Raw genomic sequence first — 114,506 nt, forward strand, 5'->3', positions numbered from 1 at the left:
ACTTCCTCGGTGCCGCCATGCCTCTCATCCTCCAGTGGGTTGAGAGCCTCCGTCAGAGTCGGGGCGAGACACCCTGGCCCGCGTGGTCGGCTGATGCCGGTGCGGGCCAGGGGTGGTGGTCAGGCGGGACCGGCCCCGTGGGTGGGCTCGTCCTCGTTGTCATCAGCGCGTGGCGTCAGCCCGCACTCCGGGCAGTCGTCGTGGCACGGCGTCTCGTTGCGCCAGGGGCGACCGCCCTTGAGTGCAAGCTCGATCGCCCGCTGGAGTCGCAGTACGTCCTCCCAGGGCAGGTCCGGGTTCAGGAACAGCACGTTCGCGCCAGACACCGGGGAGGCCACGATCTGCAGGTCGAGGTCCTCCGTGGCGAGGATGTTGTAGTGGCGTGCCCACGCCAGGGAGTACGGGTCGTGCTTGGTCTGAGTGTTGTCGGCGGTGGTCATCTCTAAGCTCCTTCGAGGGGTCGGGTCAGGCGCTGCGCTGGGCAGCGACGTAGGCGGCAAGATCGCTTTCGAGTAGGCGCCACTGAGCGCCGACCTTGAATGCGGGTAGGTCGCCGCTGTCGATCAAGCGGCGCACGGTGCGCTCGGATACGCCCAGCGTCTGGGCGGCGTACGGCTTGCCGACCAGGCGGTCGGGCCACTTGATCTTGAGGGGCTTCTTCTTGCTCACACGGGGCCTCCAACGGTGGAGGCAGCGACCGGGCTCAGAGACGACAAAGGGCGCGTGAGTCAGCCGCTGCCGATGATCGACAGGGCCGCTCGCGCGCCCGCACTCCACACGTCCCAGGAGCCGAGGCCCGAAGCGACTGTTTCAGGGGGCCCAGGCTGCCGCCGGTTCCGCCTGCCAGGGTCCGCCGGAGCGGAGGTAGCCGGTGGTCGTGCGGGGTGAGGCTCGGGAACAGTCACACGGTTGACCGGAAAGGTAAGCCGCTGACCTCTCCACCACAAGGGTGTCGAGCCAAGTGGACAGACCTGGCCGCCGTTGGCCGAGCCTGCCGAGTTGGCCGCGCCAGTTGGCCCAAGTTGGCCGATGCAGAAGTCGAGGGGCGCGTCGGCGCGCCGCAAACCGGCCCTGACCTGCGGAAACGAGGCGCCCCCGGCTGGATTCGAACCAGCGACCATCGGATTAGAAGGAGAACACCCTTCGTTCCGCTGCGTCTCCGCTCGTCGCTCCAGGTCTCTGAGCAGGCACTTCGTCTCACGCTGCAGCGCGCTGGTCCCGCCCCGTCTCACCCCGTGCTCGCCCGTCTCATGCAGATGTTGGCGCCACGTGAGCGCGAGACGTGTCTCTGGTCGACCTCCGCGCCCCCTGCGGCGAGCCCGCGAACGCCTGCTCGGAGGACCCATGACCCTTGCCCAGAACACCCCGCCGCACCCACCCGCGGAACCGCCGCCTGTTGAGCCGCTGGGGGAGGAGAACGTCCTCGTCGTCGAGGACCAGTTCTTCGCCCTCGTGCCCGAGTGGGTCATCGAGGCCGACATCCCCGACGGCCCGTTCCGGCTGTACTGCCTGCTGCTCCGGTACGGCAACAGTTCCGGGGTCCGGATGCCCTCGCGGGGCACGCTTGCGCGGCGGCTCAGGCGCAGCACCGACGCTGTCGACCGGGCCATGCGCGCCCTGGAGAAGACCGGGCTCGTCGTCGTCCAGCACCGCCAGCGCTGCGGCGCGACGCTGACGAACCAGTACCACCTGCGCACGCAGCGGCCGTCGGGTGCAGCTGGCGCTGACGAGGGCGGCTCTGGGGGAGGGGGCCGCACTTCTGCGGCCCCCTCCCCGTCGGCTTCACTGAGCCCGGCGCCGTCGGCGGCGACGGTGAGCGGGGCCCCGCTGGGGGAGGGCCGCGGATCTGCGGCCCCCCGCCGCACATCCGCGGAGGGGGCAGCCGCAGATCTGCGGCCCAACCCAGAGATCTCTACCCAGAGAAGTTCTCCTCCCCCTCCGTCCCCCGCTCCGCCGGCCGCCGAGCACGCCCTGCGGGAGGAGGAGGTGGAGCTCCTGACTCAGCTGGGCCTCGGCTCCGCTGTCGGCCTGGACCAGCTCGCCGTCCACTGCGCCGCGCTGCGCGCCGCACACGGCTGCGGCGCCACGCTGTGGAAGGGGCCGCATCTGCTCGCAGCCCTCCAGCTCGCCGTTGGCACCCGAGGCTGGCCGGCGCACCTTGCGACGGCGGCGCTGCTGAAGGTCGCCAAGGACCCGACGACGCGCTCACCGATGCGGGTCGCCGAGGCGGGGCCGTGGTGGGACGAAGCCGCCGCCGACATGAGCGCCTCTCAACTCACCGAGGTCGACGTCGAGGCGCTCGAGGAGCGGTTGCAGGCCCTCGGCGGTGGACGAGTCGCGGTGCAGATGCAGGCCCGCGCGGAGCTGCAGCGTGAGGATCTGCCGCTGACCCGGACCACTGTGTTCCAGCGCGCCTGCGAGATCCTCGACCGACAGGCGGCGTCGTGAGGCGGCCCGCTGCTGGCTCCGTCGCTTTGCCCATGTCGGCAGAGGCGGCTTCTGCTGGAGTCGGAAGGGCGGGAGCAAGATATGCATCTGGTACCCAGATGCGCCGTCGCTGCCGCGCCGGACTCCGCTCGCTGCGCATCGCAGGCCCCAGCGGGGGCGACGTCTACCGGGCGCGATCGTCGTCAGCGGCCGGCGCTGGGCCAGGCAGGTGGACGCGGTGAGCGCCGTCGGACAGCGAGCGGGTCGGGCACGTCGCTACGCCAAGGCCCGGGACCGCCAGGTCAAGTTCCGCGCCACCGCGGAGGAGCACGCGCTGCTGGTCGAGGCTGCCCGCTCGGCGGGGCTGACGCCGTCGGGGTACGCCGCGGAGGCGGCGCTGGCGGCGGCACGGGGTGTGCGGGCGCCGTCGCTGCTGCCGGTCCGTGAGGCGTTGGTGGAGCTGATGGCGGCCCGCACGCAGGTGCGCCGGTTCGCGGTGAACGTGAACCAAGCGGTCAAGGCACTGAACGCCACGGGGGAGGCGCCGGAGTGGTTGGCGACGGCAGTCGCCATCACTGACCGTGCCGTGCTGCGCCTGGACGGCGCGGCCGCTGACCTCGTCCACGCTGCGCGATCTGCTCGGCGGTCCGCGGTCGCTCCTCCGCTAGCCCTGGCCGCGCGGGAGGAGTCATGATCGGCAAGGTCGTTCGAGGTAACGACGTCGGGGGGTTGCTGCGCTACCTGTACGGGCCGGGTCGTGCGAACGAGCACACCAACCCGCACGTGGTGGCTGCGTGGGACGACGGCGTCGTGGCGGACTGCGCTCCGGGCAGGAACCCGCGGTTGAAGCGGCTGACGGCGCTCTTAGAGCAGCCGCTGGCCGCGCTGGACCGCCGACCGTCGCCGTCGGTGTGGCACTGCCCGCTGCGTACGGCTCCGGGTGACAGGGAGCTGTCCGACGCCGAGTGGGCGGATGTCGCGGCTGAGGTGCTGCATCAGACGGGCCTTGCGCCCCGTGGAGATGCTGGCGGGTGCCGATGGGTCGCCGTACGCCACGCCGACGACCACATCCACCTGGCGGTCACGCTCGCCCGCCAGGACGGACGTCGGGCGCGCACCTCGCACGACTACGCGCGGCTTGGTGCAGCGTGCCGCACGGTGGAGGAGCGGTACGGGCTGAAGTTGACGCCAGCTCGGGACCGGACCGCGCCCAAGCGCCCAACGCGTGCGGAGGCCGAACGCGCGCAGCGTGAGGGGCGAGCGGAGACGCCTCGCCAGCAGTTGCGTCGCCAGGTTCGCCAGGCCGCGCTATCAGTCACCGACCTTCGTAGCTTCGTCGAGGCCCTGGAGAGCGCTCAAGTGCAGGTCCGCCTCCGCTACAGCGAGCTTGACCCGACACTGGTGACCGGCTACTCAGTGGCGGACATCTCACATCGGACGACCGCCGGCGAACTCGTCTGGTACGGCGGAGGCAAGCTCGCGCCACAGCTCTCCCTACCGAAGCTCCAGCGCATCTGGACGAACGGGGCGGCGACCAGGACACGGCGAACCGCGCTTGGAACAGGTGCGACTCAGCGGCCCCGTACGCCCAAGAAACAGCAGCGGGTGCTCAGGGCTGCTGCCTCGATCGTCGCACATGTGGAGGACGGCAATGTTGGCTCGGCGATCGCAGGCCTCGCTGTTCAGGTCGTGAAGGCTAGCCGTCCCCCTCGACGTCCGTAGGTACCTGCCCGCTCTCACTGAAGTGGCTCTGACTTCCCATCTTCCAGTGCACCATGCGTACGTCGAACCAGGAGGAGCACTGTGAGCGCCATTGCCATCGCTTTCGCCACGTACGTTGCCCAAGAGGGCGGCTCCAAGATCGCGGACTCGATTGGCGCGAAGGTCAAGAGCGGACGTTGGGCGAGGCGAGCCGTCGCAAGAGCATTTGCATCTCAGCCGCGACCAAGGCCGGTACAAGCCGCCACTGAGTGGCTGAAGCTCGACGAGACGCTTCGCGAAGTCTTATTGAGTGCGAATCGCCCGGGCGAGACAAGTCGCCAATCATTGGACTCATACCTGACGCACCACTCTAAGCGGTGGGCGAAGCTTAGTGCGCGCGATCGCGCGGCGAGACTAGAATCTGTTCTGGACGAAATTTACGACTCTGTTCTGTCAGAGCACGATCCCTCATGGTCAAGCCGCATCGCTAGCGCGCGAACGATGGCCGCCGTCAGCGAGGTGAGCGACTCGATCAAGGTACTCAGCCAGGATCTCCGGTCAGTCGAAGCGAGAAGATCTGAAACTGAGGTTGTCTCCCGGATACAAATTTTGCCATCAGGCTCACGAGATCGACTCCTGCAATACTGGCGCGACGATCCACTAGGTGTCTGGGAGGTCTTAGCTGCCTACACCTCCATCGACGCCACACCTGCTGAGGTTTCACGGCAGTGGTACGCCCTCACTCCCGCGGCGGTCCTGGAAGGAAGCGGCGCAACGCAATTGGCCGCCGGCGAGCTCGCCTGGGCCTACGGGGAGCCCGCCCTGGCCGCGAGATTGTTTGAGGGCGCTGCCCATTCGGGTGTTCCCCAGGCTGCCTGGCACTTGACGCTCGCGGCTTTGCTTTATGGCGATAGCGGTCACCCCCAGGATGCACGGAGATCTGTAGACGCAGCCAGGGCGGTAGGTGACGACCCGCGAGTGGAAGCTGTTTCTGCCGCCCTCGTCGAGGACTGGGCGAGTCTGGGCCCCGCCTTGGCGAGGTGGGCCCCGCATGGTCCCGTTGAGCGGTCATGTCACTACGCCCTCACGACTCGCCAGGTGTCGTCTGGTGACGGGCCTCCTCCAACGACCGAACGGGACCGACTCATTTCGTTGGGTCAGCAGTATGTACGCCAGGGCACGCCAGGAATTGAGCTTCACGTCGCAGGCAGCCTTTTCCTTCGAGCAACGTCTGGCGAGTCCACCAACCCTTATGGAGAATTGTCCGCAGTGAAAGAAATCGCTCTCCGCGTGCGTGACTCGCGGAGAGCATGTCGAGCTGATTCTGGCGAAGCTGTGGCTCTCGCCGTTAAAGCTGCCTTTCATGCCGGCGATCCTGATGCGGCCATCGATATCGGCACGGTTGACGGACAGGCGACTGCGGCGGAAGCAGCTCATCCAGAAGTGGCTTCGAGCGTCACTCTCGCGTCTGTAGCCCGCGGAGACACGCTGCCGGAAGATCTTGGCAATATGTCCGCATTTGACGTCGCAAGGATCCGAGCCTACGCCGCTGAACGTGATCGGACGCCCGCAGCAGAGCATTGGCGAGCGGCGTCGAGAGCGGCGACCGCTGACTATGAGCGCGTTGTGGCGCTCGTGGGAATGGCTCGTCTCGGGGCCAGTGACACCGCCGAGCTGCAAGAGCTCAGCATCCGCTACCCAGAGCTGGCACAGCAGATCCGGGCCATCGAGGACCTGGCCCAGGGGCGGGACGGCGAGGCCATTGCAAGTCTTCGGCTTCTCGCACAGACCTCCATCACGGCAGCCAATGAACTCGTCGCAGCCCTACTTGAAGTCGACGATCGCCAAGGTGCCGTTCAAGTTATGCGTTCTGCGTCTGCGACATTCCATGACCCAGAATTCCGGTACCGAGCAGCTGTCATCCTCCGGAGGATGGGAAATATTGCCAGTGCTCGCGAGGAGATCCGCGAGTGCCTATCCGGGGCTCCTGCAACCTGGCCTGGTCTGGCGGAGGCGAGACGACTAGCCGCAGGACTCGCTTTGGATGACGACGACATTGCGGGTGCTGAGGAGATGCTCCGCGCGGCCCTGGAAGCCAATCCACGGGATCGTGCGACTCGATGGGGCGTTATCCGGCTGCTCCTGTCGAGAGCCGACCACGAGGCTGCCTGGCGAGTTTTTGGAGAACACGAAACGGTACTCGAAGTTACCAATGACGATGAAGCTCTGGCCTGGATACTGCTTCACCGCGAGTTCTCGACCCCGTCGGAGACAACGATCGGGTGCCTGCGGTTGATTCGGCAGTTCTCTGCATCGGAGCACGTCCAAGCAGCAGCCCTAACCGCTGTAGTGACGCACGAAGGAGAGAGTGAGCCGCTGGACGCGGATCTCATTGCAAATTTTCAGGCGGCAGTCGCAGCTTTCTCCGAAGCCTGGCCAGATAGCTCCTTCTTCTCAGTTCGTAGCGTGCCGGAGGACCCTGATGAAATACTGTCCTCCTTGAACGACCTCACAAGGCGGACCCCCGAACAGGAACAGATCATCCATGAAGTGACCCTCATGGTCACCCTGAGCAGGCTTCCCTTTGGAACCCTGTCGGCCATTCTGGGGCAGAATTACACTGACTTTGTCATCCGGCGGGGGCTTGATGTCATTCCGTCTCGACACCCGGTACCGGCTGAGCACGATATCGACGTTGAAACGTACAAGCGGGCGAGGGGTGGCGGGGTAGTGGTCGATACTACGACCCTTGCTCTCCTGCCGGTGCTGCCCAGCAGCGTCTCTGATCGCTTGAAGGCATCCGTATTGCTGAACGCTGCGGATGACACCCTGATCGACGCCCGCTCAGCGCGATCGCTTGGCGTTCGTCCTAGCCCGGGGAGGCTTGGTTGGGACGAACGCAGTCAGAGCGCCCGATTCTATGAGAACGACATGGATTGGGAGCGGAAAGTTCACCAGCAGGCCGTCAGCCTGGTCGCCGACTTGCAGAAGGTGAGGAGGCATCCAGTCCCAAGAAGGGGTCTCGATTCGCGAATCGATTGGGATACGCCATGGATGCGTTCTGTCGCCCTCGCGCTTCACTTGGGCATTCCACTTTGGTCTGATGATGCTGGTCTACGCAGTGTTGCGCGGGCCGTCGGCGTAACTGCGTTCTCGACCACTGCCGCCTTGGATGCGATGTCAACCGAGAATAGCATCTCGGGTGAGGAAAGAGACGAATGTGATCGGCTGCTGGTCGAAGGTCGCGTAGGCGACATCCCCTTGATCGGACGAACTCACTTTGTCTTATCGTTAGCGGAGGACGCGCACTGGGGCGCGGGAGCATTATCCCTGGCCTTCAGTCGGCCGGCCGCTTGGCGCAACGTCATCTCCACCATGGAATCCGTCGCAAATCTGCTTCCGAGTATCTTCCGTCACGCTCCTGAAAGCGTACCGAGTTGGGCATACTCTTTCGCGCGAGGTGCGGGGTACGCGTACCAAGCGCAACCCGAGCTTTTGTCGCTCGTGCTTGGCCGGATGTTGGTCGACTTCATACATGCTTCAAGGACTCAGGCCTCTCAGGTTTCTCAGGTAGTGGACGCAATGCGTCTTGCGATGCGCGGGGTTTCGAACTCGGCCACGAGTGGAGGGAACTTCGTCGAAGCCGCTTTCAAGGTGTACTTGTCGGCGCTGATGGCGACCCTTCCCCCACGCATGGCGGCGCAGTACGTCCTAGCGTGCTCTGCAGCGCTTAGTGAGGAGGATCGGACGGTCATCGCCCGACTGGTTATAAAAGGTGACAGTTGACCCTGTAGCCAACGCCTATGCCAATCCTCTAATTCGGGCGCAGATTGCCAACGCGGTCGAGGGGCGGTATGTGTGTTTCCTCGTGACGGGTCGATGAGCAACTTGAGAAAGGACCTCGGGAACTGAGAAGTACGACGAGTTGAGGATCAAGAAACTGATGCAGCCAAGTGGACATGCCCAATGCTGGATCGTAACGCAGCGCCTTCCACGAGCGCCAGAGCGCTTCAAAGCGCACCACAGCCTCGCGGTGCTCTCGCCACCGGGAGCACCAGCGAAACTCACCGCCGAGAGGCCGGGGAAAGGTGGCGCAGAAATAGTTCAGAACCCAGCTGTCAAGGTCGGAGTAGTCATCCTCGCCGTTATGCGCGTTGTTCGAAGGGGGGCCGAGACCGATGTCGGCGAGTTCCGCTTCGTCGGCACGAAGCTCTAACCGCGCCAGTCGAGCGTCGACCTCGGCCTGCCACCGCTCACTGTTCGCGCCGGTCATCGGTCGCCTCGTCGAGCCGGGGCCTCGTAATAGGGCTGCAGACGTACCTGGGCCGCCCGCAGGCCGGTGGCCAGCACCAGCGCCGTCCCCTTCGGCATCGCCCGCAGATGCTCAGGAGGAAGTAGCCGCTGGCGGCGCAGAGACGTCGTCACCGATCGTGATGCGCGCTGGCGACCGTCGCCGCTGCCGTCGGCGTAGGACCGCACCGTGACGTCGTGGTCGCCTACCAGGCGACTGACATCCTCGGCGAACCTGGCGTCGTCGATCCCCGCGCCGACCAGCTTCACCGTGGCCGCTGACCAGAGGGAATCCATCCCGGTTTCGCCCCAAACGCGCACTCCCTGCCGGTAGGACTGCAGCACCGTCAGCGGCACGACGCCGCGCGACCCGAGGTGGGAGTACAGATCGGGTAGGTCGGGGATCTTGCAGATGTTCGCCGCCTCGTCGAGGACGACGACGAGTGGGGGGTCCAGGCGGGCGCCGGAGGAGCGCTCCGCTGCGCGGATGCCGTCGTGCATCAGTCGGTCCACCAGCGCTGCCACGAGCGGCGCGGCGGTCCCGGCGCCGTTCTTGGACAGTAAATGCAGCGTCTGCCGGGACGTGACGAACGCAGCGGTGTTGAACTCCTCGCACCCCGTGGCGCCGCTGGTCCGCGCTGGCACCAACCACCGCATGATGACCGGGTCTCGCAGCGCCGAGGCAGCGGTGCGGGCGGTCTCGTAGACGCCGTCGCGGGTTTCGACCGCCCCGTTCTGCCGACCGACGACCGCGGCAGCTGCCGCGTGGTGGCCGTGCGCACGCAAGAGGTTCGCCGCCGTCGGGACCGCCGAATCGGTGAGCCACTCGTAGACCTCCGGCAGCGAGCGCTCCGAGAGAGCGGCAGCCAGCAGGAGGTTGGCGAGCAGGTCGTGGGCGGCGCTGGACCAGAAGTCGCGTCCGTCCTTTTCGCCGCGGATCTCGGTGATGAAGTGCCCTGCCAGCCGGGTCGCCTCCTCCACCGTGGTGACCCCGCGCAGCGGGTCCCACCACATCGCCTGCGACTGCCCGGTGACTCCCTGGGGGTCGAAGACCCACACCCGCTCACCGGTGGAGCCGGCACGCTCGGCCCAGGTGGCCTCCCACAGATCCGGCTTGATCGAGGTCGCCAGCACCGGGCCGGGGGCATTGCGCACGATCGGCACCGTCAGCGTCGTCGTCTCGCCGGCCCGGGGCGCCATCACCGCCAACAGCACGTCCTCCCACGAGGCCCGTAGCCTGGGGCCGCGCGGCATCAAGACTCCCAGCGCGAGGCCGACGTCCTCGGCAGCGACGTCACGGTCCGGTCGCTGTGCCAGCGACCGGCGCAGGCGCCTAGCCCGCTCCTTCGCGGGAGCCGGGGTGAGCGGGGCCACCTCGTGCGCCTGCGCGAGCCCTTCGACCGGCGCTAGCACCCGCCGCCCCAGGACCGTCAGCGCGCACCCCGCGGTCGTCACGACGGCGAGAAGCAGGAAGACCAGCACGACGACAGCCCAAGTCGGCGTCCCCGGCCACACAGCCTCGACGCCGTCGCCGACGAGGAGCCGCACGAAGTCGACGCCAAACGGCGGCGAGACCCACCCGTTCCCTGCAAGCCAGGACGCCGTCGTCCCGGCCAGCCGCACCAACCACGCGAGCCCGACGACGCCCCACACCACACCCAGCAGCGTCATCGGCAGCCCGAACCCGGGCGTCGCAGCACCACGGGGCTCCAGCACCCGGCCCATCAACGCCTCACTCGAAGAGCGCCGGATCGACGACCGCCGTCGGCCGCCCCGTGGGACGGACGGCGCTGTCGGTGTCGTACAGCCGGGCCTCGTCGCCGACGAACTCCAGCTCCACCGGGATGCCGACCCGCTGCCCGGTCTTGATGAGGTACTTCCCCCGGCCGGGGTGACGGGCGCCGGCCTGCCAGGACTCCGGCGCGGACCAGGACGCGACCATCGTCCGCTCCTTGTCCGACAGCGGCACCACCGCCGAGACCGCGTCGAGCTCCCGCGGCGGCAGCCCCGCCAGGACGGTGACGGCGTTGCGCTCGACGAAGCCGCGGGCCTTGGCGCGGTCTTCCTCGGTCGGCAGCGCCGAGAGGTCGTCCAGGGAGTGCGTCGCCATGGCGTGCGCGACGTCTCGGCCCCGGTAGACCCGGGTGAGGGCGTCGGCGTGGTCGACCAGCCCGGGCGCTCCGCGTAGGGCTCGCCACAGCTCGTCCATGACGGCGAAGTACTTGCGCCGCGGTGCGAGGCCAGCCTCGGCGAGGGCGGTGGAGGCGTCGATGGTGGCGAAGCCGTAGGACCAGGTCGACAGCATCGCCGCGGCCACCAGGGTGTCCCCGGAGGCAGCCACGGCGGAGATGTCGACGCTGACCGCAGGCGCCTCCAGGTCGATCGGCTGCGTGGTCGGTCCGTCGAAGACGCCCTTCAGGGAGCCCTCGCACAGCAGCGCCAACGTCTGGCGCAGCTCCTTCGTCTCGGCGCGGTAGGCGTCGTGGTCGTCGAGCTCGGAGGCGGCCACGAGCCGGTCCGGGCCGTCCCGGACCACCTTGAGCACCTCCGGGATGGTCGGAGACATCTCCCGGCGCTGCGCGGCGGTCATCCCCGCGGGGAGGCGGCCTCGGGGCTTGCGGTCGGTGAGCAGGTCGACGGCCGCGCCCAGGACCACCTCTTCGCCGTTGGTCATCCCGCCGTGGCGGCGGACCAGGGAGCAGAGCGCGAGGGTCGCCGACAGGCGCCGTCCGCGGACCTCCAGGCGCAGCCGGTCGGCGGCCTCCCCGCTGAGCTGGCTGAGCGCCGAGCCCAGGGGCCCGGCGTCCAGGGGGTTGATGCGGTCCAGGCCGCGTCCGACGCGGATGACCTGTCCGCCGGCGGCCTCCACGACGGCGGAGTAGTCCGGCTTCAGGTCGCCCAGGAACAGCGGCCGCACGCCGAAGGCCATGAGCCCGCGGGCCAGGCGCTTCAGCGCGGCGGACTTGCCGGTGCCGGGCTGGCCGAGCAGGGTCAGCCCGCGGTTGGTGACCAGGCCAGCCTCGAGCCAGGCGAAGGGGTCCAGGCAGACGACCTCGCCCCACATCATGTGGCGCCCGAAGGGCACCCCGACCGACGGCGCCCCGGAGCCGGCGACGAAGGGGAACAGGCCGCAGGCCTGCACGGTGGTGGCCTGGTACTCCGGGGCGACCCCGGCGTGGGCGAGGCGCCCGGCGCCGCGGTCGCGCCATCCCCAGGCGGGGGCGACGACGTCGGGCAGCTCCGGCCGTGCTGCCGTGCGGGCCGCCCGTGTCGTCGTCCTGCTCTCTCGACGGAGGGTGCGGCTCACGCGAGCACCCGCCCGGCGACGTGCGCGGGGTGCAGCCCCGCGGGCAGCGTGGTGGCGAAGCCGAGGGCCTGGGAGCCCCACAGCCGGCGCAGCCGGACCTTGGACTGGTCGGCGCGAGCCTCGGTGTCGGCGATCGCGGCTGCCAGCGCCGTCGGGTCATCCCCGTCCAGCACGGTGACGGTGGCGTACAGGCTCATCAGCACGACCCCGGCGCCGAGCGCCTCCTCGCGGGCGGCGGCCATGGCCTGCTCGCGGTCGGCCGCGTCACGGGCGGTGGCGTCGCGGCCCTGGCTGCGGCGATAGGCGTCCCGGAAGGCGGCGGCGTTGACCTGGCTCTCCAGCACCCGGGCCGCGGCGCCTGGCGGCAGCGGGCGGAAGAGCAACGTCACGCGGCGCGGGAACCGGCCCGGGGAGAGCAGGCGGGTGAGGACGTTGGCGGTGACCTGCTGGCGGGGTGCCTCGTGCCACGCCCAGGACACCGAGGTGCCGGAGTCGTGGCGGTAGGTGCCCCACCCGTCCTCGGCGGCCACCGGCCCGGCCTCTCCCCAGGCCAGCAGCGGGCAGGTTCCCGCGCCGGAAGAGGAGGGGAGAGCGTCGTCGAGCAGGGCGTTGACATCGCCGCGGCTGGCCGGGTCGAACGCGGTCCGCACGGTGCCGGCGAGCTCGGCGGCGCTGGCGCGTCCGAGGACGGTGACGCCGCACTGCCCGAGCGCGGCCTCCATCCCGGTCAGGGCGCGGGCGACCTCGGCGGTGCGGTCGGCGAGGTCGGGCAGGCGCTCGTCGGCGCGCGAGGGGTCGAAGGTGATGGAGACGCGGGTGTCGACGTCGGCGGCTGCGGCGGGGGAGCGCAGGATCAGCTCGCGCAGCAGGGCCACGACGTCGGCGGGTGCCTCGGGGTGCAGACGGGAGGCGACGTTGCGGGCCAACGTCGAGCCCGGCTCGGGCGCGGTGTCCACGGTGACCGCGACCCAGGCCACCAGCGGGTCGAAGCCGCGCGAGGCCAGCCAGGAGTGCCACGAAGCGACCCAGCCGTCGGCGGCGTCGCTGTCGACCAGCCATGTCGAGGACGACGCGCAGCGCAGCGTGGCGGTGAGCATCCCCGAGCGCTGGTCGTGCACCAGGCCGAACGCGCTTCCGCGCCCGTCGGCCACGGACAGCAGACGCGTAGTGGCCAGGGCGCCAGGCAGCTGCCAAGCGGAGGGGTGCTCGACGACAACCCCGGCGCGCAGGCTCGTGTAGCCGCGCATCCGGGCCCAGGCGAACTGCCCGCGCCGCAGCACGACGTCCGTCAGCGGGGCCCCGTCGAAGCGCGCCACCGTCAGCGCCGCCACGAGTGCGCACGGCAGCGCGACGACGAGCCCGGCGCGCAGAGACGTGCTCAGCGCCAGCAGGGGAAAGACGATGCAGGCCAGGACGACGGCGGTGGCCACGGCGCCGAGGCCGAACAGGCCGATGCCGCGGGTGCGGCGCCAGCCGCCGTAGGTGCGTGGTGGCTGCGCCGACATCGAGGCCATTGAGGACGTCGTGTGCGGGCGTGTGGTGGTGGTGCTCATCGGTTCTCTCCTGCGGAGGTGTTGGTCATGGCGCCGCCGGCGGTGCGGCTGGCGGCGACGGTGGTGTCGTAGGCGCCCTTGGCGGCGGCGATGCCTGCACCGGCGACGCCCCCTGCTGCACCGGCTCCTGCGGCAACGCCGGCCGAGGAGCCGCTCGCCGCCGTGGACGCAGCCCCAGCGCTGGCACCCGAGGCCGTCGAGGACGCGGCGGTCGTGGAGGCGGCACCGGTGGCCGCGCCGCTCGCTCCGCCCCCGGTGGCCGCGCTGCCCGGGGCTGCGTAGACCGACGCCGCTGCCGGACCCAGGTCGGACTTCATCTGCGTGGCGTGGGCACCCGCGTCACCACCGGAACCAGAGCCCGCGCCCCGCAGCGCCGAGATGCCCTGCGCGCCGGCGGCGGCGAGCGACAGCGTCGTCGACAGGCCGCGGCTCGGGCCGCCGCTGTCGCCGGTGGCCCACCTGAAGAACCGCATGAGCACCGGCAGCGCCACGACGCTCATCACGATCATCGACAGACCGACGATGACGGTGCGCGGGTCGCCACCTGCCTGTAACGAGCCCTCTGGCCCGGCGGTCATCCGCAGCGCGACGGCGTACACGAGCGCGGCGACCGGCTTGTAGGCGATCAGCGCCAGCATCCAGGCGAGCACCTTGCCCAGCCACGGGCGTCCGTAGCCGGTGACGTTGCCGGCGGCTGCCAGCACCAGCAGCCCGGCCAGGACGACGACGGCGCCCTCGCGGAACATCATCAGCACCGCCTGGATGAGCCCGGCGAGCATGACCAGCAGCCCGATGACGATGGCGGCGCCAGCGGAGTTGATGCCCCGCAGCCCCGCCAGGGCCACGAGGCGCTCGACGACCTGCCCGCTGGCGGCTCGGTCGAGCACCCAGGAGGAGAAGTCGTCCCCGGCGCGCAGCGCCAGGGCGGAGCCGGTGATGCCGACGGCGGCCCACAGCGCAAGGGTCACGAGCCCACGGCCGATGTCGAGCAGCGGATCCAGGCGATGGGTGATCGCCATCCTCATGCCCTGCCACGTCACGCCTGCGGCGGCGATGACGAGGGAGAGCCACCAGACGTCGTCGCGAATCGCCAGGGCAGGGGAGTTGGCGACGTCGATGGCGGGTACCTCGACCCACCAGCCGATGGTGGTCTTGATGACCCAGGTGGCGCCCTCGCGCATGGCGTCGGCGAAGGAGTTGCCGAGGCTCGCGGTGGCCGCGTCCGCCACCGCGCCCACGACGCAGCTGGCGGGATCGAGGACGTCGCACGGCATCAGTCGTCACCGCCTGTGGAGGGCTGGGCGGGGTCGAAGCGCGTGATGTCCGTCGGGACGTCGGGCAGCTGGGCCACGACGCTGTTCCAGGTGCCGGCGCTGGGGGCGAGCAGGCGCCAGTCCCCGTCCTGCCGGGTCATGACGACGTCGACGCTGAACGTCTGCGGCGCGCCGTCGGCGTCCACGGCGGTCAGCACCAGCTGCACGTGCCGGTTGCTCCGGGGCAGCTGCTCGACGCGGTAGCCGAGCAGGGTCGCGTCTCCGGCGGGCAGCGGCTGGCCGTCGCGCAGCCCGGCGGTGACGCGTGCCTCGGCGTAGTCCTTCTCGACGGCGACGCTGAGCGCCTGGCGCGCCGGGCCGGTGACTTGCTGCTCGAGTGCCGGGCGGAAGGTCGCCGACCCGGCCGACGGGCCAGCGGCGTAGGAGATGTGGACGGCCGCGAGGGCAGCGCCGAGGTCGGTATCGGCGTACCCGATGTCGAGCGGACCGCCCTGGCCCGTCGGGCCTGCCGTCGCCGAGACGGGCAGCGGGGTGCCCTGGCGGTCGACCCAGGTGAGGTCGCTCGCCGGGGAGGGCGCCGGAGACTGGCTCGTCCCGTCTGGAGCTGCGCTCTGCTCGGCGGCCGGAGGAGCGCCGCCTGCGCTCTCGCCGTTGCGCAGGACGGTCCAGGCCGACAGGGCCGTGGCCGGGAAGACCGCGGCGATGACCGCGAGGACCGCGATCTGGCGCCGGCGGCGCCGGTTCTGCAGCCGTGCCGGGGAGTAGGCGCGCCCATTGAAGATGGTGCTCGGCTGGTGGGTGCCAGGGGTGCGGCGTGGTGGCGGCACCAGCGGCGTGGGCACTCAGACCACCGCCCCGACGATGGCGGCGGAAAAGGCGATGACGGTCAGGCCGCCGAGCACCCAGGGGATGCCCGCGGCGCCGTCGGCGGCGACGGCGGAGCGGTTGCGTCGGCCGATCATCATCATGATTCCGCAGATCAGCAGGCCGGCGACGCCGGCGACGAGGCCGCCCCATTTGAGCCAGCCGAGCAGGGTGTTCACCGCGTCGCCGAGTCCTGGTGGGGCGACGGGCGCGGGGTTGGGGATGGCGGCGGTCAGCAGCCAGCTCATGGGGTGGCTCCCTTCTGCTGGCGTCGCTGAGCTCTGCTCGTGGCGACGGGGGCGGGTTCGACGGCGGTCACGAGCCGCGTGACGGCCTTGGCGTAGGCCGGTGAGGGGCTGCGCTGGTCGCTGGCCTCGTAGCGCCACCGTTGGACGTGGGGGACCTCGGTGATGGAGGCGACGAAGACGCTGAGGGCGCGCACCCGAGCTCGGGCCCCGAGGGGCTCCTGCCCGCGGCCGTCGCGCACAAGGGCGAGGTGTATGGCGGGCGCTGACGTGACGGTGGTCAGGCGCCTGACGGCGTGGGTCGCGGCGATGACGCCGTCCACGGTTGCAGCGGCGACGACGACGCAGTGGGCGGTGCCGTGAACCGCGACGGGCGTGAGGTCGACCTCGCGGTAGGTCTCGGGCAGGTGGGCGGCCAGGGTGCTGGCGCCGCTGCCGCCGTGGGCGCTGACCAGGACGACATCGGTCGTCGGGGCCTTCGCCACGGGCGGCGCAGGGGTGCTGCTGGGGCCGTCGGTGGGCGTGGGGATCGGTGGCGCCGGGGCGTCTGGAGCCGCGGTCGTCATCACTGTGGTTGTCACTGGACAGGCACCTCATTCACATGAGTTGATGGCCGGACGCTACAACGCCACTACGGCGATGTCACGCGCCCCGAGCCGCCCCAGCCAGCGACCACCGCGACCTGTGCACGGGGCGATCTGCCCTGCCCACCTGTGGAAACACCCTGTGGAAAGACGAGGCCCGACATGACCACCACCCCCACCGCCGCAATGACCGCCGACCTGACCGAGGGCCCAAGCGCGGAAGCAGCGCTCGAGTCCGCCCGGCACCTGCTCACCGCGCTGACCCAGCACGCCCGCAACGAGGGCGAGCAGGCGCGCGCCCAAATGGCTCTCGCCCACCTCGACGACGTCTGGCCCCTGCGTGCCCCCGTCGACGCCGCCGACGTCGACGGCATCGACGCCCGCGGCGCCGTCCTGCTCGACGAGGCGATGAGCGCACTCGTGAGCGTCGTCGCCACGGCCGAGGATGCCCAGGCGCGCGCCCGGGCCCTGCGGGCGCTGGCACTGCTCACCTCGAACCTCGACATGCCCGGCGACGTGCCCGCTGACGTGCCTGCCGGGCAGCCGTGAACGTCGCCGACACCCTCGGCGACCTCACCGGCCAGCTCGCACAGCTCTACGTCCAGCGCGGCCCGACCGTGGCGAACGACCTCGACGTCGACGCCGCCCTGCACGCCCGCTCCGCCGTCATCGCGCTGACCCGCGAGCTGCTCTTCTGGGGCACCAGGCTTCGCCAGGGCACCCGCCCCACGCTGGTCGACGCCGAGACCAGGCCCGCCCACGGCCTGGCCTGGCACCTCACCCGCCACCCCGTCCCGGAAGCGACGCGGTCACCGATGGACGTGGCCCGGCTCGCCGCACCCGGCTCGGCCGCGGAGCGCTGGGAGCGCGTGGCCACTCAGGCGACCCTCGTGCAGACGCAGTGGGAGGCCAGCCCTAGCAAGCCGATGGGCCCAGCGGTGCGGACCGTCGTCGCCGACGCCACCGTCCTGGCCCTCAGCGTCAGCCACCTCGACCAGCGCCTGGCGACGACGGCTGCAGCCAGCGGGCGCCCCGACGTCGCCGAGGCCCTCACCTCCCAGGCGGTGCACGGCCTGCGCACCAGCGCCGAGGCCACGCTGCGACACCTGGCCCGCGGCGACCTGCCGGCCTGGCGCGCCGACATCGCTCTCCCCGCACGCCGCCTCGACGTGCTGCCGATGCGAAGCCCCGCCGACCTCCCGAGGGGCCTCGCCCGTCTGATGTCGCTGCTGGACGCGGGCACCCACGTCAGCCCCGCCCACCTGCACCTGGTGCTGCGCGGGCAGGAGCGGATCGCGTCGGCGCTCGGCAAGGAGTGCGCCACGCTGTGGCGAGCCACCGCGGACCCGGCCATCTTCGACGCCGGACGACGGCTCACCGAGCTCCGCCTCAGCCTGCAGGGCGCGGCCCCGGCGCTGCGCAAGGACATCGGCAGCATCGAGCCGGCCGATCCCCGTGCGCTGCTGCAGGTCAACGAGTGCCTGCGGGCCCTCGGCTTCTCCCTGCCGGAGGCGCGGCGCGGTCTGCCGCAGCGCGTCGACCTCGCCGTCGACCAGACCTCCACGCTGCTCTACAGCGTCGAAGCCGTCGGGTCCTGCGCGCGCAGCCAGGTGAACGGACGTCGCTGGCTGACCGCTGAGTGGAACCGCGACGAGACCGCACAGACCTGGCACCGGGCTGACCGGCACGACCACTCCCGCATCGGCCCGCTCCTCATCCTCGGGGAGACGGCGCTCGACCTCCTCACCCGCCCCGCGGCCCTCATGACGCACGCGGCGCAGCAGCCCGCGATGGCCCAGACGGCCAGCCGCGGGCACGTCATGGCCTGAGCGCCAGACCTCGTCTCAGCACCGCCCTACCCATCCACCCCGATCAGAAAGACATCGCCATGCCCAAGCACCGTCAGCCCACCCCCGCCGCTCGCCGCGCAAGGCCCGCCGCCGTGACGATCGGAGCGTTGACGCTCCTGTGCAGCGCTACCGGCGTCGCCTTGGCCGCTACGAACCCGGCAGCCGAGGAGACGCCGATGCCGGCCAGCACCACCACCACCACCACCGCCGCGCCCTCGACCCTGGAGGTCGCGCCGCAGCCGACCGCGATGACGCCTGTCGGTTCCGAGACCACAGCACCTAGCGAGCCGACCGCCGCCCAGCCCCCGCAGGGCGACGGCGAGGCGTGGCTATCGGGAGCCTCGGGCGACGGCGCGGCCGACGGGGCCCTGGGGGAGTGGCGTGGTGACCCCGTCGACATCGTCGGCACCTGGGCCGACGTTGGTGACAACCAGACCCAGTTGTACTCCATCGCCCCTGGCGGCGAGGTCGCCGACTTCGACGGCGCCATCGACATCGCTCCCGGCGGGCTACTCGAGGGCGACACCTGGGCTGCGGCCGCCGACGGTGCTTACGACGACCGCTGGCGAGAGTCGCTGACCCGCATGGCAGAGCTTCGCCAGGGCCGCGGAACGACGTACGTGCGCCCTTTCCACGAGTTCAACCTCGGTGGCTGGAACTGGTCGGTCAGCCCCGGCGACGCCGAGGACTTCAAGGCCGCCTGGGCCCGCTACCGGGCGATCCAGCAGGAGGCCTTCCCCGACGCCCAGCTCGTCTACGGCGTCAACGTCACCAGCTCGGGCACTGACCTGGACTGGCGCACCACCTGGCCCGGCAGCGACCAGGCCGATGTCCTCGGCGTGGACACCTACAACGGTTGGCCCACCATCACCTCAGCCGACGAGTTCGACGCTCAGCTCGACGCCCGTGGCGACGACGGCATCCCCGTCGGGCTGCAGGCCTACAGCGAGCAGGCTGAGCAGTGGGGGGTGCCGCTGGCGGTGCCGGAGTGGTCCGGCCGCGCCGGGATGGGCGACGAGCCCGCCTACGTGGAGGGGATGGTCGACTGGTTCGACGCCAACGCCGGCGACGGGCCGGGACAGCTGGCCTACGAGATCCTGTTCAACGCTCCGCAGGACGACGGCAACTTCCAGCTCTTCGCCGACGACACGAAGATGCCCGACTCAGCCCAGGCGTACGTAGACGCCGTCGCTTCGACCGAGGATGACCGCACAGCCGACGACCCCTCCTCGGCGAAAGAGGCAGCCGCGGCGCAGGACGAGGGGCCGCTGCCGGCGCCCTCGTCAACCTCGACGACCACTGCGGCCACCGAGCCGGGTCAGCCGGTGGGAGAAAAGACCACTCCTGCCTCGCAGGCGGACGTCGATGAGCTCGTGGCTCGGCTGGACGCGCTGCTGGACCGCCTCGAGCAGAGCTGACGCCTCCAGCGTTCGTCCGGAGTGTCAGTGGCCGGGGCGAGCATCGCGCCAGTGGCTGGAGGGATGGCGAAGAAGGGGGCACCGCTACCAGGGTGGCTCGTCGCTGCCAACACGGAGCGACGGCTCGCGGCAGAGGAGGCGATGCGCCAGCGGCGCCCGCCGGGCAACCCGTTCGTGTGGGTCATCGGCTCGGAGGCCGACTATTCAGGGATCGTCATCGACCGGCGTCGCGTCGGTGCCGGTTGGCAGATCTACGTGGCCTACACCTCGCTATGGCACGAGCTGATGCAGCAGTGGCTCGACGCCGAGCAGCTGGTGCCCTGCGAGAGCCCACAGTCGAGTGCGCCGCCATCGTGATGACGCCCGTAGAAGGCGCCGATCCCCGCTGGGGATCGGCGCCTTCTACGCGGTCGCCGGTTGGTGCAGCGGCTCGCCGCGCGACGCCCGGGGCGCGTCCCGGCGGCGGTTGAGGCGGCTCACCGACGGTGGTCCTTCACCGAAGACCGGCCACCGAGCGGGAGTGGAGCGAGCAGTCGGGTTGACCCTGGAGCGGCACGTTCCCGCGTGGCGGCGCCCGTCACGCGGGCGGCCCCGGGCGCTTCGCGCTTTTCGTACGACGCACTCAGGTGAGACGGACCACCGAACAGGGCAAATGCGACTCGGGCACGTGGTGTGACGAGGACCGGCCCGAAGACGCTGGCACGTCCGCTCAGCGGTCGTCATCTGAGACAGCTGCAAAAAGGACCTCGCTGGTGTGTCCCTGCCACGCCATAGACCGCCAGCGCGTCGTTGTCTATGACGATCTCTCTCGGCCACCCGCAGGAGCTCACGATGCGCAGCCCCGACTCAAGCTCGACGGGTGCCCCCACACCCTCGCGTGCTCACCGGAAGGTGCACCGCCTTCTGGCGGCGCTTCTCCTGGTTGCCGCAGGCGTCGTCATCACGTCCGGCTGCACTGGTGGCGGCGATGCGACAGGCGGAACGGGGCAACGTGGAGAGCAGGTCGCGCCGTGGGGGGTCTCGACGACGCTCTTCATCACGGCCGAGGCCCTGGGGCAGGACTCCTACTTCCTTCTGCGTCCGCCCCCGCCGAAGAACGGAGCCTCCTCAGGGGCACGCGTCTTCGGGGAGCTGGCCGTGCTGCAGGGCGGCTGCCTGGGATTGAGTCCGGACACAGCGGTGGCGTGGCCGAACGGCACCACAGCCCTGCCCGATGGAGACGGCGTAGAGCTGTCTGACGGACAGGTCCTGCGCATCGGTGACACGCTCGACACCGGAGGCGGCTTTGCAAACGTCGCCTTCACAGGCGTGGCCGCTGGGTGTCCGGGCAGCGATGTCGCCTTCATCAACGATCCCTTGAACTGAGACGCGTCTGCAGTGGTCTCGTGACTGGGCAGCGACAGCGGGACGCGGTTCGCTCGGCGATCGGCAATTGAGACGGCCTGCGTCACCGCGACGAGGGGGCACTCGAGCCCCTAGTACTGCAGCCGTAGATCATTTCGATGGCGGAACCTGCCCTCGGGCCGCGTAGTGGCTGGTCCTGGCCCTGTGCTGGTGACGTCGTCTCCACCACGACCACGCTGCGGTGAAGGCCGCGTCACCTGCTCGGCGGGCAGCGGCGATGACCAGGCGGCGGACCTCGGCGCAGGTCAGCGGGATGAGTCCCTCCCGGGTGGCGGCCTCGCGGTCGCGGGCCCTGGCGGTCAGCGTCGCGATCGCCAGCACCGCGTGAGCGGCCATCACCAGCAACGTCCACCGCCGCCAGGAGGTCCACCGACGCACCTGATGCTCATCCAGCCCCGTCAAGCCCTTGGACGCCTGGAAGGACTCCTCGATCGCCCACCGCCGCCCCGCCACGGCCACCAACGCCGCCAGCGACACCGCCCTGGCGGCGAAGGCCAGGTAGTACGCCATCTGTCCGGTCTTGATGTTGCGCCGCACCAGCAGCCACCACCGATGACCACTGCGCCGGGCGGCAGCTGCAGTGCGCGCCAGCATCACCGCCCACGACCTCGAGTGCGTTGGCTTGCCACCCTTCCCACCGGCGCGCGGGGCGGAGTTCGCCTTCTCGATGATCCGCGGGTGCAGGTCCACCTGGGCCCACTCGTACTCGCGCTGGCCGTGCGCGCCCGGGCCAGCGGAGCGCTGCTGCCAGGACCTGCTCGGCAGGTCAGCTGCGACCCGTGATGCGGGCCGTGAGGTCGTCGCGGTGATCGGCACCTTGCGTGTGGCCGAGATCGCCAACACGTACCCCAACCCCTGCTGGCCTGCAGCGATGCGCTGCTCGGACAGGGCTTCCAGGCGCCTGGCCAGCTTCGGGTCCCCGCCGTAGACCTCATCGCCAGCGACCCAGCCCGCTGGCAGCCCACCGGCCAGGGCGCGCTCAACCATGTCGGCCAACAGCGCCGGCTTGGTGGCGAAGTCGACGTCGTCAGGGACGCCGGCCTGCTCACAACGTCCCCGGTCCTCGGTCCAGGAGGTCGGCAGGTACACCTCCCGGTCCACCAGCGCGTGACCTCGGCGAGTGGCGTAGGCCAGGTACACCGCGACCTGAGCATTCTCAGTCCTACCCGCGGTGCCGGTGTACTGGCGCTGGACCCCGACGGTGTGGGTGCCCTTCTTCATGTCGCCGGTCTCATCGCCGATCAACACCGCGTCGGGATCGGCCAGGTAGTCGGCGACGAAGCCCGCCAGCTCACCGCGGGCGGCGTCCTCATCGAAGTTGGCCCGGCTCAGCAGGTGCTGCACCCCGTGCGGGTCACCTTCCCCGGCGTGCTCGGCGATCGTCCAAGCGTTCTTGGTCGGCAGGTCAGCGGCCAACGCGGCGATCACCTTCGGGATCCGCTCACGGGACTCGGGCCGCGCAGCGCAGGAGGCGATGCGCCCACCGAGGTCGTCCAGGTGCCGCTCGAAGGCGGCCACTCCTACGCTGGCCATGCGGTCGTCGCGTTCTGGTCAGTAGTCCACACACCTACCGATGCTGTCGCGGCGGCCGTTTCTGCTGGTCACCGGGTCCCACGCTCAGTAACGATCTACGGCTGCAGTACTAGGGGCCCAGGTGCTTGCGCAGGAGCCCCGAGACGACCTCGGGAAGCTCAGCGTTGAGCAGGTGCGAGACACCGCTGACCACTTCGAACCGCGCATGGTCGATGCCTGTGGCGATCTCCCGGACCAGTGGCACAGGGGTCACGGGGTCCTCTCCGCCGGCGATGACCAGGCTTGCTGCGGTGATGCTCGGCAGTTCGTCTCGGACGTCGTGGAGCCCTACGGCCTCGGCGCAGGCTGCGTAGCCCTCCGGGGTGGTCGCCCGCAGCATGGCCAGGAGCCGCTCCGCCTGGCCGGGGTGGCGCGCGGCGAACTCGGGGGTGAACCAGGCGCCGGTGCGCGAGTCGACGAGGAACTCGGTCCCCTGTGAGCGCACCCTGGCGGCTCGGAGCGGCCAGGACGCCGGGTCGGGGAAGCGGGCCGCCGAGGCCAGCACGACGAGGCGGTCCACGCGGTCGGGGGCGTCCAGCGCCAACTGCAGCCCGATGGCACCTCCGATGGAGACACCTGCGTAGCTGAAGCGGTGGACGCCCAGCTCGTCGACGGCGGCGAGGACGTCGGCCGCGATGCTGGCGATCGTGACCGGGCCGCGCGGGACGGGACTGCGCCCGTGGCCCGGGAGGTCGAAGCGCAGCACCCGGTGCTCGTCAGCGAGAGCTGCGGCCTGTGGGTCCCACAGGCCAAGGTCGGTGCCCAGGGACGGGCCGAGCACCACCAGAGGGCCGTCGGTGGGCCCGTCCACCACGACGTGCATCAGGTGTCCCGCCGGCCACCGGGGCCGGTCGCCCCGTCGAGGCGGTCCAGCAGGTCCACGGCGAGCGGTCCGCGCTGGGCGAGCACCCACGCGCTGCCCGTCAGCACCCGCAGCGCGGGGCCGGCACCCGAGGGAAGGACGTCGACGTCGAGGACCGGGCCCACGTCGCAGCCCAGGGGCAGGACCCGGGCGCGGTAGCGCCCCGGCGCCAGCCGGGCCGCGCCGGCGTCGAGGGGGTCGAGGTCGACGCCGGTTCCGCGGCGCGGTCCATCCTCGTCGACCGCGAGCCGGTCACCTCGGCGGACGGCCACCTCCACCCGGTGAGGCCTGCCCAGCAGTTCCTGCAGGGCCTGCACGCGCCCCTGAGCGGCCAGTCCTCGGGCGAGGGTGGAGGAGCACCGCTCGTCCTCGCGGCGGACCGGAGCGACCGCGACGACGGTGGCCTCGGGACCGAGGGTCCGCTGCAGGGTGGCGGTGTCTCCCCGGCCACTGGCTCCGAAGCGGTAGCCGGCCCCGACCACCACGCCGCGGCAGTCGAGGGCTGCGCGCAGAACGCGCTCCGCGAAGGCCTCGGAGGGCTCGGCCGCCAGCTCGTGGGTGAAGGGCAGGACGAGGACGTCGTCAGCGCCCGCCTGCAGGAGCAGCTCCGTCCGGCGCCGCACCGAGACCAGGGCGTCAGGCTCCAGGCGCCGTCCGAGCACCACCGCGGGGTGCGGGTGGAAGGTGACCACCACGGAGCGCACGCCCCGGCTGCCGGCCAGCCGCGCGGCCTCGGCGACGACCGCAGCGTGTCCCCGGTGCACGCCGTCGAAGACGCCCATCGCCACCACGCTCGGCCCCGGACGCGCCGGCACCTGCTCCAGGCCCCACCACACCCGCGAGGGCGCGCGCATCGGCAGTGGGTCGGGTGCAGCGGAGAGGGTGGCGGCGCTCACGGGTTCTCGGACAGGGCTGAGGGGTGCGCGGTCAGAGCCGTCACCTCGATGGTCATGTAGGGAAACAGCGGCAAGGACCACAGCAGGTCGTGCAGGGCCGTGCCGTCCGGCACCTCGAAGACCGAGACGTTGGAGTAGTGGCCGACGACACGCCACAGGTGGACCCACGTCCCCGCGCGCTGCAGCTCCAGAGCGCGGGTCTTCTCCCGCGCCAGCAGGTCCGCTCGCACATCCGGGTCGAGGGTCGGGGGAACGGCGACGTCCATGCGCACGTGGAACAGCACAGCGGCCTCCGATGGGTCAGGTGGTCAGCGACGGGACAGTGGCACGTCGTGGGTCAGCGGCGGGTCAGCCGCTCGACGACGGCGGGGTCGAGGTCCACGCCGAGCCCCGGGCCGTCGGGCAGGTGCAGGTGGCCGTCGGCGTAGCGCAGCGGCTGGACGGCCAGCTGCTCGGTCATAAGCAGCGGACCGAAGAGCTCGCTGCCCCACGTCATGCCCGGGGCTGCGCACGCCAGGTGGAGGGTGGCCGCAGTGCCGACGGGTCCCTCGATCGAGGTGCCGGCGTGGCAGGGCACCCCGGCAGCGGCTCCGATGGCGGTGATCTCAGCGCAGCGGCGCAGACCCCCGGACTTGGTGGTCTTGACGCTGAAGACGCCGGCCGCGCCGGAGCTCGCCAGGCGGAAGGCGTCCGAGGGGGTGCGCAGGGACTCGTCCGCCATCACCGGGATCCGTAGGTCCGCGCTGATCTGCCGGAGCCAGTCGACCTCGGCGGCCGGCACGGGCTGCTCGACGAGGTCGACACCAGCATCAGCCAGCGCAGGGAGCCAGCGCAGGGAGGTCGCCAGGTCCCAGCGGGCGTTGAGGTCCACGCGCACGCTGGCGCTGTCGCGCAGCTTCTCGGCCACCTCGACCACCCGTGCGACGTCCGCCGCTGGCTCCTGTGCGCCCATCTTGAGCTTGAAGCTCGTGTGCCCTCCGCCGTCCAGCTTGGCGAGGGCCTCGTCGACCACCTCGCCGGCGGGTTCAGTGCCCAGGGCCCAGGTCACCGGGACGCTGGTGCGGGCGAGGCCCCCCAGCAGGGTGTGCACCGGCACGCCGAGGGCGCGGGCCCAGGCGTCGTGCAGGGCTACCTCGACGGCCGCCTTGGCGAACAGGTTGCCGGCCACGACGTCACCGAGGTCCCGCTGGAGGCAGTCGATGTCGTCGACCCTGCGGCCCAGGAGGACGGGCGCCAGGTAGCGCTCGACGACCAGCTGCATGGTCTCGACGGATTCCCCGCCCCACCAGGGGCCACCGGGGACCACGCCCTCGCCGGTGCCGGTGGCGCCCCCGGAGGTGGTGATGGTCAGCAGCATGACTGGCTGCGCCGTCATGCCGGTGCGGGCGAAGCGGTGCGGCCGCACCAGGGGGACGTCCAGCAGCCGGGTCTGGACCCTGTCGATGGTCAGGTCGTGCACGGGGGCTCCTCGGGGAGGGCCCCGGGACGGCTCACCGAGTGGTGGGCCGCTCCGGGGTGCAGGGGGTCAGTCGCGCTCGAGGGCGAAGTCGTACTCCGCCACGCGCTCGCCGGAGGTGTTCTCGACGGGGTGCAGCACCAGTTCGGGCTTGGTCGCCTCGGCGACGTCGTCCTCGAGGTGCTCTCCGCCGGCGAAGTACAGCTGCGTGGTGATGGTGCGGTGGCCCGGCGCGCTGACCAGCAGGTGCAGATGGGCCGGGCGCCACGGGCTCCAGCCGGCCGCGCGGGTGAGCGCGCCCGTCGGCCCGTCGGTGGGGATCTGGTAGGGCGCGGGCTCGATGGTGCGGATCTCGAACCGGCCGTCGGAGTCCGCGGTGACCACGCCGCGCAGGTTGCCCTCAGGCAGGCTAGGGGCGAACCCGGAGTACAGCCCGTCGGAGTCGGCGTGCCAGATGTCCAGCGTGGCGCCGGTCAGCGGGGAGCCGTCGAGGTCGGTGACGCGGCCGGTGAACACCAGGGGGGTGCCTGCCTCGTCGGCGCGGGCGGGCAGGGTGGCCGGGCTCGTCAGCTGCACCTGACCCGGCAGGTAGTACGGGCCGAGGATGGTGCCCTTGCTGCCGTGCTGGGAGCGGGAGGCCACCTCCTCCACCGCGTGCTCGACGAAGACGTCGAGGAACAGCGGCCACTCGCCGACCTCGCCGACGTCCATGAGCCACTTCTTGGCGGCCTGGAACTCGGGGTAGGTCACCTCGTGCTCGTCGATGACGCGGTGCACGGCCTTGAGGAGGGCCCGGGCGACGGCGTCGACCCGCTCGGTGGAGCTTCCCGCGGCCGCGCCGCTGTAGACCTCGTTGGTGCGGAAGGAAGCGCTGGCCGACGCTCCCGAGGCGGCGGCGGAGGTGGTGGCGAGGGTGTCGATCTCCTCGTCGGTCCTGTCCAAGGTGCTCATGTCTGCTCCTGCGGTAGTGAGAGGTGGGTGGGGGCGAGGCTTCGCGCGGTCAGCGCCCGCGGCCTCGGCCGGTGAAGATCGACACGTCGTCGTTGCCGATCAGGTCGGGCACGGTCCAGCCGTCGAGGTCGTACTCGGACAGGCAGGCCTCCGCCAGCCCGGTCATCGCCGCGGTCGTCCCCTGCGCCTGGGCGGAGAAGAGCAGCTCGGCCTTGACGTTCTCGTGGTTGCCCGAGTAGTTGCGCTCGTACAGCTCGTGTCGACCGCCGAACTCCGTGCCGACGGCGTCCCACAGAGCCTTCATGACCTTGACCCTGTCCACGGCGTCGTAGCCGTTGGAGCCGCGGACGTACTTGTCCAGGTAGGGCCGCACCTCGGGGGTCTTGAAGTCGATGGAGTGGGAGTTGAGGTAGATCAGGCCGCTGGCGACGTCGGACTCGATGATCTCCTTGATCCGCGGGTAGGCCTGGATCATGAGCATGCGGTAGGTGAGGCCGTAGTCGAGCTTGGGCAGCAGCGCCCCGTTGGTCCACTCGTCGGGGTTCCGCGCCATGGCGTCGGCGAGGGCGTAGAAGGCGTTGCGCCAGCCGATGACCTCACCGACGCGGGTCTGCACGCCGCGGAAGTCCTTGCTGCCCGTGATCTCGAGGGCCTTGAGGAGCAGGCCCGCGATGAAGTCGATCTTCGTGGCGAGGCGGATGCATCCGTGGAAGGTGAAGCGGGGGATGAAGCCGGACACGGGGAAGAACCCGTTGATCTTCTCGATGTCGCCGTACAGGAAGACGTTCTCCCAGGGCACCAGCACCTTGTCGAAGACGAAGATCGTGTCGTTCTCGTCCATGCGGCTCGACAGCGGGTAGTCGAAGGGACTGCCCATCACCGCGGCCTGCTGCGTGTAGGAGGGGCGGCAGATGAGCTTGATGCCCGGTGCGTCCATCGGCACCGTGCAGATGAGGGCGAACTCCTTCTTCTTGATGGGCAGGCCGTAGTGGGCGATGAAGTTGTAGTTGGTGATCGCCGAGCCGGTGGCCACCACCTTGGCGCCGGAGACAACCAGGCCCGCGTCGGTCTCCTTCTCCACCTTCATGAAGACGTCGCCGACTTCGTCGGGGCTCATGTCGCGGTCGACCGGGGGGTTGATGATGGCGTGGTTCCAGTACAGGAGCTTCTCCTGGGACTCCTTGTACCAGCGCTTGGCGTTGTCCTCGAAGGGCGCATAGAAGCCGCTGTTGGCGCCGAGGGTGCCTAGGAAGCTGGCCTTGTAGTCGGGGCTGCGGCCCATCCAGCCGTAGGACATCCGCGCCCATCCCTCGATGGCGCGGCGGTCCGCGAGCAGGTCGTCCACGCTATGAGGGCTGCGGAAGAAGGGGTGGGTGTACCCGCCGTTGCCGGTGTCGGTGGGCACGGTGAGCTGGTCGTGCGTCTCCGGGGCGTGGACGGCGTCGTAGAGGCGCGCGGTCATCCGCACGGGGTTGCGGAAGGCGGGGTGGGTGGTGACGTCCTTGACGCGCTCTCCGTAGATCCACACCTCGCGGTCGTCCTGGAGACTCTCGATGTACTCCTGGCCGGTCATGGGGCGCTGCGTCGGGGCGGCGTCGGCGTCGCCCTCCGCGGTGGTGGGCGTGGGGTTCTCCTGCAGGGTCATGGTGGTCCCTTCGTCGTCGGAGGTGTCTGACCTGTTCTGCCGGCTGGTCGGCCGGTGACCTGAGGGGGGGCTGGGCGGCCGGGTGGATGGGCGCGGTCAGCCGGGGTGTGACTAGGAGGCGGCGCGCTGTTGGTGCGGGCGCAGCCGGGTGAAGGTGGTGCTGGCGTCGAACCAGCCCAGCTCGGGTGAGTCCATGGAGCCCTGCCAGTGCCCGTCGCTGAGCTGGGCGCTCAGCTCTCGGAAGCGCCCGCCGTGGTAGACCAGCGGCGCCGCGCCGGAGACGACGGCGTCGACCACCTCGCCGATGACGATGACGTGGTCACCGCCGTCGTAGGTGCGCCACGGCAGGCAGGAGATGGTGGCGGCGCAACCGGTGAGGACGGGCGCCACCGACCCCTGGGCCCACTCGGGCTCGGGGTCGCGGGGGCGCCCTGCGAAGTGCAGGGCCGTCCGCAGCTGGTCGGCCGCCAGGACGTTCACCGCGAACGGCCGACCGTCCAGGTGGGCGCAGACCTTGGCGGTGCGGGTCAGTGTCACCTGGCACAGGGCCGGCTCGGTCGAGACGGCCGTGAACGCACTGATGGTGGCGCCGTGGGGAGCACCGTCCTCGCGGGCGCAGGTGACCACCGTGACGCCGCTAGCGAAGCTGTTGAAGGCGTCGCGGAGGAGGTCTGGAGCTAGCATCGTTGCATCTCCCTGCACGCTATGCGTACAACATGCACGCTGTGCGTGCAGCCGAGTTTGCACACGTCGGATCAGCGCCGTCAACCCCCTCTGAAGACCGGCAGGGCCTGGGGCTGGGAGGCTGGGTGCGTGATGCGGACCGAGACTGGCGGCGAGGGCAGCGATCGAGACCACGTTCAGTCCCTCGAGCGGGGTCTCGCCCTGCTCCTCGCCTTCGACGCCGAGCACCCGGACCCGACGCTCGCCGAGCTCGCGCAGCTCACTGGCTACTCCCGTCCCGCCGTGCGCCGCTTCCTCATCACCCTCGAGCGCCTCGGCTACGTCACGGCGCACGGCGGTCGCTGGTCGCTGACACCGCGCGTGCTGCTCATCGGCCAGCACTACACCGAGTCGCACGCCCTCATCGCCGTGGCCCAGCCGCACCTGCTGGCGATCGCCGAGCAGACCGGCGAGTCCGCCTCGCTCGCCGTGCTCGACGGGGGCGAGGTCGCCTATGTCGCCCGTGTTCCCGTCCGCCGGATCATGAGCATCAACGTGCAGGTGGGAACTCGGGTCCCTGCCCACGCCACCTCGATGGGGCGCGTCCTGCTGGCCTGGGCCCCCGCCGACGTCGTCGACGACGTGCTGACCCGCCACCCCCCGCGGGCGCTCACCTCCCAGACCACCACCGACCCGGTGGCTCTGCGCGACGCCCTGCACGAGGTGCGCGCCCAGGGGTATGCCGTGGTCTCCGGTGAGCTGGAGCCCGGCCTGCTCTCCGGAGCCGTTCCGGTGCGCGACCGCTCCGGCACAGTGGTCGCGGCGCTGGCGTCTTCTACCAGCAGCGGACGGGCCAGCGAGCAAGTGATGCGCCTCGAGACGGTCCCGCTGCTCCTCCAGGCCGCCGATCGCATCAGCACCGAGCTCGGCTTTCGCAGCCCTGTCCATCGGTCGACGGCGTACGAGGGATTCTACTGATCAGCCTCAGCAGCAAGACTATCGCCCCTGACGCTGTCGGGTAACGGCCGCATCTGTCCGGTCAGCGATGGTCATCCGGTCATGCTGACGAGTGAGGATCGCGAAGAGCGGTACGTGTTCTATCCGATCTCCGGACCGCCAGCCGCTCCGGAGCGGCTGTCGAGGCGAGAGCCGAGGCGGCGACCCACCGCCGCCGTCATCGCCACCAGGACCCCGACCACGCTGGCGACCAGCACCACTGCGGGCCACCGCGCCAGCGGTCCGCGGTCCCACACCAGAGGGGACTGCGGCCGGGGGCCGAGGGAGCCGCTGAGCGCTGCCGGGGGGACCTGCACGTCACCGACGTGGTAGTTGCCCGAGCCCTTCGGGATCGCCGTCAGCTCCGTGCGCGAGCCCTCGTCGATGTCGACGGCGACCAGCGCCTGCTGTTCCGCACCGGTCTGGCTCTCGGTGGTCGTGCTCAGGACCAGCACCCGGGGAGCTGCCCATCCCACCGGCTGGTTGCCCACGCCGACCGGGATGCAGGTGGGGGCTGCGCCGTCGGTGGAGCCCGACGCGTCGACGGGGACGACCACGACGTCGTAGGTGGACGGGCCGACCTGGCCCTCCGGCGAGCAGGCGCCGCTGGTGGCCAGCAGCGCGCCGTCCGGTGACCACGGCGGTGTGCCCGCCAGGTTCGCGCGCACCCCGAGGGGGCGTGAGGCGCCCGTCGCGGCGTCGACGACGGCGAGCTCCTGATCGGCGCCCTGCACGACCAGGCGGTGACCGTCTGGGGCCCAGGCCACCTGACCCGCCTCTGCCGAGACCCCAGGAGGCAGGGGCAGCAGGTCACCGTCCAGCCCGACCAGCACCAGCCGAGCAGGAGGGACGTGGACCGGCTGGTCCTCGGGCGCGAGCCACGGCAGGGCGCCCAGCGACGCGATCACCGAGGTGCCGTCGGGGGACCACGCCACCGGCGCGACGGAGGGGTAGCCGAGGGAGGCGGTGGTGCTGACCTTCCCGGTGCTCAGGTCCTGGATGGCGATGTCCGCTCGGCCGCCGAGGTCGTAGCGGCCGCTGGCCACGTGGGAGCCGTCGGGGGAGAGCAGGAAGGAGCCCGGGGAGCTCTGCATCGCCTCGTCGCGGTTCTCGGCCAGGTCCAGGCGGCGCACCGAGCCGCCGGCGCCGACCACGACCGCCTGGGGGAAGTCCGCGAACTCCACGCCGTTGCCGTGGCGGTAGGCGGCGACCGCTGGTCCCGGGGGCGAAGTCGAGACCGACTGGGTCACGTAGGAGTAGGCCGGCAGCTGCGGGGGCAGGGACGCAGGTTGCACCTGCAGGGGAGCGCCCGCTGCGGCCAGCAGGTAGGCCGTACCGCCGATGAGGGTCACCAGGGCTGCTGTCCGGCCGGGAGCGTCGCGCGCTGCGCGCTGGCCGGCGCGCCCGTGCTCGCGTCCGGCAGCCAGCAGCAGGTCGCGGCGTTCGGCTGCCGTTGCTGCGGCCTGGCCAGGGGCCGCTGACTGCAGCAGGACGGCGAGCACCTCCTCTTCGCGGTGACGTCGCCAGCGGGAGGGGTAGAGCCGCAGCAGGCGGCGGTAGGAACGCTCCAGCCCACCCACCGGGGCGCCGTCACCACTGCTCGGCGGAGAGGGCCGCCGGAAGAAGGCGCTCATGGCTGCCACCCCAGGCGCGGGGAGCGAGCGAGCCGGCTCATCGCAGCTGCGCTCTGCTCGTGGCGGCGCTGGGCCTCTGCGGCCAGCAGCGCGGCGCCGTCGGGGGTGAGGCGGTAGGTCCGTCGTAGTCGGGAGTCGACGACCTCCTCGGCGGCGATCTCGACGAGCTGTCGCTCAGCAAGGCGCTCGAGGGCGCCGTACAGCGTGCCGACGCCCAGGCGGACGGAGCCGCCGGAGGTGGCTTCGACGTCCTTGAGGATGGCGTAGCCGTGCAGGGGGCCCTGGGCGAGCGCAGTCAGGACCAGGAAGGACGGTTCCTGAAGACCGGCTCGGCTCATGTCGCGATCATACTCTGGTCAATGGAGTATGCGCGAGGGGTCGCGCCGTCGCGGCCGAGGGACCGATGGAGGGGATGCCGTGATCGACGCTGTGGGGGATCTGGCTGGTTGGAGCTCGTTCGTCCCGTTCGGTGATGCGCCATCGCTCGCGCCGCTGCTGCCGGGGGTCTACCTGGTCCGGCAGGCTCACGACCCTCTGAAGCTCATCTATGTGGGGATGGCCGGTGAGCGCGCCGGCAGTGGGCGCCCTCAAGGGCTGCGCGGCCGCCTGCGGGTCTACGTGTCCGGCAAGGCGGCAGTCAGCGGGTTGGGCGAGGCGGTGATGGACAGGGCGCTTGCCTCGCCAGAGTTCCTCAGGGCTCGGGTTGCTGAGGCTGAGGCCGGTCGCGCGGTGACCGTGCGGGCCATGAATCGTCTCGCTTTCGATTGGGCCGCGCTGGAGGTGGCGTGGGCGACGACGGCGACCAAGCAGGATGCGCTTGACCTAGAGAGGGCTGTTCTCAACTTCCTCGCCGCAGAGCCGCTGTGGAACAAGGCGCGGTGAGGCTTCCCGACCGGACCGATGCGCGGGCCGCAACCCCGCCTCACCGCCCGAGCAGGTCACCCCACGCGGGCCAGCGCCAGCTCGCCCGGTGTCCCAGCTTGAGTACCAGGCTGAACCCCCTTGCCGCGATAGATGACCATGTTGCCGTCCGACTGCGACCGCAGCGTGGAGCCGCCGCTTGCCCAGGTGAGGGAGTGCCACAGCACCCGGCCGTCGGCGGCGTACGTCAAAACCTTGCCCTCGGGCTGCAGGGTGAAGCGGGCATCGGGGTTGCCGAAGGTGCCGGCGTGCCACAGCGGCCGGTCGTTCGGGCAGTAGGCGACGAGGTTGCCGTCAGCCTGGAAGGCCGGCCCGTAGCGACCGTTCGGGGCCATGCGCCACTGCCCATTACTCATCGACGGCACCGCGGACAGCGTCAGCGAAGCTGCATGCCGCTGGCCGGTCCGCGCAAGACCCGCAGTGCCCGCAGCGCGGTGCTGCGCACCGTGCTCGGCCTCACCCCCAGCAGCGCGGCGATCTCCTCATCAGGCAGGTCCTCCGGGTAGCGCAGCACCACCACGGCGCGTTGGCGTGGGGGCAGCCCACGCAGCACCGCCACGACAGCGCCGCGATCGTCGTTCACGTCCACCGCTGCGGCATTTCCTGCCCACAGCGGACGCTGTTCGAGGCGCCCGGTGGCCAGAACGTGCTCGGCGGATCGTGAGTTCTGCTCGCGGTGGCGGCGCCGCCAGGTGCTGGTCGAGGTGTTGACCATCATGAGCCGCGCGTACAGGTAGGGATCCTCCGCCTGCTCCACCCTGCGCCAGTGCGCCAGCACCTTGGTCAACGTCTCCTGCAGCAGGTCCTCCGCGTCCGCCGCGTTGTTCGCGAGCCCTTTGGCCAGCCCACCCAGTGCCGTCTCGTGGCGGACGACGAAGCCTTCGAAGGCCGCCAGGTCGGCTTTGCTCGGGGGTCGCAGCACGCTCATGGCAGGCCCGCCTGCGCGGCTCTGGCGGCGGCGAAGGTGGCCAGGCGCGCCACGCCACGGGCGGCCTGCAGGTGACCGTGAGCGGTGTCCGGTCCTGGCACCTGGGCGGACATGTTGGAGACGTAGCGGCCGTTGACCGCGACGGCGGAGACGTCGTACCCCCCCCGTCGCGGTAGCCGGTGGAGCGAATGGCTGCGGCCTCGCCGTCGAGCTGCTCGAGCACGTCAAGCGTCTGCTTATCCGTCGGCGCAGCACACGTGACCGTGTCCTGGTGCACCGCGGCGGCGTAGGCCTGAGCGTCGTCGGCGTCCTTGAAGATGTACATGTTGTCGATCACCTTGATGAACATCAGCGGGTATCTGGTGTCCTTGATCCCGTCGGCCCCGATGTTGGGCTTCACCAGCCCCCAGTCCGCGAACTGGGCCGAGTACAACGGACCCACGCCGTGCACGGGCTCACTGCCGCACCAGCCGTGCAGCTCGATGCTGTTGACGTCGAGCCACTGGTACTCACCGTTCTGCGTCAGCGACTCCGCCCCGGGCACTACAGCCTGCACCTCTGAGGGGGTCAGGTACGTCAGCACTGTGGCGGGTATCTGGGTGGGGGTCGCGGTGCTCGAAGGGGTCGCCGCAGCGCCAGAGGGTGCTTGGGCGCGTCCCCACAGGGCCAGCGGGGTGAGCATCACGCTCGCCACGACGACGGCGGCCCCCGCTGCGAGGAAGCCTGCGAGCAGATGACGGCGTCGCCGACGCTGCAGACGGGCAGTCGCGGCGCCCACGAGCCGGTGGGCGCGGTGAGGCTGATCGTTGGCATTCAGCAGGGCGTGGCGCACGGCGGTGGCGACGTCCTCATCATCGGCTTCGACGCGGCGAGGTGGCAGCTCCTCGGCCTGCGGCGCACCTGGTTGGGGACCGTCTGGTCGGGTCATGCGCCGTAGACGCGCGAGGCGCCGTAGATGTTGCCTCCAGCGACGAGGTCTTCCATGGGGATACCGGCCGCCGGTGCTCCGGCCGCGAACGGGGAGGGCCGCCGGTCCATCGTTCCTGGGACATCGGTCGAACGCACGTGATGCGGCGCGGGACGAGACCTACCTACCGTGACGCCATGCAGGGCGAGCAGCTGGCGGCGCCGGGATGGGTACCGGGCGCTGCCCGGGAGGCCATGGTCAGGTTGCTGGGGCACGCCGAGGGGTTCGGCCTGGAGAACACCGAGGAGTTCACCTACCGGTCCTTCTTCATGGCCAGCGCTCACGTCCGCCTGGAGCAGCCGATCTTCCACACCGAGTGGCGCACCTTTGACCTGCTGGTGCTCCACGGGGACCAGGCCACGCTGGTCGAGTTCAAGTACTACCTGTACCGCTGGACCCGTGACCTGGACGGGAGAGTGGGAGACACCAAAGGCGGCGCAGGCGTCCAGAACGAGCAGGAGTTCGCGGCATGCCTGGCCAAGCTCGGCAGCCGGGTCGTGCCGGGCATCACCGCGCGGCACCTGGTGCTGGTCTACCAGCGCGAGACACGAGGCCGCGCCCGGCGAAGCTACGAGACCAGCTTCGGCGAGCTAGCGCCCTTCCCGGCGGTGGAGCGAGTGTGGCGGTGCAGCGTGGGCCCCCTAGAGCTGCGGGTCTTCGACATCGGGGTACCGGACCCGGCGGGCGGACCGTCCTCTGCTCCGCTGGGAGTCTCCATGGCTGAGCTGCGCGCCCAGGAGCGAGCGCCGCTGCTGTGGTTCGGTGAGGACGCTGCCGCCATGTGGATGGATGCAGAGCACGACTTCGATGCGTCTCCGCTGCGCCGAGATGAATGTGTTCTCTGCGGCCTGCCTCAGAACCATCACCGCTGACACCAGCCCGCTAGACCAGATTAGTGACCATTAAGGGCAGCACTAGGCCTTTGAGCTGCTCGTTTGCCCTTGGTCACCCGCCGGCCCCTGCAGGGGCCTGACGTCCCGCGCTCAGCAGTAGCTGAGCGACGTTCGGCCGGTCGACCTCTCCGGCGGCCCGCACTGTGGCCCCGTTCGCACACTCGTGCAGAGTGAGGCTGAGGTCATCCTGCATCTCGACTCCCGAGTCCGTCGATGGTCCGTGGCACTGATGGTCGCCGCAACTGTCCGGGTCGTGCGAATTCGGCTGCTCAAGGCTCCGTTGGCTGTGTCATCCGCAGATGGGAGCAGGTCCGCGACGAACGGTGTCATCGACCTGAGCACAGCAACGGGCACATGCCTGAACACATCCTCTCGCGCTCGTCAGCGTCCGATGAGCGATGGTCAGCGTCCGATGAGCGATCAGGAGTGAGACGGCTCCTGGCGCCGGGGCGATGACTGCGCGCCCCTTACGGGGATCACCACCAGCACGTGGTGCAGCAGCCGGCGTGAGAGCGGCGCTACGCGTGCTTGGCTGAAGCGTGCCCACTCGTGAGCAGATCGTCGACTTCTCTGAGCCGATCACCCCGCCGGAGGCGAGCCCGTGGGTGGTCCAGCCCGTCGCCGCGGTCATCGAGGTGGTCCCCTACGACCCGACGTGGCCCCAGCAGGCCGAGCTGGTCCGCGCGCGCGTCCTCGGCGCCTTGGGGCAGCGGGCGGTTCGCCTCGAGCACGTCGGGTCGACGGCGGTGCCAGGTCTAGCAGCCAAGGCGGTCATCGACCTGGACCTGACGGTGGCTGACCCCTCCGACGAGCGGGTTTGGCTCCCGCGCCTGGAGGCGGCCGGGTTCGTGCTGACGGTGCGCGAGCCGTGGTGGCGCCAGCACCGGCTGCTGCGCGCCGGTGCTGGCGCACCGGGTGTCGACGCGGGGTTCCCGGACGGACAGCCGGCGGTGAACCTGCATGTGTTCGGCCCGGACAGTCCCGAGCTGGTCAAGCACGTCGTCTTCCGGGACTGGCTGAGGGCGAGCGCGCGGGACCGCGAGCTGTATGCGTCGATCAAGCGCGCCGCTGCTGACGGCCCGGGCCAGCGTGTCATGGACTACAACGCCCGCAAGGAGGCGGTGGTCCACGAGATCTACCAGCGGGCCCTGCAGGCGGCGGGCTTCTTCGACGACGCCATCTGAAGGCCGGTCAGCCGGCTCGGTGATCAGAAGGCGACCTAGCCACTGTCCGGACGGCAATCCCGCAAGCGACAAGGCGTGGGGTCTAGTCGAGCCGTCGAGACGGCTTCAGTGCCCGGTCGACGGGCAGCTGGTGAGACCGGTCACGAGAGCACCGCCGCCGAGCTGGCCGTAACCGCGGCCACCAGCAGCAGCCCCAGCCACAGCGCCTCATAACGCGCCGCGTCCAACCGCCGAAACACCGACTGCCCCACGAGGTACCCACCCCACCCCGACACCACCAGATACCAGGGATGACCACGAACACCCCACCGGCGACCAGCGCCACCACGCTCAGCGGCAGCCGCACCATGTTCAGCACCACCAGGGTGTCTCGCACCACCCCCGGCACGTATGGGCGGTGGGACAGGTAGAACACCGTCGGCGGGCCCGCCAGCGTGGTCGCCGTCCCCAACGTCCCCGAAGCCAGCCCTGCCAGAACCCCCCAGCGCCGGCTGACCACCCTTGCCCGCCCTGAGCGGCGGCTGACCCAGCGCAGCACCACCGCCAGCACCACCGCCGCCGCGATCACCACCAGCAGCACCCGCCTTAGAGCAACGGCGAGCAAGACGGCACCCAGGGCCAGTCCCGGCAGAGAGGACGCCCCCAGGACGGCGACCTCGTCCCACCGCGGCCGAGGTAGGGAGCGGTGAAGGGACAGGATGAGGACGTCCACTGCGGTGCCGGTGATGAGCACCATGCCCACCGCGGCTGGGCCGCCCAGCAGGGCCGCCCCGATGGGGGCGGACAGGATGGCGAAGCCAAAGCCGGTCGCGGTCTGCAGCACTGAGCTGAGAAAGACCAGCGCGCATAGGCCCACAAGCAGCGCAGTGCTGTCAGGAACGAGCAGCGCCTGAATTACGACACGTTCCTGCCCGTGCGGGCCTCGGGTCCGGCCTGCGCCTAGTCCGCAAGGGCTCCAAGCGCCCGCGTGGTGCTGCCCGTCGCCGCCGTGCGCGCACTGGAGACCTACTTGGGCGGGCGCACCAACGGTCCGGTCTTCCTGACCGACGACGGAACCCAGCGCTGGGGCTACGCCCACGCCGCACGCCTGCTGGGCCGGTTGTTCACCGCCGCGGGAGTCTCCGCGGAGGTCACCGCGCACTCCTTCCGCCACGCCTACGCCACCCAGGCCCTGGGCATGGGGGTACCGCTGCAGGACGTGCAGGACGCAATGGGTCATGCCGACCCGCCCACCACCCGGCGCTACGACCGGGGGCCGGGGGCACCTGGACCGCTCTCCCAACGACCGCCTGGCCGCCGCCCTGCTTGGCTGAGCCTTCACAAGCCCGGACCAGGTGCTGGATGCCGAACCGCTGCAAGAGCAGTCACAGCACCCAGCACCAGCACTACTGGTATCGGTCACTGGTCGGTGTAGGGCCACTCCAGCTCGGGCAGCAGGTAGTCGTTCGTGGAGAACTCCCCGCGCTGGGTCTGACCCAACGAGGTGGGACCGGGGAAGCCGATGGTCCGCCACCCGACGTGGTCACGGTTGCCGCCGTAGGCGGGATCGGCGTAGAAGCCCTGCCGCACGTGCAGCAGCAGCATGGGGAAGAAGGCCAGCGCGTCATCGGGAACCGGCTGGTTGGACGGCGGGGCGCCGCCCTCCTCAGCGGGGCTGAGGTCGACCCCGCTGGCCGAGCGCTGCTCACCTTGGGCGGTCAACTTGCCCTCGGCCCGCAGCCTCGCGACGAAGTCACTCGGCTTGGGCCTACCTGACACCTCGACCAGGACGGCGTCCTGCTGCTCCGGGTCGAGGTCGATGTAGGAGGTGCCGTAGCGACGGTCGCTGATGTCCTCGATGTCGCTCACCCCCTGGGTGTAGCGCTCCTGCATCGTCTGCGTGCGCTGGGCCCAGGCAGCCGCGGCCTTGCCGGTCTGGACCAGGAAGCCGTTGCCGTCGGCGGCGGCGTAGACGTGGCCGGCGAGGTAGCGGTCGATGAAGCGCACCACTCCTGCGTCCTTGGCGCCGGGGTCATGGTCGGCGGGGATGATCCGCTCAGCAGCGGCTTCGATGACGGCCCACTGGTGGGCGTCGAAGAAGAGCCGTCCCTCTTCGGGCAGGTGCACCACACCCCAGTCGGCCTGGGAGGTCGAGGACGAACCACTCCCGTCCTGTCCTGCGCCGTCGGCGATGGGCCCGGTCCTCGCCTCAGTCCTGTCGGTGCTCATGCCACACGCTCCTTGACCAGGTGCTCAGCACAGCGCCAGGCGTTGGCCATGATGGTCAGTGTCGGGTTGACGCCAGGCCCCGTGGGGAAGCCGCTGCCGTCCAGGACGAACAGGTTCGGCACGTCATGGGCTCGTCCCCACTTGTCCAGCACGCTGGTCGCCGGGTCGTTGCCCATGCGGGCCGTGCCGTGCTGGTGGCAGGAGTTGCCCTTGGCCTGCTCGAACCACACCGGGATGGTGCTGGCCGCTCCAGCGGCGTCGAGGATCTCCAGGTTCTTGCGCACCTGCCAGTTGCCGATGACGACGTCGTTGGGGTGGTTGGTGTGGGTGATCCGCGCCGCCGGCTGGCCCCAGGCGTCCTTGACGTCGGGGTCCAGGTCGACGCGGTTGCTCTCCCGCGGCAGGTCGTTGAGCAGCACACCGATCTTCATGCTGTGGTTGAAGAACTCCCGGTCGGCGTCCTTGGCGGCCTGTCCCCAGGTGGGCCGGCCCGGGAAGGTCCAGTTCACCGGCGGCCCCAGACCCGAGGCGGTGATGACGCAGCCGGCGATGCCCCCGCGGTCCTCGTCGGTCTCGTAGAAGTCGAAGGTGGTCCCGTTGACGTAGTTGCCGGCCCAGCCGTAGAGGGGGTCGGTGAGCTCGCGGTCGAACAGGCCGATGGCGAAGAAGTAGTCGTGGAAGGTCGCGTTGCGTCCCAGCTGCCCGCTGTTGTTGGCCAGCCCGTCGGGGAAGTGCGCGCTGCGGGAGGCCAGCAGCAGACGTGCGGACTCGATGGCGCCGCAGCACACGATGACGGCGGTGGCCTCCTGCTCGACCATGCGGCCCTGGGGGTCCTCGTACAGAGCGCCCTTGGCGCGGCCGTCGGCAGTGGTCGTGATCTGGTGGACGTAGCAGTCGGTGCGCAGGTCGTACCGTCCGGTGGCCAGAGCGTCCGGGGTGAAGACGCGCTGGGTGGTGGACCGTCCGTCGGTGGGGTCACCGAACTGCTGCACGAACCCGGCGTTGGGGCTGGGCTGACGCCCGTTGTGGGGGCGCGTGAGGATGGACTGGGGCATGGGGAAGGCGTTGTGGCCCAGCTTGGCCATCGCGTCGTAGAAGACCTTGCCGTAGCGGGACACCGGCGGCGGCGGACAGGGGTAGTCCCTGCTGCGGCGCCCTTCGTGCTTGTTGGCGCCCTGCTGGCCCGAGACGCCGAACTCCCACTCGATGCGGGTGTAGTAGGGCTCGAGGTCGTCGTAGCTGAAGGGCCAGTCCGCGAGGCTGGCGCCCTCGACGTCCCCGTGCAGGGACCGCATCTTGAAGTCGGACTCGGTGGCCCGGGGGAACCAGCCGCTGTAGTGGATGGTTCCCCCTCCCACGCAGTGGGGGGTGTTGGAGAACTGCTCCTGCACGGCGGTCTGGGTCTCGTCACGCCGCACGGTGCGGGGGTTCAGGACGGGGTCGGGCCACAGGTAGTTGCGGTTGATGTACTTGATCTCGTCACCGGAGAAGTGCTCAGGGCGCAGGAACGGCCCTCGCTCGAGGCCGACGACGCGCAGTCCGGCTTCAGTGAGCACCTTGGCGGTGGTGGCGCCCGAGGCGCCGCCGGCGCCGATGATGAGCACGTCGACGGGGTCGGGACGTGTTGCTGGGGTCGTCATTGACGTGGGTCCTCTCGTGCTGTCGTGCTTGGGGGTCGAGTCGAAGGGGCCTACTGGGGCGTCGTCACAGGCCGACGCCGCTGCGCCCCTCCGCGGCCAGCTCCAGCAGCTGGCTCCACAGCTCTTCGGGGATGGGGTGCTCAGCCAGTGCGGTGGTCTGCGCCACGCGCTGCGGGGTGGACATGCCCACGATCGTCGAGGCGACCCGCTCATCGCGCAGGGAGAACTGCAGGGCTGCAGCGGCCAGGGGCACTCCGTGGCGCTGGCAGGCCTGCTGCATCGCCTCTACGCGGGAGATGACCTGCGCGCTGGCGGGCTGGTAGCAGTAGTTGGGTACGGCCTGGGGTCCGCGCACGAGCATGCCGCCTCCGTAGGGCGCGGCGTTGAGGAAGGCGACTCCCCGAGAGGCGGCGTCGGCGATGAGCGGCTCGGCGGAGGAGTCCACGAGGGTGTAGCGGTTGTGACTGATGACGGCGGCGAAGACGTCCAGCTGCAGGTAGCGCAGCATGAGGTCGATGGGCCCTCCGGCCACCCCCAGGTGTTCGATCAGACCCTCCTGCTGCAGGTCCACCAGGGCCTGCACGGCTCCGTCCGGTGCAGTCGCCTCCTCGAAGGAGATCCGCTCCGGGTCGTGCAGGTGGACCAGCTGCAGGCGGTCCAGGCCCAGGCGCTCCAGGCTCTCGTGGACGGAGGCGCGCACGCGCTCGCCGGAGAAGTCCTCGCTGCCCGGCAGCGGGTCGACCTTGGTGGCCAGCACGAACCCCGGCGGAGGTCCACCCGCTTCGGCGAGCGCCTTGCCGATGCGCCGCTCGCTCTCCCCGTCGCCGTAGTTGTTGGAGGTGTCCATGAAGTTGAGCGGACCGCCGAGCACCGACAGGACGGTCTCCACGGCTTGGTCCTCCCCGACCTCGTACCCGTACTGGGAGGGGAAGTTGCCCAGCGGGCTGGTGCCGACGCACAGCGGCGTCACCTGGAGGCCGGTGGTGCCGAGTTCGCGCTTGTCCATGGTGGGTCCTCTCTCAAGGAGCTCGTGAGGGGTCGTGGGTCAGGACGTGGAGCGCAGACGCCGTGCGTCCGCGCTGAGACCGGTTAGGTGATGACCGGGGGCGCTGCGCTGCTCGCGCGCGTCAGCAGGTGGGGTCGGACAGCCTCGGTGGTCTGGACCTCGTCACCGTCGATGTAGCCCAGCAGACGCTGCACGCAGCGGCGTCCGACCTCGGCGAAGTCAAGTTGGACCGTGGTCAAGGCGGGCCGGGTCCAACTGACCTCGGGGATGTCGTCGAAGCCGACGATGCTGACCTGAGACGGCACCTGGCGACCGGCGTCGGCCATGGCGGCCATGACCCCGATCGCCATCTGGTCGTTGGCGACGAAGACCGCCGTCACCGAAGGGTCGCCAGCCAGCCGTTGCCCAGCGTGGTATCCCGACAGCGAGCTCCAGTCTCCGGCGACCGGCGCATAAGCGGGACGTCCGGCGGCAGCCAGTTCTGCGCGCCAGCCCTCGATGCGCGCCCGGGTGCCCAGCCAGCCTTCGGGACCGCTCACGTGGTGCACCGTCGTGTGGCCGAGGTCGAGCAGGTGGCGGGTGGCCAGCCGAGCCCCGAGCGCTTCGTCGATGGCGATCTTGGTGGTGCCGTTGTCGATGCCGGGCTCGAACATCACCAGGGGGATGTCGGTGGGCTGCCCTTCGACGGAGCTGGCAGCGGCATCGGTGGGGGCGATGACGAGGATCCCGTCGACGGCATCGCGGGTGAGCTGGTCCAGCGCGACGCGCATGGCGCGACGGTCCACGGTCTCCAGTGGGTGCAGGTTGCAGGTGTAGCCGGCCTCGCGCGCCGCGGCCGCAGCCGCCATGAGCGTCAGCGAGGGGCCGTACTGCTCCGCGCCGACGCACACCACCCCCAGGTGCATGGTGCGCTTGGTGGCCAGCGCCCTGGCGGAGGCGTGAGGGCGGTATCCCAGCTGAGCGACCGCCGCCTGCACCTTCGCCCTGGCCGCCTCGCTGACCATGGGGCTGTCGTTGAGGACGCGGGAGACCGTCTGGTGGGAGACGCCAGCCAGACGCGCCACGTCGCGCAGCACGGGAGCTCGAGTGCCAGCACCGGACTTGGTCATGACCGGGACCTCCTGGACCTGGGATGGGGTGACATGGCGGTCATCCTGCGCTGGCGGGTCGGCGGTTCGGCCGGCGCAGGAGCGTGCTCAGCTGGTCACCGTCGCCGTCGGCACCGGCGGGGTGTTCTGCGCGCCAGGTCCCGACCTCGAGGAGGGTCGCTTGCGCAGGGCGGAGCGGATCCGGGCAACGCCGCCGGCGCTGGACAAGAAGACGGCGATGATGATGACGGCGCCCTTGATGACCAGCTGAGGCTCGGAGGAGATGCCGATCAGGTTCATGATGTTGGTGATGATGGAGATGACGAAGCAGCCGATGACGGCGCTGATCGGGTCTCCCTTTCCCCCGAAGAGCGAGGCACCTCCGACCACGACGGCGGCGATGGCGTCCAGCTCGTAGCCCTGACCGATCAGCGAGCTCCCTTGGAGCAGCTGGGCAGCCGCGAGCAGTCCCGCCAGCCCTGCCAGCAGTCCGGACAGGATGTAGGTGGTCATGAGGTCACGGCTGACGGGCAGGCCGGAGAGCCGAGCGGCCTCACGGTTGCCGCCGATGGCGTACAGGCGCCGCCCGAAGGTCGTGTACTTGGCCACGAAGGCGGCGATGAGCATCACGACCAGGAAGATGGACACGGGGTTGGGCAGTCCGAGCCACGCGCCGTCGGAGAACCACTGCACGAAGCTGGTGTTGCTGATGGAGATCAGGCTGGTGGACTGGATGATGTAGCTGGCGCCCTGGACGATGCTCAGGGTCGCCAGCGTGGCGATGAACGGTGCCAGTCCGAGGACGACGACGAGCACTCCGTTGAGCAAGCCGACCAGCGCTGCGACTGCCAAGGTGGCGATGACGGCGACTCCTGCCGGGACGCCCTGCTGCATGAGCAGAGCGCTGACGACGGTGGAGATCGCGACGGTCGATCCCACGGACAGGTCGATGCCACCGGTCAGGACGACGAAGAACTGCCCGACGGCAAGCACAGCGACGATGGCCGAGAAGGAGATGACGTTGGTCGCGTTGCGGACCGTGAGGAAGTCGGGCGTGGCGATGAAGCCGATGATGACGATGCCGACCAGCACGATGAGCAGGTAGGACCGCGGCAGGGCGGCCTTCGTCCGGCCCCAGAGGACTGCGGCCGCTGCCGGCGCGGCAGGACCACCGCCGCTGGAGGTGGATGAGCCGTTGGCTGGGCCCGGGGTCGTGGTCGTTGAGTGGGTCATGTCGCCTCTCCGGTCCTCGTCGCTGTTGGAGTGACACGCGGTTCGTGGGGTTGGTGTCCGTGGCTGCCCGACCGCGCCCGTGCCGGTGAGCGCCCGTCAGGGCGCCGGCTCCGCTGAGCGGCCTGCCTCACCGGTACGACCGATGAGCGGGCGTGCGGACCGCGGGGCGCTTCCACCCGAGCGGTCATCCGAAGCGCTCGATGATTGCTTCGCCGCGGGGATCGATGTCGTCGTGGTCGAGCTCAGCGACCATCTGCCCGCTGGCCATCACCAGGACCCGGTCGCACATCAGTGCCTCGGGGATCTCCGAGCTGGCCACGATCACGGTGCCGCCGGAGGCCGCGAACTCCCTCAGCAGCTCGTAGATGTCTTCCTTGGCGCCTACGTCCACGCCGCGCGTGGGCTCGTCGCAGATCAGCACTCGGGCTGAGCGCACCAGCCACCGTGCCAGGATCGCCTTCTGCTGCGTCCCCCCTGAGAGGGTCTTCACAGGCTGGTCGACGCTGGTGATGCGCATGCCCAGCCGCTCGGCCAGACGACGTGCTTCCGCGTTCTCCTTGCGCTGGTCCCGGACGGAGAAGCGGCTGAACATCGGGAGGCTCGCCAAGGTGATGTTGCCGGCCACTGACATGTCGGGGACGAAGCCGGACGTCTTGCGGTCTTGCGGCAGCAGGCCGATCCCGTGCTTAATCGCCTCACGGGGACTGGCCAGAGCCGCAGGCGTGCCGTCGACGGTGGTCTGTCCGCCGGTGCGGGGGCGGGCGCCCGCCAGGCATGAGGCCAGCTCTGACTGTCCGGAGCCGACCAGCCCCGCGATGCCCAGGACCTCTCCCTCGTGCAGGTCGAAGGAGACGTCTTGGTACTTCCCCTCCTCGCTGAGGCCCCGCACGGAGAGGATGACCTCACCTCGGGCGCCGGTGCCGATGCGGGGACTTCGCTGACCCGACAGGGCGGCCTCGGCGAGAGAGCCTTTCAGGTCGCGTCCGACCATGGCGGAGACGACTTGGGCGGCGGTGCTGTCCTGTGTGGAGAAGGACTGGGCCAGGACACCATCTCGCAGGACCGAGACGGTGTCGCATAGACGGTAGAGCTCGTCCATGCGGTGCGAGATGTAGACCATTCCCACGCCCTGGGTGGACAGGCCCTCGAGCACCTCGAAGAGACGTCGAACATCCGGTGGCGGCAGCGTGGACGTCGGCTCGTCGAGCAGCAGCACCCGCGCGTTGCGGTGGATGGCCTTGGCCAGCTCGACGGCCTGCTGTTCCGCCACCGAGAGGTTGCCCACCAGCGCGGTGACGTCCAGGGAGAACCCGACCCGCTCCAGGGCTTGGCGGGCCTGGTTGCGCATCGTGGGCCACGACACCGCTCGCAGGCTCCCAGTGGGCAGACCACCGAGGAGGACGTTCTCCGCGACGCTGAGCTGGGGGACCAGGCTGAGTTCCTGATAGATCGTCTGGATCCCGGCGTCCTGGGCGTCCTGGGGGCTCCGGAAGGCGACCTCGCGGCCGGCGACGGTGATGCTGCCGGCGTCAGGTGACTCGGCTCCTGAGAGGATCTTCACCAGGGTGGACTTGCCCGCGCCGTTCTGCCCCGCGAGGGCGTGGATGCTGCCGGCGCGGAGGTCCAGGTCGACACCTTTGAGGGCAGGGACGCCCACGTAGGCCTTGGTGATGCCGCGGACCTGGAGCAGGCCATCACCACCAGGCATCGGTGCACTGCCGGCGGCGGTGTGCGCCGGAGAGCTCACTTGTCGTCCTGGGCGCGGACGTAGGTGTCCTCAGGCTTGTAGTACTGCGCAGCGTTCTCGGGGGTCACCACGGTGGTCTGGACGTACTTGGTGCCCCCCGGGCAGGCCTCGGTGTTCTTGTTGTAAGCCTGCAGCGCCATGCGCACGGCTTCGGCGCCCTGGTCCCACGGCTGGTTGGACGCTGTGGCCTGCAGCGGACCCGTGGGGTCGTCCACCATCTGCTTGACCGACTCCATGCCGCCGTCGTAGGAGCCCTCCAGGATCCCGTCTCCCCACAGCCCTGCCTGCGTGAGCGCCTGCTGGACGCCGGCCTGCATGACGTCGCTCTCGCTGTAGACGATCTTCAGGTCGGGATTGGCGGTGGCCACGTCGCGCATGGGAGCCAGCGCCTTGTCCGGCAGCCAGTTGCCGTACTTGAAGTCCAGCTCGGTGGTAGTGACACCGGGGTTGGCCCCCATGACCTCGTTGTAGCCCTGCATGAAGCCCTGGTAGCGCAGCTCGCTGAGGACGTCTCCGGGGTAGCCGCCGATGCCGACCAGCTTGATCTCGCCGCTGGTGCCCCACTTGGCGATCGCTTTCTGGGCGATGGCCTTGCCCGCCAGCGCTCCGGTGGCGACCTGGTCCTCGGCGACGTAGCAGAACTGCTGGTCGACTAGGGAGGGGTCGAGGCTGGAGTTGACTGTGACCACCGGGATGCCAGCATTGGCCAGGGCCTTCACTGAACCGGCCAGGCCGAGTGGGTCATTGGGGTTGATGATCACGACGTCCACGCCCTTGCTGATGAGGGTCTGCACGTCCTGGTTTTGCTGGGTGGTGTCGCGGTTGGCGTCCAGCACCTCAATGGTGGCGCCCATCTGCTTGGCCTCGTCCTGGCCGCCGGCGACCAGCGTCTTCCACCAGTCGCTGCCCGAGATGCCGCGCTGTGACCAACCGATGACGAGGCCTTCCCCGGTAGCCTTGTCCTCTGCGCTGGCGGTCGCAGTGTCTCCGCGTCCGCAGCCGGTCAGGACTAGTCCAGTGACGGCGACAGCCGCTGCGGCGGCCAGCAGACGCGAACGCTTGCGCGCGCGCAGGGGTGTGGTGGGTGCCATGGGGACCACTCCTTCGTGGAGATGACGGGGCGAATGGCTCTGGCAGGCGCGGTGGGCCGGCCGATGGATTGGGCTGCGAAGCCATCTAGGGATGACCTGGTGCGAAATGGTGCGCCGCGGTGACGGCGTTGAGGCGGCTGGGCGCGCGAGGCTGGACTTGCGCGCCCAGCCCGCTTTGGAGCTGGTGACCCCAGTGGTGGCGGCTACGGTGCGCCAACGGGGGCCCCGCGGTGGGAGGCGGTCAACCCCACCCGGGTTCGGGAGCCCGGGTGGGGTTGACCGCGGAGGGCTGCAACCCCCGGATGCTCACCGGGCTCAGCCGGTCAGCTCACGCATGTAGGTCAGGCCTTGTCGCCGGACTTCTCAGCGGTAGAGGTGATGGGTTCGCGCTCACCACTGCCAGACTCGGGCCGGACGAAGACGCCGCGCTCGACCAGCAGGTCGATGTTGCGAGCACGCGTGGCGTCCTCACGGGCCAGCCATCCTTCGGTTGGCGGCGCGTCCAGGTACTGGTTCTTCGGGTAGATCGGCTTGTCGTAGATGGCGCGGTACTGCTCGGTGCGCAGGTCCTTGAACTGGTTGTAGAGGCCGTTGGCGATGCGTCGACGGCGCAGTGCCTCGATGTCGATGGTGGTGCAGACGAAGGAGTCACCTGAGGTCCAGCCGGTCTGCTGGGCCACGATGTGACCACTTGGCTCCACGATCATGGAGCGACCACCGAACAGGTCCTGCATGCCTCCGTCGTCCATGACCTCGGGACCGAGGTTGGGAGCAACGACGTACATCTGGTTGAAGACGGCGTGGGCGCGGTTCTGCAGCTCCCAGAAGCCCTTCATGACGGCGGGCTCGATGAGGGTCGGGCGGATGAGGATTTCGGCGCCGTTCATCGCCAGACCGCGACCGATCTCGGGGTAGACACCCTCGTGGCAGATCGCGATGCCGATGTTGCCGATCTCAGTGCGGGCGACGGGGAAGATCGCCTCCATCACGTCCCCGCCACCCTTCTTGGCGATGAACTCGTCCCACACGTCGTGGGGGTTCATGTTGCCGAGCATCCCGCCTTCGTAAGCGTCACTCGTGGCCTTGTACCGCTTGTAGACGATCTCCCCCTGGGGGTCGATCACGAAGGCGACGTTGAAGTAGCGGTCTTCGAAGTCCGGGTCCTTGACCATGTACAGCTCCGCGGCGATGAACACGTCGAGCTGGCGCGCCTTCTTGCCCAGCTCGTCGGTCTCGGGCCCCGGGATGGTGACCGCGAAGTGCTTCTCGCGCTCTCGGTTGCCGGGAGTGTTGGGGATCATCCCCTGGATGGCCATCTCGGGAATGGCCACCAGGCGGACCGGCGCCCCTTCCCACGCGGCGACCATCACCGCCGTGTCCATGAACTTGTTGATGCGCTTGACGTTCTCAAGCGCATCCCCCTTCTCCTTGGCCGTGAAGGTGCGGGGTGAGAGTGCTGTGACCGCGTACGGCTCCACCATGAGCGAGTCCTCCTCGAGTCGCTTGCGTGCCCCAAGTGTGACCGGTCACATTTGGTCGTGTCAATCCCCCAGCGCCTCCGACGTGCTGGATCGCATCCAAGCAAGATTGGCATGTGACCGCTAACAACGTCTGGGAAGGCACTGAGCAGCGCATAGTCGCTGCTCAGGTCGCCCTCGGGCCACCCGAGCCCAAGGCGCGAAGGATCAGTGGACGAAGCAACTGCCGCGGGCCGCATCTATTCACTGGCTCCGTGTCGACTCCGATGCCTGCCCTTACCTTGTGGGCACTGCAGCACGCGGCGACTGAGGTACGCGTGCACCGCTTCGCGCAGCCCGCGTAGCGGGAGGTCAGGCGACGCCCGGTTCGACCGACTGACTCATCGCGGTCACGTCCCCTGTAGTGGTGTAGATCGTTCTCACCGTGCGGGGTCAGCTGGTGGGGATCATGCCGTCATGGCGGCCCCGGTGTCGATGCTGGTGCCGCCGGTGGTGAGGCTTGCCGGCAGCTCGGTGATGTTGGTGCCGTTCAACGCGGCCATCGACGCCTCGGACAGATAGCGACGCTCGCCGGCGGCCCACTCATCGTGCGCCTCGATCAGCACACAGCTCGTCAGCCGCAGCAGCGCAGCGTCGTTGGGGAAGACCCCCACCACGTCGGTACGCCGCTTGATCTCCTTGTTCAGCCGCTCCAGCGGGTTGGTCGACCAGCTCTTCTTCCAGTGCGCCGCCGGGAAGGCGGTGAACGCCAGGACGTCCTCGCGGGCGCCGTCCACGCAGACCTCGCGGCGCAGCGTCGTGGACGTCGCGCTCGTCGGGACACGAAGCGGTTCCACAGGAGACATGCCGACTCGGCTGGCTGTTGAGTCAACCGGTCCGGCGGTGGATGGACTTGAACGTCAGGTAGGCGTGCAGGCCCTCGACGCCGTACTCGACCCCGAGCCCGGAGTCGTGCCGCCCTCCGAAGGGGGCGTTGTGGTTGGAGGCGAAGAAGCCCAGGCCGACGGAGCCGGTGTCCATGCGCTCGGCCACGCGCTGCGCAGCGGCGGCGTCGCCGGAGAAGACGAGCCCCCCGAGCCCGAACCCGGTGGAGTTCGCCAGCTCCACCGCCTGGTCGACGTCGTCGTACGCCATGACGGTCAGCACCGGGCCGAAGACCTCCTCCCGGGCCACGCGCATCGACGGGGTGACGTCGGCCAGCACCGTCGGCTCGACGAACCAGCCTGACGAGCCGTGGACGGCGTCCCCGCCCGTGACCACGCGGGCACCTTCGCGTCGCGCGTCCCGCAGGTGCTCCAGCACGTGCTCGTACTGCCGGTGGTTGGCCAGCGGCCCGAAGGCGGTGGCGGGGTCGAGGGGGTCGCCGAGGGGTGCCGCGCACACCGTCCGTGCTGCTACCGCCAGCACCTCCTCGTAGCGCGAGGCCGGGGCCAGCAGGCGTGTGGAGATGTAGCAGGTCTGACCGGTGTTGCGCAGGCAGGAGCGCAGCAGCACCCCCGCCAGCTGGGCGAGGTCGGCGTCCTCCAGCACGACCGCCGAGGACTTCCCACCGAGCTCGAGCGTCACCGGGCGCAGGAGCTCGCCGCACGCGGCCGCGATCCGGCGTCCCACGGCCGTGGATCCGGTGAAGGCGACCTTGTCGACCAGCGGGTGCCGGACCAGGGCGTCGCCCACATCCCCGGCACCCGTCACCAGGTTCACCACGCCGTCGGGCAGCCCCGCCGCCGCCACCGCCTCGACCACGAACCGGATCGACAGCGGCGTGGTCTCCGCTGGCTTGAGCACGACCGTGCAACCCGCCAGCAGCGCCGGGGCGAGCTTGACGACCATGAGGTTGATGGGGAAGTTCCACGGCGCGATGAGCGCGCAGACTCCCACCGGGTCTCTCATGACCACCGTCTCGCCCTCCCCGGACGGGAACGGGCGCACGTCGTCCGCCTCGAGGAAGGGCGCCAGCCCGGCCACGTGGCGCAGGATGCCCGCGGCGTTCGCCGCCGCTCCGCGCGTCTCGGTGATGGGGGAGCCGTTCTCACGGGTGGTGGTCAGCGCGATCAGCTCGGCCCGAGCTTCGACCTCGTCGGCGATCCTGAGCAAGTGCTCGGCCCGCTCGGTGGGCGACAGGCGCGGCCACAACCCCTCCCGGAACGCCCGGGCGGCAGACTGCACGGCAGCGTCGACGTCCGACGGAGCGGCGCACGGGACGCTGCCCCACACCTGTCGGGTGGCCGGGTCGACCACGTCGAGACGCCGGGCACCTGTGGCCGCGACCCACCGGCCGTCGATGAACAGGTCGTCGACGTGCTCATGGGGCAGGGCTAGCCCCGTCCGCAGGTCGTGCAGCTCACCCGTTGCGGTCACCGGATCACGCTCGTCTTGAGCAGCGCTTCGGAGCGCACCAGGTCGGCGTGGGCCATCTGCACCGCTGCCTCGGTGAGCAGCTCCGGCACGATCTCGCGCCACAGCCGGTCGCAGTAGGTGGCGGGGTCGAGCCCGAACCACCCGGACGCCAGCGCGATGCCCGCGTGGTCGAAGCGCCACAGGCGGTCGGCGTCGCGCACGAGGGCGTCCTCGAGGGTGTGCGCCTCCTTGCGGGTGTCATGGCCGCGGATGATGTCGACGACGGCGTCGACGAACGCCGGGGAGTACCCAAGGCCGGGCAGCACCTCGCGGGCGATGGCGCAGCCCTGTTCCTCGTGCTCGAAGCGGATGGCCGCCTTGCGCCAGTCCCCGCCGAAGCCCTCGGAGATGATGCGGCTCTCGTCCACCCGGGCCCAGCCGGTGTCGTGCAGGAGGATCGCGACCCTCACCACGAGCGCGTCCGCCTGCGGGTAGGCGGCGCACAGGCGCTCCGCGTACGCCAGGGAGATGGGCAGGTGGATGTCGTTGCCCCGGGTGCGGGTCTCGGGCACGACCGCGGTCCAGACGGCATCGAGGTCGTCTCCGCGGGCGGGGGTGCAGGCGATGGGGGAGGTGTCGACGGTGCAGTGCAACGCCACCGGCACCGGGGTCGGGGGCAGGGAGGTCCTCATGCCGGCTGCTCCACGGGCTTCGTCGCGGTGGTGGGCGCGGTGGTGATGCTCTTCAGCGGCACCGACGGGTCGCCCGCGAGGTCGGCGGGGACATCGGCACCGGCGCCGAGCGCCTGCCGCACGGCCATGAAGTCCAGCGGGGCGTTGAGGCACTCGGCGGCGATGATCCGGCCGCCGGCGTAGTGCAGCACCGTGAACCGTCCCTTGGTGTCGTCCCGCCGGACCACCGTGCGGTCGGAGCCCTGGGAGAGCCCGGCGATCTGCAGCTTCAGGTCGCCCTGGTTCGACCAGAACCAGGGGATGCCCGCGTACTCCTCGCGGCGCCCGGTGATGGCGTACGCCGCCACCTTCGCGTGCTCGATGGCGTTGTTGACGCTCTCGAAGCGGACGCGGTCTCCGGGGGGAGAGCCCGGGACGGGATTGGGGAGGTTGGCGCAGTCGCCGATGGCCACGGTCACGCCGTCGGAGGTCAGGGCGCAGGCGTCGACGCGGATGCCGTTGTCGCACTCCAGCCCCAGCTGCTCTGCCAGCTCGGTGTTGGGCAGCACCCCGATACCGATGAGCACGACGTCGGCGGGCAGCGTGCTCCCATCTGCCATCCGCACGCCACGCACGCCGTCGTCGTCTCCGACGAGCGCCTCGGTGCGGGCGCCGAGCTCGATGCGGATGCCGCGGGCGGTGTGGTGGGCCAGCAGGTGTGCGGCCACCTCCTCACCGACGGCGCGCCCCACCAGTCGGGGCCCGGCCTCCAGGACAGTGACGCGCTTGCCCATCTTCTGGAGGCTGGCGGCGGCTTCGAGGCCGATGAACCCTCCGCCGATGATGACCACGTCGGTGGCGGTCTCGGCGCGGGCCTTCAGCTCGAGGGCGTCGTCGGCGTTGCGCAGGTGCAGCACCCCGGGCAGGTCGGTCCCCGGCAGGGGCAGCGGACGGGCCCTGGCCCCGACGGTGAGCGCGAGGCGGTCGAAGGCGAAGACCGCTCCTGAGCGCGAGGTCGCGGTGCCGCTGCCGTCAGCACGCTTGTCGATGCGGGTGATGCGCTCGTTCTTGACCACCCTGATGCGGTGCTCGTCCCAGTAGTCCTGGGAGCGGTGGATGAGCTTCTCCTTGGAGATGCTCCCCTGCAGGAAGTCCTTGGACAGGGCTGGCCGCTGGTAGGGCCGGTGGTCCTCGTCGCCCAGCAGGGTGATGGGGGCGTCATACCCCAGGGCGCGCAGGGAGACGGCCAGCTGCACGCCTGACTGCGAGGCTCCGATGATGAGCAGTCCGTCGGCGGCCACGGTCAGACCTGGGTCGCCGGGGTCGTGACGTGCAGGTCGGTGTGCTCGGTGACGGGCAGCTGGCAGCTGAGGCGGGAGTTCTCCTCCCGGTCGACGGCGGTGCCGTAGAGCATCTCGTCCTCCATCTCGTCCATCTCCGGGAGGTCGGGCAGGTCGTCGGCGGCCACGAAGACGTGGCAGGTGGCGCACGACAGCGAGCCGCCGCACTCGGCGACGATGCCCGGCACGCCGTTGCGCACGGCGGTCTCCATGACCGAGTCGCCGGGGGTGGCCTCGATGACGCGGACGCCGCCGTCGGCGTCGGTGAAGCTGACCTGGGGCATCGGGACTCCTTGGTGAGCAGGTCCGGTGGGTGGTGCGGGGCGGGGAGCGCGCCGGGGCGGACGGGTGGTCAGATGAACTGACGACCGCCGTCGACCACGAGCGTCTGCCCGGTGATGTAGGTGCTGTGCGGGCCGGCGAGGAAGAGCGCGGCGCCGACGACGTCCTCGGGGTGCGCGGGCCGGCGCAGCGCGCTGCGGTCGACGCCGTAGGCCTCGGCGTCCTCGACGAGGCCGTAGCTGGCCTCGGTGAGCGTGAAGCCGGGGGCGATGGCGTTGACGGTGATGGACCGCCGTCCCAGCTCCTTCGCCATCACGCGGGTGAGCGCGATGACGCCGCCCTTGGACGCCACGTAGTGCAGCCAGTGCTCCGACCCGCTGTAGACGGTGGCGGAGGAGAGGTTGACCACGCGGCCGCCCTCGGGCAGGTGCGGGCTGCAGGCCCGCACCACCAGCCACGGCCCCTTGAGGTTGACCGCCATGACGCGGTCCCACTCGGCGGGGTCGATGTCCTCCAGGGGAGAGCGCGTGACGGTGGCGTAGACGGCGGCGTTGTTGACGACGACGTCGATCCGTCCGCCGCCGAAGTCCGCCACGGCCGCAGCGGTCTCCTCCGCCGAGGCCAGGTCGGTGACGTCTGTGCGGCCGGCCCAGGCCTGAGCACCGGCGTCGCGCACCAGACGCGCGGTCTCTTCGACACCGGCGAGGTCGACGTCGGCCACGGCGACCCGGTACCCCAGCCCTGCGAAGCCGAGGGCGAAGCTGCGGCCGAGCCCCCCGGCGGCGCCGGTGACCAGGACGGTGCGGTCGTAGCCCTCGGCGACGCGGGAGGTGTCCGTCGCCACGGTCAGCCCTCGAGGATCTCGACCCGGCCGCGCGAGCCGTCGACGCGGATGCGCTGGCCGGTGCGGATGGTGGTCGAGGCGCTGCCGGTGCCGGTGACGGCGGGCAACCCGTACTCGCGGCACACGATCGCGGCGTGGCTCATCATCCCGCCGATGTCGGTGACGGTGGCTCGGATCTTGCCGAAGATCGGACCCCACGACGGCGCGGTGATGGTGGCGACGAGGATCTCGCCCTGCTGGACCTCGAACAGCTGGTCAGCGCTGGTGATGACCCGCGCCAGCCCCTCCACGACGCCGGGGGAGGCGGCCATGCCGGTGATGGCGCCGTCGGACCCGCCGTCGTCGTCGCCGAGCCACTGCTGCACCTGCTCGGTGGTGATGCCGTAGAGCATCATCGTGAACGGCTCGGTGATCTCCGCGGGAGGCGTGTTCAGCGCCGGCTGCGGACGGCGCGTGGACAGCGCGTCGATGATGCCGCGGCGGCGCTCGATCTCAGCGGGCCAGTAGTGGGGACCCGTCGCCTGCGAGCCGACGCCCCACGCGGTCGCGTGGTCGAACAGCGCGTCCCGGACCTCGCCGCGGGTCAGGTACAGCACGTCGTCGACGTCAGCCCAGAAGCCCGCCTCGACGAAGACGCGGCTCAGCTCGCGCACCTTGCGCCAGAAGACCCCCATCGTCCAGTGCTCGATGTAGAAGTTGTGGTTCTCCACGTACGGGTAGGCCGTCGCGGCGAGCTGGCGCTTCGCGTCGAAGGTGGCCAGCGCCTCGCCGTCCAGCAGCTCGCCGTACTCCTCGACGATGCGGTGGCGCTCCGCCAGCAGCTCCTCGACGGGCCGCACGATGCGCTCCCCGGCGTCCAGGCGGCGCACGTAGTCCTTGATGAACCCCAGCGGGATCTCCTGGTGGTCCTTCCAGTACTTGTCCGTGCCGTAGAAGCCGTTGCCGATGGTGAAGTTGAACCACGGGTCCTGCGCCTCGCGGTAGCTGTCCAGCCACTCCTGCCCGCGGTCGGCGGCCGCGAAGCGCCCCAGCGTCCCCTCGACGTCGTCGGTGTCCGACAGCGCGTCCTGCAGCCCCAGCTCGACGGCAAGCGCCGCGAGGCGCTTGAGCTCGTCGTCGGGGCGGAACAGCTCCATGTCCACGCCCTGGACCATCGTGGCGATGGCCTGGTCGGGGATGCCGGGGAAGACCTGCTTGCAGTAGCCGAAGAAGTCGAGGTAGGCGATGTAGCCGAGGTTGAGGAACTCGAAGTGGTACTGCCAGTTCTGGTAGCAGAGCTGGATGAGCCGGTCGTAGTTCTCCATCAGCACCTCGGTGCCGTCCTTGGCCTTCCCGCTGACGATGTCGTCGAACGGCACCACGTCCGGGAGCAGGGGGAAGCTGAGCGCCTCCATCTCGTCGATGGTCGCGCGGACCTTGACCTTCCACTGCTCGAGCAGGCTGTCCCAGTTCTGGAAGTAGTGGCCGGCGCGCCGCTCGAACTCGGGGACTCGCGCTCCGATCTCCTCGGGCGGCACGGGGACCGGGCTCATGTAGAGGTAGCCCAGGTGGATCTTGAACTCGATGCCGTTGGCCGGAGGGATGAGCAGGTGGCGGGTGTTGTACTGCCCGAGGCACTTCACGGCGAACTCCCCGCCGATGGTCTCGAAGGGCTTGAAGACGGCCGGCCAGTGCTGGCTGTCGCAGAACCAGAACTTCTCGTCCTCCTGGCCGCTCAGGTTCCGGAAGGCGAGGTGGTACGGGTACAGGTCCTCCCAGCCCTCCGCGCCCTCGGGCACGGTCAGGTCGGACGGCTTGGGGAAGGACTTCAGGGTCGGCCGGGGCTCGTCCGCCGCCGTGGTGGGGGAGGGGTCGATCGCGGTCATGGTTGCTCCTTCGCAACGAGGGGGGCGGCAGCTGCGTCGCGGCCGGCGTGTGGGAGTCAGGGTGGTGGGGCTGGCGGAGGTCGGTGAGGAGACGGCGGGACGCTGACCCGAGGGCTCAGCCGCGCCCGGGCGTGGAGGCGCGCGTCAGGGCGGAGAAGCTGAAGGCGCTGGCTGCGGTGGGTGGCGCCGCGGGGACGGCAGGTGCTGCCGTCGCGGCAGCGAGCGGGACACCCCGCGGGACTGCGGAGTGGACCGTCTCCGGCCGTGCCTGCAGCAGGAGCAGGTCCTGGCCGGGGGGCAGGTCGGCGTCGAAGGCCCACTCGACGTCCTGCGGGCAGCGGTAGTGCTTCTCGGCACGCTTGGCGAGCGTCGCCACCGCCACCAGCTCGGCCTCGGTCAGGCAGCGGCGCTGCCTGCGCTCGGCCTCGACCTCTCGCTCGACCAGCTGGCACTGCCCGGCGTCCGGGACCAGCTCGGCGTGCTTGTCACCGATCGTCTCCGAGACCACCGCGAGGACCACCTTGTCGAGCACGTGGTTGTCAGGGGTCACCTGGCCCGACACCACCATCTCACCCACGCCGTAGGAGGAGTCGATGGTGATCTTCGAGCGGTCCCCGGTGAGCGGGTCGAGGGTGAGCGCCACTCCCGACGCGCGGGCGTTGACCATCTTCTGGACGGCGACCGCCATGGACAGCCCCTCATCGGGGATGCCGTTGCGCAGGCGGTACAAGATGGCTCGGCTGGTGTACAGGGACGCCCAGCAGCGGCGGACGTGCTCCAGCACGGATGACTCCCCCCGCACCCAGAGGTAGGTGTCCTGCTGGCCGGCGAAGCTGGCGTCGGGAAGGTCCTCGGCGGTGGCCGACGAGCGGACGGCCACCGGCACCTGCTGGTCGAAGCGCGCCTGCAGGGCCTGGTAGGCGCGCACCACGTGCTCGCGCAGCTCGGTGGGCACCTCGAAGGAGCAGATCAGGTCTCGGATCTCGGCGGAGGCCGCGTCGACGGCCGTCACGTCCTCCGGGTCCAGGTGCTCGAGCGCGGAGGCGATGGCTGCGGCAGCGCCGGACCTCTCCAGCACCGCGTCGAAGTGGGCGGTGGTGATGGCGAAGCCCGGCGGGACGGGCATGCCGGCCGCCGTCATGGTGACCAGCGAGGAGCACTTGCCGCCGAGGAGCGCGTGCTCTGGCTCAGCGGGGTCGTCGAAGAAGCGGACGTAGGCCGACTCGATCTGTCCATCCATGTCAGGCCTCCCAGGTCACGGGGACGCGCACCGGTGCGCGGAAGGAGAGGTTGTCGCCGAAGCGGATCTGCTCGCCGTCGACCAGGCTCATGCTCGGAGCGAGCCGCGCGACCTCCTCGACCGCGATCCGGGTCTGCAGCTTGGCGAGCATGTTGCCCAGGCAGTAGTGGATGCCGAAGCCGAAGGACAGGTGGTCGCGGGCGTTGGGACGGGACACGTCGAAGGCGTCGGCGTCCTCGAAGTGCGACTCGTCTCGGTTCGCTGAGCCCATGACCAGCAGCAGCTCCGCGCCTGCAGGCACGTGCTGGCCACCGACCACGGCGTCGGCCAGGGCCTTGCGGCGCCACGCGACGATCGAGGGGCTGTACCGCAGCACCTCGTCCACGGCGGCGGGGACGAGTGCCGGGTCCGCGACGACGGCGTTCCACTGGTCGCGATGCGCCAGGAGCACCCTCAGCGCGTTGGAGATGAGTGTGGTGGTGGTCTCGTGGCCGGCGAACAGCAGGCTGTAGCAGATGGAGGCGATCTCGTGGTCGCTGATCTCCGCACCCTCGCCCTGGGCCCGCACGAGGTCGCCGACGAGGCTGTCGCGCTCCTCGCCGTGGGCCTCGGCCACCAGGCGCTGGCACTCGCTCCAGTACTCCACGAGGTTGTGCGCGTGGGGCACCTGCTCCTCGTCGGACAGGTCGCCCCACGTCATCGCCGCGCGCGAGTCCGACCACCGCTTGAACGTGTCGACCTGGGAGGTGTCGGCACCGATGAGCGTCAGGATCGTGGTGGTGGGCACCTCGTAGGCGAGGTCGGCCACGAGGTCCCCGCGGTGGTCGGGGCGGGAGAGCAGCTCGTCCAAAAGCCGCACGACGTTCACCCTGATCGCCGGCTCCAGCACCTTGTACCGCCTCGGCGTGAAGGCCCTGGAGACGATCTTGCGGATGCGGGTGTGGTCCGGGGGGATGCGGGCGGACAGCCCCGAGTAGGCGGTGAAGCCACCGTCGAGCATGATCTGCGTCGCCGCGTGGCCCCGTTCGCGCACGGGCGCCTGGGCGTTCTCGCTGCTGAAGGTCTGCCAGTCCTCGAAGACGGCCTTGATGTCGTCATAGCGGGTGACCACCCAGTACCCGACCCGCTCGTCGTAGTGGACGGGAGCCTCGGCGCGCAGGGCGGCGTAGGAGGGGAACGGGTCGTCCTGGGCGAAGGGCTCGTAGCCGTGGTGGGCGGGGCACCCCGTCGCCGCTGGGCTCGGGGCTGTCTGCCGGGACTGCGGCACGCTGGCTCCCTGGTCTCGTCGTCGGTGACTGACACGTGCAGTCTGTTGATCCCGGCGTCCCGGTCACAAGCGCGCACTTCCGACTGTTGGAAGCGATGCCCTGGCCCGCCGACGTCATCGGTGCGTCAGTCCGTCGCTCCTCGCGCAGCGAAGGGCTCCAGGGCACTGCCGATGCGCCGAGCGACCCCGTGCAAGACAGGAAGGTGGCGGTTCATCTGCGTGGCTTGGGAGGAGAGCATCGACAAGCCGAGGGCGGCCACTGCGCTCCCAGTGCGGGTCAGGACGGGGACGGCGATGGAGCAGGCGCCTGCTCGGACCTCCTCGTAGGTGGTGGCATAGCCCTGCTCTCTGATCTGCTTCAGCTCGACGAGCAGACGCTCTCCATTGACGTGCGTGCGGAGCGTGGGGGCGTGCATCGGGGTCGCGACGTACGCCTCCTGCAGCCAGGTCTCCTCGTGCGCGAGCAGCACCTTGCCCACTGCCGTCGCGTGCAGCGGCAGCCGACCTCCGACGCGAGAGGCACGGGGGACGCGCTTGGAGCTGTAGACCCTGTCGACGTAGAGCGCGTCGCGTCCCTCGCGCACTGCCATGTGGGCCGTCTCGTGCGTCAGGCTGAAGAGGTCCTGCAGGTAGGGGCGAGCCGCGTCGCGCAGACGCCGACCACCGAGCTGCGCCACTTCCCACAGTCGCAGTCCCACCTGGTAGCGGCCCATGCTGTCCTTCTGCAGAGCGCCCCACTCCACGAGCTCACCGACGAGGCGGTGAGCGGTAGGAAGCGGCAGTTCGGCGGACTGCGCGATCTGGGTCAGCGTCAGTGGGGCCGTGGTGCCTTCGAAGGCCTGGAGGACACGAAGGACCCGGGTGGTCACTGACTCCCCGGTGGGTCGTCTCCGGCCGCGGGCGATCTCGCCGCTCAGCCCAGTGCCCTGAGCTGCGAGGAGGTGTCCGTCCGCACGACCGCCGCCAGTCCTCGCGCCATGGTCCGGCCGGCGTCGGTGAGCAGGTGCGGGTGGACGCGGCTGCCGATGAGCAGGTGCGCCTCTTCTCTCGTGAGGCCGAACCAGTCCATCACGGTGTCGACGCCGTGCGGCGTGAGGCGCCACAGCTTGTCAGCGTCCTTGACGACGGCGTCGTCGATGGAGGTGGCGTGCGCCCGCGAGTCGTGGCCGTCGACGATGCCGACCACTCGGTCCACGACATCGGAGCTGCACCCTGAGCGAACCAGGATCTCGCGTGCGATCGCCGCGCCTTCCACCTCGTGCCGCCGTACCAGGTCCGGCCGGCCCCCGCCGGGAGCGATCGCCTCGAGCACCTCATCTTCGGGAACGCGGGACCAACCGGTGTCGTGCAGGAGGATGGCCGGGAGCACCACTTCGGGATCAGTGCCTGGAACGAGGTCGACGAGTCCTCTGGCGAGCTCGTAGGAGTAGAGGGTGTGCACGTCGTTGCTGCGCACGTGGAGGTGCGGCGCTGCGAGGCGCCAGATCCCCTCGTGGATCGCCGGCATCGGTGCGGTGCCCACGACCTGCTCGACGGTGGGCACGTGAGCAGTGACGTCGCGACCGATCAAGTTGTGCGAGGGCGTTCTCCTGGGGTTCACAGTGGTCCCATCTGGAAGTCGGCACTCACGCCGTCGACCGCCTTCGCAGACCTCTTCATCGTGCGCACAAGTCCTCCTGCGGTGCAGCGGCACAGCGCGGTGAGGCGCTGCCGATCACGGATCTGTCGCGAGACTAGGAACGTGAGCGCCTCTCACCAAAGCACTCGTTTCCATCTGATGGAAGAGCCGCCTCCACGGCCGAGGGCATCCGTCGGGCGGGCGGGCCGCCCCGAAGTGCCGGGATCCACCTCTTACCCGATCCGCCAGCTCACAGCTCGATCAGCTGGTCTGCGCAGGCGCAGAAGCATCGGCGACCTCGGAGAGGGCGGCTCGGGATGACGCAGAGCCGACCGGGTCGGAAGCCCGAGCCGCCTTCACCGTTGTCGCGCTGATCGAGGGCCGGAGGCGACTGGCTTGACTCGCTCCGCCAGGGCCGTCGCAGTGAACGATGGTCAGCGTGTTGCTGACCGGTCGGGGATCCTCGCCGAGCCGTCGTCGCGCTGGGTGACTTTCGTAGAAGCCGCCGACGGCCGCGCTCATAGACGCGGATCGTCCAGTGCGGCGTAGAGACGGGTGGTGTAGTCATCGGCGGCCTCCTGCACCCACACAGGGCATACCTGCGCTGCCCACCCGAGCAGCATGGCGGCGTGCACGGCTAGCACCAGCGCTGTAAGGGGCTGCCCGGTTGGCAGAGCGCGGCTCGCGATCGGCACGGTGCCGCTGATCAGAGCAAGGTCAGCGACAAGGCAGGCGGCCAAGACGGAAAGCGCGACAGGTTTGACCCCGAGGAGGTTGCGGCGGAAGCCGTAGTGGGCGTTCTCCTCGGCCACCAGAGGGAATATGTCCGACTGGGCGCGTACTCGGGCGATGAGCTGCTCGACGGCGAGCTGGTAGTGCTCATCAGCTCCAATTGGGTCTTGCTCCTCCTCCGCGGCGGTCGGCAGCTGGACACCGAGCCGCTCCTGGAGCCGCTGGCGGCGGTGTTCGCGCCGTTGGGGTGAGCCGGTGTCGCGATGCCGGAGAGCCCGGGTGCTGGAGAACCCGTCCCAGTCAGCCAGGAGACGGTGTTGCGTGGCCTTGCCGCGGGAGCGTACGAGGGTGACGAGCAGGAACGGCACTCCCGCTGTCACCAGCACCGGCCACATCAAGCCCACCCATGCTGGTTGCCCCTTCGCTGTAGTCAGCCCGGGCAGCTGCGGCAGCAAGTACATCAGCAGGGGTAGGACGACGAGCAGCGCTGGGTACAGTCGCGCTCGGCGGCTGTAGGAGTCGAAGAGGTCCGCCAGAGCCTTCACCGTGTGCCGACGACGCTCAGACGTCGTCCTCGACCAGCGGCCCGATCGGCGGGATCGGACCGTAGTCAGGGCGCTCGGGTGTACCCCGATGGCGCCAGATGTTGATGCCCTCGGTGGCCAGTACAACCGCGCCGCGCCGGCCGAAGGCGTTGGTGACCTTGGGGGAGGGGTGCTTCGGGTCAGCCTTCGCTGAAGAGACGTAGGCGGCGAGCGAGGTGTAACCCGAGTCGCGGGGGCCGAGCCAGCGGTTCAGCAGACTGGGAGAGACGTTGCGCCGACTGCCGTGGTGGGGCACCTGCACGAAGTCGAAGGGGGAAGCGTTGATCGCGCCGTGCATCCGCTCGTAGTGGTCCAGTGCCGCGTGCACCGCTGGAATGCCGGCGTCCCCCGTCAGCAACCAGCGCTCCTGCCCCGGACGAACCAGGGTGACCACCGAGGTGTTGTTGCGGGCGCTGGTCACGCCATCCTCTCCGAGGGTCTCGAAGGGGAAGGTCGCCAGCGCCCGCTCCAAGAGAGCCACTGCTTTGTACATCAGTCGTCCCGCTGTCAGCCGCGATGCCGAAGGTGCGGCCAGCCCTGCTGCGCCCGTGGTCTCTGCGAGGCTGTCGGCGAGCAGCTGTTCGTAGGAGGCGCGGCTGGGCCCCAGAACGGTCAGCAGCCCGCTGAAGCGGCTCTCCCCGGCGAAGGGCTCTGTGATGGTGGTGCCGTGGAGGGTGGCGGCGGCGAGGAGGGCGTCGATGGCCTCGAGGTTGGGGTAATCCCGGACGTCCAGGCCGTGCTCGCGGGGGCGGTGGATGAACAGCTCGCTGACGTACAGGGACTCCACCACCGTCTGCAGGCCGTTGAGATGGTCTCCGTCGGGATGGGTGGAGATCGCAAGGTCGACGCGGCTGGTCTTATAGCGATCGCGGATGTGGTCGACCACGCGGTGGCCGGTGTCGCGAAAGCCGGCGTCGATAACGACCACGGCCATGCGGCCCAGGGCGTCGCTCCAAAAACGCAGTGCGATTGCGTCACCGCTCTTGGAGCCGGCCTCGTTCTCCACCGACAGGAAGTCGATCTCGTGCATGACGATCTGCTGTGGCCAGGACATCGCGCCCCCTTACCCCGCATGCAGCCGCCCGGTGCGGCCGATGAGGTGACCTTCGCACCCACCACTGACAGTTGGTGATGGTCCGAACACTGAGTATCAGCGGATCACGATCGACCATCTCTGCGACGTCTCACAGCGCCTACGGCGTCCAGGGGCGAGGGCTGTCCACAACTCTTGTCCAAGAGCATGCGACACAGCCTCTTCGCAGGGGCAAGTTCTGAGATGGACGCGGCGCGGTTACGGCACTCCAAGCTCTGTTGGCGGGGATGCATCGGGCAAAGGCGCTGCTGGGCGAAGAAGCTCTGGTGGCCAGCCCCCTCCGCTCGCGTGCTGAACGGCGCCTACTTAACGAAGGCGAGCAAGGACAGGACCACGGCACCGAGAGCCGCTCCGGCGGTCACCTGCGCCGAGGTGTGGTCCCGCAGCACGACGCGTCCCCACGAGACCGCGACCACGGCGATACCGGCCAGCAGCGCCCAGGGCCCTAGGGCGACGACGAGGGCCGCCGCCGTTCCCGCTGCCACCGCGGAGTGCATCGAAATCTTCCAGAATTTCGAAATCACCAGGCAGGCAAGGACCAGCAGAACCTCGCTCGCCAACAGGCAGACCAGCAGCGGCGGCGCTCCTAGGAGCACGAGCACCGAGATACCAGCTGCCAGGCATATCAGGACAGCCACGAGAACCTTCGGGCGGTCTTCCCGGCGGGACACGTGCCGGTCGGTCGCCCCGCCGGTGCGGATCAGCCACGCGATGTAGGCGTACGGCAGCCCGATAGCGAAGACCGCGCCCAGTAGGCCCAGACCCGCGCCGCGCCAGGCGTGCGCGTCGCTGAGCGCACCGACAGCCACGGGGCAGATGACGCCGACGACCGACGGGGCCAGAAGTTCGGTGAATACCCGCGCCAGCCGCAGGCGCAAGCCGCCGCTCTCGCCGTCTGAGGTCCTCGCCTTGACGTCCACCTGCTCGGTCATGACGTGGCCTCGTTCCGCTGGTTCTTGACACGTCGGTTCGCTTGCCTGCGGCGCACCCGGTACCGGTGGGCCACCTTGGTCCACCAGGCCACTTCCTGCTCGACAGTGGCCGCCGTTGGGGGCACCGGAATGGTCATCTTCGGCATCGGCGCCCCTACAGACTCGGCGACGACGACCTCGGCCAGCGCTGTCGCCGCCCGGTCGGCCTTCTCATTGGAGACTCGGGGTGAGACCAGCGCATCGGGCGTGACCGGTCTGACGGTCACGCGCCGGCCGCCCAGGATCCGCACGGCGTCGAGCAGCTCGATGACGCGCCGGTAGAGCCGCCATGCCCCGGTGCGAACGGACAGGACCTCCCGGACCGGTCCGGGGTCCGGCTCCATCGCGACGCCGGGACGCAGGCGCACCAGGTCCCTCCACAGCGGGTACAGACGGACGCTCCTTGTGTGGGCCGTCAGCCCGTCCGAAGCCGCACGTGCTCTGGCCACAGCGGCCAGCCACAGGGTTCCTGCGACCAGCAGGATGCTGGCGGTCGCGGCGAGGACCGCGCCCGGCCAGGCCAGCGCCTCCAACACGCCGGGGCGATCGGCGGCGAGCGCGCCGAGCCCGACCAGGCGCAGCGCCACGTAGAGGCAGCCCGCCGAAGCGCCGAGGGTGATCAGCCAGCCGCTGGTCGCCAGCCGGCCGGTCATGGTCGCGTGCATCTGCCACCCCAACCGCAGCAGCTCGGCGAAGGCGCCTCCGACGAAGGCGACGAAGACCAGCGTGTAGATCTGTACCGGTGCTTGGTCGCCGAAGGTCACCATGTAGGACCGGACTTGCTGGCCGTGCGGCCCGAATCCGAAGCAGGCCCACAGGACGACGACGGCGACCGCCAGCCACGTCCGGCGGCGCCGCCCCCAGCCCGTCCGTCGTCGCCACGGATCTGCACCACCGGCATCAACGCCCGCGTGAACGGCGAAGTGACCGACCATCGTCAAGATGCCTATGGCACATGCCATGAGGGCGGTGCGGGCGATCGGCTCGCCGATGTTCGCGACACCCGTCAGCCGCGTCAGTGCCGCGTACACGGGGGAGGCCAGCGCCGTCGTCCCCACGGTCAGACCCCACAGTGCGACGGCCAGGCCCTGGCGGTCACGACGGCTCCCGGGCAGCAGGTCCCTGGCGCGCAGCAGAGCGGCGATGCCGACGAAGACGGCCACCGCGGGGATGGCGTACGTCGAGACGACGTCGGCCAGGTTCACCGGGCGTCTCGGCGGCGGGAACCGAAGGTGGCCGTGAGGTCCGCCGCCCGCCGACGGGCGTCAACAGGCAGGGCGTTGAGGTCGTCGGCCACTGGGTGAGTAGAGAGCTGCAGGAGCATGGAGGCGAAGACCTCAGCCTCTCGCTCCTCGTCGGTGGAGTAGGAGCCGCGCTGCAGCATCCGCCGCACGGTGCGTGGGTCGACGTCAGGGAGCAGGGTCGCCAGCACGTCCGGTGCCAGCGGCTCGTCATGCCCGTGCTCGAAGGCGATGTGCGCGAGCTCGTGGGCGATGACGTGCTGCTGGTGCACTCCGGCGAGTCCGTCGTCGAAGAAGACGATGTCCACGCCCTCCAGTTCGATCCAAGTGCCCGAGAGCTCCTCGCCGAGCTGGGGGTGAGCGACGAGGCGGATGGGGCGGCCGCGCTGATGGGTCAGCTGCTCCGCAAGCTGCTCGACACTGGTGGGGCCGTCGATGCCCAGGGTGGCCAGCATCTGGGCGCAACGGGTGCGCACGACGTTGAGCCGCACCCGGTCACCCCTCTCAGCCGGAGGTGTGGCCCCTTCCGGCGCCATCCGAGGCCGCGCCGCCGGCGTCAGAGCCCTCGGCACCCTCGGGCAGGCCCTCCAAGGCGCGCACCCGTTCGATCATGTCCACGATGGTCCCGAGGCTCTCGGAGGAGAGACCGGAAGCCCTCATGGCGATCTTGCGTACCCCGGCATCGCGCATGGCTGCAACCAGAGACAGTTGCTCGTTGACGGCCTTGGAGACCTCGTCGTCGAAGAAGTAGGCCGCCGGAACGCCGAAGAACGACGCCATCGCTTCCAGGTGCTTCATCGTCGGGTTGTCGCGTTTGCCGTTGCGGAGCATCCAGACGTACGCAGCGCTGATGGTCGGCCCCCCAGCGTCACGGATCTCACTGGCGACCTGCTCGTAGGTGTACTCGCCGCGCGAGGAGCGGACGGTGCGGAACAGGTGGTCGACCTTCTCGGCGAGGCTTCGCGAAGATCCACCATTCGGAGCAGCCTCGCCCGCGGCCATGTCGACATCTGCGTCGACCGCGTCCTCGGCCACGTCCTGCCCCTCTCAGCCCTGCGACGGCACTCGGGCGCACTGGTCGTGCACCCCACGTCTTGACAGTGGTTCACGTGGGCATAGCATCTGGGGCGTCATCACAACTGATGTAAATGACGGGGGGCCGGACACCAACCCGGAGCGCCGGTTCGCACCGCCACCCCTGCATCCACACCCGCCGACGAGACGCCAGCGGGCATCAATCCATCCACAGTGCCGCCTCTCCGCAGATGCGTCGAGAGCGGCATCTCAAGGCTAGCCGCATGGGGGTGACCGAACGTGAGCACCGCGACCACCTCGACGACGACGTGGGCGGCCGTGGTCGCGCTCGGCCTCATCTCGACGGTCGTCCTGGTTGGCGGGGCCATGAGCCTGGAGGCCTCCCAGGTAGACGGCCCGCCCGCGGGGACGGTCTCCGACACCGGCGACGCCGTCCCCTTCACCGGCGCGAGCGGCGGCTGCACGATCTCCGACCCCACCGGTACCGGCGGCTGCGTCACCCCGACCACGGCCTGGCTACTCCAGCAGGCCAGCGCCCACTTCGGACGCCAGCCCACCAGCTGCTGGGACGCCCACGCCTGGAACCCGACGTCGGACCACCCCAAGGGCCGGGGCTGCGACATCACCTTCGGGACGGCCGGCCGCTTCCCCGGCGACGCCGATAAGGCCGCCGGCTGGACGTTCGCTAGCTGGCTCGTCGCCAACGCGAAGGCCCTGCGGGTGTCCTACGTGATCTGGCAGGGCCAGATCTGGTCGGCGGCCCGCGCTGACGAGGGCTGGCGCACGTACACCGGGGGAGGCGTTTACGACCCCACCAGTCCGGTCGGCGGCCACTACGACCACGTCCACGTGTCGGTGCTGCCGTGAACGCTGACCTTCCACCACCAGCCCCGCGGGGCGACAAGCCTCCGGAGGCACCGTGACGACACTGACGTTGACCGAGGAAGAGGTGCGGACGCTCCCGCCGGTCGTGAACGTTCCGACGGCGGCCGCTGTGCTCGGCATCAGCCCCGCGACGGCCTACCGGCTCATCAGGGCCGAGGAGTGGCCGACCCCGGTGCTCCACCTCGGCCGCTACATCCGCATACCGCGTGCGGCTTTGCTCGACATGCTGGAGCTGCGCCCGTGAAGGCGGGCACGGTCCGCCGTCGGCACACGCGGGACTGCCCACCCTCCTCCGGCGGCGACCGACCGCAACACCGCTGCCGCGGCTCATGGGAGTACGTCATCGACCTGGGGCTCGACGGACGAGGCAGTCGACGCCAGGAGACCAAAAGCGGTTACCCCACGAAGGCCGCTGCTGCTGCCGCCCTACGCGAGTTCCGCGAGACCATCGATGGCGGCGTGCACGTCACCGACACCACCGTCGGCCAGTACCTGGACCGCTGGTTGCAGGGGAAGCACGCGCTGCGCCCCAGCACCCGCGCCAGCTACGCCGACCACATCGAGACCTACATCAAGCCCCACCTCGGGCACGTCGAGCTCCTCCAGCTCCGTGCTCACCACCTCGACCGCTTCTACGCGGCGATCGCGACCGGCTCCCGGGGACGCGTGCTGAGCGCCTCGACGGTGAGGCGCATCCACGCGACCCTCCGCTCGGCTCTGAACAGCGCAGTCAAGCGGCGGCTGATGCCGCACAACCCGACCGACCAGATCGAGTTGGCGCCCGAGCGGCCCAAGCGTCCTGAGCCGTGGACGGTGCAGGAGTGCCTGAGCTTCCTGGAAGCCGCACGGGGTGACCGGCTCTACCCGCTCTACCACCTGTACCTGCTCGGCGGTCTGCGCCGCGGAGAAGGGATCGGGCTGCGCTGGACGTCCGTCGACCTCGGGAAGCGCACGGTGTCGGTCAGCGAACAGATCACCGCGGTGCGGAACCGCTCGCAGACGGGGGAGCCCAAGACGCGCAGCGGGGTTCGACGAGTTCGTCTCGACGAGGCCACGACCGCGCTCCTCGCCGGACACCGCACCGCGCAGGCGGCCGAGCGCCGGGAGTGGGGGCTGCCGCTCGTCGATGACGGCCTCGTTTTCACCAAGGAGGACGGCTCCGCGCTGGTCCCGGGTTACGTCACCAAGCACTTCTACGTGCTGGCGCGCCGCGCGGGTCTGCGCCAGGTCCGCCTCCACGACCTGCGGCACACGAGTGCGAGTCTCGCGCTCGAGGCGGGCGTCGCCATGAAGGTCGTCTCGGACCGCCTCGGGCACTCGTCGATCGCCATCACGGCGAACCTCTACACGCACGTCTACGACACGGTCGCCCTCGATGGCGCCGACCGTCTCGCAGCTCTGCTGACGAACGCGGCTGATGCAGATGTGAGCAAAACGTGAGCATTCAGCCCCGCTCCAAGCCGTCAGCACCGGCGCGAGCCCCACCAACTTCGGTCGCCTCGGCGACATCTTCCCTGCTCAGAGACCTGGACCCCGCGATGGGCGGTCGGCGCCCCCGGCTGGATTCGAACCAGCGACCATCGGATTAGAAGTCCGGTGCTCTTCCGCTGAGCTACGAGGGCGGGGCGCGTCACCGCGCCGCAGCACAGCGTAGGCGGCGCGACGCGCCAGCGAGCACGGCGGGACGCGCCGGGAACGCGGAGGGACGCGCCGCCGGACACCGCGAGATCCGCACGGACAGAGCACCCGGTGGTGGCGCGGACCAGGGGCTGACGGCAGGCTGGCGGGGTGAGCACCCCGGCGGCAGCGGCACCTTCGCCGCCGTCATCCCCGGTACTGCTGGAGCCGGTGGAGCGCCTGCGCGCGCTCGTCGGCGGCCTGGAGCTCCCTCTCGACGCCGCGGGCGTGGACCGCGCCCGCACCGAGCGGGACCAGCTCCTGGCCCAGCTGGACGACTACCTCCTCCCGCGCCTGCGCCGCCTGGACGCGCCGCTGCTCGCCGTCGTCGGCGGGTCCACGGGGGCGGGCAAGTCCACCCTCGTGAACAGCCTGGTGGGCTCGCACGTCACGACGTCGGGGGTGCTGCGCCCGACCACGCGCTACCCCGTCCTCGTGCACAGCCCGGCCGACGCGCAGCACTTCCTGTCCGGCGCGGTGCTGCCGGGCCTGGCCCGCACCACCGGCGCCGAGGTCCCCGACCCCGCGCACCCGGGCAGCGCCGCGAAGGGCCTGCGCCTCGTGGAGGTGCCCGACCAGCCGGCCGGTCTCGCGCTGCTCGACGCTCCCGACGTCGACTCGGTGGTCGAGGCGAACCGCGACCTCGCCGTCCAGCTGCTCGGCGCCGCCGACCTGTGGCTGTTCACCACCACCGCGTCCCGCTACGCCGACGCGGTGCCGTGGGAGGTGCTGCGCACCGCCACCGAGCGCGGCACCGCCGTGGCCGTGGTGCTGGACCGCATCCCGCCGGACGCGCTGGTGGAGGTCCGCGCCGACCTGTCCCGCATGCTCGCCGACGCCGGCCTGAAGAGCGCGCCGCTGTTCACCGTCGCCGAGTCCGCGCTGGAGGGCGGCCTGCTGCCGGCGCAGCAGACGGCGCCGCTGCGCCGCTGGCTGGCCGGCATCAGCGCCGACGCGCGCAGCCGCGACGTCGTCGTCCGCCGCACCCTGTCCGGGGCGCTGGCCTCGCTCGCCACCCGCGTGCCGCGCCTCGCCGACGCCGCGGACGCGCAGGCCGCCGAGGACAGCTCCCTGCGCGCCGACCTGCACGGCGCCTACGCCGACGCCACCGAGTCCCTCCAGGAGCACCTGTCCGACGGCACGCTGCTGCGCGGGGAGGTGCTGGCCCGCTGGCAGGAGTTCGTCGGCACCGGCGAGCTGTTCGCCAGCCTGCAGGCCGGCGTCGGGCGCGTGCGCGACCGGATCGCCGCCGCCGTCCGCCGCAAGGCCCCTCCTGCCGACCGGCTGGGCGAGGCCCTGGCCACGGGCGTCGCCGCGCTGGTGGTCGACGCCGCCGGTCGCGCCCGCCAGAGCGCCCTGCTGCGCTGGCGCGCCCGACCCTCGGGTGCGGCGCTGCTGGCCGCCGCGCCGCCCGCCGCCTCCGACCCGCAGCTGCGACCCGGCTTCACGGCCGAGGTCGAGAGGCTCGTCCGCGACTGGCAGCAGCACGTGCTGGACCTCGTCCGCGCCCAGGGGGAGGGCAAGCGCAGCCGCGCGCTCCTGTACAGCCTCGGCGTCAGCGGCGCCGGCGCGGTGCTCATGCTCGTCGTCTTCGCCGCCAGCGCCGGGCTGACCGGCGCGGAGGCCGGCATCGCCGCTCTGACGGCCGCCCTCGCGCAGCGCGTGCTGGAGGCCGCCTTCGGCGACCAGGCGGTGCGCACGCTGGCCGCGGCGGCCCGCGCCGACCTCGTCGCCCGCGTCGAGGACCTCCTCGAGCGCGAGCAGGCCTCCCTCGTGCGCCTGCTGCCCGACCGCGGCGCCGGGGACGAGGCAGCGCTGACGGGGTCCCAGCTGCGCCAGGCCGCCGCGGAGGTCGCGCGAGCCGGGGACGTCGGCCGGGGGAGCACAGCATGAGCGCACAGACCCGCGAGGACCTCGAGGACTTCGACGACGACGAGCGCGGCGACGTGGAGGCACTGCCGGCCGCGCTGTCCCTCGACACGCCGCTGGGCGCCGCGCTCGCCGAGCTCGAGGCGGCGCTGGAGCTCGGCGGTGACGAGCTGGACCCGGCCGCCGCCGAGCGCGCCCGCGCCGTCGCCGCCCGCGCCCGCCAGCGCCTGGCCGGCGACACCGGCGCGTCCGTCGTGGCGCTCGCCGGGGCCACGGGCAGCGGCAAGTCCAGCCTGTTCAACGCCATCGCCGGTCTCGACGTCGCCACCGTCGGCGTGCGCCGGCCCACGACGTCCTCCCCGACCGCCTGCGTGTGGGGCGAGGTACCGGAGGCGCTGCTCGACTGGCTGGAGGTGCCGCGCCGGCACCGCACCGAGCGGGTCAGCGAGCTCGACGCCCACCGGGAGGACGCCCTCACCGGCCTGGTGCTGCTCGACCTGCCCGACCACGACTCCACGCAGCTGTCGCACCGGCTCCAGGTGGACCGGCTCGTCGGGCTGGCCGACCTCGTCGTGTGGGTGGCCGACCCGCAGAAGTACGCCGACGCCGCGCTGCACTCCCGCTACCTGAGCCACCTCGCCGACCACCAGGACGTCGTGGTGGTGGTGCTCAACCAGGTCGACACCCTCGACGAGGCCTCCGCCGCCGTCTGCGAGGCCGACCTGCGCCGCCTGCTCGCCGCCGACGGGCTCGACCGGGTCCGGCTGCTGTCCACCTCGGCGCGCACCGGCCAGGGCGTCAGCGCGCTGCGCCAGGTCCTCACCGACGTCGTCCAGGCCCGCACCGCCGCCCGCCGCCGCTCCGAGGCCGACGTGCTGGCCGCCGTCCGCGAGCTGCAGGGCTCGGTGGGCCCCGACGAGCCCGACGTCGCGACCGCCGAGGGCACGCCCGCGCTGGTCGACGCCCTCGCCGTGGCGGCGGGCGTGCCCGCCATCGGCGACGCCGTGCGCGGCAGCGAGCTGCGCGCGGGCGTCGGCCGCACCGGCTGGCCGTTCACGCGGTGGGTGCGGCGGCTGCGACCGGACCCGCTCAAGCGGCTGCACCTGCCGTCGTCGTCCTCGTCGGACCGGGGGAGGGACGCGGCGGCGCTGCCCGACACCGCGCTCACCCGCACGTCGGTCCCCGTGCCGACGCCCTCCCAGCGCGCGCAGGTCTCCACGGCCGTGCGGGGCGTGGTGACGTCCGTGGCGGAGGACCTGCCCCAGCGGTGGGGCGACGCCGTGCGCGCGGCCTCCGGGCCGGTCAGCGACGACCTCGCCGACTCCCTCGACCAGGCCGTGCAGACGGTGCCCCTGGCGACGCCGGCCCCCCGCTGGTGGGGCGCCGTCGAGTCGCTGCAGCTGCTGCTCGCGCTGTGCGCCGTGGTCGGCGCGCTGTGGCTGGCCGCGCTCGGCGTGATCGGCTACCTGCAGCTGCCCGCCCCGCCGCTGCCGCGCGTCGGACCGCCCGCCGGGTCCGGCTACGAGCAGTGGGCCGTGCCGCTGCCCACGCTGCTGCTGGTGGGCGGGGTGCTGCTCGGCTGGCTCCTCGCAGCGCTGTCGCGCTCGCTGGTGCGCCGCCGGGCCGAGCGCCTGCGCCGCCGCGTGCGCGAGCAGCTGCGCGAGGTGGTGGCGCGCACCGCGCAGGAGCGGCTGCTGGCCGCGGTCGCAGCCGTGGTCGCACGCCACCACGAGGTGCGGGAGGCGCTCGCAGCAGCGGGCGCGTGGCTCAGCCGCCGCTGACCGTCGTCGTCGGTGCTGACGCCGTCGTCCTCAGCCGTGGCGGACCAGGGAGGCGTGCAGGGTGGCGCGGACCGCGGGCCACTCGTGGGGGAGCACGGAGTAGACCGCGGTGTCCCGCAGCACGCCGTCGGGTCCGATCCTGTGGTTGCGCAGCACGCCGTCGAGCTTGGCGCCGAGCCGCTCGATGGCCGCCCGCGACTGCCGGTTGTGCCAGTGGGTGCGCAGCTCGACGGCGATCGCGTCGCACGCCTCGAAGGCGTGGCCGAGCAGCAGCAGCTTGGCGGCGCTGTTGACGGCGGTGCGCTGGGCGGAGGGGACCAGCCAGGTGGCGCCGACCTCGACGTGCCGGTCCGGCTGGGCGATGTTGCAGAACGTGGTGCAGCCGACGAGCGCGCCGCTGTCCAGGCGGCGGACGGCCCACGGGTTCATGCTGCCGGCGGCGTGCAGGCGCAGCCGGTCGGCGACGTCGTCGGCGACGGTCTGCGGGGTGGGGACGGCGGTGTACCAGGTGTGCTCCAGGCCGCCCTCGGCGAGCGCGGCGGCGAGCTCGCCGACGTGGTCGGGCGAGAGCGGCTCGAGGCGCACGTGCGCGTCCTCGAGGACCACGCGGTCGGTCAGCAGCACCGGCTCAGAGGCCGAGGGTGGGGTCACGGGCGCGCACGCTAGCGCTGTCGCGTGCCCACAGGCGGGGCGCGCGAGACCTCCGTCCACAGGCCGGGGGTGGCCGGTGGTGGCCCTGGCGACGACGACGGCAGTGTCGCCGGGAGCGCTCGCGCTGGGCGGGCCGGAAGGAGGAGGCCTGCATGCCGAAGTCGACGTTCACCCTGGTGGGGCACCTCGGGGCGGACCCCGAGCTGCGCGTGACGACGTCGGGGACCCCGTACACCAAGTTCCGCGTCGCCGAGAGCGACTCCTGGCGCGACCAGAGCACGGGCGTGTGGGTGGACGGCCCGCCCAACTGGTGGGACGTCACCTGCTGGGAGGAGCTCGCGGAGAACGTCGCCGCCTCGGTCAAGAAGGGCTCCCGCGTCGTGGTCTCGGGGACCTTCGAGCACCGCGAGTACGAGGTCCGTGACGGCGAGCGGACCGAGCGGCGGCGCGCCATCACGCTCAGGGCTCGGTCGGTCTCGCTGGACCTGCGACGGGGACCGGCCGACCAGCGCGTGCGCGACCGCGCGGCGCAGCCGACGGTCGACGGGGCGCGCGTGGAGCGCAGCACCGGGGTCCTGACCGGTCCGTGGGAGGGCGGCGACCTCCCCACCCAGGCGGAGGCCCCGCCCACCGAGCGGATGGACTCCCGCTCCCTGACCGACTACCGCGACGAGGACGCCGCCAGCCCTGACGACGCGCTGCGCGACGCCCCGATCGACGGCACCGGCGACGGCACCGGCGACGGCGCGCAGGAGGAGGTGGAGCTGGCCCGCAGCGCCTGACCTGCCGGCCGGGGCGGGCGGCGTGTGGGGCCGCCGTCCGCCCCTAGGCTGGAGGTCATGGCGGAGTTCATCTACACCATGTACAAGGCCCGCAAGTCCTTGGGCGACAAGCTGATCCTCGACGACGTGACCATGTCGTTCTACCCCGGGGCGAAGATCGGCGTCGTCGGCCCGAACGGTGCGGGCAAGTCCACGATCCTCAAGATCATGGCCGGCCTCGACCAGCCCTCCAACGGCGAGGCCCGCCTCTCGCCGGGCTACTCGGTGGGCATCCTCCTGCAGGAGCCCCCGCTCGACGAGGACAAGACCGTCCTGGAGAACGTCCAGGAGGGCATGGGAGACCTCAAGCGCAAGGTCGACCGGTACAACGAGATCACGGCCGCCTTCGAGGACCCGGACGCCGACTTCGACGCCCTCATGAAGGAGATGGGCGACCTCCAGGAGGAGCTCGACCACGCCGGCGCCTGGGACATGGACTCCAAGCTCGAGCAGGCCATGGACGCCCTGCGCTGCCCCCCGGGCGACGCCGACGTGAAGGTCCTCTCCGGTGGTGAGCGCCGCCGCGTGGCGCTGTGCCGCCTGCTGCTCAGCGAGCCCGACCTGCTGCTGCTGGACGAGCCCACCAACCACCTCGACGCCGAGTCCGTCACCTGGCTCGAGCAGCACCTCGCGAGCTACCCCGGCGCCGTCCTCGCCGTCACCCACGACCGGTACTTCCTCGACAACGTGGCGCAGTGGATCGCCGAGGTCGACCGCGGCCGCCTGTACCCCTACGAGGGCAACTACTCCACCTACCTGGAGAAGAAGCGCGAGCGCCTGCAGGTGCAGGGCAAGAAGGACGCCAAGCTCGCCAAGCGCCTCGCCGACGAGCTCGAGTGGGTCCGGTCCAACGCCAAGGCCCGCCAGACCAAGTCCAAGTCGCGCCTGGCGCGCTACGAGGAGATGGCGGCCGAGGCCGACCGCACCCGCAAGCTCGACTTCGAGTCCATCCAGATCCCGCCGGGCCCGCGCCTGGGCTCGCAGGTCATCGAGGTCAAGGAGCTCGAGAAGGGCTTCGGGGACCGCCTGCTCATCGACGGCCTGAGCTTCACGCTGCCCCGCAACGGCATCGTCGGGGTCATCGGCCCCAACGGCGTCGGCAAGACCACGCTGTTCAAGACCATCGTCGGACTCGAGGAGCCGGACGACGGCACGGTGAGGGTCGGCGAGACGGTGAAGATCTCCTACGTCGACCAGAACCGCGGCGGCCTGGACCCCAACAAGTCGCTGTGGGAGGTCGTCTCCGACGGGCTCGACTACATGCAGGTCGGCAACGTCGAGGTCCCCTCGCGCGCCTACGTCTCCGCGTTCGGGTTCAAGGGCCCGGACCAGCAGAAGAAGGCCGGCGTGCTCTCCGGTGGAGAGCGCAACCGCCTCAACCTGGCGCTGACGCTCAAGCAGGGCGGCAACCTGCTGCTGCTCGACGAGCCCACCAACGACCTGGACGTCGAGACCCTGTCCTCCCTGGAGGACGCGCTGCTGGAGTTCCCCGGCTGCGCCGTGGTCATCAGCCACGACCGGTGGTTCCTCGACCGGGTCGCCACGCACATCCTCGCCTGGGAGGGCACCGACGAGGACCCGGCGCAGTGGTACTGGTACGAGGGCAACTTCGCCGGCTACCTCGAGAACAAGATCGAGCGCCTCGGTGAGGACGCCGCCCGTCCCCACCGCGTCACCCACCGCCGCCTCACGCGCGACTGACGCAGCGCGTCACCGCTGCGCCACCACCCGACGGCCGACCGGGCCCGCCGCTGCACCTGAGCAGCGGCGGGCCCGTCGTCGTCCTGCCCCCTCCCGACGGCGCGCGAGCGCCTGCGCCACCACCCCGAGGCGAGCGGGGAAGCCGCGGCCGCTGGGCGCCGCACCTGCGCACTCCGGGGGCGTCGTGCCGCCGGTGACGCCCCTGGTCTGCCCACCCGCGCCCCAGACCGACGACGACCGTGCGCCTGTGCACCCGGCATCCGGGTGGCGGTCCGCACGCAGCACGCTCGCTCCGGTGGGGCGAGGGGGCCGGCGCACCCGTCTGCTGTCCGCGCAGTGCTCCTCGGCCGCCTCCGTGGTGCGCAGGCGCGTGGTCGTCGGAGGGACGTGGCGCGGAGCCCGTCGAGCGTCGCGGAGGTCGCGGGGCGCGGTGGTGGAGAAGGGGGAGCGAGGGTCAGGCGGGGGAGGACTGCGCGTGGACGCCTGCGATGCGGCCGAGCTCGTCGAAGCTGACCCGCACCTCGACCTGCGGGCCCGACAGCTGCACGCCCTCGTGGTCCGGCTCCCAGCGCTGCTGCAGGCCTCGCCACCCGGCGTACGCGGCGACGGCGCGGCGCGCGTCGGACAGCGGCGGGCCCAGGAGCCTCTCGGTGAGGACCCGCGCGACCCGGGGGGCCGACGGGGCCGGCAGCGCGAACCCGGGGTGGTCGAGCAGGAACGCCGCCCGGGTCCCGCCGCCCGCGTCGCCGTTGTAGGAGGTCCAGCGCCGGGAAGCCGCCTTCGCGGCGTCGAGGAGCACGCCCACCGCGCCGGTGGGCTCCTGCGGCGAGCCGGGCAGCTCGGCGAAGGGGACCTCGGGCCGGGTCAGCTCGGTCACCCCGTGGCGGTCTCCGAAGTCGCGCAGCCACCGGGCGAGGTCGGTGGTGTCCTCGCCGAAGCCCGACGGGTTGGCCCACGACCACAGCCACGACCGCGGACCGGGGGCGGCGGTGCCCAGCAGGTGCACCCGCTCCGCCACGAGCTCACCGCCCGGCGCCGACGCCAGCAGCGGCCCAGCCCCCTCGCCGGCAGCGCGGAACGCGAAGCGGCCCAGCGCGAGGTCGACGTCCCACGAGTGCTCGCCGAGCACCTCCCCGAGGTGCAGCTGGTGCTCCAGGGAGAGGAAGGCGGCGTCGTCGAGCAGCTCCTGGGCGGTCACCGGGTCGCTCACGGCGTCGAGTCTGCCGCAGCAGCGCGACCGCGGCACCGGAGCCGCCCGTGGTCGCGCGAGCGTCCTCGACCGTGGCGGAGGGGGCGGGTCAGCGGGGAGGGAGGCGGGTCATGCCCTCCTGGGCGACGGTCGCCACCAGGGTGCCCGCCCGGTCGTAGACCCGCGCCAGCCCCAGCCCGCGCGCCCCGGACGCCGACGGCGTCTCCTGCACGAACAGCATCCACTCGTCGGCGCGCACCGGCCGGTGCCACCACAGCGCGTGGTCCAGGCTGGCCACCCGGATGCCGGGCGTCGCCCACGCAGCCCCGTGGCGGCGCAGCACCGGCTCGAGCACCGTGACGTCACTGGCCCAGGCCAGCACCGCCCGGTGCAGCGCCTGGTCGTCGCCGAGGGGCCCGGCGACGCGCAGCCACACCGCCTGGGAGCCGTCGCCGCTCTCCCCGGGCTGCCCCGGAGCCGTGGGGAGGTAGATCGGGCCCCCGACGTGGCGGACGTCCACGGGCCGCTCCCGCGCCCAGTACCGGGCGAACGGGTGGTCGAGGCGGCCGACGAGGTCGGCGATGCTCGGGAGGTCCTCCGGGGCGGGCACCTGCGGGGCCGGGGCGGCGTGGTCGACGCCGTCCTGGTCCTCCTGGAACGAGGCGATCATCGACAGGATCGGCTGCCCGTGCTGGATGGCGTGCACGCGCCGCGCGCTGAAGGAGCCGCCGTCGCGCAGGCGCTCCACCGCGAAGGTGATGGGCGTGCCCGGGTCTCCGGGCCGCAGGAAGTACCCGTGCATCGAGTGCACGCGGCGGGCCGGCTCGACCGTGCGCGTGGCCGCCACCACCGACTGCCCCAGCACCTGCCCGCCGAAGACGCGCCCGTGCGGGGAGCGCTGGTTCTCCCCGGTGAACAGGTCCTGCCCGGAGGCGTCGACGCCGCTCGGCGTCAGGTCCAGCACGTGCAGCAGCCCCGCGAGGCCCTCGGCCCGGGCAGCGCCGTCTTCGTCGTCGAGGTGTCCGGCCACCCGCCGGAGACTAGGGGGGCGGGGTGCGCGCCGCAGCGGGCACCGGGTGCGCCAGCATGGCGGCGTGGCGAAGAGGTGCGTCCCGGTGACGGTGCGGTGGTCCGACATGGACGCGTTCGGGCACGTCAACAACGTGCAGGTGCTCAGGCTGCTGGAGGAGGTGCGCGTGCACGCCTTCGAGGACCTGCGCGACGGCGGTGGGCCCAGCCTCCTCGAGAGCGGCGTGGTGGTGGCCCGCCACGAGGTCGAGTACCTCGCGCCGCTGGTCTGGCGCCTCGCGCCCGTCCCCGCCGACCTGTGGATCACCTCGGTGGGCGGGGCGAGCTTCGAGATCGGCTACGAGGTCTACGACGAGGACGCCGACAGCGGCGCCCGCACCGTCTACGTGCGCGCCGCCACCACCTGCGTGGCGTACGACCTCACCAGCGGGGCCACCCGCCGCCTGTCCGCCCACGAGCGGGAGGTGCTCGAGGGCTGGCTCGACGAGCCCGTGCCGTTCCGGAGGCGCTCGCGGTGAGCGTCCCGCCGCCGCGCCACGAGCCGCCCGGGGAGCCGCCCGCACCGCTCGTCCCCGCCGACCCGCGCGCCCTGGACGACCTGGCCGTGCTGGTCTCGCGGGCGGCCCGGGCCGACGCCGGCGGCGCCGCCCGCCTCGTGGCGGCGCAGGGGGTGCTCGCCGTGTGGGTGAGTCCGCTGCACGGCTCCGGGCTGCCCACCGTGCTCGGCCTGCGCACCGTCGCGCTGGCACCGGGGGCCGGGGAGCAGCACCTCGACGTCGTCGTCGAGCTGGCGGCCCTGGCCGACCGCCTCGCCCGGCGCAGCGGCCTCGGCGGCGACCCGCCGAGCGGGCCGCTCACCGAGCTGGCGGTGCCCCCGGTGGACGTCGGCCCCGGCACCGCCTGGGCGGGTCTCCTGCCGCCGCGCAGCGGCTGGGTCCCGACCCCGCCGCAGGAGGCCTCCGCGCTGCGCGCACAGGCCGCCGCCGACCCGCGCGACCTCGCGGCCGCCCTCGCACGCGCCGCCGACGCGCTGGGGTTCCTGCCTCCCGCCGACCACCCGGACGCCGGGGCGCCGGTGGCGACGGCCGCGGCCGGGCCGTGGCGGCGCCTGTCCACGCGACGGGGTCACGTGCTGGGGCGCCGCCCGCTGCTGGCCTGACCGCGGCCGCCGGTCAGGACGACTCGCGCCGGAACGTCCGGGTGCCGTACCAGAGCCCGAGCGCCACGAGCGCGAGCGTGATGAGCGCGCCGACCCAGGACGCCGTGTCAGTGATGCCGCCGGCGAAGGCCGCGCGCACCCCGTCGACGACGTGCTTGAACGGGTTGACCTCGGACAGCGTCTCGAGCCAGCCGGGCGCCAGCGACATCGGCAGCAGGATCCCCGAGAGCAGCAGCACGGGGAACGCCACCGCGTTGAGCAGGGGCGCCATGACGTCCTCGCTCTTCACCGTGAGGGCCACCGCGTAGGAGACCGAGCTCAGCGACGCCCCCAGCAGCGCCACGACCACCACGCCGAGCACCACCCCCGCCACCGGGGCGCGCAGCCCCATCGGCAGGGCCACCAGCACGAGCAGCACCGCCTGGACGAACAGGACGACGACGTCGCGCAGCACCCTGCCCAGCAGCAGCGCGGTGCGGGAGGCGGGCGTGACGCGCTGGCTCTCCACCACGCCGGCGCGCAGCTCGGCGATGAGGCCGAAGCCCACGAACATCGCCCCGAAGATGCCCAGCTGCACCATGATCCCCGGCACGAAGAGCTGGTAGGCGTTGCCCGTGCCGAGCTGCCCGGCCAGCGGCTCCAGCAGCGGCCCGAAGAACACCAGGTAGAGCACCGGCTGGGCCAGCCCGATGATCACCCACGCCGGGTTGCGCAGCGACATGCGCATGGCCCTCCAGAACACCGTCCAGGTGTCGCGCCAGAAGACGCGCATCAGCCCTCTCCTCCCTCGCGCAGCGACCTGCCGGTCATCTCCAGGAACACGTCGTCGAGCGTCGGGCGGCGCACGTCCACGGCGGCCAGCGCCACGCCGGCGGCGTCGAGCTGGCGCAGCAGGCCGGGCAGCGCCCGTCCGCCGGAGGGCACGCGGACCCGCACCCTCGGCGTGGCGCCGGAGGTGTCGACGACGGCGTCGGTCGCGCCCTGCAGCGCCCTGACCAGGGCGAGGGCATCGCCGGTGCGGCTGGCGTCGTCGAGCTCGAGCTCCACGGCGTCACCGCTGACGCGCTGCTTCAGCGCGTCGGGGGTGCCCTCGGCCACGATCGACCCGTGGTCGATGACGAGGATGCGGTCGCACAGCGCGTCGGCCTCGTCGAGGTAGTGCGTGGTGAGGAACACCGTGGTGCCGTGGGTGTCGCGCAGCCCGGAGATGTGGGTCCACAGGTTGGCGCGCGACTGCGGGTCCAGGCCCGTGGTCGGCTCGTCGAGGAAGACGAGCTCCGGGTCGTGCACGAGGCCCTTGGCGATGTCGAGGCGGCGGCGCTGCCCACCGGACAGCGTGCGGACGGTGCGGTCCCAGACGCCGTCGAGGTCGAGGCGGGAGAACAGCTCCTGGCCCCGCGCTTTCCCGGTGGCCTTGGGGATGCCGTAGAGGGCGGCGTGGTCGACCAGCTCCTCGCCGACCCGGGCCTCCGGGGACGACGAGCCCGACTGCGGCACGTACCCGATGCGCCGGCGCACGCCGACCGGGTCGGTGCGCAGGTCGCAGCCCACCACCTGCGCCTCGCCCGCGGTGGGGGCGAGCAGCGTGGTGAGCATGCGCATGGTGGTGGTCTTGCCGGCCCCGTTGGGACCGAGGAAGCCGACCACCTCGCCGCGGGCGACGTCGAGGTCGACCCCCTGGACCGCGTGGACGGCCCCTCGGCGGGTGGTGAACGTGCGGGCGAGCCCGCGGGCGCGGATCAAGCGGTGCCTCCTGTGGCGCAGTGGTGGTGGCGTGAGCGCTGCTCGTCAGCGTGGTGTCTGCAGGCACACGAGTCGACCGGTCCCGCCGAGAGGACTCATCGGTCGGCCCCGATGTCGATCGTCGCCACCGTCGCTCGGGCGCCGCGGACGGGGTAGGGGACGGGCATGAGCCGCCCCGAGAACGCCACCGCCATCGTCACCGCCTCCGACTCCGGCATCGGCCGGGCCACCGCCGTCGCCCTGGCCCGGGACGGGATGGACGTCGGCATCACCTTCCACTCCGACGAGCAGGGGGCGCAGGAGGCCGCCGAGGAGGTCCGGGCGCTGGGCCGGCGCGCCGTCGTCCGGCAGCTCGACCTCGCGCACGACCTGCCCGCCGGTGCTGCGGTCATCGACGAGATCGCCGACGAGCTCGGCGGGCGCCTGTGGGCGTTCGTCTCCAACGCCGGCGGCGGCACGGCGAGCCAGCCGTTCCTCGAGCTCCCCTACGACGTCTGGCGCCACGACGTGGCGCTCAACCTCGACGGCGCCTTCGTGGCGCTGCAGGCGGCCGCCCGCCGCATGACCGACGGGCAGGGCGGCCGGCTGGTGGCCATCACGAGCGTCCACGAGCACACCCCGCGCGTGACCTCCGACCCGTACGTGGCCGCCAAGCACGGCCTGGGCGGGCTGGTGAAGAACGCCGCGCAGGAGCTGGCGCAGCACGGGATCACCGTCAACGCCGTCGCCCCGGGAGAGATCGCCACGCCGCTGACGGGCAACGAGGACGCCGACGTCACCTCCGGCTCCGACGACGTCCGCCGCCCCGGCGTGCCGCTGGGACGGGTCGGGTCCGCGTGGGAGATCGCCGAGGTGGTGGCGTTCCTGTGCCGCGACGCCGCCTCCTACGTCACGGGCGCCAGCATCCCCGTGGACGGCGGCATGCTGCTGCAGGCAGCGATGGGCGCCTCGACGCTGACCGACGACACCTGGCGCGAGGGCTGAGCGACGCGCCGGGCGGGCGCCGCCTCGGCGGGCGGGCGAGCGCCCTGATCGCTAGCGTTCGGGGCATGCCAGTTCGTGTGGGGAACATCCGCGAGTGGAGCGGTGAGGACGTCGTCGACGAGGCCGGTGACAAGATCGGCAAGCTCGAGTCGATCTACGTCGACACCGCCTCCGACGAGCCCGCCTTCGCCACCGTCACGGTGGGCGTGATGAGCAAGAAGCTCGTCTTCGTGCCCATCGACGACGCCGTCGTCGGCCCCGGCTACGTGAAGGTCGCCTACCCCAAGAACCGGGTCAAGGACGCGCCCTCCATCGAGACCGACGGAGAGCTGCGCGCCGAGCAGGAGGGCGACGTCTTCGCCCACTACGGCCTCACCTACACCGCGGCGCCCTCCGAGCGCCGCCTCGGTCGCCGCTGACGCGACCCCCACGAGACGCCCGAGGCCCTCGCCCCTGATGGGGACGGGGGCCTCGCGGCGTCTCGCGCGGTGTCCTCCTCGCACTTTCCGCCGGAAGTGCGAGGAGGAGGGGGTCTTGGTGCACTTCCCGCGGAAAGTGCGCAGGGCGGTGGACGGTGGGGTCAGTCCTCGAAGGTGTTCAGCAGGCTGTGGGCCGCGCGGTCGAGGTAGTCCCACAGCACCTCGTGCTGCATCGGGGGCAGCGCCAGCGAGTCGACCGCGGCGCGCATGTGCGTCAGCCACGCGTCCCGCGCCGCCGGCCCGATGTGGAACCCCGCGTGCCGCATCCGCAGCCGCGGGTGCCCGCGGGTCTCCGAGTAGGTGCTCGGCCCGCCCCAGTACTGCTCCAGGAACAGCGTCAGGCGCTCGCGGGCGCCGTCCAGCTGCTCCTCCGGGTACATCGGGCGGAGCAGCGGGTCCTGCGCGACACCCTCGTAGAACGCATCGACCAGGCGCACGAAGGTCTCGTGCCCACCCACCAGCGCGTAGAAGCTCTGCTGCTCGGCCGGCACGGAACGGCCCAGGCCGATCCCCGCGCGGGGGCCCTGCTGGGGAGAGGAGGACGACGGCATCACCCGTCCATCATCGCCGCTCACCGCGGCGCGGCGTCCCAGCGGCTGGGCTGCAGGACCACCTCGGCGGCCCAGGCCGCGGCGTCGGCGGCGTCCCGGTCGTCCATCTGCAGCTCTCGGCGCAGCACCACCCAGGTGGCGGCGGAGTCGAGGTGGGTGAGGGCCGCGGCCAGGTGGCCCTGCGCGGAGTCCTCGGTGCCCACCAGCTCCTCGCGCACCAGGCGCGCCGCGGCCGGCTCGGACGGCGCCAGCGGCGGCTCCTCGAGCTCCGTGCGCAGCGTGGTCTCCGCCACGACGTGCGCCAGCTCCGGCCGCTCGGCGTAGCCGCGCATCGACTCGCGCACCGTGAGCGGCAGGTCGAACACGGAGGCGGCGGGCTCGCGGGCGAACACGGTGGCCTCCAGCCAGGCGGCGGTGGCCGCCAGCAGCTGGGCACGGGTGGGGTAGCTGCGGTAGACGGTGCGCTCGGCCACGCCGGAGCGGCGGGCGATGAGGCGGAAGGGCACGTCGTCGGTGCCCAGCTCCTCGATGAGCGCCACGTAGGCGGTGAGGACCGCGAGCTGGGACCGCGTCAGGTCCGGCGCAGGGGTCTGGTCGGGGTGCCGGGCCGCGCCGCCCGACGGCACCGCGCTCATGCGCTCGGGTCCGCGGACGCCGCCTGGGGCGCGGGCGCACCGGCGGTCCGCAGTGCCCCCAGGACCCGCTCGGTCACCGCGTCGAGCACGTCCGCGGCTCCGGCGCCGTCGACCCCGAGGCGGGTGCGGGCGTGCGCCCAGAACAGCGGCGCGGCGAAGGTGCGCAGCGCTCCTGTGGCCCGCCGCAGGTCCCGGCGGTTGACGCCGGGGAGCTCGTGCTCCACCACCGCCGTGACGGCGTGGGTGAGGAAGTCGGGCTCGGTGCTGCTGACCGGGGAGACGGCGGCCGAGCGGGCGAGCACCCCCGCCTTGCGGGGGGCGGCGTCGAAGGCGAGGAAGCGCTGGCGGGTCGAGGCGCGGAACTCGGTGGCCGTGAGGAAGGGCTGGAAGGGCATCTCCAGCTCGTCGATGCGCTGGGCCAGGCCCGTCAGCAGGTGCGCGCGGGTGGGGAAGTGGCGGAAGACCGTGCGCTCGGCCACGCCGACGGCGTCCCCCAGCAGCCGGTAGGAGATGTCGTCGAGGGGCAGCTCGTCGAGCATCGCGCTGGCGGCGGCGAGCACGGCGGACGCGGTGTCGCGGCCCTCGCGGCTGTCACCCATCGCTGTGCTCACCTCCCTCGCGCCTCGGTCCGGTGCGGACCGGGAGCGGGCTCCGGCGGCAGCAGGTACCTGTCGGTGGGGTCCAGGGTGAGCGCCAGCGAGGAGACGTACAAGGGCTCTCCGGAGGACCCCACCTGGGTGGACGCGAGCATATCCGGGCGCTCGAACAGGTACCCGGTGACGTGGCAGCGCAGGCGCTGGCCCGACGGGTTGCCGTCGCCGTCGACGAGCGGGGAGCCGATGCCGTCGTCCGTCCGCCGCAGGTACCAGCGTCCCCGGGTGAGCGCGGCCACAGCAGGCGTGGTCAGGGCTGCGACGCTGATGGCGACGAGCACCGAGAACGACCGGGCGGCCTCGCCGAACGCGCCGAAGAACGTCAGGAGGGACAGCGCCGACGACAACCCCACGGAGACCAGCCCCACGGGGTTCCACCCGTGCAGCATGCCCTTGCGGAACTCGGGGTGGCGCGGCCCGAGGCCGAGCACGCGGCGCACCACCACGAGGTCGACGGCGATCGTCACCAGCCACGCCATCACGACGTTGGCGTACAGGCTGAGCACGAAGCCGATGAGCGAGAAGACGTCGAGCAGCATCAGCCCCAGCGCCATCGCGAGGTTGAACAGCACGAACACGGTGCGCCCCGGGTAGCTGCGCCGCACCCGGGTCCAGACGTTGAGCCACGCCAGGGACCCGGAGTAGGCGTTGGTGACGTTGATCTTCACCTGTGCGACGACGATGAGCAGCAGCGTCGCGACGGCCCCGAGCCACGCGGGCACCAGCTCGCTGTACAGGGCGAGGAACTGCTGCACGGGCTCCACCGCGCGGGCGCCCATCCCCGGGTCGACGCGGGTGAGCAGGTAGGCCGCGAGCAGCGCACCGAGCACCTGCTTCACGCCGCTGAACAGCACCCACCCCGGCCCGGCGAGCACCGTCCAGGTCCACCACGAGCGGCGGTTGGCGGGGGTCCGCGGGGGCATCGAGCGCAGGTAGTCGACCTGCTCGGCCAGCTGCGGGGTCAGGGCGAAGCAGACCGCCGCGCTCGCCACGACGCCGCTGAGCGTGGCGGCGCCGCCGGCGGACGAGGTCCCCGGGAAGCTCGCGAAGTCGTCCAGGACCGCGGGGTCGGACACCACCAGCCACGCCAGCGGCAGCAGCGCCAGCACCAGCCACAGCGGGGTGGTCCAGGCCTGCAGCGGCTCGAGCGCCCGCATCCCGTGCACGACGATCGGCACCACCACCACCGTGGAGACGAGGTAGCCGAGCGGCAGCGGGACCCCCAGCACCGCGTGCAGGCCCTGCGCCATGATCGCGCCCTCGAGCGCGAAGAAGATGCAGGTGAAGCCCGCGAAGACGAGCGTCGTGATGATCGAGCCGTAGTAGCCGAAGCCGGCGCCGCGGGCCACCAGGTCGAGGTCGAGGTTGTACCGCGCCGCGCAGTGCGCCACGGGTGCCCCGACCACGAAGATGATCGCCGAGGCGAGCGCGATGCCCAGGACCGCACTGGTGCTGCCGTGGACCACGGCGACGCTCGCGCCGATGGAGAAGTCGGCCAGGAACGCGATGGAGCCCAGCGAGGTGACCCCGACCGCAGAGGTGCTCCAGCGGCGGAAGCTGCGCGGCACGTACCGGAAGGCGTAGTCCTCCAAGGAGTCCTGGGCGGCGTCCAGCGCGTCCCCGCCCCGCGACCGCCGCACCCCTCGTCCTCCTCGCGCGTCCAGCACCACCAAGGGTCACCCGATGACGCCCCACGAGTGTTGCGCCCCCGTTGCGACGGCGTTGCAGGTGGTGACCACTCGTGGGGGCCCAGCCACCTCGGGTGCCCGGCGCCTCAGATCCTCAGCGCCTCGCGCACCCCGCCGTGAGCGTCCTCGCCGCCGTCGCCGCTGCTGGCCACCCGCCCGGCGGCCAGCACCACGTACCGCGCCGCGGCCGCCAGGGCGAAGCCGACGTGCTGCTCCACCAGCAGCACCGCCGTGCCGCTCGCCGCGAGGTCCGTCACCGCCGTCTCGATCTCGGCGACCACGTTCGGCTGGATGCCCTCGGTCGGCTCGTCGAGGACCAGCAGCCTGGGCTCGGTGATGAGCGCCCGGGCGATGGCCAGTTGCTGGCGCTGCCCGCCCGAGAGCAGCCCGGCCTTGCGGGTGGCCACGGCCGTCAGGGCGGGGAAGCGCTCGACCGCGGCGTCGACGAGCGCGCCGCGACGCGCTCGCGGGCGGACGCGATCGGCCACCAGCTGGAGGTTCTCCATGGTGGTCAGCTGCCCGAAGGACTGCTGCCCCTGCGGCACGTACGCCAGCCCGCGGGCCACCCGGCGGTGGGGGGCCAGCGACGTGATGTCCTCGCCCTCCCACAGCACGCGCCCCCGGGTGGGGCGGAGCAGTCCCACCGCCACGCGCACCAGCGTGGTCTTGCCGGCGCCGTTGTGGCCCAGCACGGCCACCACGCCCTCGGGCTCGCTCGCCAGGTCCACCCCGCGCAGCACCTGCGTGCGCCCGTACCCGGCGTCCACTCCCTGCAGCTCCAGCGTCATGCGCGTGCCCCCTCGTCGTCGTCGGTCGTCGAGCCGGAGCCGGAGCCCTCGTGCCCGCGGCCCGCCGAGGTGCCCAGGTAGACCTCCTGGACGCGCGGGTCGGCCTGCACCTGCGCGATCGACCCCTCGCTGATGACCGCGCCCTGGTGCAGCACCGTCACCCGGGAGGCGAAGCGCCGCACGAAGTCCATGTCGTGCTCGACGACGACGACGGCCCGGTGCTCGGCGATCCGCTGCAGCAGCTGCCCGGTAGCCGTGCGCTCGTCGTGGCTCATCCCGGCCACCGGCTCGTCCAGCAGCAGCACGCGAGCGTCCTGCACGAGGAGCATCCCGATCTCGAGCCACTGCTTCTGCCCGTGCGACAGGGTCCCGGCGCGCTGGCCGAGGGCGCCGGCCAGCCCGATCTGCTCGGCGGCCGCTTCGACGCGGGGGTCGGCGCCGCGGCGGGGCCGCACGAGCGCCACCGGTCTGCGGTGCATCCCCGCGGCGATGTCGAGGTTCTGCAGCACCGACATCTCCTCGAAGACGCTGGCCGTCTGGAAGGTGCGGCCCACCCCCAGCCGCGCGGTGCGGTGCACCGGGCGGCCGAGCAGCTCGTCGTCGCCGAGCTTGGCCGAGCCGGTGCCCTTCACCAGACCGGTGACGGCGTCGATGCAGGTGGTCTTGCCGGCTCCGTTGGGCCCGATGAGGAAGCGGACCTCCCCGGGGTGGGCGTCGAAGCTGGCGTCCGAGACGGCCGTGAAGCCGCCGAACTGCACGCGCAGCCCGGTGACCACCAGCGAGACGGGGCTGGCCTGGCCGGTGGCGACGTCCTCGGGGGCTCCCAGGACGTCGACGGTGCGCGGGCTCACGGGTGGACCTCCTGTCCGGTGGGCTGGTCGGTGGGCTGGTCGGCCCGAGCCGCGGCCGACCGTCGCGGCTCCTCGGGATCCTCTGGCGGGGTGGCCCCGACCGAGCCGCGCGGCCGAAGGCGCTCGCGCAGCCGGTCGACCAGCGAGGCCGCTCCTCCGGGGAGGAGGGCGATGACGGCGATGAGCAGCGCGCCCTGGAAGTAGCTCCAGAAGGAGGGGAACGCCTCCGACAGGCTGGTCTCCGCCCAGGCGACGCCGATCGCTCCCAGCACGGGACCGAACAGCCCCGCCCGGCCGCCCACGGCCACGCCGACGATGAAGATGATCGACGGGACGACGCCGATGTCGGCGGGGGAGATGATGCCGACGATCGGCACGAACAGCGCCCCCGCGACACCCGCGAGCACGGCCGCCAGCGCGAAGGCGGCGGTCTTGACCAGGGCCGGGTCGTAGCCGAGGAAGCGCACCCGCTCCTCGGCGTCGCGGGTGGCCACGAGCAGCTCCCCGAAGCGGCTGCGCTGCAGCGCGGCTGACAGCGCCACCGAGGCGATGAGCACGCCGGCTGCCAGGTAGTACAGCGTGGTCCGGTTGGCGGGGTCGGCCAGCGAGTAGCCGAAGAACGACCGGAAGCCGTTGAGGCCGTTCGTGCCGCCGGTGGTCTGCTGCTGGCCGACGAGCAGCACGACGAACGCCGCGACCAGCGCCTGGGAGAGGATGGCGAAGTAGGCGCCCTTGATGCGGCGGGTGAAGATCGCCAGTCCCAGCGCGGTGGCGACGAGCGCGGGGAGGAGCAGCACGGCCAGCAGGGTCACCAGCGGGCTGCGGAACGGCTCCCACCACCACGGCACGGTGCCGTCGCCGTACAGGAGCATGAAGTCCGGCACGCCGGAGCCGCCGCCCAGCTCGGCGTCGGCGAGCTTGAGGTGCATGGCCATGGCGTAGCCGCCGATGCCGAAGAAGACCCCCTGGCCGAGGGTCAGCATGCCGCCGCGGCCCCAGGCGATGCCGATGCCCACCGCGACGATGGCGAAGCAGATGAACTTGCCGAGCAGGGCGAGCCGGAAGTCGGACAGCACGAGCGGGGCGAGCACGAGCAGCGCCACCGCCAGGGCCCCGGTGCCCACGAGCGAGCCGCGGCGGCTGGGAACCCCCAGCCCGCCGTTCACGCGAGGCTCCGCGTGCGCACCGTGAACAGACCCTGCGGGCGGACCTGCAAGAAGGCCACGACGATCACGAGGATGAGGAACTTGGCGATGCTCGCCGTCGTCGACAGCTCGATGAAGGCCTGCAGCAGCCCCAGACCGAAGGCGGCGAGCACGGCGCCGCGGATCTGCCCGATGCCCCCGGCCACGACCACGAGGAACGCGTCGACGATGTAGCTCGTGCCGAGCGTCGGCCCGGTGGAGCCCACGAGGGTCAGCACCACGCCCGCCACGCCGGCCAGCCCGGAGCCGATCACGAAGGTCAGCCGGTCGGTGGCGCGGGTGGAGATGCCGGAGGTCTCGGCGAGGTCGCGGTTCAGGACGACGGCGCGGATGCGCCGGCCGAGCGCGGTGGTGGTCAGCAGCAGCGCGAGCCCGCCGACCGCCACGACCACCACACCGAGGATGAACAGGCGGGCCAGCGGCACGGCCGTGCCGAGCACCTCGACGTTGCCCTGCAGCCAGGCGGGCGTGCGCACGTCGACGGCGGGAGCGCCGAAGACGTCGCGCGCCGCCTGCTGCAGCACGAGCGAGACGCCGAAGGTGGCCAGCAGCGTGTCGAGCGGCCGGTGGTACATGTGCCGCACGAGCAGCTGCTCGAGCAGCGCCCCGAGCAGGCCGCCCACGGCGAAGGCCACCGGCAGCGACACGAGCAGCGACAGCCCGGCGTCGCCGAGCAGCTGCTGCACCACGTAGGCGGTGTAGGCCCCGGCCATGATGAACTCGCCGTGGGCCATGTTGATCACCCCCATCTGGCCGAAGGTCAGCGAGAGCCCGATGGCCACCAGCAGCAGCACGGAGCCGATGCTCGCTCCGGCCACCACCTGCGACGCGATGACGTCCACGACGCCTCCCTCCTCGCGCGCCCCGCCGGCCTCAGCCCGCGATGCCCGCCGCCCAGGGGTAGGTCTTGAGGTAGGGGTCGGGCTCGACGGGCTGCGGGGCCTCCCAGACGGTGTCGATGAGGCCGGTGGCGTCCACCTGGCCGATGCGCGGGGTCTTGGTGATGTGGTTGTTGTCGCCCTCGACCGTGACGGTGCCCTCGGGGGCGTCGAAGCTGACGCCGTCGGCGGCGTCGTTGACGGCGTCCGTCTCGAACGAGCCGGCCTTCTCCACCATCGCCTTCCACAGGTAGACCGAGGTGTAGGCGGCCTCCATCGGGTCTGAGGTGACGCGGTCGGCGCCGTAGGCCGCCTTGAAGTCGTTGACGAAGGTGGTGTTCGCGGGGGTGTCGAGGGTCTGGTAGTAGTCCCACGCCGTGTACTGGCCGACGAGGTTCTCCACGCCGATGCCCCCGACCTCCTCCTCGGCGATGGACACGGAGACCACCGGCAGCGTCTCGGGGGCGAGCCCCAGGCTCTTGTACTGGCGGAAGAAGGCGACGTTGGAGTCGCCGTTGAGGGTGTTGAAGACCGCGTCCGCGCCCGAGGAGGCGACCTTGTTGGCGATCGTGGTGAAGTCGGTCGAGCCCAGCGGGGTGTACTCCTCGCCGACCACGGTCATGCCGTTGGCGGCCGCGTAGGCGTTGATGATCTTGTTGGCCGTGCGGGGGAAGACGTAGTCGGAGCCGACCAGGAAGATCTTGGACTTCCCCTGCTGCTTCAGCCAGTCCAGGGCGGGGATGATCTGCTGGTTGGTGGTCGCCCCGGTGTAGTAGATGTTCGGCGACGACTCGAGGCCCTCGTACTGCACGGGGTAGAAGAGCAGGCTGTTGTTGGTCTCGAAGACCGGCAGCATCGCCTTGCGCGAGGAGGAGGTCCAGCCGCCGAAGACGGCGGCGACGCAGTCCTGGCGGACCAGCTTCTCGGCCTTCTCCGCGAAGGTCGCCGGCTCGGAGGCGCCGTCCTCGGCCACCACGTCGAGCTGCTTGCCCGCGACGCCGCCCGCGGCGTTGATCTCGTCGACGGCCATCTGCAGCGACTCGCTGACGGTCGTCTCCGAGATGGCCATGGTGCCGGACAGCGAGTTGATGAAGCCCACCTTGACGCTGTCGCCGGACGTGTCCACGCAGCTGTCGGCAGCGCCGCCGGCGGCGGACTCGCCGGCCTTGGCGCCGCAGGAGGTCAGGGCGAGGGCCCCGGTGAGGACGACGGCGGGGACGGTGAGCAGGCGGCGGGTCAGGGGCAGCACGGGACACCTCTTCTGGTCTGCGCGGGCCGGCGGCTGGGTGGGTCACCGGCCGGCGAGGCAGATCAGACGGCAGTGTCATGACACTGCCATTTCCCTGTGTAACGCGCGCGTAACGAGCGTTTCAGTGCAGGTCAGGGCTGTTCTCCGAGGTGTCGGAGGACTGTCAGGTGGCCGGTGGCGCGGCTACCGCCGCTGGCGCAGACCCTCTTCGTGAGGCTGCGGCGCGAGCACGTTGCCCGGCCCGTTCGGGCGCTTGCCGAGCGCGAAGCCCAGCGTCCGCATCGCCGGGCGCGACAGGAGGTCGAACAGCCCGGGGGCCAGCGCGTACGCCGCCTTCATGGCCGGGTTGGCCCACCCGGCGTCCAGCTCGCGGTGCCAGGCGGAGCCGCGGTCGGCGGCGCGCAGCACCTTCTCCGCGACGTGCTCCGGGGAGGAGACCGGGTACGGCGGTCGGTTGCGCCTCCCCAGCACGGTGGCCGACTGGTCGTAGATCGGCGTGTCCACGCCGCCGGGCGCCACCAGCGAGATGCGGATCCCCGGCACGTCGCGGTTCTCCTGCTGCATGGTGCGCACCAGGCCCCGCAGCGCGAACTTCGTCGCGTTGTAGGCGCCCATCCACGGCACGGTGATGCGCCCCAGCACCGACCCGACCACCACGAGCGTCCCCTGGCCCTGGTGGCGGAACGTCCTCACCGCCTCCGAGGCCACGAGCGCCGCGCCGAGCACGTTGGTGCGCAGCACGCCCTCGAGCACCTCCGCCGGGACCTCGTCGACGCGGCCGTAGGCCGCCACCCCGGCGTTCTGGACGACGACGTCGAGGCGCCCCCAGCGCTGCACCGCCGTGGCCGAGGCGCGGCGGACGGCGTCGTCGTCGGCGATGTCCAGGGCAGCGACCAGCACGTCGGCGGAGCCGAGGGCGCGGCACTGCCGGGCCGCCTCCTGCAGCGGCCCCTCGGCGCGGCTCGACAGCAGCAGGCGGTCACCGCGGCGGGCGCACGCCAGTGCGGTCGCCAGTCCGATCCCGCTGCTCGCCCCCGTGATCCAGACCACCCGCGGTGACCCCGGGGTCAGCGGCTCAGGAGGCACGCGACGGCTTCCAGCGCTCGTCGCTCTCCTTGACCGCCGCCGCGGCCGAGGCGATGTTCCGCTGCATGCCGCCGAACACCACGCCGTGGAAGGGCTTGATGGCCTGCCAGTAGAGGAAGCCGCTCAGCCCCTTGGGGTGGAAGATCGCGCGCTGGCGGAAGACCGTGCGGCCGAAGTCGTCGGTCTCCACGCACAGGTCCAGCCACGCCTCACCGGGCAGGCGCATCTCGGCGCGCAGGCGCAGCAGCTCCAGGTCGCGGATCTCCTCCACCCGCCACCAGTCGAGGGCGTCGCCGACGGTGAGGTCGTAGGGGTTGGCGCGGCCGCGCCGCAGCCCGGGGCCCCCGACGCCGATGTCCATGAGCCCGCGCACGCGCCAGCCGAGCGACCACGAGTACCAGCCGTTGACGCCGCCGATGCCCTCGATGACGGTCCACAGCTGGCGCGGCGTGGCGTCGACGGTGCTCGACCTGTCGTCCACGTACAGCGCGCCGCCGGACCAGTCGGGGTCGCTGGGGAGCGGGTCGGAGGGCGCGCCCGGGGTGGACGCGGAGCGCCAGGACGTCTGGACGTCGAAGTCCTGCACCCTCGCCAGGGCCAGCTCCATGGCCTCGTCGACGCCCAGCAGGCCGCCGGGCGGGTCGGGGACGTACTGGGTGATGTCGCGCTCCTTCACCACCACCTCGTGCACGATCGAGCCGATGAGGGCGCCCGCGATGGTGTGCGGCACCGGCGTGACGAGGTTGACCCAGTGGCTGGACAGGTGCGGCGTGAGCACCGGCACGGGGATCGCGTACCGCTTGGGCAGGCCGGCCACCTTGGCGTAGCGCTGCATGAGCTGCAGGTACGTGACGACGTCGGGGCCGCCGATGTCGAAGCCGCGGCTCACGTCGTCCGGGATGGCCGCCGCGCCCACGAGGTAGCGCAGCACGTCGCGGACGGCGATCGGCTGGATCCGGTTGGCCAGCCACTTGGGGCGGATCATGATCGGGAGGCGCTCGGTGAGGTAGCGCAGCATCTCGAAGCTCGCCGAGCCGGACCCCAGGATGACGGCGGCGCGCAGCACGGTCACGGGGACGCCGGAGGCCAGGAGGATGTCCTCGACCTCCTTGCGGCCCAGCAGGTGCGGGGAGAGCTCCTCGCCGGACGGGTAGAGGCCGCCGAGGTAGACGACGCGGCCGACGTGCGCCTCGCGAGCGGCCTTGCCGAAGATCAGCGCGAGGTGCCGGTCGCGGGACTCGAAGGTGCGCCCGGTGCCGAGGGAGTGCAGCAGGTAGTAGGCGACGTCGACGCCGTCGATCGCCTTCGCGACGGACTCGGCGTCGGAGGCGTCCCCCTCGACCATCTCCACGTGCTCGGCCCACGGCCTGTCGCGCAGTCGCTGGGGGTTCCTGGCGAAGGCCCGCACGCGGTAGCCGGCGGCCAGCAGCTCGGGCACCAGGCGGCCCCCGATGTAGCCGGTGACGCCCGTGACGAGGGCGAGGCGACCCTCGCCGCGGGGCAGCCCGGCGAGGTCGATGCGGGCGGGGGCGGGGGAGTCGGCAGGGGAGTCCGGAGCGTCTGCCGCGGATCCGGTGCGGTCTGGAGTGCCCGTGGTGCCGGACGTTTCGGCCATGCCGAGATCCTCCGCCGGGGCCCCGCCGCCCGCGACCCGACCGCCGCCCGCCTTTCCTGCACTTTCCGCGGCAAGTGCGCCACCCACGCGCCCGGTGACGCACTTTCCGCGGAAAGTGCGTCACGGCGGGGCGACGTCAACGCTCTCGAGGAGGCTGCGCAGAGGGGCCGGTGGGTCAGCGGTGGGGGGACGGGCCCGTGGGCGGGCCCTGGCTGCCCGGCGGCAGCGAGGGGCCGGCGGGCGCGGCGGCGGCCGGCGCAGGGGCGTCGTCGGCGGGCTCGGCGGGCTCGTCGACGGGGTGGCCGATGCCTTCGGCGTCGAAGCGCGCCTTGATGCGCGCCCGCAGCTCCCGCGAGACAGACCACTGCTGCAGCGGTGCGGTCCGCACCGCGAGGCGCACCACCACCTTGTCGAGGCTGAGGGCCTCGATGCCCCACACCTGCGGCTCCTCCAGCAGGTGGCGCCGCCACTCCTCGTCGGCGTGGAGCTGCTCGCCCACCTCGTCGAGGACCTCCGCCACCCGCGCGGCGTCGGCGGAGTACGGCACGTCGACGTCGAGCACCGCGCGCGACCAGCCCTGCGACCGGTTGCCCACCCGCAGCACGTCGCCGTTCCTGACGTACCAGACGGTGCCGTCCACGCCGCGCAGCCGCGTCACGCGCAGGCTCACGGCCTCGACCGTGCCCTGGGCGTCGGCGGAGAGGTTGACCGAGTCGCCGACGCCGAACTGGTCCTCGGCGATGATGAAGATGCCGGCGAGGAAGTCCTTGACCAGCGTCTGCGCCCCGAAGCCGACGGCGACGCCGACCACGCTGACACCGGCGAGCAGCGGTCCCAGCGGGATGCCGAGCTGGCCGATGACGAGCAGGGCGACGACGGTCACGACCACGGCCGTGGTGAGGCTGCGCAGCACCGAGCCGAGGGTCCGGGCCCGCTGGGCCCGCCGCTCGTAGGCGAGCGTGCCTCCGTGGTGGGCGGTGCTCGCCTCCGAGGCGCGCGTCTCGCGGCCGCGCCCGGCGCGCCACCAGCGGGACTGGCCGGGCTGCGCCTCGCCGCTGGCGATCCGCTCCGAGAGGGCGCCGATCGCCCGGTGCGCGACGCTGCGCAGGACGAGCCCCGCGACGATCGTGAGGACGACCTTGAGCACCGGCGTGCCGTAGAGGATGAGGAACTGCGCCCACCGCACGTCCACGCCGACGTCGACCAGCAGGCCGCAGAACGTGCCGTTCCCCGGGATGCACGGGATCGACGTCACCGAGTCGTTGAACTGCGTGATGGCCGCGGTCGCCTCCGAGGCGGCCGACGAGGACTGCGACGGCGTCGGGGTGGCCGTCGCCGTGCTGGCGAGGACGTGCAGCAGGGCAGCGGGGATCACGCGGGCGTCCCGTCGCCGTCCTGACCGAGCGGCAGGCCGGTGTGCGCGGCGGCGAAGCACAGCGTGTCGGCGGCCAGCTGGACCGTCCGGGAGACCGCGCGGGCGCCGTGGCCGACACCGGCCTCGCGCCGCAGCAGCACCGGCCGCTCGCGCGGGTCGGAGCGGGTGGCGTGCTGCAGCGCCGCGCACAGCTTGCGGGCGTGGAGGGGGTCGACGCGGGAGTCGCCGTCGAAGACGGTGAAGAGCACCGCCGGGTAGTCCACGGACGCCGGGTCGGGCGAGCACGCGTGGTACGGGGAGTAGGCGAGGAGCCAGCCGAGGTCGTCGGGGTCGTCCGCGTCGCCGTACTCCGGTGACCACGTGGCCCCGAGCCCGTGCAGCTGGTACCTGACCATGTCGAGCAGCGGCGCCGAGCACAGCACCGCGGCGAACGCCTGGGGCTTCTGCGTGAGCGCCGCCCCGACGAGCAGCCCGCCGTTGGAGCCGCCGCTGATGGTGAGCTGCGCGGGCGTGGTCCAGCCGCGCTCGGCGAGCGCGTCGGCCACGGCGAGGAAGTCGTCGAAGACGTTCTGCTTGGCGGCGAGCATGCCCGCGCGGTGCCACGCCTCGCCCTCCTCGTTGCCACCGCGCAGCCCGGCGACCACCCACACCCCGCCGGCCTCGACCCACGCCAGCGCCGTGGCGGAGTAGCCCGGCGTCATGGTGTGGCCGAAGCCGCCGTAGCCGTACAGGACGGTCGGCGCGGGGGCCGCCGGAGCGGCCGCGCCGGCGGGCGCGAAGGCGTCGGCGCGGGCGACGGCGAGGGCCCGCACCACGGTGCCGTCCAGGCTCGTCACCTCGAGCTGGCGGGTGACGACGGCGGGCAGCTCGCCCATCGACGCCAGACCCGGCGCCGTGGCCTCGACGGTCAGCTCGCCCGTGCGGGCGTCCCAGTGCAGGACGCTCGGCAGCTCGGCGGTGGAGGTCCAGGTGAACCACGCCTCGTGGCCGCCGTCCGGCCGGCCGCGCAGCCCGCCGAGGCTGCCCGCGCCGGGCAGCGCCACCGCCCCCCGGTCGCCGGGGAGCTGCTCGCCGCTGGCGAGGTCGTGCACGGTGAGCCGGGCGACGGCGTGCTGCGTCCATGCGACCAGCAGCAGCGGCTGCTCGAGCTCCGGGCCGTCCAGGACGGCGTAGTCCTCCAGGACGGCGTCCTCGCGCTCGCCGACGAGGTCGCGCCAGCGGTCCGGTCCGAGCCCCTCGGGGTCGGCCGGGTCGGCGACGGCGAGGCGCCCGCGCGGCGCGCCGAGGTCGGTGCCCACGTAGAGGCGGCCGTCGCGGCCGACGCCGGCGCTGGTGTGCGCGTCGAGCCCCACGGCCACGGGCTGCAGCTGGGGGACGCCCGCGGCGAGGCCGCCGTCGGCGGCCAGGTCCGCGAGGTAGCAGTCCGAGCGCGGGGACGTGCCCACCGACGTCGTCACCGCCAGCCAGCGCCCGTCCAGCGACGTGCCGACGCCGTAGTAGGTGGTGGTGGGCTGGCCGGCGCCGAACACCTCGACGTCGCCGCCGTCGCCGGGCTCGGCGTCCGGGTCGGCGCCGACCCGGTGCAGCCACACGCGGCGGTGGTACTTCTCCTCGCCGGCCGGCAGGCCCTCCGGCGCGAGCCGGCGGACGTAGAAGAAGCGCGCGCCGTCCTCCTCCGAGGCCGGCAGCCAGGAGACGGGGGAGTAGCGGACCCGCTCGACGGGACCGTCGACCACCTCGCCGGTGGCGACGTCGAGCACGCGCAGCACGCTCTCCTCGCTGCCGCCCTCGGACAGCTGGAAGGCGAGCAGGTGGCCCTCCCGCGAGGGCTGCCACGCGTCGAGCGTCGTCCTGCCGGTGGGGTCCCACACCAGCGGGTCGATGAGCACCCTCTCCTCGACGGCGCCGCCCGCTCCCCTCTCGCAGACGAGGAGCTGCGGGTGGTCGCGGCCCGGGTCGCGGCGGGCGCGGAAGCACCGGTCGCCGCGCCACACCGGCGGGCCGACCGCTCCCGCCGACAGCAGCTGCGCGATGCGAGCGGCGACGGCGTCGCGGCCCGGCCAGGTGGCCCGCTCGGCGGCGAACAGGGCGTCCTGCGCCGCGGACCAGGCGCGGGTGCGCTCGTCGTCGTCGTCCTCCAGCCACCGGTAGGGGTCGGCGACGCGGTAGCGGGGATCGTGCGTGGGGAGCTCCTCGACGAGGTCGAGCCGCTCGGCGGGCGGGTACGCCACGGGGGCTGCGGGGGCAGACGGCGAGGACGACGACACGCCTCCCGACCTTAGGCGGCGCCGCCGACCGCCGGGCGGGGCCCGGGTGGCGTCCACCGCGCGGGAGTGCGGGTGGGGCGCGACCGTTCCGGCGCGCCCGCTCGCGCGGCGGGCCCCCGGCGGGCAGGCTGGCGCCGTACCCTCCCAAGACGCCAGACGACGCGCGCAGCCGCGCCCGCACCACCCAGGAGCTCCGCGTGAGTGACAGCCCGCAGTCCGTGCTGGCCCGCAGCGAGGACGACGGGCGGGGCGGCACCGCCACCACCTCCGGACCGGACCTGGAGGTCCGCACCACCGTGCACGGCAACGAGCCGACCCTCTCCATCGACCCGTCGGAGCAGCCCTCGCCCCGGCTCGTGGAGCTGGCCGCCGCGCACGGCGTGGCCACCGAGTACTGGGACTGGAAGGGCGGCCACATCACCGTCTCGCGCGCCACGGTCGTGGCGGTGCTGAGCGCGATGGGCATCGCCTGCAGCAGCGAGGACGACGTCGAGGCCGCCCTGGCCGCGCACGAGCTGGCGCCGTGGCGCCGGGCGCTGCCGCCGGTCGTCGTCGTGAGGTCCGGCCGGGAGGCCACCGTGCCGGTGCACGTGGCCGCCGGCACGCAGGTGCACGTCTCGGTGGTGCTGGAGGACGGCGGGCAGCACGAGCTGGCGCGCGCGTCCTCCGGTGACGCCGCCGGTGCCCGCGAGGTGGACGGCGAGCGGCGTGAGGAGCAGCTGTACGCCCTGCCCACCGACCTCCCGACGGGCTACCACGAGCTGCTCGTCACTACCGGGGGCGGGGCCTCCGCGGTCCGGGAGGCCACCGCGCCGCTCGTGGTCACCCCCGACCTGCTGGAGCTGCCCGAGGCGATCGCCGGCCCCGGTCACCGCTGGGGCTTCATGGCGCAGCTGTACTCGGTGCGCAGTCGCGCCTCGTGGGGCCTCGGTGACCTGGCCGACCTCGGCGAGCTGCTCGACTGGTCCGGCCGCGACCTGGGCGCCGACTTCCTGCTCATCAACCCGCTGCTCGCCGCCGAGCCGGTCGGCCACCAGCAGGACAGCCCCTACCTGCCCACCACGCGCCGGTTCACCAACCCGATCTACCTGCGGGTGGAGGACGTGCGGGAGTTCGCCTACCTGCCCGCCACCGACCACGCCCTCGTGGAGTGGCAGGCCGAGCCGCTCATGGCCCGCAACACCGACCCCGGCCAGCTCGACAGGGACTCCGTGTGGGCCGCCAAGCGCACCGCGCTGAAGACCGTCTTCGAGGCGGGGCGCAGCCCCGCCCGGCAGGCCGCCTTCGACGCGTTCCGGGTCCGCGAGGGCCAGGGCCTCGCCGACTACGCCCTGTGGGCCGCGATGATCGAGCACTTCGGCGAGGGGCAGCCCTGGCCGCAGGAGGCCTCCCGCGTCGGCTCGCCGCTGGTCGAGCGGCTGCGCGAGGAGCTCTCGGGCGCCATCGAGTTCCACGAGTGGCTGCAGTGGCAGTGCGACGAGCAGCTGGCCCGCGCCCAGGCGACCGCCACCGAGGCCGGCATGGCCCTCGGCGTCATGCACGACCTCGCCGTGGGCGTGCACCCGTCCGGTGCCGACGCCTGGGCGCTGCGCGACGTGCTCGCCACCGGCGTCTCCGTGGGTGCCCCGCCGGACGCCTTCAACCAGCAGGGCCAGGACTGGTCCCAGCCGCCGTGGCAGCCGGTGGCCCTGGCCGAGGCCGGGTACGCGCCGTGGCGCGACATGGTCCGCACGATCCTGCGCCACGCCGGGGGCATCCGCGTCGACCACGTCCTCGGCCTGTTCCGCCTGTGGTGGGTGCCCAACGGCTCCGGGCCGGGCGCGGGCACCTACGTCCGCTACGACCACGACGCGCTCGTCGGCATCCTCTGCCTGGAGGCCGCCCGCGCCGGCGCCGTCGTCGTCGGGGAGGACCTGGGCCTGGTCGAGCCCTGGGTGCGCGGCTACCTCACCGAGCGCGGCGTGCTCGGCACGTCCGTGCTCTGGTTCGAGAAGGACGGCGAGGGCCAGCCGCTGCCGCCGCAGTCCTGGCGCGAGCTGTGCCTGGCCACGGTCAACACCCACGACCTGCCGCCGACCGCCGGCTACCTCGCCGGGGAGCACATCGACCTGCGCGACCGCCTCGGCCTGCTCACGCGCTCGGTGGAGGAGGAGCGCGCCGCGGACGAGGCCGACCGCGCCGCGGTGCTGGCGCAGCTGCGCGACCTCGGCCTGCTGGGGGAGCGGCCCACCGAGCGCGAGGTGGTGGAGGCCCTGCACGCGTTCCTGCTGGCCACGCCCGCCAAGCTGGTCGGCGTCGCGCTCACCGACGCCGTCGGCGACCGCCGCACGCAGAACCAGCCCGGCACCTCCGACGAGTACCCCAACTGGCGCGTCCCGCTGACGGACGGCGCCGGCGAGGTGGTCCTCGTCGAGGAGCTGCGGGAGCGCCCGCGGGTGCTGTCGCTGGCCGAGCTGGTCAGCAGCAGCGGCGACGACGACTGACGGCTGACGGCTGACACCTGCGGGCCGTCGCCTGGCAGCATCGGGGTGTGACCCGGTCGACGACGGCGCTCGCGGTGGGCGCCGGCGCCCTCGCCGTCGCCCTGCTGGCGTCCGCCTGCACCGGGGGGACGGGCTCGGGGGGCGGGTCGTCCTCCTCCTCCGCCACCGGCGGCGCGACGACGACGAGCCCGGCGCCGACCACGGGCCTCGTGCGCGCCGACGCCACCGACGCCGCGCCACCGCCGCGCCCCACCCCGCGGGAGGGGCTGGGACGCCTCGAGGACCAGCCCTACGGGTGCGGCACGAGCGCCCCGCCGTGCGAGGTGTGGCTGCCCGTCGTCGCCACGGGCCCGGCCGAGCTCGTCAACAGCAGGCTGCGCGCGTCGGCGGACTACGGCGTGCGCGTGGCCTCCGCCTCCGACGGCCCCCACGCCGTCTCCGGCCGCAGCGAGGTGACCGTCAACGACGGGCGGACCCTGCAGGTGCTCATCGAGCTGTACGACGAGCCGTCGGTGGACGCCGAGCCCGTCGAGTCGGTGACGACCGTGGCGCTCACCGCCGACGACGCCTCGCCGGTCTTCCTGGCCGACCAGCTGGCCGACCCCGACGCGGCCTGGGCCGTGCTCGTGCAGGAGGCCACCGACGCCGGCGCCGAGGACGGGCTCGTCGCCGAGCGCCCGCTGGAGGCGTCGGCGGAGCAGTTCGCCGACTGGCAGGCGGGGACGAGCGGCGTGGAGGTCTGGTTCCAGCGCGGGGAGTTCGGCCCGGGTGTGACGAGCGTGGTGCTGCCCTGGGAGGCGGTCCTGCCGCTGATGACCCCCGGGGGACGGGCGCTGCTGGCCCCCTAGCGTGGAGGCCGTGAGCTCACGTCGGCAGCACGGGCAGCAGGTCGAGGTCAGGGCGGTCGATCCGGACGAGCAGCTGGCGTGGCTGTCGTCCTCCCGCCGGACGTTCCTGCACCCCAGGACCGTCACGCCCGAGCACGTCGAGCACCGCCGGCCCGCGTGGGAGGGGCAGCGGCTGACCGGCGCCTTCGACGGCGAGCGCGTGGTGGGCACGTACCGCTCGTGGGACTGGCCGCTGCCCGTGCCCGGCGGCCCGGGGCACGCGCTGCTCACCGACCACGTCAGCTCCGTCACCGTGGCGCCGACCCACCGCCGCCGCGGGATCCTCACCCGGATGATCACCGCCGATCTGCGGGCGGCGAAGGAGCGCGGCGTGCCGATGGCCTACCTCGTCGCCGGGGAGGCGCCCATCTACGGGCGGTACGGCTTCGGTGCCGCCGTCGGCGGGCAGGTCCTCGAGGTGCGCGCCCCGGCGCCGCTCGCGCACCTGCCCGCTCCGGTGGAGGACGTGGTGGTCGAGCTGGTCGAGGACGCCGACCTGCGCGCCGAGGCCCCTGCGCTGCACGCCGCCGTCGCCGCCTCCCGCCCGGGCGCGGTGCGGCGCCCGGAGCGGTATTGGGACGAGGTGCTCGGCCTGGCTCCCGGGCCCGGCGAGGAGTCCTCGGACCGCCGGCCGGCGCTGCTGGCGCGCGACGCCACCGGCGCCGCCGCGGGCGTCGCGCGCTACCGCACCCACGAGCGGTGGGAGGGTATGCGGCACGACACCACCCTCGAGGTCAGCGACCTCTTCGCCGCCACGCCCGCCGCGCAGGCGGCGCTGTGGCAGCACCTGCTGTCGGTGGACATCGTCGACCGCGTCCGCGTCACCGACCGACCCCTGGACGACCCGCTGCCCGAGCTCCTCCACGACCGCCGCCGAGCCCTGCCGGTGGAGGCCAGCGACCACCTGTGGACCCGGCTGCTCGACGTGCCCGCGGCGCTCGCGGCCCGCGGGTGGCTGGGGCCGGAGGGGGCGTGCGTGCTGGAGGTGCACGACGCGCTGGGGCTGGCCGGCGGCCGGTGGCGCCTCGACCTGGAGGCGGGGAGCGTCGTGGCCGTGGCCACGGCGGCGGAGCCCGACGTCTCGTGCGACATCGGCGCGCTGTCGGCCGCCTACCTGGGGGAGACCCCCCTCGTGGCGCTGGCGGCGGCCGGACGGGTGCGCGGGGAGGCGGCCGCGGTGGCGCGGCTGTCAGCGCAGCTGGCCTGGCGGCCGACCACCTGGCCGACGCTCGGCCACTTCTGACACCGGAACCGCAGCCGAGCGCCCGGCTGCGGTTCCCGAGGGGTCAGGAGCCGCAACCGGGCGCTCGGCTGCGGGAAGGGGGGTCAGTGGTCCTTGCCGGAGCCCTTGCCCTGGCCGTTCGAGGAGCCCTTCGCCTCGGAGCCCGACCCCTTGCCGGAGCCCTTGCCCGAGCCGCCGTCGTCGCCGCTCTCGACCTCGGAGGACGACGACGAGGCGCTCGGAGCGGTCGCGGTCGCGCTCGTCGAGGGCGCCGGCGCGCTGCTGGACGAGGAGGTGGGGGTGCCGCCGGAGCGCGCCTCGCGCCGGGCGTCGTTGCGGGCGTGCGCCGCGCCGCTGACGGCCTGGCCGTCCACGCCGCCGGAGCGCGCCTGGCTGCTCACCCAGGGACCCATCCCGCCGCTGGTCGGCGGCGCGACGGGGACGGACGTCGGGCCGTCGGACGGGGTCGAGCCGCCGTCGTCGTCGCCGTCCTCGGAGGGCTCACCGGTGGAGGGCGCCTCGGCCGGGGCGGACGTCGGGTCGGACGTCGCGCCGGTGCGGGGGGTGCCGGAGGGCTCCTCGGTGGGCGCGTCGGTGGGGGTGTCCGTCGGAGCGGTGCTGGGGTCGGTGCTCGGGTCCGTGCTGGGATCCGTGGTCGGGTCAGCGGCGGGGTCGGTGCTGCTGTCGCTGGTCGGTGCCTCCAGCGGCGTCACCGCCGAGACCGTGGCCGCGAAACCGTCCTGCACCGGACCGGGCAGCGCGCCGGCAGCACCCGCTCCGACCACGGCGACGACGAGGACCGCGCCGGCGGCGGCGCCGGCGCGGGCAGCGCTGACAGCGGCCACGCGGCGGCCGACGGCGGTGAGGGTCTGGCGGGTCAGGGTCACGGGGTGCCTCCACGAGAGCGCAGGCCGCACCGGTGCGGGGGCGGCCGGGTCCGCGCCGTCGGCCCGGGCGGGCGTCACGGCGGTGTCGGTGAGGTGACCGGTGGCCAGCAGGACGGCGAGGTCGGCGCTGGGGCGGTGCGGCTGGCGGGCCACGGCGCGCACGTCGCGCGCGAAGGCCTCCAGCCGCGCCGCCGACGGCGCGTCGCCGCCCGCGCGCAGCGCGCGGACGTCCTCGTCGAAGGATCGCGTCCTCGGGTCGTCGGTCATCTCGTCTCCGTCATCGCCGGGGAGGTCCGCGGGGTCGCGCGGTCGTCGCGGCACTGGGCCGACAGGGTGAGCAGGCCCCGGCGCTGCAGGGCCTTCACGGACGCGGGCGTCTTCCCGAGCACCCGGGAGACCTCGTCCACCGACAGGTCGCCGAGCACCCGCAGGAGGACGACGGCGCGCTGGTCGCGGGGCAGCTGCGCGCACAGGTCGTGTACGCGGGAGGTGCCGAGGGAGGCGAGCGCCTCCTCCTCGGCGTCGCCACCGGGCAGGCCAGCGGTCGTGGTGTCGTCGTGGACGTCGACGTCGGCGAGCGCCGGCCGGCGCGAGGCCCGCCGCCAGGAGTCGGCCAGGCGCCGGTGGGCGATGGTGAAGACCCAGGCGCGGAAGCCCGCCTCGTCGCCCGCGAAGCGGCCGATGCCGGTGAGCACGCCGACGAAGACCTCGCTGGCGAGGTCGTCGGGCTCCGCGGCGCCGTGCAGGCGCAGGTACCCGGTGACCGGGCCGGCGAGCTCGCGGTAGAGGGTCTCCAGCGCCCACGGCGCGCCGGTGCGCGCGGCGTCGAGGACCTGCGGGAAGGCCGGACCGATCACCGGACGGCCGCGCGCAGAGCGGGGTGGTGCACGCCGCAGCATCGGCGGTCGCGCTCGGTCCCTTGAGCCTCCCGTCCCGTCCCGGCTCCTGCGCACCTTCCGCGGAAAGTGCGCACAGAAGGGCCCCCTTCTCGCACTTTCCGCGGAAAGTGCGAGAAGGGGGCCCGGGGGGTGGGGGGTCAGCGCAGCAGGTCGCGCTCCTGGGCGCGCAGCGCGCGGGCCACGCCGTCGCGCTGCTCGCTGACGAGCCGCTTGAGCGCCGGCAGGTCCTCCGGGGCCTGGGCGAGCCAGGCGTCGGTGCGGTCGAGCAGCGCCGGCGAGGCGAGCAGCACCGGGTAGAGCCCGGTCACCACCTGCTGGGCGATCTCGTTGGTGCGCATCCGCCAGGTGCCCTCGATCGAGGCGAAGTACGGCTCGACGAACGGCTCCAGCAGCGCTGCGTCGTGGACGCGGGCGAAGCCGCCGATGACGGCGGCCCGCTCGGCGTTGGCCAGGCCGGGCTCCGCCGAGGAGGCCACCAGCTGCGACCACGCCGCCTGCTTGGCGCCCGGGTCCGGCACGGCCGCCCGGGCCCCGGCGGCGGCGAGCCGGCCGGAGGCGGTGTCGTCGCGGGCGAGCTCCGCCGCGATCTCCGCCTCCCCGGCGCGGCCCTCGACGACGAGCGCGGTGAGCAGCTCCCAGCGCAGGTCGGTGTCCACGGACAGGCCCTCCAGCGAGGCGTCGCCGGACAGCCACCCGGCCACGGCGTCCAGCTGCTCCGGCGTGCGCCCCCACCCCGCGGCGGCGGTGGCCAGCTGCAGCTGCGCGTCGCTGCCGGGCTCGGCGGCCAGCGCCAGGTCCATGAGCGAGGCCGCGACGCCGGCCACGACGTCGTCGCGGTGGCCGGGCGCGGTGTACAGCCGCGTCGCGGAGGTCAGCTGCTGCAGCAGCGTGCGCAGCACCGAGGAGGTCGCCGGGGTCGACTCGACCGCGACGTTGTCGAGGACGAGGTCCACGAAGTCGCGGGCCGCCATCTCCGCGTCGCGGGCCATGTCCCACGCGGCCGACCACACGAGCGTGCGGGGGAGGGCGTCCTCGATGGCCGACAGGTGCTCCACCGCGGTGGCGAGCGACGACGGGTCGAGCCGGACCTTCGCGTAGGCGAGGTCGTCGTCGTTGAGGAGCAGCAGGTCGGGAGCGTCGCGCCCGGCCAGCTCGCCGAGCTGGCCGGCGATGTCGGTGCGCTCGCCGTCGACGTCGACCTCCACCCGGCCCGTCCGGACCAGGCGCGGGGCGGCGCCGGCGGCCGGTGCGTCGCCCGCGTCGTCGTCCTCAGCGGCAGCGCTGGCCGGGTGCCCGCCGTCCGCAGGCACGTGGAGGTCGTAGAAGCCCACCGCGAGGCGGTGGGGGCGCTGCACCGGGTGCTCGGGCGGCGTGGTCTGGGTGACCACGAGCGACGTGATGGCGCCGTCGTCAGAGGTGTGCACCTCCGGCTTCAGCGTGGTCACGCCGGCCTTCTCCAGCCACACGCTCGACCAGGCGGCCAGGTCGCGGCCCGAGGTCGCCTCCAGCTCCCGCAGCAGGTCGGCCAGGGTGGCGTTGGAGAAGGAGTGCGCGCGCAGGTAGCGGCGCACGCCCTCGAAGAACGCGTCGCGGCCCACGTAGGTGACCAGCTGCTTGAGCACGCTGGCGCCCTTGGCGTAGGTGATGCCGTCGAAGTTCACCTCCACCGCCTCGAGGTCGACCATGTCGGCCACGATCGGGTGCGTGCTCGGCAGCTGGTCCTGCCGGTACGCCCACGCCTTCTCCATCGAGGCGAACGTGGTCCACGCGTCGGTCCAGCGGGTGGCCTCGGCGGTGGCGAGCGTGGAGGCGTACTCCGCGAAGCTCTCGTTGAGCCAGAGGTCGTCCCACCAGCGCATGGTCACGAGGTCGCCGAACCACATGTGCGCCAGCTCGTGGAGGATCGTCACCGCACGGCGCTCGACCACGGCCTCGGTGGGCTTGGACCGGAAGACGTAGCGCTCCAGGAAGGTCACGGCGCCGGCGTTCTCCATGGCCCCGGCGTTGAACTCCGGCACGAACAGCTGGTCGTACTTGGGGAACGGGTAGGGGATCTCGAAGAGGCCCTCGTAGAAGGCGAAGCCCGCCCGGGTGATGTCCATGACCTCGTCGGCGTCGAGGTGCTCGGCGAGGCTCTGGCGGCAGAACACCCCGAGCGGCACGGTGCGGCCGTCACTGCTCGTGAGCTCGCCGCGCTCGACGTGGTACGGCCCGGCGACGATCGCGGTGACGTAGCTGGACAGCACCGGAGTCGGCGCGAAGCGCCAGGTCGCCGCGCCCTCGTGCGCGGGCGTCGGCTCCGGCGTGGGGGAGACCGAAACGACCGTCCAGTGGTCGGGAGCGGTCACCGTGAACGTGAAGACGGCCTTGAGGTCGGGCTGCTCGAACACCGCGAAGACGCGGCGCGAGTCGGCCACCTCGAACTGCGAGTAGAGGTACACCTCGCCGTCGACCGGGTCGACGAAGCGGTGCAGCCCCTCGCCGGTGTTCATGTAGGCGCAGTCGGCGACGACGACGACCTCGTTCTCCGCCGCGAGCCCGTGCAGCTGCACGCGCACCCCGTCGGCGACCTCGTGCGCGTCGAGCGCGGTGCCGTTGAGCACCACCTCGTGCACGTGCGGGGCGACCAGGTCGAGGAACGTCGAGGCGCCCTCGCGCGCGGTGAACCGCACGGTGGTCTTCGAGCGGAACGTCGTCGGGGCCCCGCCACGACCGGTGAGGTCCAGCTCGACGTCGTAGGAGCTGACGTCGACGAGCGCGGCGCGCTCGGCGGCCTCCGCCCGGGAGAGGTTCATGCCCTGCTGGTGGTCCGCCGGCTGCCCGGCGCCGTCTTCGTGGTGGCTGGTCCGCACCCGTCCGATGCTCCCACGCGGGCGCGCCGGGCAGACGAGCCGGGCCGGTGGTGTTATCGGTGGCATGACTGACGCAGCGCAGAGCGCCTCGAAGAGCCCCGTCGACTTCTGGTTCGACCCCATCTGCCCGTGGGCGTGGATGACGTCGCGCTGGATCCTCGAGGCGGCGAAGGTGCGCGACATCGACGTCACCTTCCGCGTCATGAGCCTCGCTGTGCTCAACGACGGGCGCGACCTGCCCGAGGAGTACCAGGAGATGATGAAGAAGGCGTGGGGCCCGGTGCGCGTGGTGACCGCCGCCAAGGAGCTGCACGGCCAGGAGGTCGTCGAGCCGCTCTACACGGCCATCGGCACCCGCATCCACCCGGGCGGTGAGAAGGACTTCGAGGCCGCCGTCGTCGGCGGTCTCGCCGACGTCGGGCTGCCGGCCGAGCTCATCCGCTTCGCCGGCCTCACCGAGTACGACGAGCTGCTCAAGGCCTCCCACTACGAGGCGATCAACCGCGTCGGTGACGACGTCGGCACCCCCGTCATCGGCGTGGCCGGGAAGGACGGCGAGCAGGGGCCGGCGTTCTTCGGCCCCGTCATCACGCCGGCGCCCAAGGGCGAGGAGGCCGGGAAGCTGTGGGACGGCGTCACCGCGGTGGCCGCCTACCCGGGCTTCTACGAGCTGAAGCGCACCCGCACGCAGGGCCCGGTCTTCGACTGACCCACCCCTCCCGAGCGTGACCACGGGCGGTCGGCCACCCAGGCGGTGGTCGACCGCCCGTGGTCGCCCGGGGGTGCCAGGATGTGCGCCGTGCGCGTCCACATCGCCAGCGACCACGCCGCCTTCGAGCTCAAGCAGCACCTGGTGGCGCACCTGACCGCCGCCGGCCACGAGGTGGTCGACCACGGCCCCGAGGCCTACGACGCCCTCGACGACTACCCGACGTTCTGCATCCCCTGCGCCGTCGCGGTCCGCAGCGACGTCCGCGCCGGCGTCGACGCCCTCGGCATCGTGCTCGGCGGCTCCGGCAACGGCGAGCAGCTGGCCGCCAACCGCGTCCCCGGCATCCGCGCCGCGCTGGCGTGGAGCCTGGAGACCGCGGAGCTGGCCCGCCAGCACAACGACGCGCACGTCGTCAGCGTGGGCGCCCGCATGCACTCGGTCGAGGACGCCACCGCCATCGTCGACACCTTCCTCGCCACGCCGTTCAGCGGTGACGAGCGCCACCAGCGCCGCCTCGACCTCATGACCGCCTGGGAGGCGGAGCACCTCACCGAGCGGTGATCGCGCGCGATCGGCGAGGAGGAGGCAGGCTCGACCCTCGTGCCTGAAGGTCACACCCTCCACCGCCTCGCCCGGTCCGTGCGCGACGCCTTCGGCGGCCGCGTCGTCGAGGCCAGCAGCCCCCAGGGCCGCTTCGCCGACGGCGCCGCGCTGCTCGACGGCCACCGCGTGGTGCGCTCCGACGCCGTCGGCAAGCACCTCCTCGTGGGGTTCTCCCCGGCGGACGCCAGCCCCCGCCGCACGCCGCAGCGGTGGCTGCACGTGCACCTGGGCCTGTACGGGAAGGTCTTCTTCGGCAGCTCCGACGGCGCGGTCGACGGTGGCGACCAGGACGACGACGGCGCGGGCGCCGAGGGCTTCGCCGCGCCACCGGCGCCGGTCGGGCAGGTGCGGCTGAGGCTCGTGACGCTCGACGCCGCCGAGGGCGCTGGCCCGTTGCGCTGGGCTGACCTGCGCGGCCCGACGGCGTGCGAGGTCATGGTCCGCCCGGAGGTCGACGAGCTGCGCGCCCGCCTCGGGCCCGACCCGCTGCGGCCCGACGACGGCCCGGAGCGCTTCCTGGAGCGGGCGGGGCGCTCGCGGGTGACCGTCGGCGCGCTGCTCATGCACCAGGACGTGCTGGCCGGCGCCGGCAACATCTACCGCGCGGAGGCGCTGTTCCGGGCGGGCATCGACCCGTTCGCCGCCGGCCGTGACGTGGAGCCGGAGCGGCTCGAGGCCGTCTACGAGGACCTCCGCGTGCTGATGCGCGCGGGGGTGCGGTCGGGGCGGATCGTCACCACGCGCCCGGTCGACCGCGGCAGGCGCGACGACGAGGCCGACGGCACGCCCGTGCGCCGCGGCCAGGCGGGTGCGCACTACGTGTACCGGCGCACCGGCCTGCCGTGCCGGATCTGCTCGACGCCGGTCTCGACCACCGTGGTGGAGGGGCGCAACCTCTTCTGGTGCCCCACCTGCCAGGCACCGGGCACGCAGGTATCACCCTTCGACGCCTGACCCCGGGCACCCAGGGTCCTCGCGCACGCCCACGGCGCCGCGGAGCCTCCGCGAAGCAGCACTCGGGTGCGCGAGTGCGGTGGGGTGGCGGCGGCAGGGGAGGGGACGCGACCGGGAGTCGGCGAACGCCGGATGGGTGCCGAGGGCCCCGGCTAGGGTCGGAGACGTGCGCCTGCGCCTCCACCGCGCCTCGCGCTGGCTCGACCGGCGCCGCCGGCGCCTGACCCGGCGGCTCGCCGCGCGCTTCCGCCCCCGCACGATGCCGCGCCAGGCGTGGCTGCTGCTGTGGCTGACCGCGCTCGCCGTCGTCGTCGCCGTCACCGGAGCCCTCGCGCCCCGGTGGGTCCCGGCCAGCGCGATGGTCTTCGTGCTGCTGCTGGGCGGGTTCTTCCTGCGGCTGCGCACGATGGTGCTGCTGTACCTCGTGGCCGCCGCCGGGGCCGCGCTGACGGTGTCGGTGCCCGACGAGGGCGGCCTGAGCGCCCGCCCGGGAGACCTGGTGCTGCTCGGCGCCACCGCGGTGCTCGTGGCGCTGTTCGTGCGCAGCCGCGAGCGCCTCGGCGTGCAGGGCACCCTCGGCGACACGATGCTCGTCGACCTGCGGGACCGGCTGCGCAGCCAGGGTCGGGTGCCGCCGCTGCCGCCGCAGTGGCACGTCGAGACGGAGCTGCGGCCCGCGTTCGGCGACTCCTTCAGCGGTGACTTCGTGGTGGCGACGCGCACTCACGGCGAGCAGGGCGACCTGCTCGAGGTGGTGCTGGTGGACGTCTCCGGCAAGGGGCAGGGCGCCGGCACGCGCGCACTGCTGCTGTCGGGGGCGTTCGGGGGTCTGCTGGGGGCCATGCCGGTGGAGGGCTTCCTTCCCGCTGCCAACGCCTACCTGCTGCGGCAGGACTGGGCCGAGGGCTTCGCCACGGCCGTGCACCTCGCGGTGGACCTGGGCACGGGCGACTTCCGCGTCCGGTGCGCGGGCCACCCGCCGCCGGGCACCGGCGGCGCCGGGGTCCCGTGGCGGCTCCTCGACGACGACGGCGGGCCGGCGCTCGGGCTGGTGCCTGACGCCGACTTCGGCGAGGTGGCGGGGCGGCTGCTGCCCGGGCAGGCGCTGTACCTGTGCACCGACGGGATGGTCGAGGTGCCGGGGGAGGACCTGTCGGTGGGCACCGAGGCGCTGGTGCGGCTGGCCGAGGAGGCGGGGCGGTCCGGGTGGCGCGACGGTGCCGCCGAGCGCCTGGTGGACGCCGCGGCCGTCGAGGAGTCCGACGACCGCGCCCTCGTGCTGGTCTGGCGCAGCGGCGCCTGAGCCGCTGGTCCGTCCTCAGGCGGAGGCCGACGACGCCGGTGGTGCGGCGGCCGCCGCGGCGGGCCCTGCGGCCGGGGCCGCGGTCCGGTCGGGCTCCGGCAGGTAGCGCGCCAGCGCCAGCTCCGGGCTCATCGGGCGGCCCACCCAGTAACCCTGGAGCTCGTCGCAGCCGAGGTCGCGCAGGCGGTCCGCCACGGCGGCGCTCTCGACGCCCTCGGCGACGACGTGCAGCCCGAGGCGGTGCCCCAGGTCGATGATGCTGGCCGCGATGGCCTCGTCCGACGGCCCGCCGAGCAGGTCGGTGACGAACTGCCGGTCCACCTTGAGGTGGTGCGCTGTGAGCTCCCGGAGCTGCCCCAGGCTGGTGTAGCCGGCGCCGAAGTCGTCCACGGAGATGCGGATGCCCCGGCCGGCCAGGGAGCTGACCACGTCGAGCGCCTCTCCGGCGTCGCTGGCCACGGCGGTCTCGGTGATCTCCAGCACCAGCTGCTCGGCGGGCCAGCTGCTGCGGGCGAGGGCCTCGTCGACGATGCCCAGCAGACCGGGCTCGAGCACGGAGGCGCTGACGTTGACCGCCACGGTGGTGTCCAGGCCCGCCCGGCGCCAGGCGGCGGCCTGGCGGACGGCGGTGAGCACCACCCAGCGGGTCAGCGGCCGCACCAGGGTGGTGCGCTCGGCCAGCGGCAGGAACTCGGTGGGCAGCAGCAGCCCGCGCGTCGGGTGGTTCCAGCGCAGCAGCGCCTCGAAGGCGCGCAGCTCGCGGGTGCCGGCGTCGACCACCGGCTGGTACAGCAGGGTCAGCTCGCCCTGGTCCATCGCCTGCCGCAGCAGCGCCAGGGTGGTCAGGCCGTCGCTGGTCTCCGGAGCGAGGTCGGAGGTGTAGGGCAGCACCCCGGAGCGGGAGCGCTTGGCCTCGTACATGGCCAGGTCCGCGTGGCGCAGCAGCTCGCCGACGGTGCGGCCGGCGGCGGGGGCGACGGCGGCGCCGACGCTGCTGGTGATGTCGAGGTCCACGCCGTCGGCGGAGAAGCCGCCGGCGCCGAGCGCGGCGAGCAGGCGCTTGCCGTGCAGCACGGCCTGCGCCGTGGTCACCGGCGAGTCGAGCAGGACGGCGAACTCGTCGCCGCCCAGGCGGGCCACCACAGCACCGGGAGGTGCGGCGCTCGCGAGGCGGTGCGCCACCTGCACCAGCAGCGTGTCGCCGGCGGCGTGGCCGAGGGTGTCGTTGACGTCCTTGAACCCGTCGAGGTCGAGCAGGAGCAGTCCGGGGCCGTGCCGGCCGTCGCCGTCGAGGTCGGGCAGCGAGGCGAGGACGCGCTCGCCCTCCTCGGTCAGGAGCACCCGGTTGCCGAGGCCGGTGAGGGGGTCCGTGCGCAGCAGCGCGGTCTGGCGCTGGTGCTGGCGGCGCAGCAGCACGAGCAGCGTCACCAGCGACACGAACGACACCGTGCCTCCGGCGACGGGCCACAGGACGTCCGCCGGGAGTCCCGACAGCACTGACAGCGGCGCCAGCGCGGCGGTCATCTGCACGTGCCAGGGCTCCCTTCCGCGGTGGCGCCGTGGAGTGGACGCCACAGGGGGCTTCGTCCCCGCGGCGCCGGGGCTGGAGGCGCGGGGCGGGGTCTCACCCGGTCGGCCGGGTCGGCCCTGCCGGCGCTCAGCCGGGGTGGGGGGCTCCGGCGGACGGCGGCGGCGGCAGCAGCGAGCGGGTGCGGGCCAGCAGGCCGGTGAGCACCAGGGCCAGCAGGGCAGCGGCGCCGGCGAGGAGCACCACCGAGCCCCACCCGCCGGCCGACCAGGCAGCGCCCCCGGCGGTGCCGCCCAGGGACGACCCCACGTAGTAGGCGAAGAGGTACGTGGACGCCGCCTGCGCGGTGGCGCGCCCGCCGGCCCCCGCCCGCGCCGCCACCCAGCCGCTGGCCACGCCGTGGGCGGCGAAGAAGCCGGCGGTGAAGACGGCCATCCCCACCACCACGGCCCACAGGGCCGGCGCGGCCGTCACGGCCAGGCCGGCGCCCATGACCACCACGGCGACGGGGACGACGACGCGCCGGCCGAGCGAGTCCGCGAGCCGGCCGCCCTGCGCCGAGGTCACCGACCCCAGCGCGTAGACGGTGAAGACCAGGCCGGCGACGGCCGGACCGAGGGAGTACGGCGGCGCCTCCAGGCGGAAGCCGATGGCGTTCCACACGGCCACGAAGGAGCCCATCAGCGCCAGCGACAGCCCGTACAGCCCGAGCAGCGCCGGGTCGGTGACCACCCCGCGCGTGCGCCGCGCGAGGGCCCGCAGCCCCGCGGGCGCCGGGGTGAAGCGGCGCGAGCGCGGCAGGAGCCACCACACGAGCACCGCGCACACCAGGCCCAGCACCGCCACGCCGCCCTGGGCCGCCTTCCACCCGCCCAGCTCCGCGAGCCCGGAGGACACGAGCCGGCCGAGCATCCCGCCGATGGCGTTGCCCCCGACGTACAGACCGGTGGCGCGGCCCGCGGCCAGAGGGTGCACCTCCTCGCGCAGGTAGGCGACGGCGACGGCGGGCAGCCCGGCCAGCGCGAGCCCCTGCACGGCGCGCAGCACCACCAGCCAGTCCCAGGTGGGGGCCAGCACGGCCAGCAGCCCGAGGGCGCTCGAGGTGGCCAGCGAGGCGTGGACGAGCCGCGTCCGCCCGAAGCGCTCCGAGACGGGACCTGCGACGAGCAGCCCCACCGCCAGCGCCGCGGTGGTGGCCGAGACCGCCAGCGTGGCCGCGGCGGGGGTGACCGAGAAGTCCGACGAGAGCAGGGGCAGCAGCGGCTGCGGCGCGTAGAGCAGGGCGAACACGGCGACCCCGGCGAGGAAGAGCGCCCAGGACGCCCGGCGCAGGCCCGCCGACCCCGGCAGGTACCCCTCGGTCGCGGGCTCGGAGGTCACGACCTCCACGGTAGGGACCCGCGGACGCCGTCGGACGCCCGCACCGACACGTCGTGCGCGACCAGCGCCGCTCCCGCAGGATGGAAGGGAACCCCACCCCGCACCAGACGGAGGAGAACCGTGCCCACCACCGTGCACGCCCGCAGCACCGCCGGCCCCGGCGAGCCCTTCGAGGCGACCACCATCGAGCGCCGCGACCTGGGCCCGAAGGACGTCCTCATCGACATCGCCTACGCGGGCATCTGCCACTCCGACATCCACACGGGGCGCGGCGAGTGGGGCGAGACCCTCTTCCCGCTGACCCCGGGCCACGAGATCGCCGGTGTGGTCTCCGAGGTCGGCTCCGAGGTCACCAAGCACTCCGTGGGTGACCGCGTGGGCGTCGGCTGCATGGTCGACTCCTGCCGCGAGTGCTCCGAGTGCACCGCGGGCCGCGAGCAGAACTGCAAGAACGGCAACGTCGGCACCTACAACGCCATCGGCAAGGACGGGCGCCCCACCGAGGGCGGCTACAGCGAGAAGATCGTCGTCGACGAGGACTTCGTGCTGCGCATCCCCGAGGGCATCGACCTCGACGTCGCCGCCCCGCTGCTGTGCGCCGGCATCACGCTGTACTCCCCGCTGAGCTTCTGGGACGCCGGGCCCGGCAAGCAGGTGGCGATCGTCGGCATGGGCGGCCTCGGCCACATGGGCGTGAAGATCGCGCACGCCATGGGCGCTGAGGTCACGGTGCTGTCGCAGTCGCTGAAGAAGCAGGAGGACGGCCTGCGCCTGGGGGCCGACCACTACGTCGCCACCGGTGACGAGGGCGCGCTGGAGTCCCTCAGGGGCACCTTCGACCTGATCATCACCACGATCTCGGCCGACGTCGACATCAAGCCCTACATCGCGGCGCTCAAGCCCGAGGGCGTGCTGTGCACGGTCGGCCTGCCGAGCAAGCCGTTCCAGGTGCCGGCCGGTGCGCTGATCATGGGCCGCAAGAGCCTGGCCGGCTCGAACATCGGCTCGATCAAGGAGACGCAGGAGATGCTCGACTTCTGCGCCGAGCACCACATCGGTGCCGAGGTCGAGGTCATCAGCGGTGACCAGATCGACGAGGCCTGGGACCGCGTCGTGAACTCCGACGTGCGCTACCGCTTCGTCATCGACACCAAGACCCTGGCGCCTTCCGCCTGACCCACCTCGTCCGTGATCATGGGCGTCCGCCACCTCTGCCGGGGTGGCGGACGCCCATGATCACGAGGGGTCAGGGGCGCAGCAGCTCGTCCTCCAGGCGGAGCACCTCCAGGTCGCGCCCCACACCCGCCACCGCGGTGATGCGGCCGCCGGCGTCGCGGTAGCGGACCACGGCGTCGCCGTCAGCCAGAGAGCCGTCGACCTCCGCCGAGCCGCTGCCCTCGCCGCCGCTGAGGTCCGGCACCTCGCCCGCCAGCCGGTACTGCCGGCTGAACTGCTTGGTCCAGAAGAAGGCCGGCTCCGCCAGCTCCTCACCAGCGCCGCGGCTCAGCAGGTCGAGGGCGGCTGCCGCCCCCTGGCGCTGCGCCTGCGCCCAGTGCTCCACCCGGCGGCGCCGGCCCGTGGTGGCGTCGGGCCAGGCGGCGACGTCGCCGGCGGCCCACACGCCGTCCGCCGAGGTGCGGCCGTGGCCGTCGACGACCACGCCTCCCCCCTCGCTCTCCGGCGCCAGGGCCAGGTCGGCGCTCTTGGCCAGGTCGAGGCGCGGCGCGACGCCGACGCCGACCACGAGCAGGTCCGCGCGGCCCTCGGCCGGCGCCCGCGTCCCGTCCTCCAGCTCGAGCACCCCGTCGTTCCAGCGGGCGGCGCGGCCGGTGACGAAGGTGACGCCCTCGGCCTCGTGGGCGGCGCGGACCGCGCGGCCCACGTCCTCGCCCATCTGGCGGGCCAGCGGCACCTCCGAGGTGGCGACGACGGTGACGTCCACGCCCTTCTCGCGCAGCACCGCGGCGGCCTCGAGCCCGATGAACCCCGACCCGAGCACGACGGCGGTCCGTCCCTCCGGCTCCTCGCCGACGGCGGCCAGGAGCGCGTCCGCGTCGGCCAGCGACCGGAGCACGTGCACGTCGTCGCGGCCGAACCCCGGCAGGTCGGGGCGCACCGGCTCCGAGCCGGGGGCGAGCAGCAGCGACTGGTAGGCGAGCAGCGTGACCGCGCCGTCCGGTCCCTCGAGGCTGAGCCGCCTCTGGTCGGTGTCGAGCACCGTGGCGCGCGTGCCCAGGCGCAGCTCCACGCCGTGGTCGGCGTACCATTCCTCGGCGAGCAGCGGCAGCGCGTCCTTCGGCTTGGCACCCGCCAGGTAGAACTTGCTCAGCTGCGTCCTGTCGATCGGCGCGTGCGGCTCCGCGGACACGAGCACCAGCTCGCCCTCGTAGCCCTCGCGGCGCAGGCGCTCCACGGCGGCGAAGCCCGCCGCCCCGCCGCCGACCACGACGACGCGGCGCAGCGCGCCCTCGGCGCCCGTGGTGGCTGCGTCCGGGCCGGGCGCCGGCTCGTCCGAGGGGCCGGTGACGCGGACGACGGCCTCGTCGCCCTCACCGGTGACCTCCACCGCGTAGCGGGTGAGCGGCTCGTACGCCGGGGCCAGCAGCGCCTCGCCGGAGCGCAGGTCGAAGCAGGCGTGGTGGAACGGGCAGCGCACGAGGTTCCCGGTGCGCAGGCCCTTCGCGAGCGGCGCGCCCACGTGGGTGCACGTCGCGGAGAGCGCGGAGACGCGGGTCTCGCCGTCGTCGTCGACGTACCGGGTCAGCAGCACCTGCTCGGCGTCCTCGCCGGTGCCGAGGGCCCCGGCGAGCACGCCGTCGAGGGGGAGGTCGCCCAGGCGCACGCCGCGGGTGAGGTCGGGGGTCGTGTCGGTGTCTTCAGCCACGACGATG

At 72.2% G+C, this 114,506-nt stretch carries 105 protein-coding genes, 1 tRNA gene and 1 pseudogene; 34 read left to right on the plus strand and 73 right to left on the minus strand.

Going from position 1 to position 114,506, the window contains the following annotated elements:
* Nucleotides 1-119: 119 nt before the first annotated feature.
* Both FHN55_RS08985 and FHN55_RS08990 read right to left on the minus strand, forming a co-directional pair.
* Nucleotides 120-440: a hypothetical protein gene (locus tag FHN55_RS08985; RefSeq protein WP_139711986.1), complete on the minus strand. Its 321-nt coding sequence runs from the start codon at nt 438-440 to the stop codon at nt 120-122.
* A 25-nt stretch (nt 441-465) separates the two neighbouring features.
* Entirely contained in the window at nt 466-669 is a 204-nt protein-coding gene (locus FHN55_RS08990; protein ID WP_218974494.1) for a helix-turn-helix domain-containing protein, read from the minus strand.
* 1,317 nt (nt 670-1,986) lie between these two features.
* Here FHN55_RS08990 and FHN55_RS08995 point away from each other — a divergent pair.
* From FHN55_RS08995 to FHN55_RS09010, 4 genes are all read left to right on the plus strand, one after another.
* The gene (locus FHN55_RS08995) at nt 1,987-2,448 is read left to right on the plus strand and encodes a hypothetical protein (RefSeq protein ID WP_139711987.1); all 462 of its coding nucleotides are present in this window, start codon (nt 1,987-1,989) and stop codon (nt 2,446-2,448) included.
* A gap of 217 nt (nt 2,449-2,665) precedes the next feature.
* The gene (locus FHN55_RS09000) at nt 2,666-3,121 is read left to right on the plus strand and encodes a plasmid mobilization protein (RefSeq protein WP_139711988.1); all 456 of its coding nucleotides are present in this window, start codon (nt 2,666-2,668) and stop codon (nt 3,119-3,121) included.
* A complete protein-coding gene (locus FHN55_RS09005; RefSeq protein ID WP_139711989.1) occupies nt 3,118-4,149 on the plus strand; it encodes a relaxase/mobilization nuclease domain-containing protein in 1,032 nt (343 codons plus the stop codon). Before FHN55_RS09000 ends, FHN55_RS09005 begins: the two co-directional genes overlap by 4 nt.
* A 1,314-nt stretch (nt 4,150-5,463) precedes the next feature.
* Nucleotides 5,464-7,914 (plus strand): PIN domain-containing protein, encoded by a 2,451-nt coding sequence (locus FHN55_RS09010; RefSeq protein WP_139711990.1) that lies wholly within the window; start codon nt 5,464-5,466, stop codon nt 7,912-7,914.
* A 28-nt stretch (nt 7,915-7,942) separates the two neighbouring features.
* Here the strand turns inward: FHN55_RS09010 and FHN55_RS09015 are convergent, their stop codons facing one another.
* Genes FHN55_RS09015 through FHN55_RS09050 form a run of 8 tightly spaced genes read right to left on the minus strand, consistent with a single transcriptional unit; the run spans nt 7,943 to nt 16,242 of the window.
* Nucleotides 7,943-8,401 carry a DUF4913 domain-containing protein gene (locus FHN55_RS09015; protein WP_139711991.1) on the minus strand — a complete coding sequence of 153 codons (459 nt, stop codon included), beginning with the start codon at nt 8,399-8,401 and terminating at the stop codon, nt 7,943-7,945.
* Entirely contained in the window at nt 8,398-10,134 is a 1,737-nt protein-coding gene (locus FHN55_RS09020) for a type IV secretory system conjugative DNA transfer family protein (protein ID WP_180357725.1), read from the minus strand. Before FHN55_RS09020 ends, FHN55_RS09015 begins: the two co-directional genes overlap by 4 nt.
* Nucleotides 10,135-10,150: 16 nt before the next feature.
* Complete coding sequence (locus FHN55_RS09025) at nt 10,151-11,725, minus strand: hypothetical protein (protein WP_218974495.1); 1,575 nt, start codon at nt 11,723-11,725, stop codon at nt 10,151-10,153.
* Nucleotides 11,722-13,278, minus strand: a complete 1,557-nt coding sequence (locus tag FHN55_RS09030; protein WP_218974496.1) for an SCO6880 family protein — start codon at nt 13,276-13,278, stop codon at nt 11,722-11,724. Before FHN55_RS09030 ends, FHN55_RS09025 begins: the two co-directional genes overlap by 4 nt.
* Nucleotides 13,275-14,552 (minus strand): hypothetical protein, encoded by a 1,278-nt coding sequence (locus FHN55_RS09035; RefSeq protein WP_139711993.1) that lies wholly within the window; start codon nt 14,550-14,552, stop codon nt 13,275-13,277. The genes FHN55_RS09030 and FHN55_RS09035 overlap by 4 nt, the downstream gene beginning before the upstream one ends.
* On the minus strand, nt 14,552-15,394 hold the full coding sequence (locus tag FHN55_RS09040; protein ID WP_139711994.1) for a hypothetical protein: 843 nt from the start codon (nt 15,392-15,394) through the stop codon (nt 14,552-14,554). Before FHN55_RS09040 ends, FHN55_RS09035 begins: the two co-directional genes overlap by 1 nt.
* Nucleotides 15,395-15,664, minus strand: a complete 270-nt coding sequence (locus tag FHN55_RS09045; protein ID WP_139711995.1) for a hypothetical protein — start codon at nt 15,662-15,664, stop codon at nt 15,395-15,397.
* Nucleotides 15,661-16,242: a hypothetical protein gene (locus FHN55_RS09050; RefSeq protein WP_180357726.1), complete on the minus strand. Its 582-nt coding sequence runs from the start codon at nt 16,240-16,242 to the stop codon at nt 15,661-15,663. The genes FHN55_RS09045 and FHN55_RS09050 overlap by 4 nt, the downstream gene beginning before the upstream one ends.
* A 165-nt stretch (nt 16,243-16,407) precedes the next feature.
* On the opposite strand from FHN55_RS09050, the gene FHN55_RS09055 reads away from it, so the two are divergent.
* The 5 genes from FHN55_RS09055 (at nt 16,408) to FHN55_RS09075 (ending at nt 20,878) form a co-directional block, all read left to right on the plus strand.
* On the plus strand, nt 16,408-16,794 hold the full coding sequence (locus FHN55_RS09055) for a hypothetical protein (protein WP_139711997.1): 387 nt from the start codon (nt 16,408-16,410) through the stop codon (nt 16,792-16,794).
* Nucleotides 16,791-18,074, plus strand: a complete 1,284-nt coding sequence (locus FHN55_RS09060) for a hypothetical protein (RefSeq protein WP_139711998.1) — start codon at nt 16,791-16,793, stop codon at nt 18,072-18,074. Before FHN55_RS09055 ends, FHN55_RS09060 begins: the two co-directional genes overlap by 4 nt.
* A gap of 197 nt (nt 18,075-18,271) precedes the next feature.
* Complete coding sequence (locus tag FHN55_RS09065) at nt 18,272-19,513, plus strand: hypothetical protein (RefSeq protein ID WP_139711999.1); 1,242 nt, start codon at nt 18,272-18,274, stop codon at nt 19,511-19,513.
* A 63-nt stretch (nt 19,514-19,576) separates the two neighbouring features.
* Nucleotides 19,577-19,870, plus strand: coding sequence for a hypothetical protein (locus FHN55_RS09070; protein ID WP_139712000.1), 294 nt, complete (start codon nt 19,577-19,579; stop codon nt 19,868-19,870).
* A gap of 474 nt (nt 19,871-20,344) precedes the next feature.
* Entirely contained in the window at nt 20,345-20,878 is a 534-nt protein-coding gene (locus tag FHN55_RS09075) for a hypothetical protein (protein ID WP_139712001.1), read from the plus strand.
* 129 nt (nt 20,879-21,007) lie between these two features.
* On the opposite strand, the gene FHN55_RS09080 is transcribed toward FHN55_RS09075, so the two are convergent.
* The 8 genes from FHN55_RS09080 to FHN55_RS09115 form a co-directional block, all read right to left on the minus strand.
* The gene (locus tag FHN55_RS09080; protein WP_257570823.1) at nt 21,008-22,435 is read right to left on the minus strand and encodes an IS701 family transposase; all 1,428 of its coding nucleotides are present in this window, start codon (nt 22,433-22,435) and stop codon (nt 21,008-21,010) included.
* Nucleotides 22,436-22,559: 124 nt separating this feature from the next.
* Complete coding sequence (locus FHN55_RS09085; RefSeq protein WP_139712002.1) at nt 22,560-23,312, minus strand: alpha/beta fold hydrolase; 753 nt, start codon at nt 23,310-23,312, stop codon at nt 22,560-22,562.
* Nucleotides 23,312-24,247: an adenylyltransferase/cytidyltransferase family protein gene (locus FHN55_RS09090; protein ID WP_139712003.1), complete on the minus strand. Its 936-nt coding sequence runs from the start codon at nt 24,245-24,247 to the stop codon at nt 23,312-23,314. The genes FHN55_RS09085 and FHN55_RS09090 overlap by 1 nt, the downstream gene beginning before the upstream one ends.
* Entirely contained in the window at nt 24,244-24,531 is a 288-nt protein-coding gene (locus FHN55_RS09095) for a muconolactone Delta-isomerase (protein WP_257570824.1), read from the minus strand. Before FHN55_RS09095 ends, FHN55_RS09090 begins: the two co-directional genes overlap by 4 nt.
* 53 nt (nt 24,532-24,584) lie before the next feature.
* Nucleotides 24,585-25,706 (minus strand): muconate/chloromuconate family cycloisomerase, encoded by a 1,122-nt coding sequence (locus FHN55_RS09100; RefSeq protein ID WP_139712004.1) that lies wholly within the window; start codon nt 25,704-25,706, stop codon nt 24,585-24,587.
* A 66-nt stretch (nt 25,707-25,772) separates the two neighbouring features.
* On the minus strand, nt 25,773-26,654 hold the full coding sequence (gene catA, locus FHN55_RS09105; protein WP_139712005.1) for a catechol 1,2-dioxygenase: 882 nt from the start codon (nt 26,652-26,654) through the stop codon (nt 25,773-25,775).
* Between the two features lie 49 nt (nt 26,655-26,703).
* Nucleotides 26,704-28,299 carry a 4-hydroxyphenylacetate 3-hydroxylase N-terminal domain-containing protein gene (locus FHN55_RS09110; RefSeq protein WP_139712006.1) on the minus strand — a complete coding sequence of 532 codons (1,596 nt, stop codon included), beginning with the start codon at nt 28,297-28,299 and terminating at the stop codon, nt 26,704-26,706.
* 111 nt (nt 28,300-28,410) lie between these two features.
* Nucleotides 28,411-28,983: a flavin reductase family protein gene (locus FHN55_RS09115; protein ID WP_139712007.1), complete on the minus strand. Its 573-nt coding sequence runs from the start codon at nt 28,981-28,983 to the stop codon at nt 28,411-28,413.
* A 132-nt stretch (nt 28,984-29,115) separates the two neighbouring features.
* Here FHN55_RS09115 and FHN55_RS09120 point away from each other — a divergent pair, with 132 nt between their 5' ends.
* Nucleotides 29,116-29,940: an IclR family transcriptional regulator C-terminal domain-containing protein gene (locus FHN55_RS09120; RefSeq protein WP_139712170.1), complete on the plus strand. Its 825-nt coding sequence runs from the start codon at nt 29,116-29,118 to the stop codon at nt 29,938-29,940.
* A gap of 119 nt (nt 29,941-30,059) precedes the next feature.
* Here the strand turns inward: FHN55_RS09120 and FHN55_RS22610 are convergent, their stop codons facing one another.
* Together FHN55_RS22610 and FHN55_RS09130 are read right to left on the minus strand one after the other, a co-directional pair.
* Nucleotides 30,060-31,592 (minus strand): hypothetical protein, encoded by a 1,533-nt coding sequence (locus FHN55_RS22610; RefSeq protein ID WP_180357727.1) that lies wholly within the window; start codon nt 31,590-31,592, stop codon nt 30,060-30,062.
* On the minus strand, nt 31,589-31,930 hold the full coding sequence (locus FHN55_RS09130) for a PadR family transcriptional regulator (protein ID WP_139712008.1): 342 nt from the start codon (nt 31,928-31,930) through the stop codon (nt 31,589-31,591). Before FHN55_RS09130 ends, FHN55_RS22610 begins: the two co-directional genes overlap by 4 nt.
* Before the next feature lie 79 nt (nt 31,931-32,009).
* Here FHN55_RS09130 and FHN55_RS09135 point away from each other — a divergent pair, with 79 nt between their 5' ends.
* Complete coding sequence (locus tag FHN55_RS09135; protein ID WP_218974498.1) at nt 32,010-32,474, plus strand: hypothetical protein; 465 nt, start codon at nt 32,010-32,012, stop codon at nt 32,472-32,474.
* A 56-nt stretch (nt 32,475-32,530) separates the two neighbouring features.
* On the opposite strand, the gene FHN55_RS09140 is transcribed toward FHN55_RS09135, so the two are convergent.
* On the minus strand, nt 32,531-32,869 hold the full coding sequence (locus tag FHN55_RS09140) for a hypothetical protein (RefSeq protein WP_139712009.1): 339 nt from the start codon (nt 32,867-32,869) through the stop codon (nt 32,531-32,533).
* A 20-nt stretch (nt 32,870-32,889) separates the two neighbouring features.
* Nucleotides 32,890-33,441 (minus strand): sigma-70 family RNA polymerase sigma factor, encoded by a 552-nt coding sequence (locus FHN55_RS09145; protein ID WP_139712010.1) that lies wholly within the window; start codon nt 33,439-33,441, stop codon nt 32,890-32,892.
* A gap of 733 nt (nt 33,442-34,174) precedes the next feature.
* On the opposite strand from FHN55_RS09145, the gene FHN55_RS09150 reads away from it, so the two are divergent.
* The 3 genes from FHN55_RS09150 (at nt 34,175) to FHN55_RS09160 (ending at nt 36,485) form a co-directional block, all read left to right on the plus strand.
* On the plus strand, nt 34,175-34,378 hold the full coding sequence (locus FHN55_RS09150) for a hypothetical protein (RefSeq protein WP_139712011.1): 204 nt from the start codon (nt 34,175-34,177) through the stop codon (nt 34,376-34,378).
* A 167-nt stretch (nt 34,379-34,545) separates the two neighbouring features.
* Nucleotides 34,546-35,280 (plus strand): hypothetical protein, encoded by a 735-nt coding sequence (locus tag FHN55_RS09155; protein WP_139712012.1) that lies wholly within the window; start codon nt 34,546-34,548, stop codon nt 35,278-35,280.
* Nucleotides 35,281-35,840: 560 nt separating this feature from the next.
* A complete protein-coding gene (locus FHN55_RS09160; RefSeq protein WP_139712013.1) occupies nt 35,841-36,485 on the plus strand; it encodes a GrpB family protein in 645 nt (214 codons plus the stop codon).
* A gap of 82 nt (nt 36,486-36,567) precedes the next feature.
* Here the strand turns inward: FHN55_RS09160 and FHN55_RS09165 are convergent, their stop codons facing one another.
* Nucleotides 36,568-37,563: a sulfite exporter TauE/SafE family protein gene (locus tag FHN55_RS09165; RefSeq protein WP_139712014.1), complete on the minus strand. Its 996-nt coding sequence runs from the start codon at nt 37,561-37,563 to the stop codon at nt 36,568-36,570.
* On the opposite strand from FHN55_RS09165, the gene FHN55_RS24245 reads away from it, so the two are divergent.
* The gene (locus tag FHN55_RS24245) at nt 37,456-37,899 is read left to right on the plus strand and encodes a tyrosine-type recombinase/integrase (RefSeq protein WP_373995719.1); all 444 of its coding nucleotides are present in this window, start codon (nt 37,456-37,458) and stop codon (nt 37,897-37,899) included. The genes FHN55_RS09165 and FHN55_RS24245 overlap by 108 nt on opposite strands.
* Here FHN55_RS24245 and FHN55_RS09175 read toward each other — a convergent pair.
* From FHN55_RS09175 to FHN55_RS09295, 25 genes and pseudogenes are all read right to left on the minus strand, one after another.
* Nucleotides 37,884-38,693: a gluconate 2-dehydrogenase subunit 3 family protein gene (locus FHN55_RS09175; RefSeq protein WP_139712015.1), complete on the minus strand. Its 810-nt coding sequence runs from the start codon at nt 38,691-38,693 to the stop codon at nt 37,884-37,886. The two genes, FHN55_RS24245 and FHN55_RS09175, sit on opposite strands and share 16 nt — an antisense overlap.
* Nucleotides 38,690-40,333, minus strand: coding sequence for a GMC family oxidoreductase (locus FHN55_RS09180; RefSeq protein WP_139712016.1), 1,644 nt, complete (start codon nt 40,331-40,333; stop codon nt 38,690-38,692). Before FHN55_RS09180 ends, FHN55_RS09175 begins: the two co-directional genes overlap by 4 nt.
* A gap of 64 nt (nt 40,334-40,397) precedes the next feature.
* Nucleotides 40,398-41,339: an aldo/keto reductase gene (locus tag FHN55_RS09185; RefSeq protein WP_139712017.1), complete on the minus strand. Its 942-nt coding sequence runs from the start codon at nt 41,337-41,339 to the stop codon at nt 40,398-40,400.
* Between the two features lie 83 nt (nt 41,340-41,422).
* Nucleotides 41,423-42,415 (minus strand): LacI family DNA-binding transcriptional regulator, encoded by a 993-nt coding sequence (locus FHN55_RS09190; RefSeq protein ID WP_218974500.1) that lies wholly within the window; start codon nt 42,413-42,415, stop codon nt 41,423-41,425.
* Nucleotides 42,416-42,535: 120 nt separating this feature from the next.
* On the minus strand, nt 42,536-43,660 hold the full coding sequence (locus FHN55_RS09195) for an ABC transporter permease (protein WP_139712018.1): 1,125 nt from the start codon (nt 43,658-43,660) through the stop codon (nt 42,536-42,538).
* A 184-nt stretch (nt 43,661-43,844) separates the two neighbouring features.
* Nucleotides 43,845-45,407, minus strand: coding sequence for a sugar ABC transporter ATP-binding protein (locus FHN55_RS09200; RefSeq protein WP_218974501.1), 1,563 nt, complete (start codon nt 45,405-45,407; stop codon nt 43,845-43,847).
* Nucleotides 45,404-46,498 (minus strand): substrate-binding domain-containing protein, encoded by a 1,095-nt coding sequence (locus FHN55_RS09205; RefSeq protein WP_139712019.1) that lies wholly within the window; start codon nt 46,496-46,498, stop codon nt 45,404-45,406. The genes FHN55_RS09200 and FHN55_RS09205 overlap by 4 nt, the downstream gene beginning before the upstream one ends.
* Before the next feature lie 341 nt (nt 46,499-46,839).
* The gene (locus FHN55_RS09210; protein WP_139712020.1) at nt 46,840-47,979 is read right to left on the minus strand and encodes a nitrilase-related carbon-nitrogen hydrolase; all 1,140 of its coding nucleotides are present in this window, start codon (nt 47,977-47,979) and stop codon (nt 46,840-46,842) included.
* 443 nt (nt 47,980-48,422) lie between these two features.
* Nucleotides 48,423-48,743, minus strand: a pseudogene (locus tag FHN55_RS09215) (transposase); the annotation flags it as partial.
* 100 nt (nt 48,744-48,843) lie between these two features.
* Complete coding sequence (locus FHN55_RS09220) at nt 48,844-50,334, minus strand: aldehyde dehydrogenase family protein (RefSeq protein ID WP_139712021.1); 1,491 nt, start codon at nt 50,332-50,334, stop codon at nt 48,844-48,846.
* Nucleotides 50,331-51,005, minus strand: a complete 675-nt coding sequence (locus tag FHN55_RS09225; protein ID WP_139712022.1) for an HD domain-containing protein — start codon at nt 51,003-51,005, stop codon at nt 50,331-50,333. The genes FHN55_RS09220 and FHN55_RS09225 overlap by 4 nt, the downstream gene beginning before the upstream one ends.
* The gene (locus FHN55_RS09230; protein ID WP_139712023.1) at nt 51,002-52,285 is read right to left on the minus strand and encodes an NAD(P)/FAD-dependent oxidoreductase; all 1,284 of its coding nucleotides are present in this window, start codon (nt 52,283-52,285) and stop codon (nt 51,002-51,004) included. Before FHN55_RS09230 ends, FHN55_RS09225 begins: the two co-directional genes overlap by 4 nt.
* A 2-nt stretch (nt 52,286-52,287) precedes the next feature.
* Nucleotides 52,288-52,608: a 2Fe-2S iron-sulfur cluster-binding protein gene (locus tag FHN55_RS09235; protein WP_139712024.1), complete on the minus strand. Its 321-nt coding sequence runs from the start codon at nt 52,606-52,608 to the stop codon at nt 52,288-52,290.
* A 68-nt stretch (nt 52,609-52,676) separates the two neighbouring features.
* Nucleotides 52,677-53,450: an SDR family NAD(P)-dependent oxidoreductase gene (locus FHN55_RS09240; protein WP_218974502.1), complete on the minus strand. Its 774-nt coding sequence runs from the start codon at nt 53,448-53,450 to the stop codon at nt 52,677-52,679.
* 2 nt (nt 53,451-53,452) lie between these two features.
* Nucleotides 53,453-55,315 (minus strand): PEP-utilizing enzyme, encoded by a 1,863-nt coding sequence (locus FHN55_RS09245; protein ID WP_139712025.1) that lies wholly within the window; start codon nt 55,313-55,315, stop codon nt 53,453-53,455.
* A gap of 115 nt (nt 55,316-55,430) precedes the next feature.
* On the minus strand, nt 55,431-56,555 hold the full coding sequence (locus tag FHN55_RS09250; protein ID WP_139712026.1) for a PEP/pyruvate-binding domain-containing protein: 1,125 nt from the start codon (nt 56,553-56,555) through the stop codon (nt 55,431-55,433).
* Between the two features lies 1 nt (nt 56,556).
* Nucleotides 56,557-57,822, minus strand: a complete 1,266-nt coding sequence (locus tag FHN55_RS09255) for a cytochrome P450 (protein WP_139712027.1) — start codon at nt 57,820-57,822, stop codon at nt 56,557-56,559.
* Between the two features lie 125 nt (nt 57,823-57,947).
* Nucleotides 57,948-58,691, minus strand: coding sequence for an IclR family transcriptional regulator (locus tag FHN55_RS09260; protein ID WP_218974503.1), 744 nt, complete (start codon nt 58,689-58,691; stop codon nt 57,948-57,950).
* Nucleotides 58,692-58,735: 44 nt separating this feature from the next.
* Nucleotides 58,736-59,278, minus strand: a complete 543-nt coding sequence (locus FHN55_RS09265) for an HD domain-containing protein (protein WP_218974504.1) — start codon at nt 59,276-59,278, stop codon at nt 58,736-58,738.
* 680 nt (nt 59,279-59,958) lie between these two features.
* On the minus strand, nt 59,959-60,717 hold the full coding sequence (locus tag FHN55_RS09270; RefSeq protein ID WP_139712028.1) for a hypothetical protein: 759 nt from the start codon (nt 60,715-60,717) through the stop codon (nt 59,959-59,961).
* Nucleotides 60,718-60,733: 16 nt separating this feature from the next.
* A complete protein-coding gene (locus FHN55_RS09275) occupies nt 60,734-61,786 on the minus strand; it encodes a ComEC/Rec2 family competence protein (RefSeq protein WP_139712029.1) in 1,053 nt (350 codons plus the stop codon).
* Nucleotides 61,787-62,151: 365 nt separating this feature from the next.
* Nucleotides 62,152-62,781 carry a phosphoesterase PA-phosphatase gene (locus FHN55_RS09280; RefSeq protein ID WP_139712030.1) on the minus strand — a complete coding sequence of 210 codons (630 nt, stop codon included), beginning with the start codon at nt 62,779-62,781 and terminating at the stop codon, nt 62,152-62,154.
* Nucleotides 62,778-64,025 (minus strand): DUF6545 domain-containing protein, encoded by a 1,248-nt coding sequence (locus FHN55_RS09285; RefSeq protein ID WP_139712031.1) that lies wholly within the window; start codon nt 64,023-64,025, stop codon nt 62,778-62,780. The genes FHN55_RS09280 and FHN55_RS09285 overlap by 4 nt, the downstream gene beginning before the upstream one ends.
* A complete protein-coding gene (locus FHN55_RS09290) occupies nt 64,022-64,552 on the minus strand; it encodes a hypothetical protein (RefSeq protein ID WP_139712032.1) in 531 nt (176 codons plus the stop codon). The genes FHN55_RS09285 and FHN55_RS09290 overlap by 4 nt, the downstream gene beginning before the upstream one ends.
* A 13-nt stretch (nt 64,553-64,565) precedes the next feature.
* Nucleotides 64,566-65,096 (minus strand): helix-turn-helix domain-containing protein, encoded by a 531-nt coding sequence (locus FHN55_RS09295; RefSeq protein WP_218974505.1) that lies wholly within the window; start codon nt 65,094-65,096, stop codon nt 64,566-64,568.
* A 279-nt stretch (nt 65,097-65,375) separates the two neighbouring features.
* Here FHN55_RS09295 and FHN55_RS09300 point away from each other — a divergent pair, with 279 nt between their 5' ends.
* From FHN55_RS09300 to FHN55_RS09310, 3 genes are read left to right on the plus strand one after another with little or no spacing between them, the layout of a single operon-like run.
* Nucleotides 65,376-65,963 carry a hypothetical protein gene (locus tag FHN55_RS09300; RefSeq protein WP_139712033.1) on the plus strand — a complete coding sequence of 196 codons (588 nt, stop codon included), beginning with the start codon at nt 65,376-65,378 and terminating at the stop codon, nt 65,961-65,963.
* Nucleotides 65,964-66,015: 52 nt separating this feature from the next.
* A complete protein-coding gene (locus tag FHN55_RS09305) occupies nt 66,016-66,225 on the plus strand; it encodes a helix-turn-helix domain-containing protein (RefSeq protein ID WP_218974506.1) in 210 nt (69 codons plus the stop codon).
* Complete coding sequence (locus tag FHN55_RS09310; protein WP_180357729.1) at nt 66,222-67,421, plus strand: site-specific integrase; 1,200 nt, start codon at nt 66,222-66,224, stop codon at nt 67,419-67,421. Before FHN55_RS09305 ends, FHN55_RS09310 begins: the two co-directional genes overlap by 4 nt.
* Before the next feature lie 110 nt (nt 67,422-67,531).
* On the opposite strand, the gene FHN55_RS09315 is transcribed toward FHN55_RS09310, so the two are convergent.
* A tRNA-Arg gene (locus FHN55_RS09315) sits at nt 67,532-67,603 on the minus strand.
* Between the two features lie 166 nt (nt 67,604-67,769).
* Between FHN55_RS09315 and FHN55_RS09320 the strand changes: the two genes are divergently transcribed.
* Both FHN55_RS09320 and FHN55_RS09325 read left to right on the plus strand, forming a co-directional pair.
* Nucleotides 67,770-69,551 (plus strand): GTPase domain-containing protein, encoded by a 1,782-nt coding sequence (locus FHN55_RS09320; protein ID WP_139712035.1) that lies wholly within the window; start codon nt 67,770-67,772, stop codon nt 69,549-69,551.
* On the plus strand, nt 69,548-71,308 hold the full coding sequence (locus tag FHN55_RS09325) for a GTPase (protein ID WP_139712036.1): 1,761 nt from the start codon (nt 69,548-69,550) through the stop codon (nt 71,306-71,308). Before FHN55_RS09320 ends, FHN55_RS09325 begins: the two co-directional genes overlap by 4 nt.
* A 30-nt stretch (nt 71,309-71,338) precedes the next feature.
* Here the strand turns inward: FHN55_RS09325 and FHN55_RS09330 are convergent, their stop codons facing one another.
* Nucleotides 71,339-71,959 carry a GNAT family N-acetyltransferase gene (locus tag FHN55_RS09330; protein WP_257570825.1) on the minus strand — a complete coding sequence of 207 codons (621 nt, stop codon included), beginning with the start codon at nt 71,957-71,959 and terminating at the stop codon, nt 71,339-71,341.
* 152 nt (nt 71,960-72,111) lie between these two features.
* Here FHN55_RS09330 and FHN55_RS09335 point away from each other — a divergent pair, with 152 nt between their 5' ends.
* Both FHN55_RS09335 and ettA read left to right on the plus strand, forming a co-directional pair.
* Entirely contained in the window at nt 72,112-72,741 is a 630-nt protein-coding gene (locus tag FHN55_RS09335) for a single-stranded DNA-binding protein (protein WP_139712037.1), read from the plus strand.
* A 57-nt stretch (nt 72,742-72,798) separates the two neighbouring features.
* A complete protein-coding gene (gene ettA / locus FHN55_RS09340) occupies nt 72,799-74,481 on the plus strand; it encodes an energy-dependent translational throttle protein EttA (protein WP_139712038.1) in 1,683 nt (560 codons plus the stop codon).
* Nucleotides 74,482-74,935: 454 nt separating this feature from the next.
* Here the strand turns inward: ettA and FHN55_RS09345 are convergent, their stop codons facing one another.
* Together FHN55_RS09345 and FHN55_RS09350 are read right to left on the minus strand one after the other, a co-directional pair.
* A complete protein-coding gene (locus tag FHN55_RS09345) occupies nt 74,936-75,691 on the minus strand; it encodes a DUF6882 domain-containing protein (RefSeq protein WP_139712039.1) in 756 nt (251 codons plus the stop codon).
* 88 nt (nt 75,692-75,779) lie between these two features.
* Nucleotides 75,780-76,700, minus strand: a complete 921-nt coding sequence (locus FHN55_RS09350; protein ID WP_257570826.1) for an acyl-CoA thioesterase II — start codon at nt 76,698-76,700, stop codon at nt 75,780-75,782.
* Nucleotides 76,701-76,764: 64 nt separating this feature from the next.
* Between FHN55_RS09350 and FHN55_RS09355 the strand changes: the two genes are divergently transcribed.
* Entirely contained in the window at nt 76,765-77,217 is a 453-nt protein-coding gene (locus FHN55_RS09355; protein ID WP_257570827.1) for a thioesterase family protein, read from the plus strand.
* Nucleotides 77,214-77,858: a hypothetical protein gene (locus FHN55_RS09360; protein WP_218974507.1), complete on the plus strand. Its 645-nt coding sequence runs from the start codon at nt 77,214-77,216 to the stop codon at nt 77,856-77,858. The genes FHN55_RS09355 and FHN55_RS09360 overlap by 4 nt, the downstream gene beginning before the upstream one ends.
* Nucleotides 77,859-77,871: 13 nt before the next feature.
* Here the strand turns inward: FHN55_RS09360 and FHN55_RS09365 are convergent, their stop codons facing one another.
* Complete coding sequence (locus FHN55_RS09365; RefSeq protein ID WP_139712042.1) at nt 77,872-78,630, minus strand: ABC transporter permease; 759 nt, start codon at nt 78,628-78,630, stop codon at nt 77,872-77,874.
* Complete coding sequence (locus FHN55_RS09370) at nt 78,630-79,601, minus strand: ATP-binding cassette domain-containing protein (RefSeq protein WP_139712043.1); 972 nt, start codon at nt 79,599-79,601, stop codon at nt 78,630-78,632. The genes FHN55_RS09365 and FHN55_RS09370 overlap by 1 nt, the downstream gene beginning before the upstream one ends.
* Nucleotides 79,602-79,766: 165 nt before the next feature.
* On the opposite strand from FHN55_RS09370, the gene FHN55_RS09375 reads away from it, so the two are divergent.
* Complete coding sequence (locus tag FHN55_RS09375) at nt 79,767-80,585, plus strand: SDR family oxidoreductase (protein ID WP_139712044.1); 819 nt, start codon at nt 79,767-79,769, stop codon at nt 80,583-80,585.
* A gap of 65 nt (nt 80,586-80,650) precedes the next feature.
* A complete protein-coding gene (locus FHN55_RS09380; protein ID WP_139712045.1) occupies nt 80,651-81,004 on the plus strand; it encodes a PRC-barrel domain-containing protein in 354 nt (117 codons plus the stop codon).
* A gap of 161 nt (nt 81,005-81,165) precedes the next feature.
* Here FHN55_RS09380 and FHN55_RS09385 read toward each other — a convergent pair whose 3' ends face one another.
* From FHN55_RS09385 to FHN55_RS09445, 13 genes are all read right to left on the minus strand, one after another.
* Nucleotides 81,166-81,618, minus strand: coding sequence for a globin (locus tag FHN55_RS09385; protein ID WP_257570828.1), 453 nt, complete (start codon nt 81,616-81,618; stop codon nt 81,166-81,168).
* A 17-nt stretch (nt 81,619-81,635) separates the two neighbouring features.
* Nucleotides 81,636-82,250, minus strand: coding sequence for a TetR/AcrR family transcriptional regulator (locus FHN55_RS09390; protein WP_139712046.1), 615 nt, complete (start codon nt 82,248-82,250; stop codon nt 81,636-81,638).
* A complete protein-coding gene (locus FHN55_RS09395; RefSeq protein ID WP_139712047.1) occupies nt 82,247-82,861 on the minus strand; it encodes a TetR family transcriptional regulator in 615 nt (204 codons plus the stop codon). The genes FHN55_RS09390 and FHN55_RS09395 overlap by 4 nt, the downstream gene beginning before the upstream one ends.
* Nucleotides 82,858-84,543, minus strand: coding sequence for a cytosine permease (locus FHN55_RS09400; RefSeq protein ID WP_218974508.1), 1,686 nt, complete (start codon nt 84,541-84,543; stop codon nt 82,858-82,860). Before FHN55_RS09400 ends, FHN55_RS09395 begins: the two co-directional genes overlap by 4 nt.
* Before the next feature lie 134 nt (nt 84,544-84,677).
* Nucleotides 84,678-85,379 (minus strand): ATP-binding cassette domain-containing protein, encoded by a 702-nt coding sequence (locus FHN55_RS09405; RefSeq protein WP_139712049.1) that lies wholly within the window; start codon nt 85,377-85,379, stop codon nt 84,678-84,680.
* Nucleotides 85,376-86,206: an urea ABC transporter ATP-binding protein UrtD gene (gene urtD, locus FHN55_RS09410; RefSeq protein WP_139712182.1), complete on the minus strand. Its 831-nt coding sequence runs from the start codon at nt 86,204-86,206 to the stop codon at nt 85,376-85,378. The genes FHN55_RS09405 and urtD overlap by 4 nt, the downstream gene beginning before the upstream one ends.
* A 20-nt stretch (nt 86,207-86,226) precedes the next feature.
* Nucleotides 86,227-87,396, minus strand: a complete 1,170-nt coding sequence (urtC, locus tag FHN55_RS09415) for an urea ABC transporter permease subunit UrtC (protein WP_139712050.1) — start codon at nt 87,394-87,396, stop codon at nt 86,227-86,229.
* On the minus strand, nt 87,393-88,277 hold the full coding sequence (gene urtB, locus FHN55_RS09420) for an urea ABC transporter permease subunit UrtB (RefSeq protein WP_139712051.1): 885 nt from the start codon (nt 88,275-88,277) through the stop codon (nt 87,393-87,395). The genes urtC and urtB overlap by 4 nt, the downstream gene beginning before the upstream one ends.
* A gap of 31 nt (nt 88,278-88,308) precedes the next feature.
* Entirely contained in the window at nt 88,309-89,559 is a 1,251-nt protein-coding gene (gene urtA / locus FHN55_RS09425; protein WP_218974527.1) for an urea ABC transporter substrate-binding protein, read from the minus strand.
* A 186-nt stretch (nt 89,560-89,745) separates the two neighbouring features.
* The gene (locus FHN55_RS09430; protein WP_218974509.1) at nt 89,746-90,612 is read right to left on the minus strand and encodes an SDR family oxidoreductase; all 867 of its coding nucleotides are present in this window, start codon (nt 90,610-90,612) and stop codon (nt 89,746-89,748) included.
* 25 nt (nt 90,613-90,637) lie between these two features.
* A complete protein-coding gene (locus FHN55_RS09435) occupies nt 90,638-92,263 on the minus strand; it encodes an SDR family oxidoreductase (RefSeq protein ID WP_139712053.1) in 1,626 nt (541 codons plus the stop codon).
* A gap of 175 nt (nt 92,264-92,438) precedes the next feature.
* A complete protein-coding gene (locus tag FHN55_RS09440) occupies nt 92,439-93,638 on the minus strand; it encodes a mechanosensitive ion channel family protein (protein ID WP_139712054.1) in 1,200 nt (399 codons plus the stop codon).
* Entirely contained in the window at nt 93,635-95,905 is a 2,271-nt protein-coding gene (locus FHN55_RS09445; protein ID WP_139712055.1) for a prolyl oligopeptidase family protein, read from the minus strand. The genes FHN55_RS09440 and FHN55_RS09445 overlap by 4 nt, the downstream gene beginning before the upstream one ends.
* 197 nt (nt 95,906-96,102) lie before the next feature.
* Here FHN55_RS09445 and malQ point away from each other — a divergent pair, with 197 nt between their 5' ends.
* Genes malQ through FHN55_RS09460 form a run of 3 tightly spaced genes read left to right on the plus strand, consistent with a single transcriptional unit; the run spans nt 96,103 to nt 100,518 of the window.
* On the plus strand, nt 96,103-98,388 hold the full coding sequence (gene malQ / locus FHN55_RS09450; protein ID WP_257570830.1) for a 4-alpha-glucanotransferase: 2,286 nt from the start codon (nt 96,103-96,105) through the stop codon (nt 98,386-98,388).
* Between the two features lie 47 nt (nt 98,389-98,435).
* The gene (locus FHN55_RS09455; protein ID WP_139712056.1) at nt 98,436-99,236 is read left to right on the plus strand and encodes a hypothetical protein; all 801 of its coding nucleotides are present in this window, start codon (nt 98,436-98,438) and stop codon (nt 99,234-99,236) included.
* Nucleotides 99,237-99,246: 10 nt separating this feature from the next.
* A complete protein-coding gene (locus FHN55_RS09460) occupies nt 99,247-100,518 on the plus strand; it encodes a GNAT family N-acetyltransferase (protein WP_180357730.1) in 1,272 nt (423 codons plus the stop codon).
* 83 nt (nt 100,519-100,601) lie between these two features.
* Here FHN55_RS09460 and FHN55_RS09465 read toward each other — a convergent pair whose 3' ends face one another.
* The 3 genes from FHN55_RS09465 to pepN all read right to left on the minus strand — a co-directional run bounded on the left by FHN55_RS09465 (nt 100,602) and on the right by pepN (nt 105,078).
* Entirely contained in the window at nt 100,602-101,651 is a 1,050-nt protein-coding gene (locus FHN55_RS09465; protein ID WP_139712058.1) for a hypothetical protein, read from the minus strand.
* Nucleotides 101,648-102,241 (minus strand): RNA polymerase sigma factor, encoded by a 594-nt coding sequence (locus tag FHN55_RS09470; protein ID WP_180357731.1) that lies wholly within the window; start codon nt 102,239-102,241, stop codon nt 101,648-101,650. Before FHN55_RS09470 ends, FHN55_RS09465 begins: the two co-directional genes overlap by 4 nt.
* A gap of 179 nt (nt 102,242-102,420) precedes the next feature.
* Nucleotides 102,421-105,078, minus strand: coding sequence for an aminopeptidase N (pepN, locus tag FHN55_RS09475; protein ID WP_139712185.1), 2,658 nt, complete (start codon nt 105,076-105,078; stop codon nt 102,421-102,423).
* A 121-nt stretch (nt 105,079-105,199) separates the two neighbouring features.
* Between pepN and FHN55_RS09480 the strand changes: the two genes are divergently transcribed.
* The 4 genes from FHN55_RS09480 (at nt 105,200) to FHN55_RS09495 (ending at nt 108,707) form a co-directional block, all read left to right on the plus strand.
* Nucleotides 105,200-105,844 (plus strand): DsbA family protein, encoded by a 645-nt coding sequence (locus FHN55_RS09480; protein WP_139712060.1) that lies wholly within the window; start codon nt 105,200-105,202, stop codon nt 105,842-105,844.
* 90 nt (nt 105,845-105,934) lie between these two features.
* Nucleotides 105,935-106,408, plus strand: coding sequence for a ribose-5-phosphate isomerase (locus tag FHN55_RS09485; protein ID WP_218974510.1), 474 nt, complete (start codon nt 105,935-105,937; stop codon nt 106,406-106,408).
* Nucleotides 106,409-106,447: 39 nt separating this feature from the next.
* Nucleotides 106,448-107,404, plus strand: coding sequence for an Fpg/Nei family DNA glycosylase (locus tag FHN55_RS09490; protein WP_139712062.1), 957 nt, complete (start codon nt 106,448-106,450; stop codon nt 107,402-107,404).
* 166 nt (nt 107,405-107,570) lie between these two features.
* The gene (locus FHN55_RS09495; RefSeq protein ID WP_139712063.1) at nt 107,571-108,707 is read left to right on the plus strand and encodes a PP2C family protein-serine/threonine phosphatase; all 1,137 of its coding nucleotides are present in this window, start codon (nt 107,571-107,573) and stop codon (nt 108,705-108,707) included.
* A 15-nt stretch (nt 108,708-108,722) separates the two neighbouring features.
* On the opposite strand, the gene FHN55_RS09500 is transcribed toward FHN55_RS09495, so the two are convergent.
* Nucleotides 108,723-110,231 (minus strand): bifunctional diguanylate cyclase/phosphodiesterase, encoded by a 1,509-nt coding sequence (locus tag FHN55_RS09500; protein WP_257570848.1) that lies wholly within the window; start codon nt 110,229-110,231, stop codon nt 108,723-108,725.
* A 133-nt stretch (nt 110,232-110,364) separates the two neighbouring features.
* A complete protein-coding gene (locus tag FHN55_RS09505) occupies nt 110,365-111,615 on the minus strand; it encodes an MFS transporter (RefSeq protein ID WP_139712065.1) in 1,251 nt (416 codons plus the stop codon).
* Between the two features lie 120 nt (nt 111,616-111,735).
* Between FHN55_RS09505 and FHN55_RS09510 the strand changes: the two genes are divergently transcribed.
* Nucleotides 111,736-112,791, plus strand: coding sequence for an NAD(P)-dependent alcohol dehydrogenase (locus tag FHN55_RS09510; protein ID WP_139712066.1), 1,056 nt, complete (start codon nt 111,736-111,738; stop codon nt 112,789-112,791).
* 70 nt (nt 112,792-112,861) lie between these two features.
* Here FHN55_RS09510 and FHN55_RS09515 read toward each other — a convergent pair whose 3' ends face one another.
* Nucleotides 112,862-114,499, minus strand: coding sequence for an FAD-dependent oxidoreductase (locus FHN55_RS09515; RefSeq protein ID WP_139712067.1), 1,638 nt, complete (start codon nt 114,497-114,499; stop codon nt 112,862-112,864).
* Nucleotides 114,500-114,506 lie beyond the last annotated feature (7 nt).

Origin of the sequence: Streptomyces sp. NP160 (assembly GCF_006335115.1) — a bacterium.
GTDB lineage: Bacteria > Actinomycetota > Actinomycetes > Actinomycetales > Quadrisphaeraceae > Quadrisphaera.

Excerpts from the sequence above, each read along its gene's own strand:
- FHN55_RS09205 (WP_139712019.1), bottom strand. The coding sequence starts at position 46,498 with ATGGCACCCACCACACCCCTGCGCGCGCGCAAGCGTTCGCGTCTGCTG.
- FHN55_RS09045 (WP_139711995.1), bottom strand. The coding sequence starts at position 15,664 with ATGAGCTGGCTGCTGACCGCCGCCATCCCCAACCCCGCGCCCGTCGCC.
- FHN55_RS09325 (WP_139712036.1), top strand. The coding sequence starts at position 69,548 with ATGAGCGCACAGACCCGCGAGGACCTCGAGGACTTCGACGACGACGAG.
- FHN55_RS09465 (WP_139712058.1), bottom strand. The coding sequence starts at position 101,651 with ATGACCGACGACCCGAGGACGCGATCCTTCGACGAGGACGTCCGCGCG.
- FHN55_RS09480 (WP_139712060.1), top strand. The coding sequence starts at position 105,200 with ATGACTGACGCAGCGCAGAGCGCCTCGAAGAGCCCCGTCGACTTCTGG.
- FHN55_RS09375 (WP_139712044.1), top strand. The coding sequence starts at position 79,767 with ATGAGCCGCCCCGAGAACGCCACCGCCATCGTCACCGCCTCCGACTCC.
- FHN55_RS09140 (WP_139712009.1), bottom strand. The coding sequence starts at position 32,869 with ATGAGTAATGGGCAGTGGCGCATGGCCCCGAACGGTCGCTACGGGCCG.
- FHN55_RS09225 (WP_139712022.1), bottom strand. The coding sequence starts at position 51,005 with ATGAGGACCTCCCTGCCCCCGACCCCGGTGCCGGTGGCGTTGCACTGC.
- FHN55_RS09130 (WP_139712008.1), bottom strand. The coding sequence starts at position 31,930 with ATGAGCCGAGCCGGTCTTCAGGAACCGTCCTTCCTGGTCCTGACTGCG.
- FHN55_RS09110 (WP_139712006.1), bottom strand. The coding sequence starts at position 28,299 with ATGACCCTGCAGGAGAACCCCACGCCCACCACCGCGGAGGGCGACGCC.
- FHN55_RS09365 (WP_139712042.1), bottom strand. The coding sequence starts at position 78,630 with ATGCGCGTCTTCTGGCGCGACACCTGGACGGTGTTCTGGAGGGCCATG.
- FHN55_RS09035 (WP_139711993.1), bottom strand. The coding sequence starts at position 14,552 with ATGCCGTGCGACGTCCTCGATCCCGCCAGCTGCGTCGTGGGCGCGGTG.
- FHN55_RS09500 (WP_257570848.1), bottom strand. The coding sequence starts at position 110,231 with ATGACCGCCGCGCTGGCGCCGCTGTCAGTGCTGTCGGGACTCCCGGCG.
- FHN55_RS09245 (WP_139712025.1), bottom strand. The coding sequence starts at position 55,315 with ATGACCGCGATCGACCCCTCCCCCACCACGGCGGCGGACGAGCCCCGG.
- FHN55_RS09030 (WP_218974496.1), bottom strand. The coding sequence starts at position 13,278 with ATGAGCACCACCACCACACGCCCGCACACGACGTCCTCAATGGCCTCG.
- FHN55_RS09335 (WP_139712037.1), top strand. The coding sequence starts at position 72,112 with ATGCCGAAGTCGACGTTCACCCTGGTGGGGCACCTCGGGGCGGACCCC.
- FHN55_RS09145 (WP_139712010.1), bottom strand. The coding sequence starts at position 33,441 with ATGAGCGTGCTGCGACCCCCGAGCAAAGCCGACCTGGCGGCCTTCGAA.
- FHN55_RS09115 (WP_139712007.1), bottom strand. The coding sequence starts at position 28,983 with ATGCTAGCTCCAGACCTCCTCCGCGACGCCTTCAACAGCTTCGCTAGC.
- FHN55_RS09380 (WP_139712045.1), top strand. The coding sequence starts at position 80,651 with ATGCCAGTTCGTGTGGGGAACATCCGCGAGTGGAGCGGTGAGGACGTC.
- FHN55_RS09405 (WP_139712049.1), bottom strand. The coding sequence starts at position 85,379 with ATGACGCTGGAGCTGCAGGGAGTGGACGCCGGGTACGGGCGCACGCAG.
- FHN55_RS09185 (WP_139712017.1), bottom strand. The coding sequence starts at position 41,339 with ATGGACAAGCGCGAACTCGGCACCACCGGCCTCCAGGTGACGCCGCTG.
- FHN55_RS09150 (WP_139712011.1), top strand. The coding sequence starts at position 34,175 with ATGACGGCGTCGCCGACGCTGCAGACGGGCAGTCGCGGCGCCCACGAG.
- FHN55_RS09235 (WP_139712024.1), bottom strand. The coding sequence starts at position 52,608 with ATGCCCCAGGTCAGCTTCACCGACGCCGACGGCGGCGTCCGCGTCATC.
- FHN55_RS09155 (WP_139712012.1), top strand. The coding sequence starts at position 34,546 with ATGCAGGGCGAGCAGCTGGCGGCGCCGGGATGGGTACCGGGCGCTGCC.
- FHN55_RS09085 (WP_139712002.1), bottom strand. The coding sequence starts at position 23,312 with ATGCACGTCGTGGTGGACGGGCCCACCGACGGCCCTCTGGTGGTGCTC.
- FHN55_RS09120 (WP_139712170.1), top strand. The coding sequence starts at position 29,116 with ATGCGGACCGAGACTGGCGGCGAGGGCAGCGATCGAGACCACGTTCAG.
- FHN55_RS09180 (WP_139712016.1), bottom strand. The coding sequence starts at position 40,333 with ATGACGACCCCAGCAACACGTCCCGACCCCGTCGACGTGCTCATCATC.
- FHN55_RS09075 (WP_139712001.1), top strand. The coding sequence starts at position 20,345 with ATGCGCAGCCCCGACTCAAGCTCGACGGGTGCCCCCACACCCTCGCGT.
- FHN55_RS09280 (WP_139712030.1), bottom strand. The coding sequence starts at position 62,781 with ATGACCGAGCAGGTGGACGTCAAGGCGAGGACCTCAGACGGCGAGAGC.
- FHN55_RS09275 (WP_139712029.1), bottom strand. The coding sequence starts at position 61,786 with ATGCACGAGATCGACTTCCTGTCGGTGGAGAACGAGGCCGGCTCCAAG.
- FHN55_RS22610 (WP_180357727.1), bottom strand. The coding sequence starts at position 31,592 with ATGAGCGCCTTCTTCCGGCGGCCCTCTCCGCCGAGCAGTGGTGACGGC.
- catA (WP_139712005.1), bottom strand. The coding sequence starts at position 26,654 with ATGAGCACCTTGGACAGGACCGACGAGGAGATCGACACCCTCGCCACC.
- FHN55_RS09435 (WP_139712053.1), bottom strand. The coding sequence starts at position 92,263 with ATGGCCGAAACGTCCGGCACCACGGGCACTCCAGACCGCACCGGATCC.
- FHN55_RS09015 (WP_139711991.1), bottom strand. The coding sequence starts at position 8,401 with ATGACCGGCGCGAACAGTGAGCGGTGGCAGGCCGAGGTCGACGCTCGA.
- FHN55_RS09390 (WP_139712046.1), bottom strand. The coding sequence starts at position 82,250 with ATGAGCGCGGTGCCGTCGGGCGGCGCGGCCCGGCACCCCGACCAGACC.
- FHN55_RS09070 (WP_139712000.1), top strand. The coding sequence starts at position 19,577 with ATGGCGAAGAAGGGGGCACCGCTACCAGGGTGGCTCGTCGCTGCCAAC.
- FHN55_RS09005 (WP_139711989.1), top strand. The coding sequence starts at position 3,118 with ATGATCGGCAAGGTCGTTCGAGGTAACGACGTCGGGGGGTTGCTGCGC.
- FHN55_RS09210 (WP_139712020.1), bottom strand. The coding sequence starts at position 47,979 with ATGGTGGAGCCGTACGCGGTCACAGCACTCTCACCCCGCACCTTCACG.
- FHN55_RS09175 (WP_139712015.1), bottom strand. The coding sequence starts at position 38,693 with ATGAGCACCGACAGGACTGAGGCGAGGACCGGGCCCATCGCCGACGGC.
- FHN55_RS08985 (WP_139711986.1), bottom strand. The coding sequence starts at position 440 with ATGACCACCGCCGACAACACTCAGACCAAGCACGACCCGTACTCCCTG.
- ettA (WP_139712038.1), top strand. The coding sequence starts at position 72,799 with ATGGCGGAGTTCATCTACACCATGTACAAGGCCCGCAAGTCCTTGGGC.
- FHN55_RS09055 (WP_139711997.1), top strand. The coding sequence starts at position 16,408 with ATGACCACCACCCCCACCGCCGCAATGACCGCCGACCTGACCGAGGGC.
- FHN55_RS09195 (WP_139712018.1), bottom strand. The coding sequence starts at position 43,660 with ATGACCCACTCAACGACCACGACCCCGGGCCCAGCCAACGGCTCATCC.
- pepN (WP_139712185.1), bottom strand. The coding sequence starts at position 105,078 with ATGAACCTCTCCCGGGCGGAGGCCGCCGAGCGCGCCGCGCTCGTCGAC.
- FHN55_RS09065 (WP_139711999.1), top strand. The coding sequence starts at position 18,272 with ATGCCGGCCAGCACCACCACCACCACCACCGCCGCGCCCTCGACCCTG.
- FHN55_RS09250 (WP_139712026.1), bottom strand. The coding sequence starts at position 56,555 with ATGGATGGACAGATCGAGTCGGCCTACGTCCGCTTCTTCGACGACCCC.